At 61.4% G+C, this 111,947-nt stretch carries 116 protein-coding genes, 3 tRNA genes and 1 riboswitch (1 of these 120 running past the window's edge); of the genes, 66 read left to right on the forward strand and 53 right to left on the reverse strand.

The window, feature by feature from the left end; genetic code table 11:
- Positions 1-180 (reverse strand): hypothetical protein (locus GCM43_RS26295; protein WP_226929637.1); only part of this gene is annotated, 180 nt, incomplete at its 3' end.
- Between the two features lie 35 nt (positions 181-215).
- On the opposite strand from GCM43_RS26295, the gene GCM43_RS23220 reads away from it, so the two are divergent.
- Together GCM43_RS23220 and GCM43_RS23225 are read left to right on the forward strand one after the other, a co-directional pair.
- Positions 216-1,439 carry a YbfB/YjiJ family MFS transporter gene (locus GCM43_RS23220; protein WP_152248274.1) on the forward strand — a complete coding sequence of 408 codons (1,224 nt, stop codon included), beginning with the start codon at positions 216-218 and terminating at the stop codon, positions 1,437-1,439.
- A 43-nt stretch (positions 1,440-1,482) separates the two neighbouring features.
- Positions 1,483-2,781, forward strand: a complete 1,299-nt coding sequence (locus tag GCM43_RS23225) for a leucine-rich repeat-containing protein kinase family protein (protein WP_152248275.1) — start codon at positions 1,483-1,485, stop codon at positions 2,779-2,781.
- 56 nt (positions 2,782-2,837) lie between these two features.
- Here the strand turns inward: GCM43_RS23225 and GCM43_RS23230 are convergent, their stop codons facing one another.
- Both GCM43_RS23230 and GCM43_RS23235 read right to left on the reverse strand, forming a co-directional pair.
- The gene (locus GCM43_RS23230; RefSeq protein WP_152248276.1) at positions 2,838-4,097 is read right to left on the reverse strand and encodes a nitronate monooxygenase; all 1,260 of its coding nucleotides are present in this window, start codon (positions 4,095-4,097) and stop codon (positions 2,838-2,840) included.
- A 132-nt stretch (positions 4,098-4,229) separates the two neighbouring features.
- Positions 4,230-4,715, reverse strand: a complete 486-nt coding sequence (locus tag GCM43_RS23235; RefSeq protein WP_152248277.1) for a YajQ family cyclic di-GMP-binding protein — start codon at positions 4,713-4,715, stop codon at positions 4,230-4,232.
- Positions 4,716-4,854: 139 nt separating this feature from the next.
- On the opposite strand from GCM43_RS23235, the gene murB reads away from it, so the two are divergent.
- Complete coding sequence (gene murB / locus GCM43_RS23240) at positions 4,855-5,946, forward strand: UDP-N-acetylmuramate dehydrogenase (RefSeq protein WP_152248278.1); 1,092 nt, start codon at positions 4,855-4,857, stop codon at positions 5,944-5,946.
- A gap of 9 nt (positions 5,947-5,955) precedes the next feature.
- Here the strand turns inward: murB and ppnP are convergent, their stop codons facing one another.
- From ppnP to GCM43_RS23315, 15 genes are all read right to left on the reverse strand, one after another.
- Entirely contained in the window at positions 5,956-6,288 is a 333-nt protein-coding gene (ppnP, locus tag GCM43_RS23245; RefSeq protein ID WP_152248279.1) for a pyrimidine/purine nucleoside phosphorylase, read from the reverse strand.
- A gap of 17 nt (positions 6,289-6,305) precedes the next feature.
- The gene (locus GCM43_RS23250) at positions 6,306-7,340 is read right to left on the reverse strand and encodes a diguanylate cyclase (protein ID WP_152248280.1); all 1,035 of its coding nucleotides are present in this window, start codon (positions 7,338-7,340) and stop codon (positions 6,306-6,308) included.
- A gap of 10 nt (positions 7,341-7,350) precedes the next feature.
- Positions 7,351-8,397: a chemotaxis-specific protein-glutamate methyltransferase CheB gene (gene cheB, locus GCM43_RS23255; protein WP_152248281.1), complete on the reverse strand. Its 1,047-nt coding sequence runs from the start codon at positions 8,395-8,397 to the stop codon at positions 7,351-7,353.
- A gap of 10 nt (positions 8,398-8,407) precedes the next feature.
- On the reverse strand, positions 8,408-10,774 hold the full coding sequence (locus tag GCM43_RS23260; RefSeq protein ID WP_152248282.1) for a hybrid sensor histidine kinase/response regulator: 2,367 nt from the start codon (positions 10,772-10,774) through the stop codon (positions 8,408-8,410).
- On the reverse strand, positions 10,771-11,457 hold the full coding sequence (locus GCM43_RS23265) for a chemotaxis protein CheW (RefSeq protein WP_152248283.1): 687 nt from the start codon (positions 11,455-11,457) through the stop codon (positions 10,771-10,773). Before GCM43_RS23265 ends, GCM43_RS23260 begins: the two co-directional genes overlap by 4 nt.
- 18 nt (positions 11,458-11,475) lie before the next feature.
- Complete coding sequence (locus GCM43_RS23270) at positions 11,476-12,723, reverse strand: CheR family methyltransferase (protein ID WP_152248284.1); 1,248 nt, start codon at positions 12,721-12,723, stop codon at positions 11,476-11,478.
- Complete coding sequence (locus GCM43_RS23275; RefSeq protein WP_264372676.1) at positions 12,720-13,163, reverse strand: chemotaxis protein CheW; 444 nt, start codon at positions 13,161-13,163, stop codon at positions 12,720-12,722. Before GCM43_RS23275 ends, GCM43_RS23270 begins: the two co-directional genes overlap by 4 nt.
- 16 nt (positions 13,164-13,179) lie before the next feature.
- Positions 13,180-14,991 (reverse strand): methyl-accepting chemotaxis protein, encoded by a 1,812-nt coding sequence (locus GCM43_RS23280; RefSeq protein WP_152248286.1) that lies wholly within the window; start codon positions 14,989-14,991, stop codon positions 13,180-13,182.
- Positions 14,992-15,188: 197 nt separating this feature from the next.
- Positions 15,189-16,424 (reverse strand): argininosuccinate synthase, encoded by a 1,236-nt coding sequence (locus tag GCM43_RS23285; protein WP_102297967.1) that lies wholly within the window; start codon positions 16,422-16,424, stop codon positions 15,189-15,191.
- 53 nt (positions 16,425-16,477) lie between these two features.
- Entirely contained in the window at positions 16,478-17,398 is a 921-nt protein-coding gene (gene argF, locus GCM43_RS23290; RefSeq protein WP_152248287.1) for an ornithine carbamoyltransferase, read from the reverse strand.
- Between the two features lie 241 nt (positions 17,399-17,639).
- Positions 17,640-20,480 carry an ATP-binding protein gene (locus GCM43_RS23295; RefSeq protein ID WP_152248288.1) on the reverse strand — a complete coding sequence of 947 codons (2,841 nt, stop codon included), beginning with the start codon at positions 20,478-20,480 and terminating at the stop codon, positions 17,640-17,642.
- A 128-nt stretch (positions 20,481-20,608) separates the two neighbouring features.
- The gene (locus GCM43_RS23300) at positions 20,609-21,067 is read right to left on the reverse strand and encodes a hypothetical protein (protein WP_152248289.1); all 459 of its coding nucleotides are present in this window, start codon (positions 21,065-21,067) and stop codon (positions 20,609-20,611) included.
- Positions 21,068-21,322: 255 nt separating this feature from the next.
- Positions 21,323-22,228: a ribosome small subunit-dependent GTPase A gene (gene rsgA / locus GCM43_RS23305; protein WP_152248290.1), complete on the reverse strand. Its 906-nt coding sequence runs from the start codon at positions 22,226-22,228 to the stop codon at positions 21,323-21,325.
- Positions 22,225-22,581 carry a 4a-hydroxytetrahydrobiopterin dehydratase gene (locus GCM43_RS23310; RefSeq protein ID WP_152248291.1) on the reverse strand — a complete coding sequence of 119 codons (357 nt, stop codon included), beginning with the start codon at positions 22,579-22,581 and terminating at the stop codon, positions 22,225-22,227. Before GCM43_RS23310 ends, rsgA begins: the two co-directional genes overlap by 4 nt.
- Positions 22,578-23,852: a M48 family metallopeptidase gene (locus GCM43_RS23315; protein ID WP_152248292.1), complete on the reverse strand. Its 1,275-nt coding sequence runs from the start codon at positions 23,850-23,852 to the stop codon at positions 22,578-22,580. Before GCM43_RS23315 ends, GCM43_RS23310 begins: the two co-directional genes overlap by 4 nt.
- 60 nt (positions 23,853-23,912) lie before the next feature.
- Between GCM43_RS23315 and orn the strand changes: the two genes are divergently transcribed.
- Complete coding sequence (gene orn / locus GCM43_RS23320; protein ID WP_193315722.1) at positions 23,913-24,503, forward strand: oligoribonuclease; 591 nt, start codon at positions 23,913-23,915, stop codon at positions 24,501-24,503.
- A 157-nt stretch (positions 24,504-24,660) separates the two neighbouring features.
- On the opposite strand, the gene GCM43_RS23325 is transcribed toward orn, so the two are convergent.
- Together GCM43_RS23325 and gcvA are read right to left on the reverse strand one after the other, a co-directional pair.
- Complete coding sequence (locus tag GCM43_RS23325) at positions 24,661-24,996, reverse strand: hypothetical protein (RefSeq protein WP_152248293.1); 336 nt, start codon at positions 24,994-24,996, stop codon at positions 24,661-24,663.
- Positions 24,993-25,934, reverse strand: coding sequence for a transcriptional regulator GcvA (gcvA, locus tag GCM43_RS23330; protein WP_152248294.1), 942 nt, complete (start codon positions 25,932-25,934; stop codon positions 24,993-24,995). Before gcvA ends, GCM43_RS23325 begins: the two co-directional genes overlap by 4 nt.
- Before the next feature lie 192 nt (positions 25,935-26,126).
- Between gcvA and GCM43_RS23335 the strand changes: the two genes are divergently transcribed.
- The 3 genes from GCM43_RS23335 (at position 26,127) to GCM43_RS25915 (ending at position 28,561) form a co-directional block, all read left to right on the forward strand.
- Positions 26,127-27,029, forward strand: coding sequence for a DMT family transporter (locus tag GCM43_RS23335; protein WP_152248295.1), 903 nt, complete (start codon positions 26,127-26,129; stop codon positions 27,027-27,029).
- A gap of 294 nt (positions 27,030-27,323) precedes the next feature.
- Complete coding sequence (locus GCM43_RS23340) at positions 27,324-28,397, forward strand: hemin-degrading factor (RefSeq protein ID WP_152248388.1); 1,074 nt, start codon at positions 27,324-27,326, stop codon at positions 28,395-28,397.
- A complete protein-coding gene (locus tag GCM43_RS25915) occupies positions 28,385-28,561 on the forward strand; it encodes a hypothetical protein (RefSeq protein ID WP_193315723.1) in 177 nt (58 codons plus the stop codon). The genes GCM43_RS23340 and GCM43_RS25915 overlap by 13 nt, the downstream gene beginning before the upstream one ends.
- A gap of 5 nt (positions 28,562-28,566) precedes the next feature.
- On the opposite strand, the gene GCM43_RS23345 is transcribed toward GCM43_RS25915, so the two are convergent.
- A complete protein-coding gene (locus tag GCM43_RS23345; protein WP_152248296.1) occupies positions 28,567-29,265 on the reverse strand; it encodes a UPF0149 family protein in 699 nt (232 codons plus the stop codon).
- A 104-nt stretch (positions 29,266-29,369) separates the two neighbouring features.
- Between GCM43_RS23345 and GCM43_RS23350 the strand changes: the two genes are divergently transcribed.
- Positions 29,370-30,383, forward strand: coding sequence for a serine/threonine protein kinase (locus GCM43_RS23350; protein ID WP_152248297.1), 1,014 nt, complete (start codon positions 29,370-29,372; stop codon positions 30,381-30,383).
- 129 nt (positions 30,384-30,512) lie between these two features.
- Positions 30,513-32,924: a coiled-coil domain-containing protein gene (locus GCM43_RS23355; RefSeq protein ID WP_152248298.1), complete on the forward strand. Its 2,412-nt coding sequence runs from the start codon at positions 30,513-30,515 to the stop codon at positions 32,922-32,924.
- A 119-nt stretch (positions 32,925-33,043) separates the two neighbouring features.
- Here the strand turns inward: GCM43_RS23355 and GCM43_RS23360 are convergent, their stop codons facing one another.
- From GCM43_RS23360 to GCM43_RS23405, 10 genes are all read right to left on the reverse strand, one after another.
- Positions 33,044-33,424, reverse strand: coding sequence for a hypothetical protein (locus GCM43_RS23360; RefSeq protein WP_152248299.1), 381 nt, complete (start codon positions 33,422-33,424; stop codon positions 33,044-33,046).
- A gap of 23 nt (positions 33,425-33,447) precedes the next feature.
- Entirely contained in the window at positions 33,448-34,686 is a 1,239-nt protein-coding gene (locus tag GCM43_RS23365; RefSeq protein WP_152248300.1) for a TerD family protein, read from the reverse strand.
- Entirely contained in the window at positions 34,683-35,654 is a 972-nt protein-coding gene (locus GCM43_RS23370; protein WP_152248301.1) for an HpcH/HpaI aldolase/citrate lyase family protein, read from the reverse strand. Before GCM43_RS23370 ends, GCM43_RS23365 begins: the two co-directional genes overlap by 4 nt.
- Complete coding sequence (locus tag GCM43_RS23375) at positions 35,647-36,753, reverse strand: cysteine protease StiP family protein (protein WP_152248302.1); 1,107 nt, start codon at positions 36,751-36,753, stop codon at positions 35,647-35,649. The genes GCM43_RS23370 and GCM43_RS23375 overlap by 8 nt, the downstream gene beginning before the upstream one ends.
- Positions 36,750-37,502 (reverse strand): HAD family hydrolase, encoded by a 753-nt coding sequence (locus GCM43_RS23380; protein WP_152248303.1) that lies wholly within the window; start codon positions 37,500-37,502, stop codon positions 36,750-36,752. Before GCM43_RS23380 ends, GCM43_RS23375 begins: the two co-directional genes overlap by 4 nt.
- The gene (locus GCM43_RS23385; RefSeq protein ID WP_152248304.1) at positions 37,480-38,634 is read right to left on the reverse strand and encodes a phosphoribosyltransferase domain-containing protein; all 1,155 of its coding nucleotides are present in this window, start codon (positions 38,632-38,634) and stop codon (positions 37,480-37,482) included. Before GCM43_RS23385 ends, GCM43_RS23380 begins: the two co-directional genes overlap by 23 nt.
- Complete coding sequence (locus GCM43_RS23390; RefSeq protein WP_152248305.1) at positions 38,631-39,668, reverse strand: ATP-grasp domain-containing protein; 1,038 nt, start codon at positions 39,666-39,668, stop codon at positions 38,631-38,633. Before GCM43_RS23390 ends, GCM43_RS23385 begins: the two co-directional genes overlap by 4 nt.
- A gap of 117 nt (positions 39,669-39,785) precedes the next feature.
- Positions 39,786-40,499: a TIGR00266 family protein gene (locus tag GCM43_RS23395; protein ID WP_152248306.1), complete on the reverse strand. Its 714-nt coding sequence runs from the start codon at positions 40,497-40,499 to the stop codon at positions 39,786-39,788.
- A 62-nt stretch (positions 40,500-40,561) separates the two neighbouring features.
- Positions 40,562-41,137: a TerD family protein gene (locus GCM43_RS23400; RefSeq protein WP_152248307.1), complete on the reverse strand. Its 576-nt coding sequence runs from the start codon at positions 41,135-41,137 to the stop codon at positions 40,562-40,564.
- An 89-nt stretch (positions 41,138-41,226) separates the two neighbouring features.
- Complete coding sequence (locus GCM43_RS23405; protein ID WP_152248308.1) at positions 41,227-42,303, reverse strand: DUF475 domain-containing protein; 1,077 nt, start codon at positions 42,301-42,303, stop codon at positions 41,227-41,229.
- 206 nt (positions 42,304-42,509) lie between these two features.
- Between GCM43_RS23405 and GCM43_RS23410 the strand changes: the two genes are divergently transcribed.
- The 3 genes from GCM43_RS23410 (at position 42,510) to GCM43_RS23420 (ending at position 47,774) form a co-directional block, all read left to right on the forward strand.
- Entirely contained in the window at positions 42,510-42,938 is a 429-nt protein-coding gene (locus tag GCM43_RS23410) for a divergent PAP2 family protein (RefSeq protein ID WP_152248309.1), read from the forward strand.
- Positions 42,939-43,382: 444 nt separating this feature from the next.
- Positions 43,383-44,561, forward strand: a complete 1,179-nt coding sequence (locus GCM43_RS23415) for an efflux RND transporter periplasmic adaptor subunit (protein WP_152248310.1) — start codon at positions 43,383-43,385, stop codon at positions 44,559-44,561.
- A 3-nt stretch (positions 44,562-44,564) separates the two neighbouring features.
- Positions 44,565-47,774 carry an efflux RND transporter permease subunit gene (locus GCM43_RS23420; protein WP_152248311.1) on the forward strand — a complete coding sequence of 1,070 codons (3,210 nt, stop codon included), beginning with the start codon at positions 44,565-44,567 and terminating at the stop codon, positions 47,772-47,774.
- Between the two features lie 145 nt (positions 47,775-47,919).
- Here GCM43_RS23420 and GCM43_RS25920 read toward each other — a convergent pair whose 3' ends face one another.
- From GCM43_RS25920 to GCM43_RS23450, 6 genes are all read right to left on the reverse strand, one after another.
- Positions 47,920-48,201: a hypothetical protein gene (locus GCM43_RS25920; protein ID WP_193315724.1), complete on the reverse strand. Its 282-nt coding sequence runs from the start codon at positions 48,199-48,201 to the stop codon at positions 47,920-47,922.
- A 219-nt stretch (positions 48,202-48,420) separates the two neighbouring features.
- Positions 48,421-49,341, reverse strand: coding sequence for an SAM hydrolase/SAM-dependent halogenase family protein (locus tag GCM43_RS23430; RefSeq protein WP_152248312.1), 921 nt, complete (start codon positions 49,339-49,341; stop codon positions 48,421-48,423).
- Between the two features lie 39 nt (positions 49,342-49,380).
- Positions 49,381-51,870: a TonB-dependent receptor plug domain-containing protein gene (locus GCM43_RS23435; protein ID WP_226929638.1), complete on the reverse strand. Its 2,490-nt coding sequence runs from the start codon at positions 51,868-51,870 to the stop codon at positions 49,381-49,383.
- Between the two features lie 154 nt (positions 51,871-52,024).
- On the reverse strand, positions 52,025-52,921 hold the full coding sequence (locus tag GCM43_RS23440) for an NAD(P)H-hydrate dehydratase (RefSeq protein WP_152248313.1): 897 nt from the start codon (positions 52,919-52,921) through the stop codon (positions 52,025-52,027).
- Positions 52,922-52,943: 22 nt separating this feature from the next.
- Positions 52,944-53,708, reverse strand: a complete 765-nt coding sequence (locus GCM43_RS23445) for a histidine phosphatase family protein (protein ID WP_152248314.1) — start codon at positions 53,706-53,708, stop codon at positions 52,944-52,946.
- 64 nt (positions 53,709-53,772) lie between these two features.
- Entirely contained in the window at positions 53,773-55,173 is a 1,401-nt protein-coding gene (locus GCM43_RS23450; RefSeq protein ID WP_152248315.1) for an L-cystine transporter, read from the reverse strand.
- Between the two features lie 230 nt (positions 55,174-55,403).
- On the opposite strand from GCM43_RS23450, the gene GCM43_RS23455 reads away from it, so the two are divergent.
- Genes GCM43_RS23455 through GCM43_RS23465 form a run of 3 tightly spaced genes read left to right on the forward strand, consistent with a single transcriptional unit; the run spans position 55,404 to position 56,826 of the window.
- Positions 55,404-55,787, forward strand: a complete 384-nt coding sequence (locus tag GCM43_RS23455; protein WP_152248316.1) for a hypothetical protein — start codon at positions 55,404-55,406, stop codon at positions 55,785-55,787.
- A gap of 29 nt (positions 55,788-55,816) precedes the next feature.
- Positions 55,817-56,281, forward strand: coding sequence for a hypothetical protein (locus tag GCM43_RS23460; protein WP_152248317.1), 465 nt, complete (start codon positions 55,817-55,819; stop codon positions 56,279-56,281).
- Positions 56,282-56,295: 14 nt separating this feature from the next.
- Positions 56,296-56,826, forward strand: coding sequence for a hypothetical protein (locus GCM43_RS23465; RefSeq protein WP_152248318.1), 531 nt, complete (start codon positions 56,296-56,298; stop codon positions 56,824-56,826).
- Here the strand turns inward: GCM43_RS23465 and GCM43_RS23470 are convergent.
- Complete coding sequence (locus GCM43_RS23470) at positions 56,823-57,416, reverse strand: IMPACT family protein (RefSeq protein WP_152248319.1); 594 nt, start codon at positions 57,414-57,416, stop codon at positions 56,823-56,825. The genes GCM43_RS23465 and GCM43_RS23470 overlap by 4 nt on opposite strands.
- A 95-nt stretch (positions 57,417-57,511) precedes the next feature.
- Positions 57,512-57,587, reverse strand: a tRNA-Lys gene (locus GCM43_RS23475).
- 170 nt (positions 57,588-57,757) lie between these two features.
- Here GCM43_RS23475 and GCM43_RS23480 point away from each other — a divergent pair.
- Positions 57,758-58,213, forward strand: coding sequence for a MarR family winged helix-turn-helix transcriptional regulator (locus tag GCM43_RS23480; RefSeq protein ID WP_152248320.1), 456 nt, complete (start codon positions 57,758-57,760; stop codon positions 58,211-58,213).
- On the forward strand, positions 58,210-59,700 hold the full coding sequence (locus GCM43_RS23485; protein WP_226929639.1) for an MDR family MFS transporter: 1,491 nt from the start codon (positions 58,210-58,212) through the stop codon (positions 59,698-59,700). Before GCM43_RS23480 ends, GCM43_RS23485 begins: the two co-directional genes overlap by 4 nt.
- Here GCM43_RS23485 and GCM43_RS23490 read toward each other — a convergent pair.
- A complete protein-coding gene (locus tag GCM43_RS23490) occupies positions 59,694-60,782 on the reverse strand; it encodes an NADH:flavin oxidoreductase/NADH oxidase (RefSeq protein ID WP_152248321.1) in 1,089 nt (362 codons plus the stop codon). The genes GCM43_RS23485 and GCM43_RS23490 overlap by 7 nt on opposite strands.
- A gap of 94 nt (positions 60,783-60,876) precedes the next feature.
- Between GCM43_RS23490 and GCM43_RS23495 the strand changes: the two genes are divergently transcribed.
- From GCM43_RS23495 to GCM43_RS23505, 3 genes are all read left to right on the forward strand, one after another.
- Positions 60,877-61,191: an ArsR/SmtB family transcription factor gene (locus tag GCM43_RS23495; RefSeq protein WP_152248322.1), complete on the forward strand. Its 315-nt coding sequence runs from the start codon at positions 60,877-60,879 to the stop codon at positions 61,189-61,191.
- Between the two features lie 54 nt (positions 61,192-61,245).
- Positions 61,246-62,634 carry a hypothetical protein gene (locus tag GCM43_RS23500; protein ID WP_152248323.1) on the forward strand — a complete coding sequence of 463 codons (1,389 nt, stop codon included), beginning with the start codon at positions 61,246-61,248 and terminating at the stop codon, positions 62,632-62,634.
- A 165-nt stretch (positions 62,635-62,799) separates the two neighbouring features.
- Positions 62,800-63,870, forward strand: a complete 1,071-nt coding sequence (locus GCM43_RS23505; protein WP_226929640.1) for an acyltransferase family protein — start codon at positions 62,800-62,802, stop codon at positions 63,868-63,870.
- Between the two features lie 238 nt (positions 63,871-64,108).
- On the opposite strand, the gene GCM43_RS23510 is transcribed toward GCM43_RS23505, so the two are convergent.
- Both GCM43_RS23510 and GCM43_RS23515 read right to left on the reverse strand, forming a co-directional pair.
- On the reverse strand, positions 64,109-64,423 hold the full coding sequence (locus GCM43_RS23510) for a hypothetical protein (protein ID WP_152248325.1): 315 nt from the start codon (positions 64,421-64,423) through the stop codon (positions 64,109-64,111).
- Positions 64,424-64,721: 298 nt separating this feature from the next.
- Complete coding sequence (locus GCM43_RS23515) at positions 64,722-65,168, reverse strand: helix-turn-helix domain-containing protein (RefSeq protein ID WP_152248326.1); 447 nt, start codon at positions 65,166-65,168, stop codon at positions 64,722-64,724.
- Between the two features lie 221 nt (positions 65,169-65,389).
- Here GCM43_RS23515 and GCM43_RS23520 point away from each other — a divergent pair, with 221 nt between their 5' ends.
- Positions 65,390-65,743, forward strand: a complete 354-nt coding sequence (locus GCM43_RS23520; protein WP_152248391.1) for a helix-turn-helix domain-containing protein — start codon at positions 65,390-65,392, stop codon at positions 65,741-65,743.
- Positions 65,744-65,752: 9 nt separating this feature from the next.
- On the opposite strand, the gene GCM43_RS23525 is transcribed toward GCM43_RS23520, so the two are convergent.
- Entirely contained in the window at positions 65,753-66,049 is a 297-nt protein-coding gene (locus tag GCM43_RS23525; protein WP_152248327.1) for a hypothetical protein, read from the reverse strand.
- Positions 66,050-66,238: 189 nt separating this feature from the next.
- Here GCM43_RS23525 and GCM43_RS23530 point away from each other — a divergent pair, with 189 nt between their 5' ends.
- From GCM43_RS23530 to GCM43_RS23720, 39 genes are all read left to right on the forward strand, one after another.
- Positions 66,239-66,646 (forward strand): hypothetical protein, encoded by a 408-nt coding sequence (locus GCM43_RS23530; protein ID WP_152248328.1) that lies wholly within the window; start codon positions 66,239-66,241, stop codon positions 66,644-66,646.
- Complete coding sequence (locus GCM43_RS23535; protein ID WP_152248329.1) at positions 66,643-68,724, forward strand: Mu transposase C-terminal domain-containing protein; 2,082 nt, start codon at positions 66,643-66,645, stop codon at positions 68,722-68,724. Before GCM43_RS23530 ends, GCM43_RS23535 begins: the two co-directional genes overlap by 4 nt.
- A gap of 69 nt (positions 68,725-68,793) precedes the next feature.
- Positions 68,794-69,525, forward strand: a complete 732-nt coding sequence (locus tag GCM43_RS23540; RefSeq protein ID WP_152248330.1) for an AAA family ATPase — start codon at positions 68,794-68,796, stop codon at positions 69,523-69,525.
- Complete coding sequence (locus GCM43_RS23545; RefSeq protein ID WP_152248331.1) at positions 69,526-69,921, forward strand: hypothetical protein; 396 nt, start codon at positions 69,526-69,528, stop codon at positions 69,919-69,921.
- A complete protein-coding gene (locus GCM43_RS23550) occupies positions 69,914-70,237 on the forward strand; it encodes a hypothetical protein (RefSeq protein WP_152248332.1) in 324 nt (107 codons plus the stop codon). The genes GCM43_RS23545 and GCM43_RS23550 overlap by 8 nt, the downstream gene beginning before the upstream one ends.
- The gene (locus tag GCM43_RS23555) at positions 70,234-70,446 is read left to right on the forward strand and encodes a hypothetical protein (protein WP_152248333.1); all 213 of its coding nucleotides are present in this window, start codon (positions 70,234-70,236) and stop codon (positions 70,444-70,446) included. Before GCM43_RS23550 ends, GCM43_RS23555 begins: the two co-directional genes overlap by 4 nt.
- Positions 70,443-70,688, forward strand: a complete 246-nt coding sequence (locus GCM43_RS23560) for a hypothetical protein (RefSeq protein ID WP_152248334.1) — start codon at positions 70,443-70,445, stop codon at positions 70,686-70,688. The genes GCM43_RS23555 and GCM43_RS23560 overlap by 4 nt, the downstream gene beginning before the upstream one ends.
- Positions 70,689-70,702: 14 nt before the next feature.
- Positions 70,703-71,158: a hypothetical protein gene (locus tag GCM43_RS23565; RefSeq protein ID WP_152248335.1), complete on the forward strand. Its 456-nt coding sequence runs from the start codon at positions 70,703-70,705 to the stop codon at positions 71,156-71,158.
- Positions 71,159-71,176: 18 nt separating this feature from the next.
- Positions 71,177-71,794, forward strand: a complete 618-nt coding sequence (locus GCM43_RS23570) for a DUF3164 family protein (RefSeq protein ID WP_152248336.1) — start codon at positions 71,177-71,179, stop codon at positions 71,792-71,794.
- A gap of 1 nt (position 71,795) precedes the next feature.
- Entirely contained in the window at positions 71,796-72,245 is a 450-nt protein-coding gene (locus GCM43_RS23575) for a hypothetical protein (protein WP_152248337.1), read from the forward strand.
- 26 nt (positions 72,246-72,271) lie between these two features.
- Entirely contained in the window at positions 72,272-72,649 is a 378-nt protein-coding gene (locus GCM43_RS23580) for a hypothetical protein (RefSeq protein ID WP_152248338.1), read from the forward strand.
- Entirely contained in the window at positions 72,649-73,350 is a 702-nt protein-coding gene (locus GCM43_RS23585) for a DUF2786 domain-containing protein (protein WP_152248339.1), read from the forward strand. Before GCM43_RS23580 ends, GCM43_RS23585 begins: the two co-directional genes overlap by 1 nt.
- Positions 73,347-73,829 (forward strand): gp16 family protein, encoded by a 483-nt coding sequence (locus GCM43_RS23590; protein WP_152248340.1) that lies wholly within the window; start codon positions 73,347-73,349, stop codon positions 73,827-73,829. The genes GCM43_RS23585 and GCM43_RS23590 overlap by 4 nt, the downstream gene beginning before the upstream one ends.
- Positions 73,819-74,244: a Mor transcription activator family protein gene (locus GCM43_RS23595; RefSeq protein ID WP_152248341.1), complete on the forward strand. Its 426-nt coding sequence runs from the start codon at positions 73,819-73,821 to the stop codon at positions 74,242-74,244. Before GCM43_RS23590 ends, GCM43_RS23595 begins: the two co-directional genes overlap by 11 nt.
- Positions 74,245-74,301: 57 nt before the next feature.
- Positions 74,302-74,838, forward strand: coding sequence for a lysozyme (locus tag GCM43_RS23600; protein ID WP_226929641.1), 537 nt, complete (start codon positions 74,302-74,304; stop codon positions 74,836-74,838).
- Entirely contained in the window at positions 74,838-75,356 is a 519-nt protein-coding gene (locus GCM43_RS23605) for a hypothetical protein (protein ID WP_152248342.1), read from the forward strand. Before GCM43_RS23600 ends, GCM43_RS23605 begins: the two co-directional genes overlap by 1 nt.
- Positions 75,353-75,595, forward strand: coding sequence for a TraR/DksA C4-type zinc finger protein (locus GCM43_RS23610; RefSeq protein WP_152248343.1), 243 nt, complete (start codon positions 75,353-75,355; stop codon positions 75,593-75,595). Before GCM43_RS23605 ends, GCM43_RS23610 begins: the two co-directional genes overlap by 4 nt.
- Positions 75,592-75,966: a hypothetical protein gene (locus tag GCM43_RS23615; protein ID WP_152248344.1), complete on the forward strand. Its 375-nt coding sequence runs from the start codon at positions 75,592-75,594 to the stop codon at positions 75,964-75,966. The genes GCM43_RS23610 and GCM43_RS23615 overlap by 4 nt, the downstream gene beginning before the upstream one ends.
- Positions 75,963-76,292: a hypothetical protein gene (locus tag GCM43_RS23620; protein WP_226929642.1), complete on the forward strand. Its 330-nt coding sequence runs from the start codon at positions 75,963-75,965 to the stop codon at positions 76,290-76,292. The genes GCM43_RS23615 and GCM43_RS23620 overlap by 4 nt, the downstream gene beginning before the upstream one ends.
- 2 nt (positions 76,293-76,294) lie before the next feature.
- Positions 76,295-76,837: a DUF3486 family protein gene (locus tag GCM43_RS23625; RefSeq protein WP_152248345.1), complete on the forward strand. Its 543-nt coding sequence runs from the start codon at positions 76,295-76,297 to the stop codon at positions 76,835-76,837.
- Positions 76,834-78,366 (forward strand): hypothetical protein, encoded by a 1,533-nt coding sequence (locus GCM43_RS23630; RefSeq protein WP_152248346.1) that lies wholly within the window; start codon positions 76,834-76,836, stop codon positions 78,364-78,366. Before GCM43_RS23625 ends, GCM43_RS23630 begins: the two co-directional genes overlap by 4 nt.
- Positions 78,363-79,961 carry a DUF935 domain-containing protein gene (locus tag GCM43_RS23635; protein WP_152248347.1) on the forward strand — a complete coding sequence of 533 codons (1,599 nt, stop codon included), beginning with the start codon at positions 78,363-78,365 and terminating at the stop codon, positions 79,959-79,961. The genes GCM43_RS23630 and GCM43_RS23635 overlap by 4 nt, the downstream gene beginning before the upstream one ends.
- Entirely contained in the window at positions 79,961-81,217 is a 1,257-nt protein-coding gene (locus GCM43_RS23640) for a phage head morphogenesis protein (RefSeq protein WP_152248348.1), read from the forward strand. Before GCM43_RS23635 ends, GCM43_RS23640 begins: the two co-directional genes overlap by 1 nt.
- Positions 81,201-81,740: a phage virion morphogenesis protein gene (locus tag GCM43_RS23645; RefSeq protein WP_152248349.1), complete on the forward strand. Its 540-nt coding sequence runs from the start codon at positions 81,201-81,203 to the stop codon at positions 81,738-81,740. The genes GCM43_RS23640 and GCM43_RS23645 overlap by 17 nt, the downstream gene beginning before the upstream one ends.
- 123 nt (positions 81,741-81,863) lie before the next feature.
- Entirely contained in the window at positions 81,864-82,070 is a 207-nt protein-coding gene (locus GCM43_RS23650; protein WP_152248350.1) for a Com family DNA-binding transcriptional regulator, read from the forward strand.
- Positions 82,018-82,812, forward strand: coding sequence for a DNA adenine methylase (locus GCM43_RS23655; RefSeq protein ID WP_152248394.1), 795 nt, complete (start codon positions 82,018-82,020; stop codon positions 82,810-82,812). Before GCM43_RS23650 ends, GCM43_RS23655 begins: the two co-directional genes overlap by 53 nt.
- A 300-nt stretch (positions 82,813-83,112) precedes the next feature.
- Positions 83,113-84,084 (forward strand): phage protease, encoded by a 972-nt coding sequence (locus GCM43_RS23660; RefSeq protein WP_193315725.1) that lies wholly within the window; start codon positions 83,113-83,115, stop codon positions 84,082-84,084.
- A gap of 33 nt (positions 84,085-84,117) precedes the next feature.
- Positions 84,118-84,519, forward strand: coding sequence for a hypothetical protein (locus GCM43_RS23665; RefSeq protein WP_152248352.1), 402 nt, complete (start codon positions 84,118-84,120; stop codon positions 84,517-84,519).
- An 85-nt stretch (positions 84,520-84,604) separates the two neighbouring features.
- Positions 84,605-85,498: a Mu-like prophage major head subunit gpT family protein gene (locus tag GCM43_RS23670; protein ID WP_264372677.1), complete on the forward strand. Its 894-nt coding sequence runs from the start codon at positions 84,605-84,607 to the stop codon at positions 85,496-85,498.
- Positions 85,499-85,573: 75 nt separating this feature from the next.
- Entirely contained in the window at positions 85,574-86,029 is a 456-nt protein-coding gene (locus GCM43_RS23675) for an HI1506-related protein (protein ID WP_152248354.1), read from the forward strand.
- Positions 86,026-86,430 (forward strand): gp436 family protein, encoded by a 405-nt coding sequence (locus GCM43_RS23680; protein WP_193315726.1) that lies wholly within the window; start codon positions 86,026-86,028, stop codon positions 86,428-86,430. Before GCM43_RS23675 ends, GCM43_RS23680 begins: the two co-directional genes overlap by 4 nt.
- Complete coding sequence (locus tag GCM43_RS23685) at positions 86,427-86,846, forward strand: phage tail terminator protein (RefSeq protein ID WP_152248356.1); 420 nt, start codon at positions 86,427-86,429, stop codon at positions 86,844-86,846. Before GCM43_RS23680 ends, GCM43_RS23685 begins: the two co-directional genes overlap by 4 nt.
- A complete protein-coding gene (locus GCM43_RS23690) occupies positions 86,843-87,106 on the forward strand; it encodes a hypothetical protein (RefSeq protein ID WP_152248357.1) in 264 nt (87 codons plus the stop codon). The genes GCM43_RS23685 and GCM43_RS23690 overlap by 4 nt, the downstream gene beginning before the upstream one ends.
- Entirely contained in the window at positions 87,099-88,040 is a 942-nt protein-coding gene (locus GCM43_RS23695; RefSeq protein WP_152248358.1) for a phage tail tube protein, read from the forward strand. Before GCM43_RS23690 ends, GCM43_RS23695 begins: the two co-directional genes overlap by 8 nt.
- Before the next feature lie 63 nt (positions 88,041-88,103).
- Entirely contained in the window at positions 88,104-88,445 is a 342-nt protein-coding gene (locus GCM43_RS23700; protein ID WP_152248359.1) for a phage tail assembly chaperone, read from the forward strand.
- A 122-nt stretch (positions 88,446-88,567) separates the two neighbouring features.
- Positions 88,568-88,813 carry a DUF1799 domain-containing protein gene (locus GCM43_RS23705; protein WP_193315727.1) on the forward strand — a complete coding sequence of 82 codons (246 nt, stop codon included), beginning with the start codon at positions 88,568-88,570 and terminating at the stop codon, positions 88,811-88,813.
- On the forward strand, positions 88,806-93,935 hold the full coding sequence (locus GCM43_RS23710) for a phage tail length tape measure family protein (RefSeq protein WP_152248361.1): 5,130 nt from the start codon (positions 88,806-88,808) through the stop codon (positions 93,933-93,935). Before GCM43_RS23705 ends, GCM43_RS23710 begins: the two co-directional genes overlap by 8 nt.
- A complete protein-coding gene (locus GCM43_RS23715; RefSeq protein ID WP_152248362.1) occupies positions 93,932-94,831 on the forward strand; it encodes a hypothetical protein in 900 nt (299 codons plus the stop codon). The genes GCM43_RS23710 and GCM43_RS23715 overlap by 4 nt, the downstream gene beginning before the upstream one ends.
- The gene (locus tag GCM43_RS23720) at positions 94,828-98,130 is read left to right on the forward strand and encodes an SGNH/GDSL hydrolase family protein (protein WP_152248363.1); all 3,303 of its coding nucleotides are present in this window, start codon (positions 94,828-94,830) and stop codon (positions 98,128-98,130) included. The genes GCM43_RS23715 and GCM43_RS23720 overlap by 4 nt, the downstream gene beginning before the upstream one ends.
- Positions 98,131-98,197: 67 nt before the next feature.
- Here the strand turns inward: GCM43_RS23720 and GCM43_RS23725 are convergent, their stop codons facing one another.
- From GCM43_RS23725 to ybgC, 10 genes are all read right to left on the reverse strand, one after another.
- Positions 98,198-98,626 carry a hypothetical protein gene (locus GCM43_RS23725; RefSeq protein WP_152248364.1) on the reverse strand — a complete coding sequence of 143 codons (429 nt, stop codon included), beginning with the start codon at positions 98,624-98,626 and terminating at the stop codon, positions 98,198-98,200.
- A gap of 148 nt (positions 98,627-98,774) precedes the next feature.
- Positions 98,775-98,850: transfer RNA gene (locus GCM43_RS23730), tRNA-Lys, on the reverse strand.
- A gap of 89 nt (positions 98,851-98,939) precedes the next feature.
- Positions 98,940-99,015, reverse strand: a tRNA-Lys gene (locus GCM43_RS23735).
- 88 nt (positions 99,016-99,103) lie between these two features.
- A complete protein-coding gene (gene ybgF, locus GCM43_RS23740) occupies positions 99,104-99,862 on the reverse strand; it encodes a tol-pal system protein YbgF (protein ID WP_152248365.1) in 759 nt (252 codons plus the stop codon).
- Positions 99,863-100,007: 145 nt separating this feature from the next.
- Positions 100,008-100,532 (reverse strand): peptidoglycan-associated lipoprotein Pal, encoded by a 525-nt coding sequence (gene pal / locus GCM43_RS23745; protein WP_152248366.1) that lies wholly within the window; start codon positions 100,530-100,532, stop codon positions 100,008-100,010.
- Positions 100,533-100,575: 43 nt separating this feature from the next.
- Entirely contained in the window at positions 100,576-101,841 is a 1,266-nt protein-coding gene (tolB, locus tag GCM43_RS23750) for a Tol-Pal system beta propeller repeat protein TolB (protein ID WP_413770983.1), read from the reverse strand.
- A 13-nt stretch (positions 101,842-101,854) separates the two neighbouring features.
- Positions 101,855-102,895, reverse strand: coding sequence for a cell envelope integrity protein TolA (gene tolA, locus GCM43_RS23755; RefSeq protein WP_152248368.1), 1,041 nt, complete (start codon positions 102,893-102,895; stop codon positions 101,855-101,857).
- Positions 102,896-102,932: 37 nt separating this feature from the next.
- A complete protein-coding gene (locus GCM43_RS23760) occupies positions 102,933-103,373 on the reverse strand; it encodes an ExbD/TolR family protein (protein ID WP_152248369.1) in 441 nt (146 codons plus the stop codon).
- Between the two features lie 15 nt (positions 103,374-103,388).
- Positions 103,389-104,078, reverse strand: coding sequence for a protein TolQ (gene tolQ / locus GCM43_RS23765; protein ID WP_152248370.1), 690 nt, complete (start codon positions 104,076-104,078; stop codon positions 103,389-103,391).
- A 45-nt stretch (positions 104,079-104,123) separates the two neighbouring features.
- The gene (gene ybgC, locus GCM43_RS23770) at positions 104,124-104,525 is read right to left on the reverse strand and encodes a tol-pal system-associated acyl-CoA thioesterase (RefSeq protein ID WP_152248371.1); all 402 of its coding nucleotides are present in this window, start codon (positions 104,523-104,525) and stop codon (positions 104,124-104,126) included.
- Between the two features lie 328 nt (positions 104,526-104,853).
- Positions 104,854-104,976: riboswitch (ZMP/ZTP riboswitch) on the forward strand.
- A gap of 129 nt (positions 104,977-105,105) precedes the next feature.
- Between ybgC and glyA the strand changes: the two genes are divergently transcribed.
- The 6 genes from glyA to GCM43_RS23800 form a co-directional block, all read left to right on the forward strand.
- The gene (glyA, locus tag GCM43_RS23775; RefSeq protein WP_152248372.1) at positions 105,106-106,353 is read left to right on the forward strand and encodes a serine hydroxymethyltransferase; all 1,248 of its coding nucleotides are present in this window, start codon (positions 105,106-105,108) and stop codon (positions 106,351-106,353) included.
- A gap of 157 nt (positions 106,354-106,510) precedes the next feature.
- Positions 106,511-106,978 carry a transcriptional regulator NrdR gene (gene nrdR, locus GCM43_RS23780; protein WP_152248373.1) on the forward strand — a complete coding sequence of 156 codons (468 nt, stop codon included), beginning with the start codon at positions 106,511-106,513 and terminating at the stop codon, positions 106,976-106,978.
- Positions 106,979-107,175: 197 nt separating this feature from the next.
- Positions 107,176-107,763 (forward strand): type IV pilus modification protein PilV, encoded by a 588-nt coding sequence (gene pilV / locus GCM43_RS23785; protein WP_226929643.1) that lies wholly within the window; start codon positions 107,176-107,178, stop codon positions 107,761-107,763.
- A complete protein-coding gene (locus GCM43_RS23790; RefSeq protein WP_152248374.1) occupies positions 107,760-108,725 on the forward strand; it encodes a PilW family protein in 966 nt (321 codons plus the stop codon). The genes pilV and GCM43_RS23790 overlap by 4 nt, the downstream gene beginning before the upstream one ends.
- Positions 108,722-109,372 carry a pilus assembly PilX family protein gene (locus GCM43_RS23795; protein ID WP_152248375.1) on the forward strand — a complete coding sequence of 217 codons (651 nt, stop codon included), beginning with the start codon at positions 108,722-108,724 and terminating at the stop codon, positions 109,370-109,372. The genes GCM43_RS23790 and GCM43_RS23795 overlap by 4 nt, the downstream gene beginning before the upstream one ends.
- Positions 109,369-111,947, forward strand: partial view of a pilus assembly protein gene (locus GCM43_RS23800; RefSeq protein WP_152248376.1) — the 5' portion only. 1,303 nt of this gene lie beyond the right edge of the window; only the first 2,579 of its 3,882 coding nucleotides appear in the window; the start codon lies at positions 109,369-109,371; its stop codon lies off the right edge, out of view. Before GCM43_RS23795 ends, GCM43_RS23800 begins: the two co-directional genes overlap by 4 nt.

The raw sequence follows: 111,947 nt of genomic DNA on the forward strand, positions 1-111,947 counted from the left end.
CCGTGAAACAACTTTGCGCCGATGATAGTGCTGCAACCAGTGTGAAAGTAGGTTATTGTCAGGCTTGTTATTCGTAGTAGAGAAAAACCCGATCAGAAATGGTCGGGTTTTTTTTCGTCCGTGGGTCACGCCACCAATTTCTGCCTTGCCCTCTGGCCAGTCCGCTCGCGCCGCAAACATGTCACACTAATCCTGTTTGCACCCCAAGGATATTGATGAACACGAGCTCTTTTCCCACCAATGAAGCTGCTGCGCGCGCCAGCATCAAGGCGATTGCCGGCGGTTTGTGCGCCAGCCTGGTTGGTATCGGCCTGGCGCGCTTTGCCTATACGCCGCTGATTCCTTCGCTGATCGAAGCGCACTGGTTTTCCGTGTCTGACGTGATCTATCTGGGCGCCGCCAATCTGATGGGCTATCTTGTCGGCGCGCTGATGGGCCGTCCGCTGGCCAGGCATGTCAGTGCCAGTACGGTGCTGCGCTTGATGATGCTGCTGGCATCGGCAGCATTTTTTGCCTGTGCCTTTCCGCTGTCGGTCAGCTGGTTTTTTGTCTGGCGATTCCTGTCGGGTCTGGCTGGCGGCAGCATTATGGTACTGGTGGCGTCGACCGTTTTGCCGCATATTCCGGTCAACCGCAAGGGGATTGCCGGAGGTGCGATTTTTCTGGGCATCGGCGTAGGTGTGGCCGCGTCGGGTACGCTGGTGCCGTTACTGATGCATTCGGGCTTGCGTACCACCTGGCTGGGCCTGGGCGCCTTGTCACTGTTGCTCAGCCTGGTCAGCTGGACGTTCTGGCCTCACACGCTGCCAACTGGCAAGGCTGTTTCCGCTACCCACAAGACAGTGCTGCAAAAAGATGCTGCCGTCTCGCTCAATATCCTGTTCGTGCAGTATGCGCTGATGGCCGTAGCGCTGGTACCGATGATGGTGTTTCTGGTCGATTATGTTGCTCGCGGCCTGGGCCTTGGGGCACATCAGGCCTCATTGTTCTGGATCGTGTATGGCGTCGGTGCGATGGCGGGTCCCATGCTCTATGGCGCACTGGCCGACCGTATCGGTCCGGCACCAACCACCCACCTGGTGCTGTGGCTGCAGGCGGTGGCACTCGGCGTGATGCTGCTGTCGCAGCAACATCTGGTGCTGATTGTCGCAACCTTCGTGGTCGGCACTTTTCCGCCTGGTATCGTTCCGATTACGCTGGGCCGCTTGCACCATATGTTGGCTAGCGATGCCGCAGCACAAAATGCAGCGTGGAGCCGTGCCACCACCGTCTTTGCTTCTTTCCAGGCGCTGGCAGGGTATGGCTACTCCTATCTGTTTGCCGATAGCGGCGGCAATTATCACTTGCTGCTGATGGTTGCCATCTGCGCCCTGATGCTGGCCGTGCTGGCAGATGGCGTGAAAAAAATCCTGTCAGGCAAAGGCGGACGTTTCCTGTAGCGGGCTGCTACACTGCCGCCTTGACTGATTTTGAAAGTGTGCCGTGACCGCTACCGTGGAACAATTGCGCGCCGGACAATTGAAAGGCGTGCAGCGCTTGCAATTGTCCTGTGGCCTGACCCAATTTCCAGCCGAGATTTTCGATCTCGCCGATACGCTGGAGATCCTCGATCTGTCGAACAACAAACTGAGCACGTTGCCCGATGATTTGCCGCGCCTGCACAAGCTGCGCATTATCTTTTGCTCCAATAATCCTTTTACCGAACTGCCGGCGGTACTTGGCTCCTGCGCCGAGCTGCGCATGATCGGCTTCAAGGCCTGCCAGATACGCACTGTACCGGCCGCAGCGTTGCCGCCCAAACTGCGCTGGCTGACCCTGACGGACAACGCGATCGAGCACCTACCGGAAGAAATAGGCCATTGCGCGCATCTGCAAAAGCTGATGCTTGCCGGAAATCGCTTGAGTGCGCTGCCGGAGACGCTGGTGCATTGCCAGCAACTCGAACTGCTGCGTATCGCCGCCAATCGCCTGCCATCGCTGCCAGCGTGGCTGGAGCAGCTACCGCATCTGAGCTGGCTTGCCTGCGCCGGCAATCCGTTTAGCCAGGAACGTGAAGCCGCTGCGCTCGATGCCGCCAGTTTGCCGCAGATTGCCTGGGATCGGATGCAGCTGGGTCAACAGCTGGGAGAGGGCGCCTCTGGCGTGATTTCGCAGGCAACGCTCGATGGCCAATCGGTGGCGGTCAAGGTCTTCAAGGGCGAGATGACCAGCGATGGCCTGCCTGGCAGCGAGATGGCGGCCTGCGTCAGCGCCGGTAGCCACCCCAATATGATGGCGGTACTCGGTACGGTAAGTGCTCACCCACAGGGGGCGCCTGGACTGGTGATGCCGCTGATCGATGCGGCCTATGGTAACCTGGCAGGGCCGCCCAGCCTGGCGTCGTGTACGCGCGATATCTATCGCGCCGATGCCAGCTTCAGCGGCCAGCAGGTGCTGGCTATTTCGCATGGCATCGCTTCAGCCGTGCATCAGCTGCATGCGCATGGCATCGTGCATGGTGACCTGTATGCGCACAATATCCTGTATCGGCCGGACGGCGCCTGCCTGCTCAGCGATTTCGGTGCCGCTTCGTTGCATGCTCTCGATGCTGCTGCCACACCAGTGATACAGGGCTTCGAGACGCGCGCTTTCGGCATCTTGCTGGAAGAATTGCTGCAGCGCTGTGCAGCATCGTTGCCGGAGGTTAAGACCTTAAGCGCGGCCTGCCTGGCGGGGCCGCCGTTGCAGCGGCCACGCTTCGAGCAGATCGAGCGCACTCTGGCGGCGTTGCTGCCAGCATAAAAAAATGGCGCAGCCCATGCAGGCTGCGCCATTTTTTATATCCGGGCTATGCTGACTCAGGCCACGGTTTCTTTTTCCGGCAAGGCGATCTGGTTGTCGACGCTGAACTGGTAGTCCTTGAACACGTGCTCGGCTGACAGGATCTGGTATTCGCCATTGTCGAGCTTGTGCGTGGTGTCCTTCAGGCGATACGTGTAGTGGCCGCAGGTCCAGCAGTTGAAGTTGCGCATATGCGTGCACAGACAGGTCTTGTCCATCACCGACACCGTCTTCAGTTCCGGATGGGCCGCCACTTCGCGGTTATACGAATTGATGTAGGCGCAGTTGCCAGTGGCGTCGAGCAGATAGCCGTACGACTCGCAGCCCGGACGGATACCGGCGCCGATGGCTGGCGTGTTTTTCAGCATGCGCATCGGGTAGCCGGTCGGCGAGACGCCATTGACGATAATGTCTTCTTCTGACGCGCGGTAGTATTCTTGCTTGACCTTGTGCGGCAGGCCGCATTCGTTCGTGACGGTAAAGCGCGTGGCGACCTGTACGCCGGCAGCGCCCGCTTCCAGGAAGGACACGGCGTCGCTGCCGGTAAAGATGCCGCCGGCGGCGATCAGCGGAATATCGAGCTGCTCGGCCTTCAGGTACGCCAGGATTTCAGCGGTAATCACGTGCAGGTCGTAATTGGCCCAGTCCATGCCAAAGCCCAGGTGGCCGCCGGCCAGCGGGCCTTCGACGATCACGAAGTCGGGCAGGCGGTCGAGCTTGGCGTTCTTGCGCAGGAAAATCTGCAGTGCGCGCACAGACGAGACGATAATGCCCAGCTTGGCGTCACGGAAACGTGGATGGTCGGCCATCAACGCAAACGAGCCGAAGTGCAGGCCAGCCGACAGGGTGATGCCGTCGATACCGGCGTCGAGCGCCGCGTTCAGGCGCACGCGCAGCGTTTCGCGCGGACCGTTCATGGTCAGCTTTTCCATGCAGTTGACGAAAATCAGGCCATCGCCTTTTTTCGCTTCCATGGTGGCGCCGATATGGCGGCGCTGGGCTTCGGCCAGGCGGCCCAGGTCGAACTGCACCACAGCCTTGTCGCTGTTGTTGATGTTGAATTTGTACAGTTTGGTTTTGTCTTTGACAAAGGTGGTGTCGAAACGGCGATCCGACACGTCTTCCACCATGGCATCGGAAATATGGCCGATACCGTTCAGCCGCGCCGCTTCGAGCGCCAGCTCCGACGTGGAAATATCCACACCCATTCCGCCTATCATGATGGGCACATACTCTTTTTTGCCAAAGCGCAGGCGGAAATCATCAACACATTTCATTGCTATCCTTAGACTACCGTGGTTATCACTGGGCCAGACGCGCGCATCTGGCTGCGCATTGCCCCGATTCTACCCCAAGCAGGCGGGCAAAACGGGGTGCACATGATTGTTCAAATGTAAACTTGGTTGTGCTTAATCGCGGAAATTATTAAATTCCAGCGGCATGTCGGGCACATCCTTGCGCAGCATGGCCATGGCGGCCTGCAGGTCGTCGCGCTTGGCGCCGGTCACGCGCACCGATTCGCCCTGGATGCTGGCCTGCACCTTCATCTTGCTGTCCTTGATCACGCGCACGATCTTCTTCGCGTCGTCGGTCTCGATACCATTCTTGATCTTGATGACCTGCTTGACCTTGTCGCCGCCGATCTTCTTGATATCGCCTTCGTCGAGGAAGCGTACGTCGACCTTGCGCTTGGTCAGCTTATTGGTCAGCACGTCGCGTACCTGGCTGAGCTGGAATTCGGAATCGGCAAAGGCGGTCAGTTCGTTTTCCTTGTGCTCGACGCGGGCGTCGCTGCCCTTGAAGTCAAAGCGGGTCGAAATTTCCTTGTTGGACTGTTCCACCGCATTTTTCACTTCGATCATATCGGCTTCGGAGACTACGTCAAATGACGGCATGGTCTGTTCCTTTCATTTCTTGTTAAAGCGAGCACACGCTCGGCGCCATCGGCATGAAAGCCTGATGTGGCGCTGGGTGCGGGCGTAATTATAGATGCGACATTTTAACGGACAACGGGCTGGCCACCCTTGTCGGAAGATGGTTTTTTGTCGCTTTCGCTCTATAATCGAGCAAAATATTTCCGATTTCCTGTCTGACGAGCTCACCATCGAACACAATTACAGCCTCCGGCACCTCAATACCTTCGGCATCGACGCCAGGGCCGCCGCTTATCTGCGTATCAGTTCCACCGCGCAACTCCTGTCAGCATTGCAAGACCCCGACCTTGCCGCCATGCCGCGCCTGGTGCTGGGCGGCGGCAGCAATATCGTGCTGACCGGCGATTTTTCCGGCGTGGTGCTGCATATGGCCACGCGCGGCATGCGCCTGGCGCAGGCCAGCCTCGACACCGTGCTGGTAACCGCCGCCGCCGGCGAGAACTGGCATGATTTCGTGCAATGGACGCTGGCCCAAGGCGTGGGCGGCCTGGAAAACCTGTCGCTGATTCCCGGCACCGTTGGGGCGGCGCCGATCCAGAATATCGGCGCCTATGGCGTGGAAATCAAGGATTATCTGCATAGCGTGAGCGTCATGCATGCCGGCAGCGGCATGACCTTCGAGATGAATGTGGACGACTGCCGTTTTGGCTACCGCGACAGCATTTTCAAGCAAGCCCAGGGACGCGAACTGATCGTGCTGGAAGTGACGTTTGCGTTGCCGGCAGAATGGCGCCCGAACCTGCGCTATGCCGAGCTGGCGCAGGCCGTGGCCGAGCAGCAACTGGAAGCTGACCAGAAACAGCCAACCATGCAGCAGGTGGCCGACACCGTGATGGCGATTCGCCGGCGCAAGCTGCCCGACCCTGCCGTGATCGGCAATGCTGGCAGCTTCTTTAAAAATCCGGTCGTATCGCAGGCGCAATGCGAGGCCTTGCTGCAGCAGTTTCCAGCGCTGGTGCACCATGCGCAGGCGGACGGCACGCACAAGCTGGCGGCGGGCTGGCTGATCGATCAGTGTGGCTGGAAGGGGAGAAACCTGGGGCCTGCGGGCGTGTACCCCAAACAGGCGCTGGTTCTGGTAAATAACGGCGGCGCTCGTGGCGCCGATATTACTCGTCTGGCCGAGGCGATTACGGCCGATGTCGAAGCAAAATACGGGGTGAAGCTGTCACCGGAGCCGGTGTTTGTCTAGCAGGCTGGCTCAGCCGAAGTGGCAGACGTAGTTGACCGTTTCCACGGTTTCAATATCGAAATAGCTGTTGCCTGGCACCGAAAATTGCTGGCCGGCGCCGATGCTCTGCCATTCGCTGGCATCGGCCAGGCGCACCTTGCACAGGCCGCTGACGATTTCCATGATTTCCGGCGCGCCCGTATTGAAGCGCAGGTTCGAGGCAAAGATCACGCCCACGCTTTTTTTCGTGCCATCAGGAAAAATCACATTGTGCGAAATGCACTTGCCGTCAAAATAGATATTGGCTTTCTTGACAACGCTGACATTGTCCAGCTGTGCGCTGGCGTTGATGCTGGTACTCATGCTTGCCTTTCTTGCGGTTAAAAAACTTGGTCCTGCAGTTCGTCTGCATTGAGCACGCGATTGCGTCCGTTGCGCTTGACCGTGTACAGGGCCTGGTCGGCGCGGTTGATCAATTGTTCCATGGTCGATGCCGGCGAAGGCACGACGGTGGCCACGCCGATCGAGATGGTGACGATGCCCTTCGCGGACTCAGGATGGTCGATCTGCAAGTTTTCCAGATGGCAACGGCAGGCTTCGGCAATCTGCATGGCACCGGTCGTATCTGTTTCCGGCAGGATCAGGGCAAATTCTTCGCCGCCATAGCGCGCCGCCAGGTCGGCCGGGCGCTTCAGGTGCTCGGTCAGCACGGCCGCCACTTTTTTCAGGCACAGGTCGCCGGCCAGGTGGCCAAAGTGGTCATTGTATTTTTTAAAGTTGTCAATATCGCAGAACAGCAGGCTCAGCGGTTCCTTGTCGCGCTGGCCGCGCTGCCATTCGCCCTGCAGCGTATCGTCGAAGCGGCGGCGGTTGGCAATCCCGGTCAGGCCGTCGAGCGCAGCCAGCTTCTGCAGTTCGATATTGGCTTCGGCCAGGTTTTTCTGGCTTTCGCGCAGGAAACGGAACGCCTGGTCGCGCTGCAGCCGGCTGATATGGGCGTTCGAGTGATAGCGTATGCGCGCCAGCAATTCCAGCTTGTCCGGCAATTTCACCACATAGTCGTTGGCGCCCACGGCAAAGCTGTACGCTTTCAGTTTCGGATCGTCGCGCGCCGACAACACAATCACCGGCACATGGGCCAGCGCTTCGTGTTCGCGGTACTGCTTGATCAGCGCAAAACCATCGGTCTCGGGCAATACCAGATCCTGCAGGATCACGGTGGGCTGCATGCGCACGGCCGTATCGAGCGCCAGCCTGGGGTCGGTCACGTAGTGAAACTCGATATCCTGCTGGTCACCCATCATGCGGCGGATAGCCTCGGCGATGATCAGCTGGTCGTCCACCAGCAATACGCTGACCTTAAATTCAGTTAATGCAGCTTCGTGGGCTGGAAAACGGGAAGAAAATTCGGGCATTGCATTCTTTTCAAAGATTGGTGGCGGGTTCCCACCCACTGTTGAGTTTTGCGCCAAGGCGGTTGCGCAAACTCGCGCCTATTTTGTCGAGCGGCAGGATTTGTTGTGCGGCATCGAGCTCTGCTGCTGCGCGTGGCATGCCGTAGACGGCGCTGCTGGCCTGGTCCTGCGCGATGGTGGTCTTGCCGGCGCGGCGCATGGCCAGCAGGCCTTCGCCACCGTCGCGGCCCATACCTGTCAGCAAGATGCCGACCGCATCGGCACGCCAATGCTGGGCCACGCAATGGAAAAACACATCGACCGAAGGACGGTATACATAGTCGCGCGGTGCTGCATCGTACCGCAAACGATAGTTTTGATCTAGCAACAAATGATCGTTGGTCCGGGCGATCAACACCGTGCCCGGCACCAGCTCGTCGCCGTCGGCAATCACGCGCACCGGCATGCTGAGCTGGTCGTCGAGCCATTTGGCGAAGTGCGAGGCGAAGGTTTCATCGATATGCTGCACCACCACGATCGCGCAGCCGGGCGGCGGCGTCCAGCCTGACAGCACCCTGGCCACCGCCGATGGTCCGCCGGTGGACGCGCCGATGGCCACCAGCGTGCTGACCTGCGCCTCGCTGCGTTCGGCCGGTGCGGCGCTGCGCAGCGGCGTTGCCTCGGCGCTATGGCGTATCAGCTTGCCGATGGTCTTGATCTTGGCCAGCAGTTCGCTGTCGCCACCGGGCTTGCCCTGCAGCACAGGCGTGGCGGTCACATCGAGCGCGCCGGCGCCCAGCGCGCGAAACACCTGGTTGACATTGTCCTGTGGCTGGCCGGTCACCACCAGGATGGCGCACGGGCAGTGCTCCATGATCTGGCGCGTCGCTTCCACGCCGTCCATTTCCGGCATGTTCAGGTCCATCAGGATCAGGTCGGGCCGGTTGTCCAGGCTCATGCGTACTGCCTCGACGCCGGTACGGGCGATCCACAGCACCTGGTGCTCCTGGGTGCTGGCCACCACGCGGCGCAGCGCTTCGGCCGCCATGGCAACATCATTCACAATTGCAATCTTCATCCAGTGAGCCTCATAAGCGGGCGTCTCCAATCAGGTCGGCCACCGCGTCGAGCAAGGTCTCGTCGTGGAAGCTGCCTTTGGTCAGGTAGTAATCGGCGCCGGCGGACAGGCCGCGCGCGCGGTCTTCCTGGCGATCCTTGTAGGACACGATCATCACCGGCAGCTTGTGCAGGTGCAGATCCTTCTTGATCAGCGTGACCAGTTCGATGCCGTCCATGCGCGGCATGTCGACGTCGGTAATGACGAGGTCATACTCGCCGCTGCGCACCACGTTCCAGCCGTCGATGCCGTCGATGGCCACATCGACTTCAAAGCCGCGGCCCAGCAGCAGCTTGCGCTCCATTTCGCGCACCGTCAGCGAGTCGTCGACCACCAGGATGCGCTTGACGCGGCGCCGCTCGGCCAGCTGGCTCTGCGCCAGCTGCTGCAGGCTGCCTTCGTGCAGCAGCTTGTCGATCGACAGCAGCAAATCGGGCACATCGAGTATCAGTACCGGTTCGCCGTCGTCGAGCAGGGCGGCGGCCGAGATATCGCGCATCTTGCCGAAAATCGGATCGATGGCCTGCACCGCCAGGCTTTGCTCGCCGCGGATAGCGTCGACCACCAGCGCATAGCTTTGCTTGCCGCGTCCGATCACCACCACCGGCAGGTCGTCGCCGCTGGCCTCGGTGCTGCCCAGTTCGAGCACCTGCGCGGCCGAGACCAGCCCCAGATGCTCGCCCTTGAGTTCGAAAAACTGCTTGTTTTCCAGCGTGTGAATGGCCGCCTGCGGCACCCGCAGCACGCTTTCCACCTTGACGATGGGAATCGCATAGGCCTCGCCCTGGATGGTGATGACCAGGGCGCGCACGATCGACTGCGTCAGCGGCAGCGTGATCAGCGCGCGAAAGCCGCGCCCCGGTTCGGACTCCAGGCGCACCGTGCCGTTCTGCTGGCGGATGGTCTCGTGCACGATATCGAGCCCGACCCCGCGCCCGGACAGCTCGTTGGCTTTTTCCTTCAGGCTGAAGGCGGGCAGGAACAGGAATTCAAGCAGTTCGCCGCCCGACAGCGCCGCGGCCATGGCCGGGCTGGCCATCTTGCGCTGGACGACCGACTGGCGGATTTTTTCCAGGTCGACGCCGCGCCCGTCGTCGCTGATTTCAATGCTGAGCATGCCGGCGCGGTGGCGCGCCTCCATGCGGATGGTGCCCATGGCCGGCTTGCCCGCATCGAGCCGCTCGTACGGGCCTTCCATGCCATGGTCGAGCGCATTGCGCAGCATATGGTTGAGCGGGCTTTCGATTTTCGCCAGGATATCGCGGTCGACCAGCGTCTCTTCGCCTTCGATCACCAGTTGCGCCTCCTTGCCCAGGCTGCGCGCCAGGTCGCGCACCATGCGTGGAAACGCATGGATGCCGTCGCGAAACGGCCGCATGCGTAGCGCCAGCACCTCGTCGACCATGCCCTGCGAGACGGCCAGCAGGCGCCGCTCATAGGCCTCCATGTCGGCCATGTGCTCGAGCACGAATTGTTTCAGTGGCTGGGTTTTCTGTAGCGCCAGCAAGGACTTTTCCATCAGTCCCGGATCGCCAGAGCGCGAGATGGCCTCGTGCAGCTGTTCGACGGCGGCAAACAGATTGCTCTGGTTGCGCTTGAAACGCTGCAGCGCGCCGATAAACGGATGCATCTGGTGCGCATTGATGCGCGACTCGCTGGCCAGCGACAGCAGGCGGTCGAAGTTCTGTGCAGCCTTGGCTGGCGCGGCGGCACTGGCGCGTGGCGTGGCCGGCGCCGCTTCGCTTGTTTCAGGCGCGACGTTGGCAGCTTCGCCAGCCAGTTCGGCCTGCATTTCGCCAGCCAGCGCGGCCAGGATATCGGGCGGCAGGCTGCTGCCTGTTCCGCTGGCCGGTGCGGCGGCAGGCCCGGTCGCTGCCGTCGCTGGCGAGGACGGCAAGGGCGGCAGCGCAGGCAATTCGGGCAGCTCGGCTATGCCTTCGATGGCGGACAGCGTCTGCTTGATCTGCCCACCATTGGCGGCCAGCCAGCCTTCGGCACTGGCGTCATCGAGGCGCGACACCTGCACGATCAGGTCCACCCCCGACAGCAGCACATCGACCCGCTCCGGCGTGAGCTTGAGGCGGCCATGCTGGGCGGCGACAAAGGCGTCTTCCATGCCGTGCGCCAGTTGCACCACCACCTGCAGGCCGACGATGGCGGCCGCACCCTTGATCGAGTGCGCCGCGCGCATCATCGCCTCGATGGCGCCCGCATCGCCGGCGCGGCGTTCGAGCGCCAGCAGGCCGTCGGTCAGGATATGGGTCTGGCTGTCCGCTTCCATGCGGAACAGCTCGAGCATCGAAAATCCGCTCAGGTCGCCGAGCTGGTCCTGGCTCATCGTAATAGCCTCGCAAGTTGAAAGCCGATCAGCGCCGTGTCGAGGCAGCCGATGCGCAGCTCGCCCTCGGTAATCACGCCCGACAGATAGCGCGACAGGCCCTTGTTGATGGTCGCTGCCGGCACCTGCATGGTGCTTGACGCATAGCGCACGATGCCGTGCAGGTCGGCCACCGGCAGCGCATAGGCCTGGTCTTCCCAGCACAGGAGCAGCAGGCGCGCAAACGTGTGGCGTCCCTTGGCGGGCGGCGCGCCCTGTTCGTCGATGCCCAGCAGCTGGGCCAGCGACATGCAGGGATAGAGCTTGCCGGCGATATTGACGATGCCCAGCAGGCCACGTCCGCTGCGATGCGGCAGCACGTGCGGGCGCACCTGCGGCGCGACAGACACAAAGACCCTGGTGGGCAGCGCCAGCCATTCGCGGCCGATGCGAAACACCAGCGCCGAGCTGTCGTGCTGCCCGCCGTTGTCGGCCACTGCACGGAAGTGGCTGGCCCACGCCTGCTGGTAATCGGCGTCGAGCGGGCGCTGCAGGTTGCGCTGGGCGGCATCGGCATACACCTCGCAATTGCGGCAATGGATATGCTCGCGCAGTCGCGCGCAGCTCTGGTCGCCGGCTACGCCGATCACGTTCCAGCAGTCGTCGATGCTGTCGCGCTCGGGATTGAGGGGAAGGCTGTTCATAGGCTATCGCTCCGCATGTCAGACCTCGGCCTGGCGGCGCTGGTAGACGCGCGCGGCGCGCGCCTTCAGGGTCGCGGCAGCCGTGTGATTGCCGTTGCGTTCGGCCAGCAGCGACAAATGGCACAGCGCTTCATAGTGGTCGGGCCGCAGGTAGATGCAGCGGCGCCAGTAGTCTTCGGCCAGGTCCATCTTGCCGGCCAGTTCGTTGATCATGCCCAGCATGAAATACGCTTCGGCGTCGTCGGGATGGCGCGCCAGGTGCGCGTGGCACAGGTCGCCCGCTTCGCGCAGCTGGCCACGGTCGGCCAGCAGGCGCGCCTGGGCCAGCAGGTCGGCCGGCTGGGCGCTTGCCGGCTTGGGCGCTGAAGGCGGCACGGCCGGCGCGCGCGCGCGCGGTGGCGCTGGCGTGCTGTTCGTCAACGGGCGCGGCACGCTGCGCAGCGCGGGCGCCAGGGGGCGCGGTGAAGCCACTGGCTCCACGATGGGCAAGGGTGCATTGGCCGCGCCGCCTTTTTTCAGTGCAAACGCCTGGCGGTACTGCAGCGGCGCAAAGCCGTGCTGGCAGAACGAGGGCACCTCGGCGTAGCCGGCCAGCAGCATGCCGTCGTCGGCCAGCAGCGAAGAGAGTTTTTCAATCGCCGCGCGGGTGGTCGGCTTGTCGAAATAAATCAGCAGGTTGCGGCAGAACAGCACATCGTAGGGCTGAGGCAGGGCGCCGGCGTCCAGTTGCAGCAAATTGCCCTGCCTGAAGGTGATCTGCGTGCGCAGCGCGTCGTCGATCCGATACGCGCCGTTGGGCAGGGGCGTGAAATAGCGTTCGCGAAACGCCATGTCCTGCGCGCGAAAGGCGTTGCGGCCATAGATGCCTGCCTGCGCGCGCTCGATGCAGGCCGGGCTCAGGTCATAGGCGTCGATACTGAACGCCTGCGACGGCACGCCGCCATCGCGCAGCGCCATCGCCATCGAATACGGCTCTTCGCCGCCAGCGCAGGGGATCGAGGCAATGCGCGTAAGCCTGCCGCGCGCCCAGCGCTCGCGCACCAGTTCGACCGTGGCGTAAAACGCCTGCGGGTCGCGAAACAGCCACGATTCGGGCACCACCACCAGTTCGACCAGCTGCGTCATTTCAGCCGGTGTCATGGTGTCCAGGTAGGCCACGCTGTCGGCCACGCCGGTCAGTTCCATGCGCTGGCGCACGGCGCGCTCGGCCATCGACTTCGACACCGTCAGTCCGGTCACGCGCCGCAGCAGCGCCTGCGCCATCATGGCGCGCTCCCGGCCGGAAACAGCAGTGCGCGCACCTCGGGCGACAGCAACTGCTGCAGCTGCAACAGCTGCAGCGTGCCTTCGCTGCCGCTGGCGACCTGGCCCAGGAAGGGTGCGCTCAGCACGCCGCTGTCAGTCAGCCTGGCTGGGTCGATCTGTTCGATGCCGCGCACGCGCGAGGCCATCAGGCCCAGCGCGTGGCTGGCGCCGCCGGCGGGCCGGTAGTTGACCACCACGATGCGCGTGTCGAACTGGGTCGCGGCCGGCGCCAGGCCGGCCAGGCGCGACAGGTCGATCACCGGCACGTGCGCGCCGTGCAGGTCCATCAGGCCGGCCACGTAGTCCGGCGTCAGCGGCAGCTGCTTCAGTTGCAGCAGCGGCAGCACGCGCACGATATCGGCCAGCGGCAGGCCGTAGCGGTCGTTCCCGATATGAAACACCAGCACTTTCATGGCGTCAGATGGTCACGGCAAAGTTCGATACGCTCGATTGCAGGTCGCCGGCCGCATATTGCAGCTGGTGCACCGCTTCGCTGGTGGCCTTGAGCGATTCGACCGTCTGCTGGGTGGCGTCGTTCAATTGCATCATGGTGTCGGAAATCTGCGAGGCGCCGATCGCCTGCGACTGCATGCCCTGCAGCACGGCGTCGAACTGCGGCGTCAGTTTCTGCACCTGGTCCATCACCGACGACAGCTGCTCGGCCACCTGGCGCACTTCGCCCACGCTGCGGCGGATCTCTTCGGAAAATTTGTCCATGCCCATCACGCTGGCCGACACGGCCGACTGCATTTCCTTGAGCATCTGTTCGATATCCCAGGTCGATACCGACGTCTGGTCGGCCAGGCGGCGAATTTCAGTGGCCACTACCGAAAAGCCACGGCCCGCTTCACCGGCCTTTTCGGCCTCGATGGCGGCGTTGAGCGACAGGATATTGGTCTGGTCGGCCACCTTGGTAATGGTGATCAGCACGCTGTTGATATTGCTGGCTTTTTCCGACAGCGCGGCCAGCTTGGCGTTGATCGAATCGGTGGCCGACACCATGTGCTGCATGGTTGAATCCATGCGTTTGAGATTGCCCTGGGCTTCGGCGGTGGCGTTGGTGGTGTAGTCGGCCACGGCGGTGGCGTCTTCCATGGTCTTGAGCAGCTGGCTGGTATTGGCCGAGATTTCCTTGGTGGTGCTGAGAATTTCCACGCTCGTTTGCGCCTGCTCGATGCCGGTCGCCTCCTGCTGGCGCGCCGAGGCGGCAATTTCGGTGGCCGAGGTGGTCACCTGGATGCCGGCTTTCTGCACATTGTTGAGCAGGCTGCGCAGGTTCTCGAACATCTTGGCCAGGCCGTTGCCCAGCTGGCCGATGGCATCGCTGCCGTTGATGGTCACCTTGCCGGTCAGGTCGCCCGAGGCGGCCTTCGAGACCACTTCCAGCAGCGAGTCGACCTTGGCGCGCAGCATATTGGTGGCGGCCAGTTCATTGGCCTGGTTGTCCTGGATGGTTTGCGCCATGCGGTTGAATTCTTCGGTGACCTTGCCCAGTTCATCGCGCGAGACGATGGCGGCGCGGGCGCCTTGCTCGCCGCCGGCAATGCGGCCCACGGCCTCGGTCAGGTTATTGAGCGGGCCGAGAATGGCTTTGCCGAGGATAAACGAAATGCCCAGTGCCAGCACGATGCACAACACGCCGCCCAAAGCCAGCGTCAGCAGCATGGTTTCCTGCAGCCTGGCCGAGGTGGCCGTGCGCTCGGCCAGCAAGCGGCTTTCTTCGGCCGCCGCTTCGTCCAGCAGTTTGTTGGCCTGCACGATAGCCGGATAACCATTGGCTGGCATGGTGCGCGCCACCGTTTCGGTGGCGCCCGGCGTATTGCCCAGGGCACGGCGCTTTTCAATTTGCGGGTTGATCCAGTCGCGCACCCAGGTGGTGGTCAGCTGGTCGATCTTGCGGAAACGCTCGGCCTGCACCTTGTTGTCGACCGTCATGGCAATCGCTTTTTGCGTATGCTGCGTCAGCACGGCCATTTCATCGGTCTCGGGATTGAGCGAGGCCTCGTTGCCGGTCAGAATGTAGCCGCGCGCCTCGACCTGGATCTGCAGGATGGAATTGTGTATCTTGCTCACCTCACTGAGCACTTCCATCGTGTGCCGGTCCCAGTTGTTGGCCTCCGACAGGCGCGCAAAGCTGTTGTAGGCGACGCCCAGCAGGATCAGGATAATCGCCACGATCGAGCCGAAGCCCATATACAGTTTATTCTTGATGCTGAGGTTGTTGAACATGGGGTCTCCGAAAGCGGGAAGGTTCTGCTGAGTTGCACGGGGGTATTTTGCCATGCGGCCAGTAAAAAGGGGGTATTGACCGTCACGCCACGGCCATGCAGGCAAGTTTTTGCTACAGTTCCCACGCATAAATGCAAAAAAGCCGCCCACAGGCGGCTTGTTCGCTGCCGGGCAACGCGTGCCCGGACTGGCTGGCTTTACTTCTGGCCGCGCTTTTCGCGGGCAATCGCGGCAATGCGCATGCGCAGTGCGTTGAGCTTGATGAAGCCGCCGGCGTCGGCCTGGTTGTAGGCGCCGCCGTCTTCGTCGAAGGTGGCGATGTTCATGTCGAACAGCGAATCGGTCTTCGAATCGCGCGACACCACGATCACATTGCCCTTGTACAGCTTGATGCGTACCCAGCCGTTGACGGTCTGCTGCGTATGGTCGATCAGCGTTTGCAGCGCCACGCGCTCCGGCGCCCACCAGTAGCCGTTGTAGATCATCGAGGCATAGCGCGGCATCAGGTCGTCTTTCAGATGCGCCACTTCGCGGTCCAGCGTGATCGATTCGATCGCGCGGTGGGCTTTCAACATGATGGTGCCGCCCGGGGTTTCATAGCAGCCGCGCGATTTCATGCCGACGTAGCGGTTTTCCACCAGGTCCAGGCGGCCCACGCCATGCTTGCCGCCAACCTTGTTCAGCTCGGCCAGCACGGTGGCCGGCGACATGCGCACGCCATTGATGGCAACGATATCGCCTTTTTCGTATTCGATATCGAGGTATTCCGCTTCGTCCGGCGCCTTTTCAGGGCTGACGGTCCAGCGCCACATGCTTTCTTCGGCTTCGGCGCTCGGGTTTTCCAGATGGCGGCCTTCAAAGCTGATATGCAGCAAGTTGGCGTCCATCGAGTACGGCGCGCCGCCGTTCTTGTGCTTCATGTCGATTTCGATGCCGGCGTCTTCTGCGTACTTCAGCAGTTTTTCACGCGACAGCAGGTCCCACTCGCGCCATGGCGCAATGATCTTCACGCCCGGTTTCAGCGCATAGGCGCCCAGTTCGAAGCGTACCTGGTCGTTGCCCTTGCCGGTGGCGCCGTGCGAGATGGCGTCGGCGCCGGTGGCGTTGGCGATCTCGATCAGGCGCTTGGCGATCAAAGGACGGGCAATCGAGGTGCCCAGCAGGTATTCGCCTTCGTAGACGGTATTGGCGCGGAACATCGGGAAGACGAAATCGCGCACGAATTCTTCACGCACGTCTTCGATATGGATGTTTTCCGGCTTGATGCCGAACTTGATGGCCTTGGCGCGTGCCGGTTCCAGTTCTTCGCCCTGGCCCAGGTCAGCGGTGAAAGTGACGATTTCGCACTGGTAATTATCTTGCAGCCATTTCAGGATGACCGAGGTGTCCAGGCCGCCCGAGTAGGCGAGGACTACTTTTTTGATGTCGCTCATATTGCTTCCAGTTGTCTAGTGTGGTGATTGATGCTGATTGATACTGATAGGGCTTAATTGATCTTACCAAGCAGCAGGTATTCGATCAGGGCTTTTTGTACGTGCAGGCGGTTTTCCGCTTCGTCCCACACCACCGATTGCGGTCCGTCGATCACTTCGGCGGCCACTTCCTCGCCGCGGTGGGCAGGCAGGCAGTGCATGAACAGGGCTTCGGGCGCGGCGCGCGCCATCTTGGCGCTATCGACGATCCAGCCGTCGAACGCCTTGATGCGCGCGGCGTTTTCCGCTTCGTAGCCCATGCTGGTCCACACGTCGGTATTGACCAGGTGCGCGCCTTCGCAGGCGTCCGACGGATTGTCGAAGAAGGTATAGCGCTGTGTTTTCACTTGCGCCAGGTCGATGTCGTAGCCTTTTGGGGTCGACACATTGACGTGGAAGCCAAACACCTCGGCTGCCTGCAGCCAGGAGTACAGCATATTGTTGGCGTCGCCGATCCAGGCGACGACCTTGCCGGCAATCGAGCCGCGGTGTTCGATATAGGTAAAGATATCGGCAAACACCTGGCACGGATGGTGTTCGTTGGTCAGGCCGTTGATGACCGGCACGCGCGAATTGGCGGCAAAGCGCTCGATAATGTCCTGGCCGAAGGTGCGCACCATGATGATGTCGCACATGCGCGACATGACCTGGCCGGCGTCTTCCACCGGTTCGCCGCGGCCCAGCTGCGAATCGCGCGTATTGAGATAGATGGCGGCGCCGCCCAGCTGGTGCATGCCGGCTTCGAACGACAAACGGGTACGGGTCGAGTTCTTCTCGAACACCATCACCAGCGTGCGGTCGATCAGCGGATGGTAGATCTCATAGTTCTTGAACTTGCGCTTGATCAGATGAGCGCGTTCGATCACATATTCGTACTCTTCCAGGGTGAAGTCGGAAAATTGCAGGTAATGCTTGATCGGTTTTTTTGTCAACATAATGAGAACCAGAAGATGCGCAGGCCGCCGGCGGCGTGCCTTTCCCGCCGGCTTGCTGATGCGTCTTGCCCGGCGCGCTGCTGTGTTGATCGTTCCTGCAATGTAAAAAAATCGCGCGGTTGGAATCAGTTTGCCATATTGAAAAAAATGCAATGGCAAAAACGACAGCCGTTCAATTATAAGGGTTTTGCTTTTGGATTGGAAAGGCTGGCAGGACGGCGCCTGCACAGCCATTGCCGCGTCAGTAGATGGCGCTGGCCGGGGCGCCGTTTTGTTGTGGCGCCACCAGCGGCAATACCAGCGTAAAACAGGTGCCGGCGCGGCTGCTGTTGACGTTGATGACGCCGCCCAGCAGGGCGGTGACGATGTTGTAGCTGATCGACAGGCCCAGGCCGCTGCCGCCGCGGCCCAGCTTGGTGGTAAAGAAAGGATCGAAGATGCGCGACAGATGCTGTTCTTCGATGCCGCCGCCGTTGTCTTCAAAAATGATGCGCACCTGCGTCTCGCTGGCGCTGGCCGACAGGCGCATCAGGCCAGATGGCGTGGCCTTGTCAAAAGCATGCAGCAGGGCGTTGTTGACCAGGTTGGTGATCACCTGGCCCAGCGGACCGGGATAGCTGTCCATGCCGATGCCGAACGCAATGTCGGTTTCGATCCGGTGGCCCGAACTGCGGATGCGGTTCATGACGGTGGCGATGATTTCATGGCTGAGTTGCTGCAGGTCGAATGCGCGCCGCTGTTCGGTGGTGCGATCGACCGCCACCTGCTTGAAACTGTTGACCAGGTCGGCCGCGCTATGCAGGCCGCGCATCACCAGCGCCGCTGCCTTGCCGGCGTCGTCGATATACGCAGCCAGGTCGGAGCGGCGCAGGCCGGCGCCATTCATCAGCCGTTCCACATCCTGCGTTTTTTGCTGCATGGTGCTGGCGATCAGCAGGCTGTTGCCGATCGGCGTATTGAGTTCGTGCGCCACGCCGGCCATCAGCGCACCGAGTGCCGCAAGTTTTTGCTGCGACACCAGCTGCGTCTGCGCATCCTGCAACTGGCGATAGGCGCTGGCGTTGTCGAGCGCGATGGCGCTGTAGGCGCACAGGGTACGAAAGATCAGCCGTTCGCGTTCGCCATAGGCGTTGCTGTGGCAGGACTGCACCGTCATCACGCCCAGCAGCCGCTCGCCCACCATCAGCGGCATATACAGCACGCTCTCGTTATGCAGCGTGCCCGGCACAGTGTAGGCATGGCGCCGCGGCGGCACCTGGGCGATATACACCTCGCAGCGTCCCAGCAGGCAGCGCACCGAATAGGCATGCGCGTTGTCGAGTGCAATAGCGTTGTCGGGCAGCAGGCGGCCCGCTTCCACGCCATAGGCGCGGTGCAGGGCGGTGCCGGCCGCGTCGAGCATATAGACGGCAAAGGTATTGACCGACAGCAGCGCATGGACATGGCGGTCGAGCACCTGGAACACGGCGCTGGCGTCGAGGTGGGTGGTAATTTCCTGGCCGATGGCCGACAGCCGTTCCAGCGTGTCGCTGGTCTGCTGCAGCACTTCGGCGCGGCGCGCTTCCGAGGCGGCCAGTTCGCGGTGGTGATAGCCTTCCGAGCGCGCATGTTCGGTCTGGTGGTGCACCTGCATGGCGATGGCGCGGTTGGTGGCCTGCTGGGTGTGGCTTTTTTCCCGCGCCACGCCGGCCTCGAGCGCGATGTCATAGGCGCGCGCATAGTCGCCGACATCGGCGTATTCGCGCGCCAGTGCATCGAACAGGTCGGCTGGCGGCGTGTAGTCGTCGATCGACAGCGCCACCTGCAGCGCGCAGTGCAGGTAGTGCAACGCCGGCGTGGGTTCGCGCATGCCGGTCGGCGCCGCCAGTTCATGGCGCGCATGCAGCATGGCCAGCACGCGCAGCGCCGCCACCTGGTTGACGGCGTCGCCCTGCACGGTGGCCAGTTGCAGCGCGCGCCGCGCCGCCAGATGCGCCTCTTCCGGCAGGTCGAGATAAGACAGCGCATGGGCGCTGCCGCGCTGGGCCAGGCAGCGAAAGTCGGCCTGGCCCAGCGCCTCGGCGCGCTGCGCCAGGCGCGAGAAGGCGTCGAGCGCCATGTCGTAGTCGCCTTTGTCCAGACTCAGTTCGCCAAGGTAGAACAAGGCATTGGCGTAGCTGCGCGCGCCGGCCATCGGCGCGAGCGTGTGCAAGGCCTGCTGCAGCAGCGTTTCGGCGTCCTGCAGGCGGCCCAGGCGGCGCATGGTTTCGGCCGTGTGGGTCTGGCAGGCGCCGATGCTGCGCGGCCAGCCGGTCGGGCAGGCCAGGTCGAGCGCGCACTGCATCCATTCGAGCGCCGACTCATGGTCGTTCAGGCTGCCGAAGCAGTCGCCGATATTGATGGCGGCGGTAATGGCGGTGCGCAACTGGCCGCTGTCGAGCGCCGCTTCATAGGCCTGCATGTAGTGGCCGGCGGCGCGCCCCAGATCGTGCGAGCGGTAGGCCAGCATGCCGTGGAAATCATGGACCCACGTGGCCAGCGGGGGCGGCGGCTGCAGGCCGGAGGAGTCGAGGCTGAAGCGTTTCCCCCAGCGCGCCTGCGCCGCAGGCGCATCGTGCAGCACGGCCCAGCGCGCGCTGGCCGCATCGGCCAGGCTGGCGCGCATGGCGTCGCCGGCGCTGCGCGCCTGTTCTGCTGCCAGTTGCAGCTGCTCGTCGCGGCGCAGATGGTCGCCACGGTCGATCGCAATCGAGGCCAGCAGCCAGTGCACATCGGCGCAGGCGGCATTGTCGCCAAGCTGGCATACGATATCGCGCACGGCCAGCGCCATGGCTTCGGCCTTGTCGAGCGCGCCGTGCAGCCAGGCCAGTTCGGCCTGTATCAACTGCAGGCGCGCCTGAGCCAGCGCCTGTGCCTGCGGCGTCAGCGCCGCCGACGCCAGCAGGCCGTGCGCCTCCTGGCCATAGCGGCTGGCGCGCGCGCTGTCGCGCTGGCGCAGATGCCAGGCCAGCGACAGCAGCAGCGGCAGGCGCTGCGCACCCTGCAGCGGCGCCATGGCATTTTCCCACTGTGTTATTTCATGCTCGAGCACGAACATTTCCATACTTGCCTCTCCCGCGACAGTGGCGCCGGCTTGCCTTCCAGACAAGCCCGGTGCCTGTCATTGTAAGCTGCCTGCGGGAGAAATGTTCATGTCTGAACAGGCATTTTATGCCTGCTGCGCAGCGCCTTTCAGCGTGAAACCAGGCGGATCGGCGCCTGTGCGCCAGTATCAGCCAGTGCCTGGCCTGCCGGTGCGCGCAAGCCAGGCAGGCGCTGGGCGTCGTCGATGACCACCCGTTCGCCGCCCTGTTCAAAGGCAAGGCTGGCGCCGCGCTCGGTGACAAAGCGCCCCGGCGCCGTGGCGTGCAGCCGTACTTCCTGCGTGGCGCGCAGTTCGCGCCGCTGCGCCAGGCGGCCGAAGAACTGCTGATCCTGCTGGCGCACCACCAGCAGTTGGCCGTTCGACAGCGCATACGGCTGCTCCATCGACATCGCTTCCTGCGCGGTCACCTGGTAGGGCGCCTGGATGCTGATGCGCACCTTGCCGTGATCGGCGCCGGATTGCGCCAGCGCAGGGGTAGACGCAGCGGACAAGGCCAGCAGGGCGGCGGCGGGGAGCAGGCGTGCAACGTGGATAAGCTTGGACATGAGAATCACCTTTGATCTGGAGGTAGGAGGGGGAACCGTCTTGTCGCTGGCAGGGCTGCTGCAGCAACGCAGATCAAGATAGCAAATGCACCATGTTGTCTCCAGCGGCTGGCGACGAATGGCAGCTTTCGGGGGCTGGAATGCCGGAAAACGGGAATGAGTGGTTGTCGGTAAAAATGCGGAAAGCAGTGCTGGTGGCGAAATTTAATTTCGCACACCAGTGCTTTTTTATGGATAAGTTTGCTTTCTCCGGTGTCAGTACAGCGTCTGCGCCGACTCGTGCAGCAACTGGCCGTACAGCGTGTGGCGCATTTTAGCGATCTTGCCGTCGGCCAGCGCCTGCAGCACCGCGCATTGCGGCTCGATCAGATGGCGGCAGTTATAGAACTTGCAGCCGCCCAGATAGGGCTGGAATTCGCGGAAGGCGCGCTCGAGCATGCCTTCGCTCAAATGGTACAGACCGAATTCCTGGAAGCCCGGTGAATCGATGATCGAGCTGTGCTCGCCCAGTTCAGGCAGGCTATACAGTCGCGTAAAGGTGGTGGTGTGCTTGCCCGTGTCGAGCGCGGCGGAAATCTCGCGCACGGCGATGTCGGCGTCCGGCACCAGCAGGTTGATCAGCGACGATTTGCCCATGCCCGACTGGCCGATCAGGATCGACGACTGGCCAGCCAGCAGCGGCGTCAGCGTGGCCACCGCATGCTCGGGTGCGGCGCGCGCCGACACTTCATGCACCGGGTAGCCGAGCGAGGAGTACGGCAGCAGGCGTTCGCGGGTCTTGTCCAGCGAGGCCGTCACATCGGTCTTGTTGAGGATAATGTGCGCCTCGATGCCGGCCGCATCGGCCGCCACCAGCGAGCGCGAAATCAGGTCGTCGGCAAAGCCCGGCTCGGTGGCCACCACGATAAACAGCTGGGTCAGGTTGGCCGCCAGCAGCTTGGACTTGTACTGGTCCGAGCGGTACAGCAGCGTCTGGCGCTCGTCGATGCTGTCAATCACGGCCTGGTCGTTCGAGGTGCGCGTCAGCTGCACCCGGTCGCCCACGGCCACATTGGTTTTCTTGCCGCGCGTTACGCACTGCAGCTTGACGCCATCCACTTCGGCCAGGTAGTGGCGGCCATGGGCGGCAATAATGACGCCATTGAGTTTATCGGCACTCATGGCGCCACCTGGCTGCTCTGGTAAAGCGCATCGGCCCGCGCGGCGCAGATAAAGTCGTTGTCGGACAGGCCGCCGGCGCCCTGGTTGATTGAATGGGTGGTGTAGCGGGCGGTACAGCTTTTATAGGTAATGATGAGCTCCGGATGGTGGTCCTGAATATGGGTCATATAAGCGAGTGCGTTGACAAAAGCCAGCGTCTGGTAATAGTTCTTGAATTGAAAAGTGCGCGTCAGTATGCCGTCGTGCAGCCGCCAGTCGGGCAGCAGGGCCAGCAGGCTGGCCACGTCGGTATCGGGCAGCGCCTGCTGGCGCGGCGCGCACTGCTGCTGCGCCAGGGCTTGCAAGGTCGTCATGCGGTAGCTCCCTTCAGGTGGCCGATGCGCACGCTGGCCGGCGGGTGCGAGTCGTAAAAGGCCGAGTGCAGCGGATCGGGCGTCAGCGTCGAGGCGTTGTCTTCGTACATTTTCACCAGCGCCGACACCAGGTCATTGGCGTCAGTATGTTGAGCGGCAAAGGCATCGGCTTCGAATTCATGCTTGCGCGAGCCGAGCGAGGCCAACGGCCCCAGCAGGAACGTGAACACCGGCAGCGCCAGCATGAACAGCAGCAGCGCCAGCGCATCGGTGCCCTGGCCGGCCAGCGCCAGCGTGACCGGGTCGACGCCGAGGCCTGCATAGAACCACGGCTGCGTCTTCAGGTAACCGAGCAGCGCCAGGAAGCCCAGCGATATGGCAAACATCATGGCGATGCGCTTGACGATATGCCTGAGCTTGAAGTGGCCCAGCTCATGCGCCAGCACCGCTTCGATTTCATGCGGCGCCAGGCGCGACAGCAGGGTGTCGAAAAACACGATGCGCTTGTTGGCGCCAAAGCCGGAAAAATACGCATTGCCATGGGCGCTGCGCTTGGAGCCGTCCATCACGAACAGGCCTTTGGAGGCAAAGCCGACGCGCTGCATCAGGCCTTCGATGCGTTGTTTTAGCGATTCATCGGCCAGCGGCGTAAATTTGTTGAACAGCGGTGCAATCACGGTTGGGTAAAGCACCATCATCAGCAGCTGGAAACCGCTCCACACCAGCCACGCGTACAGCCACCACAGGTCGCCCGCGCTGGCCATCAGCGTCAGCACCACCCACAGCAGCGGCAGGCCGATGGCTGCGCCCAGCAGCACACCCTTGAGCATGTCGGCAAAGAACAGGCCGCGGCGCATGGCATTGAAGCCGAAGCGTTGTTCAAGCACGAACTGGCGGTAATAATCAAACGGCAGGTCGACCAGCCCGGAGATGGCGGCAAAGGCCACGATCAGGCTGATTTGATACCACATGCCGGAACCCGTTACTTCCTGCAGATGCACGGCCAGCCACTGCAGGCCGCCAAGCAACGTAAAACCAATCAGCACCGCGTAGTTGACCAGCAGTGTGAGCAGGCCGAACTTGGTTTTCGCGACCGTATAGTCGGCCGCCTTCTGGTGCGCGGCCAGCGGGATTTTTTCAGCAAATTCAGGCGGCACCTGGGCGCGGTTGGCCAGCACATGGCGGATCTGGCGCGAGGCCAGCCAGAAGCGCACGGCCAGCGTCAGCACCAGAAGGGAAACAAACAAAATCGAGAACGCGAGTGAATACATGCTGTGCCTGTGAGAAAATGGCTGATTATTTAGTTAGTTTAATCAGGCCAAGAGAGAATTATGTCACAAGCGACCGACTTAACCCCATCCATCCCTGCCGCTCCTGCGCGTCCCAATGAAATGAACCTGATCTGGGTCGATATGGAAATGACCGGCCTGGAACCCGATACCGACCGCATTATCGAAGTGGCGGTGGTGGTCACCGACATGCACCTGAACCTGTTGGCCGAAGGCCCGGTATTTGCGATTCACCAGTCCGATGAAACACTGAACAAGATGGATGCCTGGAACAAGGGCACGCATGGCCGCTCGGGCCTGATCGAACGGGTCAAGGCCTCGACCGTGACGGAAGCGCAGGCCGAAGCCGAGCTGATCGCGTTCCTGAAAAAGTATGTACCAGCTGGCAAATCGCCGATGTGCGGCAACACCATCGGCCAGGACCGCCGCTTCATGGTGCGCGGCATGCCCAAACTCGAAGCGTTCTTCCACTACCGCAACCTGGACGTATCGACGCTCAAAGAGCTGTGCAAGCGCTGGAAACCGGAAATCGCCACCGGCTTCAAGAAGCACCAGAAGCATACGGCGATGGCCGATATTATCGAATCGATCGAAGAGCTCAAGTACTATCGCGAGCATTTTATCAAGCTGTAGGTTTTATGTCGCGAGTGGTTGTCGGCTTACGCGCTGCGCGCTAAGCCGACCTACGCACCAAGCCGACCTGCGTGCAACCCGACCTGCGCGTATTGCGTAGGTCGGGTTAGCCGCGCAAGCGCGGCGTAACCCGACATAGCCAGCGCACCAAGGGCAATCAGGGCGCCTGCAAATCAATCCTGTGCCAGCACCCATCCTCGCCGCGCGCCTCCAGCACCCAAGCCGCCTCCTGGCGCAGCTCGGTAATCCACAGCGCATTGCCCGGCTCCCGGAAATACGCGGTGCAGCGCCCCTGCGGCGCCAGCTCGCACACGATCAGCCCTTCGCCCGCCACCGCGCACCAGCGCGCATTGGCATCGATCAGCGCCACTTGCGGGTCGCCATAAAATTCGCCTACGTGCAGTTGCCAGCCCGCGCTTGAATGCACGCTGGCGCTTTCATAGTCATGCGTGACGGTGATGCTGGCGCTGCGTGCCAGTTCGCGCGCGCTCATGGCGCCACCGCCGGCCACAGCGCTTCCTGGTCGGCGCGCGCTTCGGCGATCAGCCACTCGCAAAAGGCATGCACCATTGGCCGCGTCTCGGCCAGGGGCGAGCGCAGCAGGTAGTAGCAGTGCGGGCCGCGCAGGCGGTGTTCGAACAGGCGCACCAGGCGTCCGGCGCGCAGGTCGTCGCCGATCAGCGGGCTGGCGGCAATCGCCACGCCCTGGCCGCTGGCTGCTGCATCAAGGCACAGATAGGTGTGAGAAAAGCGCGCGCCGCTGTTGCCGCTGCTGCCGCTGTAATGCACGCCGCAGCTGTGCAGCCAGCGCGCCCAGTCGATCACGCCGGGCAGATGCACTTCCGGCTCGTCGTGCAGCAGCGGGTAGCGCAGCAGGTCCGAGGGCTGTCTGAGCATGGCGGCATTGTCGCGAAAGCCGGGGCTGCAGACGGCTGAAAACCATTCCTCCATCAGCAAGTCGACTTTCATGCCCGGATAGCGGCCGGGACCCAGGCGGATGGCCACGTCCACGCCGTCGCGCGCCAGGTCGACCGGGTGCATCGAGGCCAGCACCCGCAGTTCAAGCTGCGGATGGCGGTCGCGCAGCCGGCCCAGGCGCGGCATCAGCCAGCGCGACACCAGCGAACTGGTGGCCGTCACCGTCACCACCTTGTCGTCGCCCTGGCGGCGCGCCTGCTCCGATACGTCGGCCAGCTGATTCAGGATCGGGCCCAACGTGGCGGCATAGCGCTGGCCGGCACCCGTCAGCACCACCCCGCGCGGCAGGCGCTGGAACAGCGCCACGCCCAGCCATGACTCAAGCTGTTTGACGTGGTGGCCGATGGCGCCGGCCGACACGTGCAGTTCTTCGCCGGCGCGCTGGAAGCCTTCATGGCGCGCTGCCGCCTCAAAGGCGTGCAGGGCGGCAAGCGGGGGCAGATGTCGGGACATGAAAATCGAGCCTCAGTAATTTTTGGTCTATCCGTAAACAATATTGGTTTGTTTCATTTTGCGCAAGCGAATATCATGGCAAGCATGTGTTATTTGCACCCGCAAAATAATTGACGCATATCCAGCTTGTTCGAGCCGGCACGAATCAACCCGTTTGCCCGGCTTCCCCCGATTTATTTGAAGAGGTTAGTCATGTCTGATCGCCGCGCCGTTGCGCTGGTGTTGTTGTCGGCTGCCGGGTTTGGCAGCTCCGCCGTGTTTGCCAAGGCCGCCTATGCGTCCGGGCTCAATCCCTCGACCATGCTGGCGCTGCGCTTCCTGATTGCCGCCGCGCTGCTGTTGCCACTGGTGTGGCTGGGTGGCTGGCGCCTGCCGCGCGGGCGCCTGTTGGCCGGCTATATGCTGATGGGCTTGATGTACACGGCGCAGTCGCAGGGCTATTTCACGGCCCTGCTGTATGCCAGCAGCGGCTTGTGCGCCATGCTGCTGTACGCCTATCCGGTGCTGGTGACGGTGCTGGCCTTGCTGTTGGGCTGGGAAAGACTGGACCGACGCATGCTGGCGCTGATGGTGCTGGCGGTGGCCGGCATGGCCGTCACGCTGGGCGGCAAGCTGCAGGGCCAGCCGATCGGCATTGCGCTGGCGCTGATGGCCGCCGGCGTCTACGCCGTGTATATCCTGTTTGGCAACAGCTTGTCGAAAAGCGCAGAAAACATCCACCCGCTCGCCGCCTGTGTCGTGATACTTAGTACGGCCGGCGTGGCCAATACCGGCATGGCGCTCTGGCAGGGTATCGCCTTGCCCGCCACGGCGACCGGCTGGCTGGCCGTTTGCGCCATTGCGCTGTTTTCCACGGCGGTGGCGATTGCCGCGTTTTTTGCCGGCGTGGCGCAGATCGGCGCGTCCAAGGCATCGATCATTTCCACGTTCGAGCCGGTCGTGACGATGGCCTTTGGCGTGGGCATGCTCGGTGAAAAAGTCAGCAGCACCCAGCTGCTGGGCGGTGTGATGGTGCTGGCGGCGGTGATTTTGCTGGCGCAGCGCCCGGCGCCGAAGACGGCCGCGCTGCCTGCCGTGCAGGCCAGTGCAAGCTAGAGTAGCAGCAGAATCAGTAGAGGGATGCATCGAATTGATGAAAAATCGTCGTGTGTATCTCCGCAAGTGCGACAGAGGTATATACAATTGAACCTGCTTGATCAGTGTGATGGTCAGGTCTCCTTGGGCGCCGCAGCAGTTTGCGGCGCATTTTTTTTGTGCTGAGCTAACGCAAATGCAGCATAAAAAAATCTTTTTGTGCGAATGATTCTCATTTATACTAAGTTTCATTCTTCCCCGCCAGCCAGCGTTTGCCAGCCAGTGCATGCCTTCCAAGGAGACACCGTGCTGACCATGTCCACTGCATTCGATCCTGCCGTCCTGCCAGTTCCCGGCCACACCTTCCTGACCAGCCAGCGTCATACGTCCGACGAGCCAGGCTTGTCCGAAGGCGCGCTGCTTGCCGCCCATGCCGGTTTGCTGCTGCGCGACGGCGCCGACCTGGCCGCGGTGCGCCTGCGCGACCAGTGGCCGGCCCTGATGGCCGGCGTTGCGGCCTTGGGCGAGGTGGTGGCGCAAACCTGCAACGCCGCCTGCGTGCATGAAAAGACCGGTGTCTATCATGGTGCAAGCCACAGCGGCCAGGTTGGCTTGGTGCTCGGTGGCGAAATCGACCTGCGCGTGTTCTACCGCCACTGGGCGCATGGCTATGCGGTATGTGAGATGGGGGCGTCAAGCGTGCAGCGCAGCCTGCAGTTTTTCGACGCCGCCGGCCACGCTGTGCACAAGATCATGCTGACGCCGCGCAGCGATCTTGCCGCCTACGATGCGCTGGTGGCGCAGCATGCCGCCAGCGACCAGCAGCCTGGCATGTGCGTGCAGGCGCCGCCGTCGCCGCAGCTAGAGCAGCCTGATGCGCAGGTCGATGTGGCCGGCTTGCGCGCGGGCTGGGCCAGCCTGCACGACACCCATGATTTCTTTCTGCTGCTGAAAAAATATGCAGTCTCGCGCCTGCAGGCGCTGCGCCTGGCCGAGCCGCGTTTTGTACAGCAGCTCGATGTTGCGTGCGTACTTGATCTGCTGCGCGACGCCGCGCAGGAGCAGGTGGCCATCACGGCGCTGGTGGGCAATGCCGGCATGCTCCAGCTGCATACGGGGCAGATACACAAGGTGCTGGCAACGGGGCCGTGGATCACGATCGCCGATGCGCGTTTCAGGCTGCAGCTGTGCGAAGACGATATCGCCAGCGCCTGGGTGGTGCGCAAGCCCACCGTCGATGGCCTGGTCACCTCAGTGGAAGTGTACGATCACAAGGGAGACGCCATCGTGATGCTGTCGGGAGCACGCAAGCCCGGCGCGCAGGAGCTGTGCGCGTGGCGCCATATCGTCGACAAGGCTGCCTGGGAGGATCAGTTATGCGCCGCATGATTGCCGCCAGCGTGGCGCGGCGCATTGCGCTGAAAAAGAATGCAGCTGGCAGCCTGGTGGCGCCGCTGCAGGGGCATGAATCTGGCCCAGGCAAGCCGGCAGCGCTTACCAGTGCCGTTGCCGGCGCAGCGGTAGCGCTGGCCGGCGTGCGAGGGCCAAAGTAAGACGATCAGGCTGGGGTGCCTTCGGCGCCGCAGCATTTCTTGAACTTCTTGCCGCTGCCGCAAGGGCAGTCGTCGTTGCGGCCCACTTTCGGCTCTTCGCGCTTGAGCGTTTGTACCGGGGCCTTGCGGCGCGGTACCCAGAAACGGTGGATGGCCGGCAGGTTCGCTTCCAGTTCCTGCGCCAGCTTGTGCGCCTTGACCGGGTCTTCCACCAGTTGCAGTTCTTCTTCCTCGATCTCGTCGGCGCCCAGCAGGTAGATCGGGCGCATCAGGTCGGCCACTTCCGAGTCCCAGATCTCGTTCCACGAGCCTTCGCGCAGCTCCATGCCGTCCCAGAAGCCCCAGCACCACGATTCGGCGTCGATCAGGGTCTGGCCGGCGTGTTCATGCTCGACAAACAGCGGCTCGAACTCCTTGGGCGCGACCTCGAACGTCACCAGCACCTCGTTCATGAAACGCATGATCAGGTTGATGATGCGCTCTTCTTCCTTGCCATTCTTGAATTTCGGCGCATCCTTGGCTTCTTCGCCCCATACGCGCGGCAGCCATTCGGCCGGCATGATCGGCTCGGGACCGATGGCCACGGCCGTCAGATAGCCGTGCAGCATATCCATGGTCATGGCGTCTTCGGAGCACCGGTCCGATAACAGGAACTGGTCTAGTTCGTCGAATTCTTTTTCTGATAATGGCTGTTCGAGTTGCATGGCTTGCTCTTTGTGGAGAAATATAAGGCAACAGTATACGCCTTGCGCTGGCGCGGTGCGCAAGTGTTTATGCAGCCTGTTGCGCCGCCCCGTACAATATCGCCATGCACAATGAAAACCCGCCGCACCAGGACGACCGGCCCGTCCATCCCTATGCCGAACTCGGCCCCGACTGCGTGCTTGACGCGCTGGCCAGCGTCGGCTTGCATGGCGATGGCCGCCTGCTGGCGCTCAACAGCTATGAAAACCGCGTCTATCAGGTCGGCATCGAAGACAGTGCGCCGCTGGTGGCCAAGTTCTATCGTCCCGGGCGCTGGAGCGATGCTGCCATCCTGGAAGAGCATGCGTTCGTGTCCGAACTGGTTGAGCGTGAAATCCAGGTGGTGCCGGCGCTGGCGATTGGCGGCAGCACGCTGCATGAGTTCAACGGTTTTCGTTTTGCCGTGTTTGCGCGCCATGGCGGCCGTGCGCCCGAGCTTGACGATCCGGCCACGCTGGAATGGATAGGGCGCTTTATCGGCCGCATCCACGCCGTCGGCGCACTGGGCGCCTACCGTGAGCGCCCGGCGCTCGATCATCACACGTTTGGCGTCGAACCGAGCGAATTCATCCTGGCCGGCGACTTCGTGCCGGCCGAGCTGCGCGCCGCCTACGCCAGCGTGGTGGCGCAGGCGCTTGACGGCGTGCGGCGCTGCTACGAGCGCGCCGGCGATGTGAGCATCCTGCGCACGCACGGTGACTGCCACGGCGGCAATGTGCTGTGGACCGACGCCGGCCCGCATTTTGTCGACTTTGACGACAGCCGCATGGGGCCGGCCATCCAGGATCTGTGGATGATGCTGTCGGGCGAGCGGCACGAAATGGTGCGCCAGATGAGCGATATCCTGGCCGGCTACGAAGACTTCTGCGATTTTGAGCCGCGCCAGCTGTACCTGGTCGAAGCATTGCGCACGCTGCGCCTGATCCATTACTCGGCCTGGCTGGCGCGCCGCTGGGACGACCCGGCCTTTCCCGTCGCTTTCCCCTGGTTTAACACCCAGCGCTACTGGCAGGACCGGGTGCTGGAGCTGCGCGAACAGATCGCGCTGATGGATGAAGCGCCTTTGTGGCCGGTCTGAAGCGCTTGAAAACGAGAAAAGGGCGGTAAACCGCCTTCTTCTTGAACCGCTGAAAAGCCCATGGCGGCCCGATAATGGTGGTATATAACGCTGGAACGTTCCGGCGTTGACACCATCACGCGAGTCATCATGCAAGCACAAAACCAGCGCCAGGCCGCCTCCCTCTCCGCATACGCCGACGAGGATGAATTCGGGCAGGACAGCATCGTCTCGCTGCATGATTTCAATGAACTCGACGTTGCCGCCCCCGCAGCGGTACCAGACATGGCGCCAGTGCCGCCGCCGGTTGCCCAGCTTGATGCCGAGCCGGCTGAAGCGGCGGCCGAATCCACCTCCAACTCCGAACCCGTGGCTGATCGCCAGAAAATGGAATTGAAAGCCATCCACGAAGCCATCGCGCGCGTGGAAGCCGAGGCCAAGGCCACCTGCGCGGCCGAAAGCCGCGCGCTGGCCGAAGCGCGCGTGCGCTCGCTGGCCGAAGACCGCGCCGCCATCGATGCCGCTGCCGCAGCAGCAGCGCAGCAAAGCGCGCAGGCGGCAGAAGAGGCGATCGCTGCCAACCGCGACCGCCTGGAAACCATGCGCGCCGCTGCGCAGGCCAGCGTGGCCCGCCTGGAAGCGGTCAAGCTGGAAACGGCCGAATTGCGCGCCCGCGTCGAAGCCGACAATGAAATCCGCCTCGCTGCCGAACAGCGCGTCCGCGCCGAACAGGAAAGCCGCCTGCGCGCCAGCGAACAGGTGGCCGTGCAGTCGGAACTGGCCGAACAGGTCGCGCGCGCTGCCGAAGAGCTGCAGGTGCAGACCGAACAGGCGCGTCTGCAGGCGGTCGAACGCGTCGCTGCCGTACAGGCAGCCAAGGAAGAAATGGTCGGCATCGCTTCGGCCGATGCGCGCATGGCGGTGCTGGCGCGCGAGCGCGAGCGCCAGGCTCACGGTGCACGCCAGACCGCGCAGATGCTGGCCGAAGCCGAAAGCGAGGCGCTGGAACTGACGGTGCAGCGCGAGCGCGCCGACCAGATCGCGCTGGAATCGGCCTTCAACCGCGCCGCCGCCGAAGTGCGCGCGCTGGAAGAAGCGCGCGCGCTGGCGCACCTGGAACAGGAGCGCGAAGCCATTGCGCTGGCGCAGGCCGAGTCCGAGCGCCATGCGGCGCAGTCGCTGCATCTGCGCCTGCAGACCGAAAAAGAACTGCGCGACGCCGCCGTGCACCGCGAGCGCCTGGAAATGGTCGCTGCCGCCAGCGCCCAGGCGCGCCGCGACGCCGACGTGCGCATCCTGGCCGCCACCGAAGCGCGCATCGAGGTCGATCGCCAGCTGCGCGCGGTGGCGCTGGCGCGTATCGCCGCCGAACAGGATGCTGAAATCGCCGGCCACGCCCGCCTGGAAGCGGAAGCGGCCACGCTGAAAGAAACCCGGGCGCGCGAAGCGGCCGAACAGAACGCGGCGGCCGCCGCCGCTCAGGCGCTGGAAGAGGAACAGCGCGCCGCCAGCCTGGCCGAGCAGCGCGCCGGGCAGGCCCGCGCCGCAGCCGAATTGTCGGCGCGCCAGAATACCGCGGAACAGGCGCTGCTTGAAGCCGGCGCCGCGCAACTGGCTGTGCAGGAGCAGGTCGCCTTGCTGGCCGAAGAAAAAGCCACAGAAGCGGCGCGTTTGCAGCAACAGGAAAAAGCGCGCATCAATGCTGAACAGCACGCCATCGCTGCCCTGAAGGACAAGCTGGCTGCCGAAGCGCTGGCCCTCGCCGCGACCGAACAGCGCATCGTGGCCGAGCAGGTACAAACCGAAGCGCTGCGCGAGCAGCAGGCAGCCCAGCTGGCGCTGAAGGACGCGGCAGAAAAAGAAGCGCACGCGGTTGCCATCCTGACCGAGCAGGCGCTGGTCGAAGGCCAGCAAAAAGCCGCCGCCGCGCAGGCCGTGCAGGCGCAGGCGCGCCTGGCAGTCGAACTGGGTCTGGTGCACAGCGAGCGCGCCCGCGTGGAAGCTGAAAAAGCCCAGGCCGCCGAACAACTGCTGGCCACCGAGCGCGCCTTTGTCGACACAGAACGCGAGTCGCTGGCCCTGATTGCTGAAAAACTGGTGCAGCAGCGCCAGACCACGGCTGTTGAAGAACGCGCTTCCAAAGCGATTGCCGGGCGTCTGCAAGCCGAACGCCAGGCCACTGAAGCGGCCGAAGCGCGCGCCAGCATGGAGCAGCAAGCGCAGGACGCCATGCGTGAACGCGCAGAGACCGAACTGGCGGCGCAGCAGGCAGCGAGCGACAAATTGGCCGCCCAGCAAGCGCTGCTGGCCAGCGCCCAGGCGCACGCCGCCGTCCAGCGCAAAGCTGCCGAAGCCACGCGCGCCATGGCAGTAGCCAAGCAGCAGCTGCTGGAACTGGATATGCGCCGCGCCGCCCAGCAGGAACGTGAACTGACCGCGCTGCGCGCCAGCCTGAAGGAAAAGCAGGGGGAATTGTCCGATTCGCTGGCAGCAGTACGCGCCAAGGCAGAAGCGGCCAGCTCAGCGCATCTGACGCGCGAAGTGATCGAGCGGTTTATGTAAAGAATGGCCGGGCGCGGGTGGAATTAACGGGGCGTAGGTCGGATTAGCGGGGCTACGCCCCGCGTAATCCGACAACATGGTTGGCGCCTGAGGTATTGTCGGATTACGGCCCGAAGGGCCTAATCCGACCTACTCAACACAATCTTGTCCGCGTAATACTCGGTCTCGCCAAAGCAATCGGTCGGCACGCCCTTGTGCTGGCTGTAGGTGACGACGATATGCTTGCCGGCAGCGGCCTGCAGCTGGCGGGCGACGGCTTCGTCGCGTACGCTGAACTGGAATTTTTCAGGGATGGTGCCGGGCAGGGCGGTCAGCAGCAGCTCACCCTCCCAGGTTTTGCAGACCCAGCCGCGCTTGGAAAATTTCTGCAGGTGGCCGGCGCGTTCGCCTTCCGAGTAGGAAAAGCTGAGCGCCATCCAGGTATAGGCGGCCACGAACAGACCCCCTGCCAGCAGGAAGATAATCAAGGCGATGCTGACTTTTTTGGTGGTAGGGGTCATGGTCTGCGTAGTTTTCAGTGGGATCAGTCCTTGCGGCCTGCCTTCCAGTTCAGGCCGAAATTGTAGCGTTCGTCCATTGCCTGGTGCGCCGTGATTTTACCTTGGCCGCCGAAGTATTCCACCAATTTTGTCACCTGCAGATTGCCGCCCTGGTTTTCCAGCATGGCGATCGCACACATGGCGTGCTGGCTGTCGCTGTCGAGGCGCACTTCAACCGTCGGCTGGCCGGGAATTTCGATGGTCACCACGCCGTCGGTGGCGGCCCAGTTGGGCACACCCTCGTAGATAAACGCGTACACCAGCACGCGCTTGATCTGGTCAAAGTGGGCGCCGTTGATAAAGATGTTTTCGCCGCTGCTGACGCTGCCGGTGCGGTCGTCGCCTTCGAGGTGGATATACGGCGGGCGGTCAAACGCGCCCCAGCTGTTGCCCAGTGCCTGCACCGCGCTCTTGGCGCCATTGCTCATCTCGAACAGGCAGCCGATATCGAGGTCGATGCCGCCTTGCCGGCCGGCCGGCTTGGCAAACAGCTTGCCGAGAAAGCCGGTATCGAGTTTCGACGCCGGCGCCTGGCCTTGCGAGGCGTTCTGGTTCCAGTTCAGGTTGACGCGGATACGACCGTAGCCGCCGCTGTCGCGCTTGTCGAGCGAGACCTTGTCGCCGCGTTTTTCCAGCCGGATCTTGGACAGTGAAATCTTGTTCGCTGGCGGTGTAGCCGATGGTGCCGGAGGTGCAGAGGGAGCAGGCGCGGACTGCGACGCTTCGCTGCCGCCGAAGTGCTTGAGCAGCGCGCCCAGGCCGCCGGCAAAGCCCTGGCCGACGGCGCCAAAGCGCCAGCTGCCGTCGCGGCGGTACAGTTCACCGATAATCACCGCTTTTTCATCTTGGAAGTCGTTGCCGGCAAAGGCAAACGTGGCCGCGTGGCCCAGTTGCAGGCTTGAGGCACCGAGCGCGCGCATGCTGCCCTGTTCGGTGGCGGCGGTAAATACCAGCTTGTCGATGGAGGCCGGCAGGCGTGCCAGATCGACCTGGAACACCGAGCGCTGGCCATTGAGTTCGACCGTGATGGCGTTGTCGGGCGCACTTTTCTGGTTGTAGAACACCATGTAGCGGTCGTCCGACAGCTTGCCGTTGGCGTCGACGCCGAAACAGCTGACGTCCACTTCCATCGAGCCTGAAACGATATCGAGCGTGACGGCAAACGGCCCGTTCAGTCCCAGGTCGGCCAGTTTGCCTTTTTGTCCGCGTGTGAAATTGCTCATGGTCGTGCTGTCCCTTCGTCGCTGGTGAGTTGATGCTGATGGATGGCGGCCGTACCGTCATCAAGCTGGCCGATGCCGAACAGGCGCGCCTGCTCGATCATGCGCTGGGCCCAGCTGGCGTGCGTGGCCACCTCGCACATCGATTCCTGCATGCGGAACACGGCCGGGCTGTCGGGGTCGATAATACGCAGCGCCAGTTCGATGTCGGACTGCGCCACCTGATAGTGGCGCTCGATCTGCGGCACCTGATCCGGGTGGATGGCGGTCTTGGCGGTCAAGCCGTGCGCCATGTCCTGCGCCACTTCGGCGTCGAGCCAGGCGCGCTGCGACAGGTGCTCGAACACCGGCGCCGACAACTCGAAGCCATGCGGCTTGAAAATCGTCACCAGCCGGCCGATCACCTGGCCCAGCGGGGTCTGGTAGATGGTGCCGGTGGTGGGGCGGCGCAGGCCCAGCAGCGCCAGCAGGTCGTTGCCGCCGATGCGCAGCGCCAGAATGCGTGGGCGCACTTCGGGCGCGCACAGCTGCAGGCGGAACTGCTTCATTTCATCGTCGTCGAACACTTCGGCCGTTTCCAGCGTGGGCATCAGCAGGTGCGCGGTATGGCGTACCTGTTCGAAGTAATCGGCAAAGTTATGGCGGGTCGACTTGGGCAGCACGAAGCCCGACAATTTCTCGACGCCGGGCATGGCCAGCACGCGTTCGAGCACTTCGGTATTGCGCACGCGCACAAAGCGCAGCGTATCGGACGCATCGCGCATGTTTTGCAGCGCCAGCGACAGGTTGAACAGCGCGTAGCTCAGATCGCGCTCGGCAATCGCATCTTCGGTGCAGAAGATCACCGAGCGCAGATGCGCAAGCTTGTCGCCATTGGCAATGGCCAGCAGATCCTTGTGCGTGGTCGGCACATACATCGATGCGCCCAGCGCGGCCTTGTGTTCACTTTGTGGGTGTATGCAGTTATCCATCGAGTGCGCTCCTGATCAGGGCCACTGCCTGGTAAGGCAGGGCCGGTTCCATGGTGACGGGTATGGCTTTTTCATGTGCCAGAAGCAGCAAATGTGCCACGTCCGGCGCATTCGTGTCGCGCACGATCAGGCGTTCCGGCACACGGCGCAGCAGCACGCGCGTGGCCTCGCCGATGCCCGGCTTGATCAGGTTGATGTCGCTGATGCCGTACTGCTTTTGCGCGCTGTCCATATACGCCTGCGAGCGCGCCGCCATGGCCGGCGCATCGGTGGCGACCGCCGCCGGCAGTCCCTCGTTGGCGGCCAGCGCGATGGCGTCGGCCACCAGCGCGTCGGCAAAGGCGCGCGACTGGTCGTGCGCTTCGAACTGCGCGTAGTACACGCAGCCATGGAACTGATCGGGGCCGATCGATTCGTTGAGCACCGAGCGGCTGACCAGGCCCGAGACGGTGGCGTTGAGGATGCTCGACGCAATCAGGTAGTCGTCGCACGAGGCGGCGCAGGCGGCGGTACCGGCCAGGTCGGACAGCACGAACAGGCCGCTGTCGATGGTTACCTTGTGTTCGCGGTTGAACTGTTCGACCGTGTGGCGCAGTTCACGCGAAATCACGCCCTTGCCGGTCCAGCCGTCGACAAACACGATCGACTCTGCGCTTGCGCCTTGCGCCAGGATATGGCGCAGCGCCACCTGGTCGATGCCGCGGTCGCGGATGATCGAGACCGAATAATGGCGGCATTCGCGCTGAAAGACCTCGCGCAGCAGATGCACCAGGATCACGCCGACCGGCGTGCCGGCGCGCGCCAGCGACACCAGCGTAACGGGTCCGTTGCGGCGCGCCGCAATCAGCGCGGCCAGGCGCAGGCAGTCGCGCGCCATCTGCGTGCGGTTCGCTTCAAAGGCGCTCTGGAACAGCGCCAGATAGGCCGGCGAAGGCAAGGATTCCGGCGACAGCATCTCGCTGTAATGGCGCTGGCCGGACTGGATCAGGCGCTCCTTTTCGGCCAGGTCGCGGATCGGCTCCAAGGCCATCGGTGTCAGCAAAAACTCGACATCGCCCTGCGCATAGCTGCCGCTGAAGTGCGGTGCAGCGGCGTTCATAAGGCCGCCACCGTCAGCGCGGCCAGCTGGGTGCCATTGGGTACGATGGCGTAGTCGCAGGCGGCCATAAAGCGCGCATCGGACTTGCTGTCGCCCATGCCGAAGGTCAGGATCGGGCCATGCTCAGCTTCCAGTTCGGCGCGCAGATAGGCCACCGCGCGCGCCTTGTTGAGCGTCTTCGGCAGCACCGCCAGGTTGTTGCCGTTGCGGTGGATGAAGTAGTCCGAGCCTTCGCCGGCGATCCAGTCGGCCAGCACCTGCTGCTCGATATCGGCCAGGCGCTCGCCCTTCGCTTCATGGTCTTTCACCACCACGTAGAACGGCGTGTTGTAGTCTTCGATCAGGCGTGCGCGCGACGGCAGGCCGGCTTTCTGCTGGAAGTCGTCGATCACGCGCATCGCTTCGCCCAGGCCCGGCAGGGCCAGATGCATATCGTCCTGCATCAACGCCAGCCAGCCGGCGTCGAGCGCGCCGCCCGGCTGCAGCACGATGCCGCCGTAATCGAGCACGCTGTAGCTGGTAAAGGGCAGGTCGACGCGGCGAAACGCATCGCCATTTCTGGCCGTGGCCGGGATCAGGGTCATGCCGCTTTGCGCGAATTCAAAGAAGGCGCGCTGGCGGGCGGTGGTGAAGGAACAGGCCTCGCCATTTTTCAGGTAGGCCGCTGGTTGCAGATCGGTCTCGCCGACGCATTTTTTGGGCGTCTGGAACAGGGTATCGTCCAGGTCAACAAACAGGAATTTCTTCAATTTTGGTCTCGGACTGGAAGTGGAACAGGCGGCCGTGCAACTGGCCGGCAAGCTGCAGGAGCGCCGGGCTGGCCGGCGTCTCGTGGCAGATAAAAACGTGGTCGTACTGACCGGGCGCAACGTTGTACAGGTAATTGGCGATGCCTTCGCCGTAGTTGTCGTCGCAGGCGACGATATGGCTGACAGAACCCCATGACAGTATCGGCGAGCGCGTGGTCGACTGCACTACCACGTTCTTGCCCAGCGCTTCGAGTTCGCGCCCCAGCAAAAACGACGGGTGCATGAATTCGCCGGTGCCCAGCACCAGCACCGTGTCGCCTTCAACGATGTCACGCGCCAGCTGCTGCGCCAGCGCCTGCGGCGGCGCCAGTGCGCGGTTCACGCCGATGCGGCCAAACGCATCGCTGGCGCCGCGTTCGGCGTTCGCTTCGAAGCGCTGCGCACTGGGCGCCGGCGTCGTCGGGGCGCTGCCCGCTGCAAAGCCATACTGGCCGGACAAGGCTGCGCCGATGGTGGTAGGCAGGCCGAAGCGCTCGCTCAAGCCGGCATTGGCGGCCTGGCCCATGAAATTGGTGATCACGCCCAGATGCAGTTGTTCGAGCTGCGGATAGCGCGCGCGGCAGACCGCGATCAGGTTGGCAAAGGTGTTGCCGGTCGACGCTTCATCGTCGATCAGCACCAGGCTGCGCGCGCTGGAAAAAATCGCGCTCGCTTCCTGCGACAGATGCAGGAACTGGCGCGGCGCATGGCTGTGCGACTCTTCAAATTCAAAGAACGGCAGCTCGCCCACGCGGTAGCGCGAGCTGTGCAGGAACAGCCCTTGCGCCTGTGGATGGGTGCGCAGCCAGGCTTCGAAAACGCCCTGGCCCAGGCCGATGGCCGTTTCGGCCATGGCGATAAAAACCACCGGGCCGGGCAGGGACGGAATCTGTGCGGCCAGGTCGGCGTGGATCGCTTCCATCGCGCGCGGCGTGGCCGGCCAGTGCTTGCCCAGCACCTTGGACAAAAACAGGAAACCGCGCTTGGCGTTGGCGCGCGCGGCGTAGCCGATCAGCGCGTCGAGTGCAAAGCGTGCCTCGTCGATCTGCAGCGTCAGTTCGCCCGTGGGCATCTGCTGCCTGACGATGCTCATGGCAGCTCCACGGCCAGCGCCGTTTCGGCCACGCGCATGCCTTCGCGGATGAGCGGCACCACCAGCTTGTCGTAGCCCTGGTCGAAGCCGGCCAGCGCCAGGTAGGGCAGGTTGGGACCGGCCGCGCAGGCCATGCCGATGCCGCCCGACATGCGCGGATTGATCTCCAGCAGCGCCAGGCCCTTGGCGCCTTCGCGGAACTGGATATTGAACACGCCATTGAGTGCGTAGTCGCGTGCCAGTTTTTCGCAGGCGGCCAGCAACTCGGCACGCAGCTCGATCAGCTGGCCGCTGCCGGCCGTGTGCAGCTTCTTGCGCGGCACGGCGCATACCAGCCGGCCATGGTCGGCCACGCAGTCGGCGCTGTACTCGTGGCCGTCCAGGTATTCCATCAGCAGCAGCGTGCGAAACGTCTGGAGCTTTGCCAGTCCATCTCGCAGTTCCTGCGCATTGATCTGGTAGGCCGCGCCGGCCAGCAGCAAATCGGTGCTCGAGCGCTCTTCATCGAGCACGGCAAAGCCCAGGCCATACACCGATTCGGACGGCTTGATGCACAGCTTGCGGTGCAGCGGGCGCAGTTCGGCAAAGGCGGCGTCGTATTGTTCAATGGTGGTGACGGCGCGGTAGTCGGCCGGCGGCGCCATCGGCAGATCGAGGCCGGCGCAAAAGCGCGCCTTGTCATGCATCAGCGCCAGCACGTCCGGGCTGGCCACGCTGAGCACGCGCGTGCCGATGGCGGCAAAGCGCGCGCATTCGCTGCCGATCAGGCCCGCTTCCTTGCCTGGCCAGAAAATCGTCACGCCGTGTTCCTGGCAAAACGCCAGGCACCACTCGATATAGTCTTCGCCCGTCAGTCCTGCCGGTTCGACTGCCGATTCATGCGCCGACAGGAACGCTGCCGCATGGGCATTGGTATTGGTACAGATGATGTGATAGCGCGGCTTGCCACCGGTGGCCGCTTCATCGGCTTCGCGGATCAGGCGCATTGCCGTGCCGACCGAGGAAAATGTTTTGTTGAACCAGACTCTATGCATGAACGGGTAACCGGTAGGAGGGGTGAATCAGGTCGCGCGCACTGATGGTTGATCGGTTGATCGCGTGTGCGCGCGCAGTCTAGCCGGTCAGCCTTAAGCTGGCCTTACGTCGTGCGGTCAGCCGGCCTTGCCGGAGGTCCATTTCAGGAAGGCGTCGCGGTTGCGCGAGCAGATAAAGACCTTGCCCGAACCGGAAAAGCGCAGCACGATGCCTTCGCCGCTGGTCACGCTGTTGACCATATTGCCGAGGAAGCCGCCGATGCCGCCGCCGCCAGCACCGCCGCCGGTGGTGACCGAGATTTCATATTTCAGGCTGTTGTCCCAGCAGACCACGTGCGAATTGTCGATCACCACATCCTTGCCCGGTTCGACATCGAGCTGGAACATGGAGCCGAAGCCGGATACCACCACCTGGCCCGAGCCCGACGTTTCCATCACGAAGAAGCCGCCCGACTGGGCAAACAGCGCGTTGCCGATGCTTTGCGTGCGCACCTTCATTTCGGTGCCCGAGGTGGCAGCGACAAACGCGCCGTCATTGAGCAGGTACTGGCGCGCACCGACATCGACCACTTCGATCGCGCCGGGCAGGGTCGGCGAGAGCAGGCAGTCGCCGCTTCCGCGCACCGCTTCGATATGCTGCTGGAAGAACGATTCGCCGTTGGCAAAGCGGCGCATGATGGCGCTGCCCAGGCCGCCCGTCATCTTGCCCTTCAAATCGAGCGCCGTCTCCATCATCACCATTGCATCGGACTCGCAATAGATGGTTTCACCCTGTTTCATGCTCACATGCAGAAAAGGATCGACGTCGCCGGTTACACTGAATACTGGCATGATAAATCTCCAAAAAAAAGCCGCCTGACGAAGCCAGGCGGCTGTGTTCAGCTCACGTTAGATTATGCGTTCACGCCGAACGAGCGTGCCAGTGGCCCCAGGCCGCCGTTGAAACCTTGGCCGATGGCCTTGAATTTCCATTCGCCGTTGTAGCGGTAAACTTCACCAAAGATCATCGCCGTTTCGGTCGAGCTGTCTTCGGACAGGTCGTAGCGGGCGATTTCGCGTTCGCCTTCGGCGTTCAGGCAGCGGATAAACGCTTTCGAGACCATGCCGAAGTTCTGGCGGCGCGCGTCGGCATCATGGATGGTGACGGTAATGCTGATGCGCTCGATATCGGTCGGCACGCGCGACAGGTCGATCTCGATGCGTTCATCGTCGCCTTCGCCTTCGCCGGTCTGGTTGTCGCCCGTGTGGACGATCGAACCATCGGTCGATTTCAGGTTGTTGTAGAAGATGAAGTCGGAGTCGCCACGCACTTTGCCGTCTGCTTTCAACAGGAAGGCGCTGCCGTCCAGGTCGAAGGTGGCGCCATCGGTCGAGCGTGGGTCCCAGCCCAGGCCGATAATGATCTTCTTCAGGTTCGGTGCTTCCTTGCTCAGGTTGACGTTACCGCCCTTTTGCAGACTGATTGCCATGTGTCGCTCCTTATAGATAAATGTATGCCGGAAGGATCAAGCGCCAGGGCTTGACCCTTGAACTGCATATGGTGACGAAATCGCCAGTTTCAAGCCTCGGCTGCGTGCCGCTTGCGATAACGCAGCGACGACCACAGCGAGACCAGAATGAAGGCCACGCCGGACAGGCCGGTGAACCACTCGGGAATATGGTACTTGACGGAGGCAAGCATGATCAAGGCCAGGATGCCGATGGCATAGTGGGCGCCGTGTTCCAGGTAGACGAATTCGTCCAGCGTGCCCTTGTGCACCAGGAACACCGTCATCGAGCGCACGAACATGGCGCCGATGGCCAGGCCGAGCATGATGATGACGACGTCATTGGTAATGGCAAAGGCGCCGATCACGCCGTCAAAGCTGAACGAAGCGTCCAGCACTTCGAGGTACAAAAAGCCGCCGATGCTGCCGCGCGCCACGTTCTTGACCAGTTCGCCGTTGCCGTTTTTGACGGCTGGCGCATCGCTGTCTTCGTCCGCGTCCGGTTCGCCTTCTTCAAGCAGGCCGCTGAGCCAGTTCACGCCCAGGTAGACGGCAATGCCGACGATACCCGAGGCCAACACGCTGTACTTTTCATCGACCGGACCCATCGCCACGCAACCGGCCACGGCGCCCATGGTGATCAGCACAGCCAGGCTTTCCGTGCCCAGCGCATTGACCTTTTCTTCGGCCCAGCCCAGCCAGTGCAGTTCCTTTTCGTCGTCAAACAGGAAATTGAGGAACACCAGCAGCAGGAAGGCGCCACCAAAGGCTGCGACCTGCGCATGGTTGTCGGTCAAGTGCTTGGCATACACCTCTGGCGTGGTGGTGGCCATGGTCCACACATCGACCAGACCCAAGCCTGTGGCGACCGAGACGATAACCAGCGGGAACAGCAGGCGCATGCCGAATACGGCCACCAGGATACCGACGGTGAGGAACAGCTTTTGCCAGAACTCGTTCCAGTGGCGCAGCACCGAAGCGTTGACCACCGCGTTGTCGAACGACAGCGATACTTCCATAATGCCCAGCACGCCGGTAATCCACAGCGCTTGCAGCAGGCCGCTCATGCCGCCGTGGGTGTAGCCCCACCAACCGGAAACGGCCATCAGGACAAACGTCACTAAAAAAGAAATTCTGAAATGCCGCATGGCTACCCCGTTATATTATTAGGTGTTATAGATTAATTAATTGATGATTTTCATCAATTGTTGTATTCACCATGGATTCTAGCGTATCGCCGGTCGGGGTGGCGTTTTATACGCAGCCACGTGCGCATGCTGCGGCAGTGTCGCCGCCAGCGGCGATCTGCGATAATGCGCGCCTGTTTGCAATCACTTATAACAAAGGAAAATCCGTGGATATCGCCTACCTCGTCACGCCCCTGATCACCTGGATCCTGGTCGGGCCGATCAAATTTTTGATCAACAGCGCGCGCACGCGCCAGTGGGCGTTCGGCCTGGTCGGCAACGGCGGCTTTCCCAGCAACCATAGCGCGGTTGTCTCCAGCATGGCCACCCTGATCGCGCTGCGTGAAGGCATCGGCCACCCGGCCTTTGGCGTGGCCGTCACGCTGGCTTTTATCGTTATTATCGACGCTAACAGCCTGCGCCAGCATGTCGGCAAGCAGGCCGCTGCGATCAACCGCGTGGCAAAAGAGACCGCCAGCCCGGCCCATACCTGGCTGCGCGAGCGCATGGGGCATACTTTGGTTGAGATTGCCGGTGGCCTGTGTACGGGCGTGGCGATCGGATTTTTGATTAATGCCGTGTTTGGTCGGGGTTGATCCTGCTGCCGCCAAATTCCTCATGCTCCAACAATGTTGTCGGATTACGCCGCTGCGCGGCTAATCCGACCTACCAGACTGCGCCTTGCCCTCGACATTTTTCAGCCCCGCTTGGCCCGGTGTTCCCTTGCTGGCGACTGGAGGCGTATCAACCTTACTGGTGTGCTTGTGAAGTCGGGGCGCTAACTTAGACGCATTAGCGGCTGATGCCATATTTCTTCTGAAACGCAAAACCCCGCTTCGGCGGGGTTTTGCGTTTCAGGGCGTAAAAACTACGTTTCACCCCTTGATTCATGCATTACAGCGGCCGCTGATTGACATCGCCAGAGACGCTCAGAGATACTCTGCCGATTGTGGTTTTAATAAAAATAATGCCCGTGTGCCGACGCCAGCTTACCAAGTTGTCGCCCCGACATGCAGTTCAAATCATTCCGGAGAGTACCCATGTTGCGCAAAACCCTGTTAGTTGTGGCGATCGCTGCCGCCTTGACCGCTTGTGGCAAGGAGTCCAAGGACCCCGGCAAGGGCAAGGCAGCCGCCACCACGGCCAACCTGCTGATTTCTCCTGAAGATGTGCTGACCATTGCCAGCGATGCGCTCGCCTCCGGCCCCGTCATTACCGGTTCGATCCAACCCGAGCGCAATGCCGACCTGCGCGCTGAAGTATCGGCCGTGGTGCTTCAGGTGTTGAAAGAAAACGGTGAAGCCGTCAAGCGCGGCGACGTGCTGGTGCGTCTCGATGAGACGGCGATCCGCGACAGCCTCAATTCGGCCGAAGAGGCCAGCCGCGCCGCCAGCCAGGTACTGGAGCAGTCCGAGCGTATGTACCAGCGCATGAAAACCCTGCGCGCCTCGGGCATGACCTCGACCCAGGCACTGGAAGACACGGAAATTCGTCGCAACAACGCGCAAAGCGATCTGTCGGCCGCCAAGAGCCGCGCCGCGCAGGCGCGCCAGCAACTGCAGCGCACGCTGGTGCGCGCGCCGTTCGACGGCATCGTCAGCGAACGCAAGGTATCGAATGGCGATACGGCCCAGATCGGCAAGGAGCTGATCCGCGTGATCGATCCGGCCAGCATGCGTTTCGAAGGCCTGGTGTCGGCCGACAAGATCGGCATCGTCAAAGTGGGCCAGCCGGTGCGTTTCCGCATCAATGGCTATCCGGGCCAGGACTTTATGGGCAAGGTGCGCCGCGTTGATCCGGCCGCCAACACCGTCACGCGCCAGGTGGCCGTGCTGGTCGATTTTGCTGACCAGCACCAGCCGCGCGTGGCTGGCCTGTATGCGGAAGGGCGCATCGAGGCTGACAGCGTCAATGTGGTGATGGTGCCCGATTCGGCGCTGGTGAAAGCCGGCGACCTCACCTATACCTGGAAGCTCAAGGACAATACCTTGCAGAAAACCACCGTCAAGATCGGCACGCGCGATACCCGTACCGGCCAGTGGGAAGTACGTAGCGGCCTGGCCAGCGGCGACAAGGTGCTGCGTACGCCAGGTGCCACTTTCAAGGATGGCCAGAAAGTCGAGCTGGCCAAGGCCGCCGCTCCGGCTGCCGTCCCTGCCGCTGCCGTGGCTGCAGCAGCGCCTGCCGCCGCCGGTAATGGCAACGGTAAAGGAAACTAAGCCATGTTCCTTTCCGATTTCAGTATCAAGCGGCCCACCGCCACCATCGTGCTGATCCTGGCGATGATGTGCGTGGGCCTGCTGGCGCTCAAAAAACTGCGCGTCAACCAGAACCCGGACGTCGAAGTGCCGTTTATCGTCGTCAGCATTCCTTACCCTGGCGCCTCGCCCGATACGGTCGAGCGCGAAGTGGTCAACCGTCTGGAAAAGTCGCTCGAGAGCATTACGGGCGTCACCGAAATCAACAGCACCTCCAGCGAAGGTTCGGCCAGCATCTTTCTGCAGTTTTCGTTCAAGACCAATCTGATCGAAGCGTCCGACAATATCCGCAACGCCATCGCTGCCGTGCGCTACAAGCTGCCGACGGAAATGCGCGAGCCGATCCTGCAGCGCATCGATCCGGCGGCCGAGCCGATCATGCAGCTGGCGCTGTCGTCCAGCACGCAGACCCATGCTGAAATCTCGCGCCTGGCCGAAGACGTGCTGGCCGACCGCTTCCGCGCCGTCGACGGCGTGGCGCTGGTCAATGTGGGCGGTTCGCTCAAGCGCGAACTGTCGGTATTGCTGCGGGCGGAAAAGCTGCGTGAATACAATGTGTCCGTCAGCGATGTCGTGACCGCCTTGCGCAACCAGAACACCAATGCGCCGGTGGGCAAGGTGCGTGGCGAAATGGACGAGAAGAGCATCCGCCTGGTCGGCCGCATCGAGTCGCCAGCCGACTTTGAAGCCGTAGTGGTCAAGCGCCGCGGCGAGGAAATCGTGCGCCTGGCCCAGGTGGCCACCATCGAGGATGGTTTTGCCGAAGTCAATTCCCTGAGCGTGCGCAGTGGCAAGCCCAACGTCGGCATGTCGATTACCCGCGTGCGTGACGCCAGCACCGTCAGCGTGGCCAACAAGATACGCGACATGGTGGCCGAGATCAGCAAGACGCTGCCCAAGGGCACCACCTTGCAGGTGACGCGCGATGGCGGCGAAAACGCCCAGCACAGCCTGAACAATGTGATCGAGTCGCTGGTGCTTGGTGCGGTGCTGACCATTTTCGTCGTCTACGCCTTCCTCAACTCCTGGCGCTCGACCCTGATTACCGCACTGAGCCTGCCCACTTCGGTGATTGCCGCCTTTATCGCGGTCTGGCTGTGCGGCTTCACGCTCAACTTCATGACCCTGCTGGGCCTGTCGCTGGCCATCGGCGTGCTGATCGATGACGCCATCGTGGTGCGTGAAAATATCGTGCGTCACATGCAGATGGGCAAGGACCGCCGCACGGCCGCGCTGGAAGGCACGGCCGAGATCGGCCTGGCCGTGGCCGCCACCACCTTCTCGATTATTGCCGTGTTTATTCCGGTGGCCTTTATGCCCGGCATTTCGGGCGAATGGTTCCGTCCGTTCGCGCTGACCGTGACCTGCTCGGTGCTGGTCAGTCTCGGTATTTCGTTTACGCTCGATCCGCTGCTGTCGGCGTACTGGGGCGACCCGGCCGACCATCATACGGCGCAGAAAAAAGGCCTGGGCGCCTTGCTTGACCGCTTCAATCACTGGTTCGACCATCAGGCCGACCGCTACGGCAATGTGATTGCCTGGGCTTTGCATCACCGCCGTTCGATGGCCATTCTCGCGGTGGCCAGCCTGGTCGGTGCGATTGCGCTGCATGTCAAGCACGGCGGCACCAGTTTCCTGCCGGCTTCGGACTCGGGCAACCTGATGATTACCGTACGCACGCCGTCGTCGAGCAGCCTCGAGTATTCGCGATTGAAACTGGAAGCGGCGGCCGTGCTGGCGCGCACCTTGCCTGAAACCAAGGACACCAACAGCTCGGTCAATACCGGTGGCGGCCGCATCTACGTCGATATCGGCAAACGCAATACCCGCAAGCGTTCGGCCAAGGAAGTGGCAACCGAACTGCGCAACAAGGTATCGCGCCTGGTGGGCGCAGAATATGTGGTGATGGACGATCTCAGCAACGGCGCGCAAAAGCCGATCCAGGTGGAATTTACCGGTCCCGATTCGCGTAAACTGATGGAGATCACCAACGCCTATATGGACAAGCTGCGCCAGGTGCCCGGTGCGGTCGATGTCGGTTTGTCCGAGCAGGACCCGAAAAACGAGCTGCAGATCGAACTCAATCGCGGCCTGGCCAATTCGATGGGCATTTCCGTCAACGATGCGGCGCAGTCGCTGCGCGTGGCTTTTGCCGGCGTGGAAGTAGGCGACTGGGTCGACCCGACCGGCGAGACGCGCGACGTGGCTGTGCGCCTGCACCCCGAAGACCGGGTGGCGTCCGACAATATCGAGCGCCTGCCGATCAGCGTGACCGGTACCTCGCAGATGGTACCGCTGGACCAGATCGCCAGTATTACCATGGGCAAGGGACCATCGAGCATCGAGCACAAGAACGGCAAGCGCACCATTACCGTGTCGGCCAATGCGCAGGGCCGTTCCAACGGCGAAGTGACGTCCGACGCCATGGCGCTGGCCAAGTCGATCGACTTCCCGCCCGGCTACGGCCTGGCGCTTGGCGGCGCCGGCCAGGACCAGCAGGAGCTGTTTACCGAGATGGTGATTGCGCTGGTGATGGGTATCGGTCTGATGTATCTGATCCTGGTGATGCAGTTCAACTCCTTTACGGCGCCGCTGGCGGTCATGATGTCGTTGCCGCTGAGCCTGATCGGCGTGGTGGTGGCGCTGGTGATTACCTACAATACCCTCAACCTGATGAGCTTTATCGGCATCATCATGCTGATGGGCCTGGTCGCCAAGAACGCCATCCTGCTGCTCGATGCTGCCCGCAAGCGTGAAGAAGAGGGCTATGGCCGCGAGGAGTCGCTGATGTATGCAGGCCGCATGCGTCTGCGCCCGATTCTGATGACCACCTTCGCGCTGATTGCCGGCATGTTCCCGGTCGCGCTGGGACTGGGCGAAGGCGGCGAGTTCTACCGTCCGCTGGCGATCGCCATTATCGGCGGCACCATTACCTCGACCATCCTGACGCTGCTGGTGGTGCCGACCTTCTACGACAGCATCGAGATCGCCCGCGACGGCGCCGTGGCCAAATTCAAATGGCGCGCTGGCCGCATGCATGTGGCGTTTGCCCTGCTGCTGACCGGTATCGAGTGCCTGCTGACGCTGCTGCTGATCCGTTTTATCTACCGCATGCTGAAACTGGCCGTGCTGTTTTTGATGGGACGGCACAAGCCGGTCAGCCTGCACAAGTAAGTCGGATTAGGCCCCCGAAGGGGGCCGTAATCCGACAACATTGTTGGCCGCGACCGCGCCCAGAACCATGATCGTGGCCATGACCGTAATCCAACAACATTGTTGACGTAAAAGGTGTTGTCGGATTACGCCTGGCTTTGCCAGGCTAATCCGACCTACGTGGTGTGCCGGTTCCTGGCGGGGGAGTGGTCGTACCGTCTGGACTGGTGGTGTCGGGCGGCGTGGCTGGCGTGGTGCCATCGGTACCGGTGCCTGGCGCCGTGCCAGGTGCAGGCGTCATGCCCGGCGTGGTCGCCGGTGTGGTGGAGGTCGCCGGCGTATCTGGCGTGCCGGCATTGTCGGTGCGCTTGTTGCAGGCGCCCAGCAGCGCGCATAGCGCGGTGGCGCCAAGCAGCAGCTTGGTAGTGGTCAGGAGTGGGGCTGGCATGGTGCTTCCTCTCTGGTCTATGAGCAAATCGAACTGTCAAGCAGGCACAGCCAACAAGGCTGGCATCGCGTGTAGAGGTTAGAACGCGTGCATGCAGGGAAGTTCAATGCGTGAGGAAATAAGCGGGAAAAGCGTGGCTGGCTTTGCGATTGCGCAAGCAGTTGTGCTGAAGAGGGGAACCAAAAGCCAGGGCGGGGGTCGCCCTGGCCAATCACCACCTTACTTCGACTTGACCTTACTCACTTCCACCTGCCAGTCCACACCCGACTCGATATGGTGCTTGGCAGCAAAGTCGCCCTGGCTGATGGCCACGGCCACGTCGAGCAGGCTGTTCAGGTAGACCAGCGGCTTGCCTTTAGCCACGCCGCCAAACGTGTGCTCGAACGGCGCCGTCACCTTGGCCACTTGCTTGCCCTTGTGCAGGAAGCGCACTTCCAGCAGGTCGTGTGGCTGCACGTTCAGTTCCGTCAGCAGGGCTTTTGGAATATTGGTCCAGACGTTGCCGTACTTGACGTCGAGTACCGGGATAATCCCGCGCAAGGTATTGCCGTCGCGTACCGCGTGCTGGTAGGCGATCCTGACCACCGAGTCGCTGGCCAGCACCGGTCCCACTTGTTCATAGGTAATCGCACCGGAAGCCAGACGCGCGCCCACATACGCATACACATCGCGGCCATGGAAGGTGTAGGACTCGTTCGAGCCGGCCAGGCGGTTGACGTTCTCGTCGATTTCACGCAGTTCGGCCACGCCATCGCGCTCGGCAATCAGCGTAAACAAGCCATTGTCCGGGCCGACAAAATAGCGGCCATTTTTGGTTTTCAGCACCACCGACTTGCGCGTGGTGCCCACGCCCGGATCGATGACCGACACAAATACCGTGCCTTGCGGCCAGTAGTTTGCGGTCTGGTACAGACGGTAGGCGCCCAGCCAGATATCGTAATCGGGAATCTGGTGCGTCAGGTCCGAGATGGTCAGTTTCGGATCGACGCCGTAGGCCACGCCATGCATGGCCGAGACAGCGCCGTCGGCGGTGCCGAAGTCGGTCATCAGCACCAGCGGCGTGGCAGCGGTGGCGGGTGCGAGCACGGCAGCGGCCAGGCAGGCGCCGGCGACGAATTGGGAGAGGCGTTTGACGATCATGGTAATCCTTGTATTTAATCTTTATATTGAAAACGGCAGTTAAAACGTGTAGTTGGCTCTGGCGTAAAAGTACGCGCCATTGACGCCGATCGGGTTGATGAAGTTGTAGGGCAGGGCGCCGCCATAGGTGGCGTTATTGGTTTCCCTCACGCGCTGCGGATAGCGGTCGAGGATATTGTTGCCGCCCACGCTCAAGGTCAGCTGCTTGCTCAGCTTGAGCTGGCCTTCCAGGTCGAGCGACCAGACGGCGCCGAAGCGCTGCGCGGGAATGCCGTCGATCAGCGGCGCCTCGCTGTCATACGAAAAGTCTTCCAGCTTGCCAAAGCGGGTAGCGCGCGCCTGCAGGCCCCATCCGGCCGCCTGCCAGTCGGCGCCCAGGATCAGCTTGCTGTCCGGTGACGCATGGCGGATGCGAAACAGGCTCGTTTCCGTCAGCAGCGTCAGATCCGGGTCGATGGCGGCCAGTGCGGCCGAACTCTGGCGTACCTTGTCCAGGCTGGTCTTGTTCAGGTTTAGCGCTGCATTCAGGTTCAGCTTGCCGCCAGACAGCGCCAGGTCGTGGTTCAGTACCACATCGAGGCCTTTGGTGCGCGTATCGAGCAGATTGGCCAGATACGCCACCGACTGGATATCGCTGCGGCCCTGCGCGGCCAGGTAGGCGGTGATGGCGTCGCTCTGCAGGTCGCTGGAACGGGTAATGCGGTCGCGGATGCGGATCACGTAGGCGTCCACCGTCAGGCTGGTGGCGTGCGCCGGTTTCCAGGCCAGGCCCAGCGACAGGTTGGTCGATTTTTCAGGCTTCAAGGCCTGGGCGCCAAAGCTGCGTGCCAGTGCATCGCTGGCCGGCAGCAGGGCGGCCGTTTGCAACGCCGTGCCGTCGGCATTGAAGTTCAGCGTGGCAAAGCGGAAACCCGTCTGTACCAGCGCCGGCGCGCGGAAACTGTTCGACAGCGAGCCGCGCAGCAAAAAGTCTTCAGTCAATTTGTAGCGCGTCGAGAGCTTGCCGGTGCTGGCGCTGGCAAAGTCGCTGTAGTCGGAATAGCGGGCGGCGGCGCCGAGCAGCCAGCGCGGCGTCAGGTCGCTTTCGGCGTCGAGATAGACCGAGCGGATCTGGCGGCTGCCGTCATAACGGTCGGACGGACGCAAGCCCGGGCCGGCCTGTGCGCCCGGTGGCGCGTCGGTAATGCTGCCGGCCGCGTACGATGCCGCGTCGCCCGGCGAGCTGGTATAGGTTTCACGCATCCATTCGGCACCGACGGCCAGGTTCAGCGGCGCCGGCAGGCCGATTTCCACGCTGCGCGTGGCGTCCAGGTTCAGCGCGTTCTGGCGGAAATCAAAGCTGGCCAGGTGAAAACTGGTCGGGCTGGCCGCGCCCAGCGAGGCGTTAACGGAGTCGCTGACGCCATAGTCGAAGCGGTCGCCGCCATGGCGCGCGCTGGCGTCCCAGTGCCAGGCACCGGCGTCGCCGCGCACGCCAGCCACCACGCTGACATCGCGCTTGTCGCCATGGGTGACGGGACGGTAGCCGTTCGGATACAGCGCCAGCACATTCGACGGGTCGCCCGGGTAGCGGAAGTAGGCGCTGCCGTCGGACTGGCGGTCATTGACGGTGGCAAACGAATACAGGTCCAGGCCGTTGCCAAGTGGCAGCAGCGCATTATAGAAAGCCGAGTTGTTGCGCTGGCGCGAGTCGCCCGACTTGAACAGCACCTTGCCGTCCAGTGCCTGGTCGGCCGGCGTAAAGTTGTAAGAAGTCCAGCCGGCGTCGCTGGGGCCGGCGCGCTCGGTCGGTGAGCGGCGCCGCGTTTCGGCGCCAAAGCGCAAGTAGCCGGCGTCGCCGAGCGGCACGCCGTAGTCGGCGCTGACGGTGCTGCTCTGGCCGTCCGTCAGCGTCTGGCCGGTCGGGTCGAAATGGGTATGGTTGGCGCCGTAGCTGGCCTGGGCCGAGCCGCCGGTACGCGCTTTTTTCAGCACGATATTGATCACGCCAGCCACCGCATCGCTGCCGTACTGGGCGCCGGCGCCGTCACGCAAAATCTCGATATGGTCGATGGCGTTCGGTGGAATGGCATTGATATCGACCGGCACCGTGCCAGCAAAGCTGCTTTCGGTATCGAGTACGGCGCTGGTGTGGCGGCGCTTGCCGTTGATCAGTATCAGTACCTGGTCCGGCGCCAAGCCGCGCAGCTGGATGCCGCGCACGGAGTCGGACGCACCGCTCGACTCGATGCGCGGGAAGTTGATCGACGGCGACAGGTTTTGCAGGGCCGCACCAACGTCGCCGCTCGACAGCGCATTTTGTACTTCGCGCGCGCCGAAACGGTCGATCGGCACGCTGCTGTCAAACACCGTGCGGTTGCGTGCGCGCGAACCGGTCACGGTAACCTGGTCGATGGCGGCAGCCGTTTCGCCGTCGGGGGCCTCGCTCTGTGACCACGCCGGGGCAGCGGCAGTCATGGCGCAGGCCAGCACGATGGCGCGCAGTGGCGTGGCGGGAAGATGGGATAAATAAAGTGGGCGCGCTTGCACGGTGGTGTCCTGTCAGCTTGGTATGTCAATGTGGAAACAATTGACAGGAGCTTAAGGGACAGTACGGCCGCGGCTAACGATTCTTTTCAGATATGCTTATGGCTGTTGTTTTCAGTGCTTTCGCCAGCTGGGATGACGGCATTATCTGGTCGCACTACATGGCTAAATTACGCAGCAACGCCGGTATCTCGGCCGGCAATTCGCGCGCCAGATAACCGAGGATGCCGAAGCGCAGCGCCAGCTGTTCGCCGGCCAGTGCATGGAGCGCGATGCCCCAGGCGCAGGCTTGTTCCAACGGTGCCCCGCGCGCCGCCAGCCCGGTGATAATGCCGGCCAGCGTGTCGCCGGAACCGGAAATGGCCAGCCCGACATTGCCGCCTTCATGCGACCAGGCTTGGTCGTCGGGGGTGGCGATCACCGTCAGCGCACCTTTCAGCGCCACCACGGCATTCCAGCGCTGCGCCGCTTCGATGGCCGCGCCGTGCGGATCGGCCACAATGGCTTCCTTGGATTGGCCAGTCAGGTGCGCCATTTCGCCCGCATGCGGGGTGATCAGCGGTGGCTGGGCAAAACGGAAACCGGGAGCGCTGGCCACCACGTTCATGGCGCAGGCGTCGATAATGATCTGGCTGCTTGAAAAGACCGGCAGCAGCGCCTGCATCAGTTCGCAACTGGCGTCGTCGTCGCGCATGCCCGGCCCCACCAGTACCGCATTGACCTTGCCGGCCAGCGGCGCCAGCCTGTCTTTTGCCTCAAGCCGGAAACCGCCCTGCGCGGTTTCTTCCAGGCCGATCACGCGCGCTTCGGGCATGGCTACGGCCACTTCCGGCGCCACGCTGGCGGCAGTGGCCAGCGTCAGCTTGCCGGCACCGGCGCGCAGGGCGGCGTTGGCGGCCAGCAAAATCGCACCCGGCATTTCACGCGAGCCGCCGACGATCAGCAGGTGGCCGCGCACTTCCTTGTCGCCTTCGGCGGTCGGCATCGGCAGCGGCCAGTCGCGCAGCATGGTGGCGGTGATGGGAATGGCGGCGTGGGCGGCGTGGGTGTTCATGGGGCACCTCCGGTGGACAGTCTCAGGATTTGGGTGCGGCCGGCATATCGGGCTGGTCGGTCACCGGCGTGCCCGATTCCTCCAGCGGTGCAACAAAGTTGCACAGGTCGAGCTGCAGCTTGCCGTGCTTGCCCAGCGCCTGGTTGAAGGCATACGAAGTGACGCCGCAGTTGGGCACATCGGCCGCGCGGTCGATGGCCAGGATGGCGTCTTCGTCGCAGCGTTCAAGCAGATAGCGGAAGCAGTTGACGATCACCTGATGGCCGACGATCAGCACCCGTTCGCCGCGGTATTCGCGGGTGACGGTGTCCAATACGCTGCGCAGGCGCAGGATGACATCGCACCAGCTTTCGCCACCCGGTGGACGGAAATAGAACTTGCCCACATGGCGGCGCTGCTCGTGCAGTTCCGGGTATTTGCTGGCGATGCCGTGCACGGTCAGGCGGTCGAGGATGCCAAATTCTTTTTCGCGCAGGCGCTCGTCGGCCACCACCGACACCAGCGTGTCGCGGTCAAGCTTCGCCAGGATGGCCTGCGCCGTTTCGCGCGCGCGCACGTAGGGCGAATACAGCACCACGGTGGGGCGTTGTTCAGGGGGGAGTTCGGCGAACCAGCCGGCCAGCGCCTGCGCCTGGCGTTCGCCCAGGGAGGACAGCGGCACGTCGACATCGCGCTCGGCAATGTCGATCAGCAACTGTTTTTCTGCTTCGGCGGTATCGCGCGCCACATTGCCGGCGCTCTGGCCATGACGCACGATCCAGATTTGCTGCGGCCACTTCTGTTCCATTGCCTGCCTCTTCCGTCGATATTAGCTTCGTGCCAATATAGACGAAAGAGACAAGGCGTGTCGCTCAGATGGCGTGCTCGACCTCGTCGAGGTCGGCTTCGGTTTCGCTGTTGTACACGGCCAGGTCGGTTTGCCCCATCACGCGACTGGTGACGGTGCCGGCCGTGATCGAGCCGCTGACGTTCAAGGCCGTGCGGCCCATGTCGATCAATGGCTCGACCGAGATCAACAGGCCCGCCAGCGCGACCGGCAGGTCCATCGCCGACAGCACGATCAGCGCGGCAAAGGTGGCGCCGCCGCCCACGCCGGCCACGCCGATCGAGCCGATGGTGATAATGGCCAGCAGCGGCAGCAGGAAGCTCGCGGTAAATGGATCAACGCCGACGGTCGGCGCAATCATCACCGCCAGCATGGCCGGATAGATGCCGGCGCAGCCGTTCTGGCCGATGGTCGAGCCGAACGAGGCGGCAAAGTTGGCGATGCCCTCGGGCGTGCCCAGGCGCTTCGTCTGGGTCTGTACGCTCATCGGAATCGAGCCGGCGCTGGTGCGCGATGTAAAGGCAAAGGCCAGCACCGGAAAGACCTTTTTCACGAAGCGCACCGGATTTAAGCCGCTGCCCGAAATGATCATCAGGTGCACCACAAACATCAGGAACAGCGCCGAGTACGACGCCACCACGAAGTTGGCCAGTTTCAGGATATCGGCCGCGCTCGAGGTCGACACCACCTCGAACATCAGCGCAAACACGCCATACGGCGTCAGGCGCAGCACCAGCGTGACCATGCGCATGACGATGGCGTGCGCGACCTTCATGAAGTGCTCGAACGAGGCGAAGATTTCAGGCTTCTTGGCAGCAATGCCGGTGGCTGAAATACCGATAAAGATCGAGAACACCACCACCGCAATGGTCGAGGTCTTGCGCGCGCCGGTCATGTCGAGGAAGGGGTTGGACGGCACAAAGCTGATCAGCAGCTTCGGCAGCGACAGCGCCTTGGCCGTTTCCAGCGAGCCTTGCAGCTGCACGCCGCGCGCCACTTCGGCTGCGGACGAGGTCAGCCCGACGGCGGTCAGCCCGAACAGCTTGGCCATCAGGATGCCGATGGCAGCGGCCACGGTGGTGGTAATGAGCAGGATGCCGATGGTCAGCGCACTGATCTTGCCCAGCGAACTGGCGTCCTTGAGCTTGAGGATGGCTGAAATGATCGACACCATAATGAGCGGCATAATGATCATCTGCAGCAGTTTTACATAGCCGCTGCCGACGATGGCCAGGTATTCATTGGTGCCGGTGACGGCGGCCGAATCGCCGCCGTAGATGGCCTGCGCGGCCGCGCCGAGCAGCACGCCCAGGCCCAGGCCGGTAAACACGCGCACGGTAAAGCTCGCGTGGCGGCTTTGCTGGCGGAACATGAAGCCGAACACAAGCAGTGCGACGATCAGGTTGAGGATGATGGTAATGGCCATGGTAGCGTTATCCTGGTTTTCTTGATGTTATTGGTGTTGTCGGTGACATGGCATTCTAGCGAACAATGCCAGAGCTGGCCCGGAAGCTGGCATGGAAAGGGCCGCTACTCTACCGTAATATGGGGCGTGCTGTTCCGATTGGCAGCGAATATTACGCTATATAAATATGTCGGGTTGTTATAAGAGCGCTTGCCGATTGTAGAATGCGTGTTTCTCAATAGAAGGTGCGCATGGATCATCGTTCAAAGGGACAACTGTTTGAAGCCGTGATTGCCGCCGGCCCGGCCACGCTGGTCGTGCTTGGCGGCTACCCGGTGCTGCTGTATAACCTGGTGCGCACCTGGAATGAGGCACCTGGCGCCAATGCGCTGGCGGCGCTGTTGCTGACCGGCGCCCTGTGGACGCTGCTGGAATTCTGGCGCATTGCGCTCGCTACCGTGGCGCGTAAAGGTTACGCTTTAAACTGGCGCTTCTGGTTGGCCGTGGTAGCGTATTTTGCCGCCGGCGTGCGGTTTTTGCCTGATATGATGGCCGGCATGGCGCTGTTGCTGATGGTGTTGCCGGGCATGGCCTGGCTGCACTTCATTATGCTGCAGGTCAAAAGGCCAAAGTAGGCGGCCCCGATTAATTTCTGAGGAATGTAATGAAAGCTTTATTTGTACTGCTGTTCGTATCGGGCGCTGCACTGGCTGACGACGCCGCCATGCTGCAATGCCGTGGCATTGCCGACGTACCGGCCCGTGTCAAATGCTATGACGCCATTCCACTGGGCGCCAGCGCCGCTGTTGCTCCGGTTGCTGCCGCAGCGCCAACGCCGCAGCAGCGCGAGCAGGCGTTCGGCATGGCCACCATTGCCGCGCCCAAGGCGGTCGAGGCGGAAAAGTCCAATTCGATCAGCAGCACCATCGTCGGCAAGTTCGACGGCTGGAGTGGCAATGAACTGGTGAAACTGGCCAATGGCCAGACCTGGCGCATTGTCGACGGCAGTTCGGCCGTGCTGTCGCCGATGAACAATCCGAAAGTGACCATCGAGCGCAACTTTATCGGTACCTACTTTCTGAAGATCGAAGGCACCAACAATTCGCCGAAAGTGCGGCGGGTGCAGTAAGGCTGGCAATGGCCATGCAGACGCAGATCGCCAGGACGCTGGCCTCGCTTGCCGAGCTGGTCCATGCACTGGACCGGCTCGAACCCAATTATCTGACCAAGCGTTTCGACCAGGCCGCCACCGCCCGCGACATGCATGAAGTGATCCTGGAGTTCAGCTACGCCGCCAATTCCAAGACGCTGCGCGATACCGGGGACGAGCGCGTGCGCGCGCTGCTGAACGATATCTTGCCGTTGACAGCGACGCTCAGGGCTTTTTTTACCATCAATTTGTGGCCGGCCTCGACCGCGCAAATGCAGAGCTGGAAGCACGCCTTGTCAAAGGCGCCCAGTGGCAAATATGCGTTCCGCGATGACGGCTCGATCAGGATCAGCCTGCTGGACGCCGAGTTGCACGGTTCGAGCCTGTCGGTACGGCGCATCTGGAGTCATGTCAGCGATTTTTCAGGTTCTCAGACCGCGGTCGACCTCAAGCTGGACCCGGAGCAGATTGCCGAATTCAAGGCCAGGCTGGCCAGTTTGCGCGATTTTCCCTTGCCGCTCTAGTCCTGCTCGTCGAGCCAGGCGATGCGTCCGTTGCCAGCCTCATGCAGGTGCGCCAGCAGGGCGCTGGCTGCGCCTTCGGCCAGGCTGAAATCGAACAGCACGGCGTCGCTGTGCGCCACTGCCAGCAAAGTGGCGCCAGCCGCGTCGAGTTCGCGCCGCAGCATGCCCTCCATCGCATACGGCACGGTACAGCGAAGCTGCCGCTGGCGCACGATGGCGGTTTTTTCGGCCTGCAGCAGCGCCTGCGCCACGCTGTCGGTATAAGCGCGCACCAGGCCGCCCGCGCCCAGTTTCACGCCGCCAAAATAACGCACCACCGTGGCCAGCACGCCTTCCAGATCCTGGTGGCGCAGCACATCGAGCATGGGCCGCCCGGCCGTGCCGCTCGGCTCGCCGTCGTCGACCGCCGCCGACTGCCCGCCGGCCAGCAGCGCCCAGCACACATGGCAGGCGCCCGGATGCTGTTGCTTCAGGCCGTAGACGATCTGCTGCGCCGCAGCGCGGTCCGTCATCGGCTGCACGCAACCGATAAAGCGGCTTTTCTTGATGATCAGTTCACTGTGGACGGGGGCGGCGATGGTGTACGGCATGGCAGGCAGCAGCAGGGGAAAGCCGCATGATAGAGGAAAGCTGCGGCACAAAGCAAAAACGCCAACCGGTGAAGGTTGGCGTTTCTGATGAATCTTGGTAGGCCGTGCGGGATTCGAACCTGCGACCAACGGATTAAAAGTCCGCTGCTCTACCAGCTGAGCTAACGACCCAAGGGCAGCAATTATAAGGAGCAAGGCAGAGTTTGGCAAGCGCTTTCATTGCCGCTTGTTATCACAACAGCACAGGCAGGCGTGATGGCCGGATCCGTATCAAAGAAAGCACGAATTTGCCGATTGCGCTAATATGAATAGGTAGCCTACCTATTTATTTGCGAGTCACCATGTCTTCATCCCAACCCGTCCCCATACCCGAACGCGCGCTGGCGCTGTCTGACGATTTGCGCCTGGCCTTCAAACGCCTGATACGCTCGATGCAGCGCGATGGCGGCGAGATGGAAGCGCATGTGTCGCTGATGCAGTATATGTTGCTGGCGCTGATCCAGGAGCAGCCCGGCATCGGCGTGGCCGCGCTGGCACGCTTGCAAAATGTGCGCGGCCCGACTGTCAGCGCGCAGGTCAAGTCGCTCGAAGAGGCCGGCCTGGTCGAGCGCGTGCCTGATGCGCAGGACCGGCGCCGCTCAGGCCTGCAGCTGTCCGGCGCCGGTGCGCAGGCACTCGACACCTTGCGCGCACGCCGGCGCGACGTGATGGCGCGCCGCATTGCGCGCCTGACACCCGAACAGATGGACGCGCTGGCCGCGGCCATGCAACCTCTGATGGAGCTGGGACAGCCATGAACGCAGCAAACACACCGCAACCGGCGGCAGCGCCGATCAGCGAGCGCGAAGTCAATGCCATCTACCTGGGCCTGATGGCCGTGCTGGGCCTGGGCGCACTTGACCAGAGCATCGTCGCCACCGCCTTGCCGCGCATCGTGGCCGACCTGGGCGGCATGGCGCATCTGTCGTGGGTGGTGACCGCCTATGTGCTGGCGTCGACCGCCACCATGCCGCTGTACGGCAAGCTGGCCGACCAGTATGGCCGGCGTCCGATGATCTTTACCGCGCTGCTCACTTTCCTGCTGGGATCGGTGCTGTGCGGGCTGGCGCAGAACATGACCGAGCTGATCATCTTTCGCGCCATCCAGGGACTGGGGGCGGGCGGCTTTATGCCGCTGGCGCAGATCATTATCGGCGACATCGTGCCGCCGGCCGAACGCGGCAAGCGCCAGGGCATGGTGCCGATCGTGTTTGCCGTGACCAGCGTGCTGGGGCCGGTGCTGGGCGGGGTGATTACCGATGCGCTGTCGTGGCACTGGATTTTCTATGTCAATTTGCCGGTGGGGGCGGTGGCGTTTTTCATTATTGCCCGCGCCATGCGCAAGCCGGTGCGCATGCAGGCGCACAAGATCGACTATCTGGGTTCGGTTCTGCTGACAGGCTGCATTACCGCTGCGCTGCTGGTGCTGGCGCTGGGCGGCACCGAATGGCCATGGGACGGCATGGCCATCAAGGTCAGCGGCGCGCTGGCCGTGCTGCTGTTGATTGCCTTGCTGTGGCATGTGCGCCGCGTCGATGAACCGGTCATGCCGCCGGACCTGTTCCTGAACCGCACCTTCAATATCGCCAGCCTGGTGATGGCGATGACCTTTATGGGCCTGATGGGCGCCAGCGTATTTTTCCCGCTGTTTTTCCAGCTGGTGATGGGCGCGACGCCGGCCGAGTCGGGCATCATGACGGTGGCCATGATGGTCGGGCTGGTGGCATCGTCGATGTATAACGGGCGCGTGCTGTCGCGCTCGGGAAAATACAAGATGGTGCAGGTGGCGGGGCTGGCCGTGGCCGTGCTGGCGTTTGCCGTGCTGGCCTGGGCCATGGAGACGGCCAAAGGCTACTCGGTGATCGAGCCGGCCATCTTCTTCCTGGGAATGGGGCTGGGCCTGGTGATGCCGAACATGACGATCGCCGTACAGAACGCCTTGCCGCTGTCGCGCCGTGGCGTGGGCACGGCCATGCTGGCGTTTTTCCGCTCGCTCGGTGGCCTGCTGGGTGTGACCGCTTCAGGGGCGATCCTGGCGCACCAGCTGCACGGGCAGGGTGTGGCGGCGGCAGCGATGGCCCATGAGCTGGCCTCGCCGCAGGTGGTGGCGCTGTACCGCCACGCGATTGCCAGCGTGTTTGGCGCTGGCGCCGTGCTGCTGCTGTTCGGCCTGATTGCCTTGCTGTTCCTGCCGGAACTGCCGCTGGAAGGGCATCCGGCGAACAGCAACAAGCCTGATCAGTAGCGTTCGAGCCAGTGTGCGTAAGGTGCTGGCAGGGTCCACGAAGCGCGGTCCACCTTCAGTTCCCTGGCTGCAAAGTAGGCCCAGTGCGGATTGGCCAGGTGCGCCTTGCCGACCATCACCACGTCCAGTTGCTCATCCTTGACGACGCGCTCGGCGATCTCCGGCGTGCCGAAGCCCCAGGCCGACGAGACCGGCACATGTGCTTCCTTGCGCACGCGCTCGGCAATCGGGCCCATGAAGGCCGGACCCCATGGAATCGATACGTCAGGAATGGTAAAACCCATGCTGACGCTGATCATGTCCATGCCGGCGTCCTTGAACTGGCGCACCAGGCCGATCGATTCGAGCAGCGTTTCTTCGTCGCGGCCATCAAACTCGATCACGCCAAAACGCAGCGTCAGCGGCAGGTGTTCCGGCCATACTTCACGCACCGCTTTCAGTGTTTCGAGCAGGAAGCGGGCGCGGTTTTCCAGGCTGCCGCCATAAATATCGTCGCGCTGGTTGCTGTGCGCCGAGAAGAAGCTCTGCGCCAGGTAGCCGTGGGCAAAATGCAGTTCCAGCCATTCAAAGCCCACTTCACGGGCGCGCACGGCGGCGTCGACAAAGTCCTGGCGCACGCGGGCGATATCGTCGAGCGTCATGGCGCGCGGCACCTTGGAGAGGCCGCCGCCGAAGGCGATTGCCGACGGTGCAATGGTTTGCCAGCCGCGTGCATCACCCTCGGCAATATGGTCGTCGCCTTCCCATGGACGGTTGGCGCTGGCCTTGCGACCGGCATGCGCGATCTGGATGCCAGGCACCGAGCCGGCATCCTTGATGGCTTTGACCACCGGCACGAAAGCCTGCGCCAGGTCGTCATTCCAGATGCCGGTGCAGCCCGGCGTAATGCGCCCTTCCGGCGAGACGGCCGTCGCTTCGACAATCACCAGGCCGGCACCGCCGCGCGCCATGCCGGCGTAATGCGACAAATGCCAGTCGTTGGCGCGGCCTTCGACGGCCATGTACTGACACATCGGCGGCACGGCGATACGGTTGCGCAGAGTGATTTCTTTAAGCTTGAAGGGCTGGAATAATGCGGACATGGTGGCCTTTGAAAAATAGGGTGGTGGAAGGTTCTTAATTTCGTAAATTATCGAACTACGGAATGAGTATAGCCGATCGTGTATGATTCTGCTGATGCGTCCCTACAAACATCCCCCTGCCAGCGAATTCGTGCTCGAACGCGTGCTCCATGCGCTGAGCGACACGATACGCCTCGATATCGTGCGCCACCTGGCTGGCGTGCCGGCCGCCAGCTGCGGCGAGCTCGACGGCGGCCGGCCCAAGTCCACCGTGTCGCACCACTTCAAGGTGCTGCGCGAGTCGGGCCTGGTCTGCACCGAAAACAATGGCACCACGCATATGAACACGCTGCGCCGCAGCGATATCGACAGCCGCTTTCCAGGCCTGCTCGAAGCCATCCTGCGCCAGCCGGGCGCTGGCAATGGCTGAGTTGCCATAGAATCTGCGCGATTGCTGCCACTGCAGCGCAACGCCCCTTCCGTCATGCCCGTATCTGCCTGCATCCGCCTGGTTATTGCGTCGCTGCTGGCGGCCTGCTCACCCTATACCGAGCCGCCCGAAGGCCCTTACGCCGGCGTACTCAAGCGCGGCGAAAGTGTGACGCTGGCCGAGCCGGACGGCCCATTTACGGCGCTGTCGATTCTGTACCGCCAGGGCGGCGGCTACCTGACATCAACCGAGATCAGCTCGAAGCGCCTGCTGTACCGCGACCGTGTCCTGCTGGACAAGGCTGAAACCATGGCGCGCTGGCCCGATATCGCGCAGCCCGTGTATTTTGCGTCGGTGGTGGACAACACCGATACCGTCGTCAAGCTCGTCTATGAAAAAAACGGTGCGCCCGTGCTGGGCAAGCTCAATACCGGTGCGGACTATCGCGCCACCCGGCGCTATCCGTTCGGCTTTCCGATGGCGCCCGGCCTGCTGTATTTTCCCGGCCAGTTGTGGCCGGGCTTCCTGCTGCGCGCGCAGCCGCAGGCGGTGGTGCAAAGCATGCTGCCCGATCCGCTGGCCGGACCGTACAGCCTGCATGCAAACACGCTGGCCAGCATCTCGCCCGATGGCGCTGCCTATGCACTGGTCAACAGCGAGTACGCGCCGTCGGGGGTGATGGTGGTGGACGCGCAGGGCAGCCATCGCGATGCCATCGGGCTGCCGGTCACCTATCTGGCTGATCTGGAAGACTCCCGCGATGAGACGGCCAACCCGTACCAGCGCCTGTGGGACTGGGCAGGCAAGGCGCTGTCCTGGCGCCGCAATGCAGTGGGGCGGTGGGAAGTCCAGCCGGTGTTTGCCGATGCGGCGCCGGAGTTAAACAATCCGGTGGAGGAACTGTTCCTCGATGAGCAGCGGGGCTACCGCCTCTGCTTTGCCCCCGACAACGCCGCTTGTTTGCCGGGCTGGCGCAAGGCGGCCAGCAGCGAAGTGCAGCAGGCTTTTTCAGCAGACTACGCGCCGCCGTTTGCCTATGCGCCAGTGGCACCCGCGCAGGCTTTTGGCGCACCGGTATCGCTGCTGCTGTTTGCCCGTATGGGCTTGGGCGGCACCGGCTATACGCTGCAGCTGGATGGCGAGCCCGGCGCCGTGGCGGTGCAGTTGACAGCGCGTCTTGCGCAGCGCGGGATAGCCTATGTGCGTACCGATCAATGTCCGCGCCGCACCGATACTATCGACAAGTGCAAGGCGCTGCTGGTGCAGCAATTCAGCCGGCCCGAATCACAGGCGCGCGAGCTCGAACAACTGATCAGCAGCATGGAAGGCCAGCCGGGCGTGCTGTTTATCCTGTCGCACACGGCGTTTGTCGTGCGACCGGGAGAGCAGGGTGGCAGCCTGCTGCAGACCTTGTTGCGGGCCGATTTTTCACGTCAGGATTGATTGCTTTCAGGCTATAGGACGCCAGCCATGGCCCAGCTCGGCTATGATGTCGGCCTGTTGAAAAACGTGGTCGCGCGCAAGTGATGTGAGCGCTACGGCAAGGAAAGGTTGGCGGCAGTGGCAGTAAAGAATCATGCGGACCCAAACCATCGTCCGCAGTTTGGCTTGATCAATTTGTTGAAGGCAGGCGCGGCGCAACTGATCGTGCTGCATCATCTGGCGTTTTACGGCCCGATGTCCGACTATGTGCAGCCGATGTGGCCGGCGCTGCTCGGCTGGCTGGGCGACAGCGCGCGCATTGCCGTGCAGGTGTTTCTGGTGATCGGCGGTTTTCTGGCGGCCAAGTCGTTGTCGCCGGACGGCGCACGGCCTTTGGGTGTCATGCCGGGCCTGGCCATTGGCCGCCGCTACGCCAAGCTGGCGCCACCGTTTATTGCCGCCACGCTGCTGGCCGTGCTGGCCAATCTGCTGGCCGGCCTGGCAATGGAGCACGACTCGATTTCCGCCCCGGCCGGTATCGGCCAGCTGCTCGCGCACGGTCTCTTGCTGCACGGCGTGCTCGGCTACGAATCGCTGTCGGCCGGCGCCTGGTATGTGGCCATCGACTTCCAGCTGTATGCCGCCAGCGTGCTGATCGTCTGGTCGGCAGGGCGTCTGGCCGGCGCGCGCCAGCAGGCCATGCTGCTGCCGCTGCTGGCCGCCGCCGGTATGACGCTGTCGCTGTTTTATTTCAACCTCGACAGCAGTTGGGATAACTGGGCGCCGTATTTCTTCGGCAGCTACGGCCTGGGCATGCTGGCCTGGTGGGCCAGCGACCCGCGCCGCCAAAGCAGCGCCGTCAGCGCGCTGGTGCTGCTGATGCTGGTGCCGGCCACGCTGGCGCTGTCGATGGAGTTCCGCAGCCGCATCGCCCTGGCGCTGGCCACCGCCTGTGTGCTGTGCCTGTGCGGCCGCAGCGCAATCGGCCAGCACGGCCGCACCTGGTCCGCCGTGCATGCGCTGGGACGCATCTCGTATGGCGTCTTCCTGATTCACTTTCCGGTCTGCCTGCTGGTCAATGCGGTCTTTGTGCGCTATGCGCCGCTCGAACCCGAGTGGCAGGCGCTGGGCATGCTGTGCGCCTGGACGGCCAGCCTGGCAGCCGGCGCCGCCTTCCACCGCTGGGTCGAAGTGCCGCTGGGCCGGGCAGTGCGCTTTACCATGGCGCATCTGGTGATGCGTCCGGTGTTGCAATAACGCTGCGCGCAAGCTCCTTTTGCTAGGTCGGATTGGCGGCAAGGCCGCGTAATCCGACAACATGATTGGCGTCAGCGGTATTGTCCCACCCCCGGATTTGCTTTTGGGTGGGGGGCGACTTGACGTTATTCAAGCACCAGCGTACGCCCCTGCGCGCTCTTGCGCACCACGCGAAAAACGGCGTCCTGTGGAGGGACAATAGATATGGCACAGGTGGGCAGTCCTGGGTTTAGCCGGGTTATTCCGCGTCGGCCCTGCAAGAATGCGGGTTTGCGGCGAGTGTCAGGATAAAAACCGATATGGCACAGTTTCGCCGGAAAATCGTGAAAATGCCGTGAAATTTGGCACAGAAAGAAATCAAGGCCAGGACAAGCATTGCTGACGGTTCATCCTGGGCCGCGCCGTCATTCGCTGGCGTCCAGTCGTTTGGCGCAAGGCGCCCGGAAACGCCGTCAATGTAGTCCATCAGGGGCTTGAGCAGGTCGTTTGGGTCTGCTGGGGCTGACCAGGCCGCCGCCATAGCGATGACCCACTGATATTGTTCGAAAGACATACCATATTCTATATGGTAATGTTTCCTCCCGTTATTACCCCACCAGCCTACTACCAATAATGCCGCACTTTCCTTGTCAAAGTGCGACGTGCAAGTGCGACGTCCGAAAACTTTCACAATTACTGTAAGTCATTGATATCACTCTTAAAACCTTGAAAATGAATTCTGAGGGGGATTGTGTAAGTGCGACAGCATACCCATCACCAGCAGTGCGGATCTTGCGGACCGGTTTGATGCGTTACAGGCCATGCCGGTAACGTGCCACAACGGAGCCGTGCTTCCTACTGACGCCTGACACTCAGGCCGCGTTCCCCATTTTGCCTTTGCCTATGCCATCCGTCGTGATCATCTCCTGATCGAGAAGGTAGTTGTAGAACTGAATAGCCTTGGTTGCGGTCTGCTTCGGCGTCTCTCCTGGCGCAGCGACCTGCATCATGCCAACAAATGCCGCTATCAGAGCATCCTCATTGATTTTTGCTCTCGGCAAAGGTTGAGATGGTTCATGCGCTGCTGTAGGCGTCGTTAGCAACATTTCTCCAACGCCGGTCAGAAGCCAGTTGACGTTAATTCCCATTCGGGAAAGTGCCGCTAATGCATCTGAGCCAGGCTCCCGATGTCCCCCCTCGTATTTCTGAATTGTCGACTTAGGAATACCCGTCTGTTTGGCGAACAGTTCTTGGTTAAACCCCATATGTTTTCGTACCGAGGAAAACCTACCGGCAAGAGTGTTCAAGTCATCAAGCATGGGTTCGCACTTCCAAGGCTGAAGTGCGAAATTTAAGTGCGAATTGAAAGCCTTGTTCGCACTTAGCGTAAGTGATTGAAATCATTAGATAAACCTAAATAAAAGTCGAAGTTGCAGCCTCTGCGAAGTGCGAACAAGAAAATACTTCCCTATCGGGAGTTGACATGCTTCCCAATCGGGAATATCCTGATGTTTTACACCGCAACAGAGAGAGGCAAAACATGACTATTCACGCTCCAAAAAAAACCAGTCAAGAGGACTGGCACCCCGAAGACATCAAGGCGGCACTACATAAGCGCGGCACCACGCTATCACGCATTGCACTTGATGCGGGCTTGACCAGTTCGTCCAGCCTGTCGGCGTGCCTGGTACGCCCGATGCCTGCCAACGAAAAGCGCATTGCCGCTGCCTTGGGCCTGCAACCAGCCGCGATCTGGCCAACCCGCTACAACGCTGACGGTACACCAAAGCTGCGCGGCATCCGCGCGATCTGCTGCTCGGCAGATGAAATGCGCAAACGTTCTGCCGCAGGGAAGCCGGTCCTGCACAACGCGCGCCAGGCAATGGCCGCTTGAACATGACGACTACACCGTGCCTGGCCGCGCAACAGTTGCGGGCCGAACGCGAGTTAGCTCGTCGCGGTCGATGCACTGTGCAATCAGATCAATGTGTTCTGCCGAATCTCGTATCCCTCGCCGATCACAGTCATCAGCCTGCGCTTGCAGATGATGAGTCAGTCGACTGGTTTGAAGGACGCCAGATTCAATCAAGGCCTTTGCCAAGCCAATGAACGCCGATTCTAACGCATAGAGCCTTGTTTCCTCGTCAAAGCCCAAGTCGTCATCGGAATGATCAGGCGGCGGCAAATGAGAGTTCGGCATGTATTGCTCCTTGTTTATTGAGGGGTGTTTTAGAGCCTTCATTGTTGAATATCCGCGCCGGAACCACCAGCGGCGCGATTGGATGATGTGTTTTTAGGGATATCCAAAATGACTACACGAATTGGACGACGCACTTTGCGCCGCGCCAGCAGTATCGGCGAGGCTACCCAGCTCTGCCTGGAGTTCGCCATGAAGAAGCACAACCGGGGCGCGAAGCGTATTGCAGACCTGATGGGTGCGAAGCTGGACACCTTATATAAGTGGCTCGGCGAAGCCCGGATGCCGATCAATATGGTTGCTCCTTTTGAGGCCGCTTGCGGGGTGACGTATGTCACTGAATACCTTTGCGCTCAGGCTCATCTGCTGGCAGTTGAGATGCCATCCGGTCGCAAATTGACGCAGACCGACGTAATGCAGCTCCAAAAGCATTTCTCGGAGACAACTAGCATGTTGATCGACTTCAACGCCCACGGTACGGACGGTGAAGAAACCACGGCAGCACTTACGGTGTTGATGGGCGAAATTGGCTGGCACCGGGCCAATGTGGAGCGCTGCACCCAGCCCGACCTGCCGCTTTTCGGAGGTGAGGCCGAATGAACCACGTGTCCACAAGCGCACTCGCTGAAATAGCTACCGCGTTGGGTATTGGCAAACGTGGTGTCGAATTACGGGCGGCTCGTGAATCCTGGATTTTTGACGAGGTAACAGTAAAAGGGGGCAAGAAACGCTTCTACCCGCTGTGTAGCTTGCCGACGGATGTAGCGAATGCCGTGCATATCCATGCGATGGGCAGCGTCAAACTGGCGCCGCCAGCCGAAAAATCGTCGGTACCTGCGCCGCGCGCGTCAGCCGTCGCCATCGACCCGCATAGCTTGACCACGCACCAGCTGGAGGTTGAGCGCGCCCGTGATCGCATTTTCCAGTTTGTCGACGGCTATCAGGGATCGACTAAGGCGGCACTTGCATGGCTGAACGACGCCAAGGCAGCCGGTACCTTGACCGGGCCTATGCTGTGGGCTTATGAGCGCGCCTGGGACAAGCCACGCGCCGCCAACAAGTTGAGTGCCAAGACCTATTACAACTGGGTAGCTGAGAAGAAGGAGCGTGGCCGCGCTACGCCACTGAAAATTCAAAAGGACATGAGTGTCAAGCCGTGGCACGCCTTGGCCGTGGCTCTCAAGCAGCGACCGCAGGGATCGATGCTGGTCTGGATTGCCGAGGAGATCGCACGCCAGTGGAATCCTGCCTGGGGAACTGACGTACCGACCAAGCGCGCAGTGGGCTACTTCCTGAATGAGAAATTCAGCGCCTTGGAGCTGCTCAAGGGACGCCACAACGGGTCCGCTTTGCGCGCCCATATGCACTACACGAACCGCACCAGCGCCGGCATGCGGCCGTGGGATGAAATCCACGCTGACGGCTGGAATACCCACTTTACGGCGCCACACAAGGTAACCGGGGAATTCGTCACCTATGAGGTGTGGCATGCGCATGACGTAGCTACTCGCTTTGTACCGCCGTTCGGCCTGGGCTACACGGAGAATTTTGACGTGATCGCCGCCTGCATCGAAAACACGGTGCGGTGCTACGGCGTGCCAGTGATTCTGCAGACGGACAGCACGGCCATCGTGAAGAAAAGCGAACGGCTTAAGACGAACCCGGCCACCTCCCTGGCCGACCGCGCCGGCTTCACGATTGTCCACCCGCAGGAAGTCGGCAACAGCCAGGCCAACGGCATCGCCGAGAACTTCAATAAGTACCTGGACCGCTGCAGCCGGGAACTGGCGACCTACCAGGCCAAGGACATGGACAGCCTCGCGTTAAAGCGTGTCAAAAAACTGACGGGAAAAATGGTGGCAGCAGCCGGACGCGGCGAGACGGCGGAATACGCCAAGTTGAAGCTGGAGACGGAGCGCATGGGCAAGGGCCGCGTGTTTGGCAGCTATGCCGAGGCGGTCGAATGGCTGGATGAAAAGCGCATGGCATTCAACAACCGGCCGCACACCAGCCTGCCGAAGATGCGCGACCCTGGCACGGGAAAAATGCGCCACCAAAGCCCGGCCGAGGCGCTGGCCGCTCATCGTGCCGAGGGCTGGAAGCCGGTGATGGTCGACGAGGCGCACTTAGTCGACATGTTCTGGCAGCACGTACAAAAGAAAGTGGTGCGCCAGCGCGTCAGCCCCTACGGAAAGATGGTTTTCCACGACAAGGTGCTGGCCGACTGGGAAGGCAAGCAGGTCGTGGTCGCATTCAGCGACAGGGACGATACGCGGGTATGGGTCAAGACCCTGGATGGCGAAATCATCTGCGAAGCCCAGCGCACCTACGAAAGCGCTTATCGCTCACAAACCGCCTTTGAAGCCGGCGAAGAGAAGCGCGCGCTGCAGGTTATCAAGCGCCTGGAGAAGAAAGCCGAAGCGGTTCGCACTCGCATTGGCGGCTTGGTCATCGAGAACGAAGGCGCCCTGGTCGACGAACCACGCATGAAGTCGATAGCCGATTTTGTCGACGTCGAGGCGCGCCCGGTAGCACCGGCCATGTTGACTGCGGCCGACTTCATGCCGGCAGCTGCAGCAACGCAAGAGCGCGTGTGGAGCCGTGAGGAGACAAACAGGTGGTTACACGGGGAGACAGAGGAAGAAGGCAAGGCGGGGAAAGAAAGTGCTGCCGCGTAGTTACAGCTACGCGGCAGCGGCAAAGCAACAACATAGAACTACGACTCATTACAACCAGAAGGATGATACATGAAACGCCATTACGTTAAAACCGCCAACCATCAACGCTTTGCAGCCGGTATTTCTGCCGTCGAAAACCGGGGCAGCCCGGAGGCGTGCATCCTGCTGCTGACCGGCGCGCCAGGCACTGGCAAAAGTACCACGGTGGACAACTGGGCTGCCGCCCGTGATGCCATCTACCTGGAAGGCATGCCCGGCATGAGCATCACATTCGTGCGCGACTACTTGGCCGACCAGACCGGCGTGCCGGCCGGTGCCAAGTTCGCCGAATACAAGGCCATGGTTGCCCACTTCAAACGCACTGGCCAGCCGATCATCCTAGATGAAGCCCAGCACGGGCTGGCGAACAAGGCCGAGTGCATTGAGTATCTGCGCCGCATCGCTGAGCAAGCCGGCGTGATCCTGGTGCTGGTGTGCCACACCAGTGAGCGGTTCCGTTTTGCCGAAGACCGTCTGGCACACATCGCCACGCGCATATCGGATGCACCCGTGCTGCTGCCGGCCAGCATGGACGACTGCGCTGCTTACCTGACTGAGCTGTGCGAGGTGACGGTGGACGAGGCTGTCGTCAAACAGGTCTTTGAACAGTCGCGTGGCCGCTACCGCTTGATGGCCAACGCCGGTCGCACGCTGGAACTGATCGGGGCGAAGCTGAGTAAGACCAGCCTGGCCGGTACCGATGTGAAGGGTATCAGCCTGTGCGAAGACGCCATGAAAGCCCTGAAAAAGGGAGTCCAATAAATGACGATGATCAATCCGCCAGATGTCGCATCAGTGCCGCTCAACAGGCGCAAACGCACGGCCTCATGTGGATTGCGTCAGCGCGCTTGGTGGGTGATCCGTCGCCGCGAAGTGTTCACCCTGGCCGATCTGCTGGACGTGGTGGCGAACGGCAGCGAAAGGGATGCCAAGAGCAACTTGCGCAAGTGGTTAAAAGCGCTGGCAGGCTGCGGCATCCTCAACGTTGACAAGAAGCTGGTGCCCGGCGTCGCTCTTACCAGCCCAGGATTCCTGCGTTACAGGCTCGTTATCAATAACGGGCGCCTGGCGCCAGTGTGGCGCGCAGCGACCAACGAGGTCTATGACCCGAACAAGAGGACGTGCTACCCGATTGTGAAGGAAATCAGCGATGCGTAACCCTCGCATCCTCGCGCTTGCGCAAGCGGCGGCCGACGCCACCACCATCGCGGCGGCGGCCGCCGCGATGGGAATCTCTCGCCCTTACTTGTCGCGTTATCTGAACGACGACCTGGAGGGCGTCGACCAGATCGAGGCAAAAATCACTCTGTATTACGACCGACGCCTTTGCCCTCACACGGGGCAGGAGATCACCCCGGACGTATGTCAGCGCAAAGCGCTGGCGCCGGAGCCATTTGGCGGCGGCGCGCGACTGGCGCAATGGACCACCTGTCAAACCTGCAGTCATAAACCAATGAAGGAGATCGCAAGATGAAATTCCTGTTGCATAAAATCCGCGTGGCCGTCGTCAAGATGCGCCTGGCCATGATCGACAGCCGTCAGCGCCGCACGGTTGCTGAGATGACGTTTGCCGTCGACTGCCGTATGCATGCACAGCGCCAGTTCGCAGCACGCAGCCAATACAACGCCCGCTGCAAGCGCGCATTGTTGGAAAAGCTCGATGCACTGCAGGGTGGCCAATGATGAATGCCGAGCGCAAAGCGGCCGCGCAAGCAGTCAACATCAGGCAGTCGGACAAGCCCCCTGTCATGCCGGCTTGCAAGAACTGCCAGCACCACGCCTATGAGGCAGGTGATCGCATGGGCGCCAAGGGCGAGTACATCGAAAAGACCGGCCGGCGCTGCGTCCAGCTGCTGATCCGCGTCACCACCCGTCTTGTATGCGATCTGCATGCCTTCAAGCATGCCGACCGCCGTGACGTCTAACCAGGAGAGCATTAGTGAAGACTACTTACCTCTACATCGGCGTGGCGGCGTCCATTATCGGAATCGTCACTGGCAGCCTGTGGCACTCGACCGGCGAGGCTAGCTCTGCAGGAGTATTTGCCATCCTGACTCTGATTATTCTGGTGCTGGGCTGGGCCGCTGGCGCCAGCGCGCAGCAACAGGCAAATAGATCGCCTGTTGCGTTTGCGCTGTCCATCGGTTCGATCACCAATGCGATCACAACGGTTTTTAGCCGTGCCGAGGCAGAGATCGAATTGGCTGCACTGAACCCACCCGGTCAATACCCATTCTGGCGGATCGTCCCGCTGTATTGCGACGATCCGCAGTTCACAGAGACTGAACGCACTCACCGTAGATCGCAGTGCTGTGGCTCTATCGAATTTTGCTCACACGGCAAGTGCCTGCTGACCGCTGCCAGCGACACAGCCATCAACCAACCATTAGTTTAACTATCACTGAAAGCCAATATGACCCAAACAACTATCCCTGACGGCTACAAAATGGACGCCCGTGGCCACCTGGTGCCTGTGGCCATGATCCGCCCCATCGACCTGGCGCGCGATAGCTTGGTGCTGGAAATTACCGCCAAGGCCAAGGCGCTGTCTGAGCAGATCGCCAAGATGAAAGCTGATTTTTTTGCCGATATCGCGGCATTCGTTACGCTCAGCGCCGAGCAGTATGAGGTAAAGCTCGGTGGCGACAAAGGCAATGTCCAGCTGCTGTCGTTCGACGGCCGCTACAAGGTACTGCGTGCCATCAACGAAACGCTGGTATTTGACGAGCGCCTGCAGGCGGCCAAGTCGTTGATCGACGCCTGCCTGCAGCGTTGGAGCGAAGGCGCCCAGCCCGAGATCAAGGTACTGATCAATGACGCCTTTCAGGTGGACAAAAGCGGCAACATCAACACCGGCCGCGTGCTGGGCCTGCGGCGCCTGGCTATCGAGGACGAGGAGTGGCAGCGCGCCATGACGGCCATCGGTGAGGCGTTGCAGGTCTCGGGAAGCCGCAGCTATATCCGCGTGTATGAGCGGGTCGGCACGTCTGGCAAGTACCAGCCGATCACACTCGACCTCGCCGGTGCGTAGAGTGGACGCTACCGATAAGGCCTCCATCACCAAGGAACAATGGGCGGCCATCGAATTTGAACTCAGCCATCCCCATGGAATCGTAAGGCTCGACTGTGACGGCTACCAGGTCTCCCTGCAGGTGGAAATGGCCAAAAAGCTCAAGTATGAAATTTCCGTGTATGTGAACGGCGTTGCTCGCGGCGCTTGGCTTGTGGGCGACTCCGAAGAAGGCCGGCGCTTCTTGCCTACGACTGAACGGTTTGTGCATTCGGCAGGGCATCGCACAGAGATGATCAAAATTTATGGCGGCAAGCGCTGCAAGAAAGCGGACCTTGAACGCATCAACAAGAAATTCTCGATGCGCCGGTTCTCTTGGACATCCTTCACGCCATTGCGCAGGCATTACGTGAAACACAACAAGAGTATCTCGCTCGTTGGCATCGGCTTCGGCGCCATCGATATCGAATAAGTAATTCACCATGTAGGGAGAGCAAAATGGAACTCAAGAAATTCAAGGGGCCAAAATCGATTGAATTGATCCGCGCTCAGTGTTTGCTGCAGCAGCTGGTGTGCGACAGCACGCTGTTCGACCAGGAAAAAAGCGATTACATCATCGTGTTTTCACCTAAAGCGCCCGAAGCAAAGGTTTTCTACACCGATGTGAATGGCCGTTTTTTCGGCCGTAATGATAGGGGCTACGAGTTCACATCCGAGTTTCCGCTAGACGGCACGGACTGGTTCGATGCACTGCTGGCCTTTTTCAATGAACCGCTGCCGGCAGGCTATGTGACAGTCGCCACTGAAAGCCAGGCTGGATTGCCGGCCGTTGTCGTCAATGCGACGCCGGTCGGCGCCGAGCTGGTGGAGGCGTGATGGACAAGGCCACCGCAATCGACAAAATCCGCAAGTGTCTGGCGCTGTCGGCTTCGGCCGAGCCGCATGAAGCCGCCGCCGCACTGCGCCAGGCGCAAAAGTTGATGGAGCAGCATCAGGTCGACCACACCGAGCTACTGGCGGCCGGCGTGACCGAGCATTGGGCACGCAGCTGCGCCACTAAGGTGCCGCCACGCTGGGAGGTGGCGCTGGCCAGCCTGGTGGCCGGAGCATTCAGCTGCGAAATCATTTTTACGCGCCGCTTGAACAGCCCATGTACTGCTTTCTTGGGAGGGTATGCGATCATCGGCACGGCGCCGGCACCGGAGGTGGCGGCATACACGTTCAAGGTGTTGGCGCGACAGCTCAAGGCTGCTCGGATACGGTATATGCAGGTCGCCCTCAAGCGCCACCGCAAAAACCGCGTTGCTGCAGCCGACCAGTTCTGCGTCGGCTGGGTAGTTGCCGTGCGTGGCCAGGTTGCGGCGATGGCGCCGACTGCCGCCCAGGTGCTGGCCATTGACGCTTACACGCGGGTCAACTACGCCAAGACGAGCTCGCTGGCGCCGAGCAATCGGCAGTTGACCGGCCCGCGCACAACAGAGCATGGTGCCATCGGCTACATCGTCGGCCAGCAGGCCCAGCTGCATCGGGGCGTCGCCGGCACCGCGTCCGGGCAACCGCTGCTGGAGGCGCCATGAAGCCGGTAGGCGCCGAGGCGCTGCGCAAGCGCGAGTTGGCGGCGATCCATGTCGCCAAGAAGCAGTTGGCCCTGCCTGACGACGAATACCGCAGCCTGCTGCTGTCCGTCACCGGCAAGAGCAGCTCGGCCGACCTGGACTGGAAGGGGCGCAAGTTGTTCCTGGATCATTGCAAGAAGCTCGGCTTCAAAGCCAAGGCATCCAAAACCGCGCGTGCGCTGCCGAACGTGGCACAGGGCCGGATGGCCAGGATGAAGAAGATCGGCGCGCTGCTGGCCGATTCTGGCCTGTCTTGGGCCTATGCGGACGGCATCGCAAAACGACTGTTCGCCAACACGACCCACATCGAGCGCATTGAGTTCTGCGACGGCGAGCATCTGGCGAAGGTCATTTCAGCCCTGGCCATCGACGCCAAGCGGCGCGCGCGGAAAGCGGCCGCGCCAATCACCTCCCCATCGGACGATTGCCATGCAACCTGACGTTTCCCACTTGCCCGAGAGCGCGCAGCGCCTGGTGGCACTCATTGGCCTGCAGGCCGCCGTGTTGCTCATCGAGCGCCACGGCGGCAAAGAACTAGCGTTATACGTGCGCGGCGACAGTGTGGCGCGCCTGGCCGCCAGTATTGGTGACGAACCAACCGATGCGTTACTGCGCCACTTCGGCAGTGACCCGTTTAACGTGCCGCGTTGCACGGCCGCGCTCAAGTCGGTGCGTAACAGCAGGATGCTGGCGGACTATGACAGGCTTACATCGACCGAGCGCACGCACTCCGGGCGCGAGGCAATCCACTACCTGGTCGAGAATTACGGGCTGACCGAACGCCAGGTGTGGCGTATCCTAAAAACGGTGCCCAAAACGCCTGTCGTAGACAACAGTCAAGCCAGTCTCTTCTAATCACTGCTGTCAGTTGTCACCCTGAGACGCCGCCCCGCGCGTGCGTACAGTGTGACAATGAAATTTTCCCCCGCCGCCTCCGCCATCATCCGCTCGTTCGAGGGCATCCTCGACGGCGACCCTTCCACTGTCAATTTTGACCCCTACATGGACCCGTCCAAAATCTGGACGATTGGCTGGGGCCACGCTATCTGGTATCGCGGTCGCTTCCTTACAGGCGAAGTCGACCGCGCGCTGGCGCGGTCCCTGTATCCAAACGGCTTGACCCTGGCCGAGTGCGTCGCGTTGCTCGATGCGGACATGGCCAAGGTCGAAGTTTTTCTGAACACGGCTTTTCCGCGTCTGATCCAACCTCAATTCGATGCTCTCGGATCGTTCGCATTCAACTGCGGCATTGACGCCCTTGATGGCTCTACCCTGGCACGCAAGCTGCGCGCAGGTGACGTCGCTGGCGCCGCTGCCGAGTTCCCACGCTGGAATAAATCCAAAGGCGTGGTGCTGGCCGGCCTGACCCGGCGCCGCGCGGCCGAACGCGCTCTGTTCCTCACCCCACCTGCCACTGCCGGCAAAACCACCCCCACTACGGAGAAATGATGGACCCGATTACCCTGGCCGTCAGCCTGGCGCAGTTCGCGCCCGGACTGATGCGCTTCTTTGGCGCGGGCGATGCGCCCGCTGCCGTCGCCCAAAGGGCGGTCGATATCGCCATGGCCGTCACCAAATCCACCGATGGCCAGGCGGCGCTGACCGCGCTGGCTGCTGACCCTGCACTGGCGCAGACCTACAACTTGGCTGTGCTGGCAGCTGACACCGAGCTGGTAAAACTGTACCTGGCCGATGTGCAGGATGCCCGCGCCCGTGATCTGGCGCTGCACAAAACCGGCTACACCAACCGCCGCGCTGACTACATGGTGGCCGGCGACGTGGTAGGCCTGATCGCCTGCATAGCCATCCTGGTGCTGTTCCGCGACAAAATCCCTGGTGAGGTCGTCGGCCTGTTGTCGTCGATTGCCGGCATCTTTGGCTGCTGCCTGCGTGACGCCCACCAGTTTGAATTCGGCAGCTCCCGCAGCAGCCGTGAAAAAGACATCATCCTGGGGAAGGCCCAATGACCGATATCAGCGACCGCGCCACCGAAGTGGAGGAGATCGCACGACTGGATGCAATCCGTGACCAGTCACGCCGCGCCGGTCTTGCCGGCAAGTCGGTAGCCGACTCGGCCACCGACTGCTCGGTGTGTGACGAACCAATTGCCGAAAAGCGCCGCCAGGCAGTCCCAGGCGTTCAAACGTGCATTGAATGCCAGGAAGAGCTGGAACGCGCCTCCCATGCGAACGGGGGCCGTCCATGAATGTAGAACTGGAATTTTGGCAATTGGTGACGCTGTTGCTGGCGTTTTTCGGCGCCGTGGCCGCTGGCGGAAAGATACTGTTCAGCCAATTTGAACACCGCCTGGGCGACCGGTTCGCATCACAGGAGTCGGCGCTGGCCAACTCCAATAGATCGATCAACGAATTGCTGACCCGGCATGTGGAAGAGCAAGGAAAGGTGATCGACAAGATGAACGAATTGGAGCGCGACATGCTCAAGTGGCGCGCTGAGCTGCCACTGCTGTATGTCAGGCGCGAGGACTTTATCCGCAATCAAACCGTTATCGAAGCCAAGCTGGACGCGATTAGCCAGCGGGTTCAAAACATTCAACTGACAGGTACCCGCCCATGAGCATGCCACTGATCCCTATCGACCCTGCAAAAATCCGCCGCGAATCGTTGCGCTGGTATCTGCTGGTCACGCTCTATAACGCCCGCCCGGTGGGCTGCTATGAAGACCTCCTGCTGGTCACCCTGAGCGCGATCTACGCCGACACCACAGCGCATGAAATCCGCACGGAAATCGATTATCTGGAAAAGCGCCGCCTGGTGGCAAGCAAACGCGAGCCGAGTGGCCGCCTGTTCGCCGAGCTGTACCACTACGGCACCGATATCGTCGAATACACAATCGACTGCCTGCCAGGTATCGCGCGGCCAGTCAAAAATTGGGGCGGTTGATAGTGCCGCCCCGTTCAAAAGTCGAGCAGCTTCCGGCCGAATTGAAACTGTGGCTCGATACCACCTTGATTGAAACCGGGTTCGCCGGTTATGAGCTGCTGGAGCAGGAAGTGAACCAACGTCTGGAGCAGGCTGGCGCCGAGTTCCGTATCGGTCGGTCCAGCATTCAGCGCTACGGCAGCGTGTTTGAAGAGCGCATGAAGTCCTTGCGCATGGTCAGCCAGCAGGCCAAGGCGATGGTCGACGCCAGCCCGGATGATGAGGATGCCGTCAGCCAGGCGTTAATCCGCATGGTGCAGGAAAAACTGTTTACCGTGGTGATGGACATGGGCGAAGTCGACAAGAGCAAGCTGAACATGGCTGCCATCACTCGCGCCATCGCTGACCTGGCGCGCGCCTCTATCAGCAACAAAAAATACGCAGTCGAGGTCAAAGCACGTGCCACTGCTGCACTGGCATCTGTCACGGCCGTGGTTAAAAAAGCCGGCTTGACGCCGGAGGCGGTAGACCAGATCCGCCGCGAGATCCTGGGCATTGCAGGATGACTCTGAGCGCACCAACCGTCCTGCTGCCATACCAGCAAAAATGGGTCGGCGATCAATCCCAGGTAAAAGTCTGCGAAAAATCTCGCCGCGTTGGTATCAGCTGGGCCGAGGCTGCCGATGCTGCGCTGACTGGCGCGGCCAGTCGCACGGCCGGTGGCGACGATACCTGGTACATCGGCTACAACCAGGACATGGCGAAGGAATTCATCCTGGACGTCGCGTTCTGGGCCAAACACTACCAGCTGGCGGCCGGTGAGATGGAAGAGCAAGTTTTCATCGACCAGGACGAGGGCAAGCAGGATAAGCACATCCTCACCTTCGGCATTACCTTTGCAAGTGGCTTTCGCGTCACGGCGCTCTCCAGCCGCCCGTCGAACCTGCGAGGCAAGCAGGGGCGCGTAGTGATCGACGAAGCCGCATTTCATGGCGATCTGGCAGGCCTGATCAAGGCGGCTATTGCTCTGCTGATGTGGGGCGGCCGCGTGCGTATCATTTCAACCCATGATGGAGATACCAATGCATTTAACGAGCTGGTGCAAGACTGCCGCGCCAAGAAACTGCCGTACTCGGTGCATCGCATCGACTTCACGACAGCGGTGGAACAGGGGCTGTTCAAGCGCATCTGCCTGTCGACATCGAAGGAATGGACGGAAGAAGCCGAAGCGGCATGGGTCGCGGGGATGCGGGCGTTCTATGCGAGCAACGCGGCCGAAGAGCTTGACGTCATCCCCGGAACCGGATCAGGGAGCTACCTGCAGCGCGCGGTAATCGAAACCTGTATGCGGGATGGCATCCCTGTCGTGCGCTTGTCACTGCCGAATGAATTCACCGTTTTGCCAAAGCATATCCGTGAGGCAGAAACTGCCGACTGGTGCCGGGAGCACCTGCAGCCGCTACTCGCGCTGCTCGATCCGAACCTTGATCACCACTTTGGGCAGGACTTTGCGCGTAACGGCGACTTGTCAGCAATCTGGCCGCTGGTGCAAACGCGTGACTTGCGTCTGGTAACGCCGTTCATCCTGGAGATGCGCAATGTGCCGTTCGACCAGCAACGCCAGGTGTTGTTCTACCTGATCGACCGTTTGCCGCGCTTCCGAAGTGGCGCTATGGACGCACGCGGCAATGGCCAGTACCTGGCCGAGGTCGCCATGCAGCACTATGGCGCCCTGCGCATCGCCCAGGTGATGTTGTCGGTGGAATGGTACCGCGACAACATGCCGCGCCTAAAGGCTGCATTTGAAGACCAGACACTGGCAGTACCAAAAGACGCGGACGTTCTTAACGACCTGCGCGCCATCAAGTTGGACAAGGGGGTGGCCAAGGTTCCGGATAACGCGCATACCCAAGGCTCGGACGGCCACATGCGCCACGGGGACACCGCCGTGGCCCTTGCATTGGCAATCTACGCCGTCTATCAAATGACCGCTGACGGCGTGTGTGATGGATTCCAGTCGGTGAGCCGGCGCGGCCATGGGACCGATTCCCATAACGACGATTACAGCGACTCTCGCTCACGGAGCATGGTATGAGCACGATAGTAGACCAGCACGGCCGGCCAATTGACCGGACCGTATTCATTGCCCCGCAGACTGCCAATGTCACAGCGTTGGAAAACCGCTACCTGACGCCCATGCTGGGCGGCCTGACACCTGCCAGGCTGGACCGGGTATTGCGCGAAGCCGACGCCGGCAACCTGTTTGAGCAGCACCGGCTGTTTGCCGACCTGGAAGAGCGCGATGCACACTTGCGCTCGGAGATGGACAAGCGCCGCAATGCCGTGGCCAGTCTGCGCTGGAGCGTGGTCCCGCCGCGTAATGCCAATGCAGCAGAAAAGAAGGCGTCGGACTGGGTGACGGAAATGCTGACTGATGCAGTCGATCCGCTGGAGGACATGCTGTTGTCGTTGATGGAGGGCGTGGGGCATGGATTCGCTCCAGTGGAGCTGGAGTGGCGCCCGGAGGGGCAGTATCGTTTGCCGACGTACCACCCACGTCCCCAGGAGTGGTTCACCCTCGACAAAAGCCGCAGCACCATCAATCTGATCGACGGTTCATCCTATGGCGCCCCCCTGCGGCCGTTCGGCTGGGTCATGCATACCCATGGCAAGCCGAAATCGGGCTACATGGGCCGCGCAGGCCTGCACCGCACGCTGGTGTGGCTGTTCCTGTACAAAGCCTATGCCCTGGGCGACTTCGCCGAGTTCCTGGAGACCTACGGGCTGCCGATCATCGTCGGCAAATATTTTGCGGGCGCGTCGGCCGATGAGAAATCGTCCCTGATGCGCGCCGTGACCGCGCTGGGCCACGATGCGCGCGCGATCATGCCCGAAGGTATGTCGATTGAGATCAACGAGGTCAGTGGCGCTGGCGGCACCGCCCATATGGAGATGATGCGCTGGGTCGAAAAGTCGCAAAGCAAAAGCATCCTGGGCCAAACACTGACCACGGACGCCGGCGACGGCGGCGGTGGCAGTTTCGCCCTGGGCAAAGTGCATAACGGCGTTCGGATGGACATTGCGCGCGGTGACGCCCGTCAGGTCAGCGGCACCATCACGCGGGATCTGATCTATCCAATGGTGGCCGTCAACATGCCGGGCATCGACGGGCTGGCGCGCTGCCCACGGTTCGTGCTGGAAACCGACCAGCCCGAGGACATGGCAGCATACGCTGCCGCGCTTCCGAAATTAGTTGGGGTCGGCTTCAAAATCCGGCGCAGCTGGGCGCAGGAGCGGCTGCACATTCCCGAACCAAAGGACGGCGAAGAGTTTCTGGTGCTGGAGCAGCCGCGCGCCGCTGCTCCAGCACCTGCAGCACCTGCAGCACCTGCAACACCTGCTGCTGCAGCGGCGCTGTCGGCGACCATTCCAGCGCCGGCAGTGGCCGCAAAGCCCGGTCCGGTCGACGGCATCGTCGGCCAGCTGGCCGGCGCGGCGGCTCCGGTCTGGGCCAGCCAGGTCGGCCAGGTCGGCACGATGGTGGCGAACGCCACCAGTCTGGCCAGTCTGCAGGAGGACATGCTGGCTGCATTCGGCGGCGCGCCGCAGGAAACCATGGTGCAGCTGATGGCGGCCGCATTCGCCCTGGCTGAATTGAAGGGGCTGAGCGACGCCCAGGGCGGCGCATAATGCCGGTCCCTGCCAATTTCCCTGGGAAAGACGCGGCCGGCAATTACGTCGCCAACCCATTCGCCGAGCAGCTGAATTTCTTTGAGCAGAAACTAAACCTGCCTACGGCGCGCTGGGACGACATCATGCGCAGCGCGCACGACCGCGCGTTCATCGTCGCCGGCGCCGCCAATGCCGATCTGTTGAACGACCTGCATGCGGCGGTCAGGAAAGCCATTGAAGGCGGCGCCGGCATCGACGCATTCAAGAAGGATTTTGACGCCCTGGTGAAGAAAAACGGCTGGACTGGCTGGACTGGCGAGGGGTCGAAGGCGGGCCGCGCCTGGCGCGCGGACGTCATTTACAAGACGAACATGTCCACCAGTTACGCGGCCGGCCGCTGGAGGCAGCTCACCGATCCGGGCCTGCTGTCGCTGCGGCCGTACTGGAAATATGTGCATTCCGATAGCGTGCTGCACCCGCGCCCGCTGCACCTGTCCTGGGATGGCATCGTGCTGCGGCACGATCACCCATTCTGGCTAACGCATTTCTGCCCGAATGGTTGGGGCTGTGAATGCCGCATCATCTCGGTCGACGCGGCCGAACATGCCAGGGCCAAGAAGGCCGGCTTGGACGAGCCGCCCGAGGGATGGGACGAGATTGACCCGAAAACCATGGCGCCAGTGGGCATCGACCGGGGATTCGACTACGCGCCTGGCGCAAACGTCGCTAAGCCTTTGGCCGAGCTGGTCGACGCGAAGCTCATCAAACTGGACGCGGCCGTGGGCGCCGTTATGAACCAGGCGCTGCGCCCAGCATTACAGCGGGAGCGCGACGCTGCCTACAGGACGTTTGTCAGTGAAGCGAAGGCAGCGCCGGCGCCGGCCGGCCGTGTGGCCGTGATCGGCGCGCTGTCGCCTGAGACCATCGCCTGGATGACGAAAAATCAGGTGCCGGTACCGAATGCGGCCGCCGTTAGCATGCGCGATAGCGTGATCGCCAGCAGCCAGACCGCGCGTAGCCAGGCTGCAGGAGCTTTGAGCGCCGACGATGTCGCGCGCCTCCCAGGGCTGCTGGCCCAGCCGGATCAACTGCTGTTCGATACCCGCACCGGGCGCCTGGTATATGTCAGCTATGCCGGTGAGCCGCGCCAGGCCGTGATTGCTGCAGAGGCGCAGCTCACCGAACGGGGCATGTACGAGGTGGTCTCTGCCTACAAGCCTGCAGGCGACCTGCAGTCGGACATTGCACAGGGACGTTATGCCATCATCCATTAACGCCTCGGGCGACGCTGTTGCCAATGCGCTGGGCCAGCTGCTGTACAAAATAGGCCATCTGTCGCCTGTTCTGGCAGTGCTCGGCGAAGATATGGTCGAGCGCGTCAAACGGCGCTTTGCTGCCGCCACGTCGCCGACTGGCGTCCCGTGGCGGCCAAATACGGCGGTCACGCTGGCCAACTACATTCGTTCGCGCGGTGGCATTTCCAAGAAAACCGGCAAGATGCTGGCCAAGGGCAAGGCGCTGGCCGCTGCCAAGCGCCCCCTGCAGGGCCGCTCTGGCGCGTTGGCGCGGCAGATCTTCTCGGCAGTCACACAAACCGACACCGGCGATGCGCTGACCATGGGATCGACGATGCGCTATGCCCGCATGCAGCACGCCGGTGGCACCAAGGCTATGTGGAAACACTTGTGGGGAGATATTCCGGCGCGGCCGTTCATGCCGCTGACGCCGACTGGGGAACTTGAACGAACGGAGGAGGATTTGATCGTCGAGGGGATTCGACAGTACATCACGAGCTAAAAAACAGAGCGACCGGCCCGAGTGCGTCAACACCTGGGCCGGCCACTTCACACGCAATACCCTGCATGATCCGCCAAGGCTCTGCAACCCGATCGGGGGCCGCATATTATCACGGAGTAAACATTGCAGGATATCCGCTGTGGCAACTGTCACAAAAAATTAGGCATGGGTGAATACACCAGGCTGAGCATCAAATGCCCGCGCTGCGGGACACTCAACGATATGAGGGCCGCGAGTCCCGCACCAGAGCGCCCAGGAGCGCCTAGTGAAAGTATCAATGCAGAGCACTCCAATTGTCTCCTGGATGGGCGGCAAGCGCCGCCTCGCTGACCGTCTCCTACCGCTGTTCCCACCCCATGAATGCTATGTCGAAGCATTTTGCGGTGGCGCCGCGCTGTATTTCCTGCGGCAGGTGCCGGCACCAGTCGAGGTCATCAACGACACCAACGGCGACCTGGTCAACCTGTACCGTGTCGTGCAGCACCACATGGAGGAATTCGTCCGCCAGTTCAAATGGGCGATATCTAGCCGCCAAATCTTCAAATGGCACCAGATGGCCAACCCGGAGACATTGACCGATATCCAGCGTGCGGCGAGGTTCTACTACCTGCAGCAGCACGCGTTCGGTGGCAAGGTAGCCGGCCAGAATTTTGGCACGGCCACCACCGGACCCGCCATCAACCTGTGCCGCATCGAGGAAAACCTGAGCGCGGCGCATTTGCGCCTGGCCGGCACATACGTGGAAAATCTCTCTTGGGAGGAGTGCTTGGCCAAATGGGACCGGCCACACACATTTTTCTACCTGGACCCGCCGTACTGGCAGATGGCTGGCTACGGGGTCGAGTTCGGCCTGGAGCAGTTTGAACTGATGGCCCAGCTGATGCGGACATGCAAGGGCAAGGTGATGGTATCGATCAACGATCATCCAGATATCCGGCGTGTATTCGACGGATTGCATATACTGGAGATCGATATCAAGTACGCGACTGGCAACGTACACGGTGCAGCCAAGGGGTCTACCGAGCTGGTCATTACGAATTGGGATTGCAACCTGTTGACCGGCCTGTTTTGACGGTTTAAGTGCCGAAAACGGCAAAACGCATTTAAACGCCGCCAGACGCGTTTAAATGCACCTGGCTGGCACATTGCCGCATCTCATCGAGAAAAACGGCTATTAACGCCCCTGTAACGGCCTTGCTGGCGATTCCGTCACGCAACGTCCCCCTTCAAAATACCATTTCCGGCTGTAAATAGTGCTGTCAGCTGACAGTCTTACTTCCTCGCGCGCGCCTGACATGATGGCCGCATGTCCAAAGCCCCTCATAAAAAACAACCCGTACACGCTCCCCAGGTGGCGGTAGCTGCCTGCTCGATGGCGCTGCCTGAGAGCGGGTTGCGTGAAATCCAGCTAACGCCTGCAGGCGAGTTTCGCTCGTTCGATGGCCGGCCGGTTGAGGCGAAAGCCTGGCGCATGACCGAGAGCCTGGCGCAGCAGTTAATCGCCGCTGCAGCTGCGCGTCCGACGCCGTACGTCATCGACTATGACCACCAGACCCTGCACATCGAGAAAAACGGCCAGCCAGCGCCTGCAGCCGGCTGGTTCCGCAAACTGGAGTGGCGCGAGGGCGTCGGGCTGTTCGGCGTCGACGTGGAATGGACCGCAAAGGCGTCGGGAATGATCGACGCAAAGGAATACCGCTTTATCTCGCCCGTGATCGGTTTTGCCGCCAATGGCGATGTCACTGGCCTGTTTATGGCAGCCCTCACCAATAACCCTGCAATTCTCGGCATGGATGAAGTTCTGACCGCTGCCGCCTCAATGCAATTCGCATCCCTTAACGCTTCAACTACCCAGGAGTCACCAATGACCTTGCTCGAAAAACTGATCGCCATGCTGAAACTGCCGGCAGAAAGCACCGACGATGATGTCGCCGCCGCCGTCAAGAAGCTGATCGATGCCAAAGACCCCGACGCCACCAAGCCTGATCCGGCCAAGTTCGTTCCGGTCGCCGCCCTGACAGCGTTGCACGGCCATGTTGCCAGCCTGAATGCGCAGTTGAACACGCAATCGCTGGACAGCGTCATCAAGGCCGGCCTGGACAGCGGCCGTCTGCTGCCATCGATGACGGACTGGGCGCGCGAGTTCGGTGCCAAGGACACGGCTGCGCTGTCCGCATACATCAACGCCTTGCCTGTCGTGGCTGCGCTGAATGGTACTCAGACCCAAGGCCAGCCCCCGGCCAAGGTCGGCGAACTCACCGAGTCACAAGTGGCGCTGTGCGCGGCCATGGGCGTTTCGCAAACGGATTACCTGGCAACGCTGACGGCCGAAAAACGCGCCTGACGTTCTATATACCCATTTCACCAAGGAGCCACTGTGCCACTTACCGCTGATCGCAACACACCATATAAGCACGCCAACGCCGTCCCCGTCGCTGTGGCGGCGAACGTCAAAATCTACGCTGGCGCGCTGGTATGCGCCAATGCAGGCGGCTTTGCCACCCCTGGCGCCATCGCAACCACCCTGACGTATCTGGGCCGGTCCGAGGAATTCGTCGACAACACGGGCGGCGCCAATGGCGCACGTACCGTCCTGGTGCGCCGCAGCGAGGCATTCAAATGGTCGAACTCGTCGGCAGACCCGGTTACCCAGGCTGAATTCGGCAAAACAGTCTATGTCGTCGACGACGAAACGGTGGCCAAGACCAGCGCCACGAACACGCGTTCGCCAGCTGGCCGCGTGGTGGGCATTGATGCCGATGGCGTTTGGATCGAATAGCAGCACCCGCTGCAGGTCTGAACAGAAACCGTAAAACTACCCTATTGGAAAACTCATGTTAGTAAACAAAAGCAACCTGTCGAACTTGTTCGTCTCCCTGAAGACGATGTTCAACAACGCATTTGCCGCGGCGCCCACTTCCTGGGCAAAGATTGCCATGCTGGTGCCGTCGACCTCCGGACAGAACGACTACGCCTGGCTCAGTGCATTTCCCCAGATGCGCCGCTGGATCGGCGCCAAGGCGGTCAAAAATCTGAAGGGTTACAAGTATTCGATCATCAACGAAGACTTTGAAGCGACCATTGAAGTCGAGCGCAACGATATCGAAGATGACAACCTGGGTATCTATTCCACCCAAGCCCAGGGCGCTGGCATGTCCGCAAAGCAGCTGCCGGACGAGATCGTGTATGACGTCGTCGACGGCGGATTTACCAATCGCTGCTTCGACGGTCAGTATTTCTTCGATACTGACCACCCTGTTGTCCTGCCAGATGGCAGCCTGGGCAGTGTGAGCAACATGTTCGACAAGAAGCTGTCGGCCGATTCCGTTGAAGAAGCCCAAGCCAGCCTGGGCGCGGCCGGCGTGGCCATGATGGAATTCAAGGATGACGAAGGGCGTTCGTTGAACGTGAAACCGAACGTCTTGCTGGTCCCACCCGCGCTGATGTTCGTCGCAAACCTGCTGATGACGACTGATCGTCTGGAAGACGGCAAAGCGAACCCATTCAAGGGCGCATATGAAGTAGTCGTTGAGCCGCGCCTGCGTTCGCGCAGTGCCTGGTTCTTGCTGGACACCACTAAGCCGGTGAAGCCATTTATCTACCAGGAGCGCAAAAAACCGGTCCTGGTCGAGCAGACCGATCCGCAGTCCGATGCTGTTTTCAGCACCAAGAAATTCAAATTCGGCGCCGAAGCCCGCGCGGCCGGTGGCTACGGTTTCTGGCAAACCGCGTTCGGTTCGACCGGTACCGCCGCGTAACTGTTGCCGGTCAGATGTGTTGCCTTGGAAGACCTCCAGGGCAACGCTACAGCGTAATTTCTTCAGGAGTAACCCATGGCAAAAAAAGATACGCCCGCCGCAAAGTCAGCGACAGCCAGCGGTACGGGCGCTCAGGCCGTGCAAAGTTCGGACGGCGTGAGCGTCGCCCAGGGCGACACAAGCACCTCTGGCCACGAAGCAGAATTGAAAGCGAATACGACAGATACGGATGGCTCGATGTTGACTGACGTCGGCACCGGCGTAGGGGACGATTTGCGGGCAGCTATCGCGTCGAGCGTGGCCGGCGTCAATGGTGATCCGTCTGACTTGGCCAATGGCGTGAGCGTGCCGGGCCTGCTGATCACCGCGCGCTATGACGGCTTTCGCCGCGCTGGCCGCGCCTGGAGTTCTCAGCCGACCGTGGTGCGCCGGGATGAGTTCACACCCGAGCAGCTCTGGCAGTTGGAAGACGAGCCATGCCTGCGCGTTCAGTACATGGAAATCAAAACAAACATGGACGACGACAAATGACCACGGCTTACGCTACGCGCGACCAGCTGGTGGACCGCTACGGCCAGGCCGAGGTGGTGCAGCGAGAATCGATGCTACCGGCCGACGCTGTCGACAAAGCGCTGTTCTCCGCCTCCGCATTTGTCGACGGGTATATCAGCGGCCGTTACAGCGTGCCGCTGAACCCAGCACCGGAAATCGTCGTGCAGTGTGTGTGCACCATTGCCCGTTACAACCTGCTGGGTGAATCTGCAACTGAACGCGCACGCGACGACTACACCGATTCAGTCAAGTGGCTGAAAGACGTCCAGGCCGGCAAGGTGTTGGTCGACGGCGCTGCAGGCGTGCCTGGTAATACGGCGTCGGCCACTGTGTTGTTCACCACCAGCCCTGCAGTATTTCGACGTGCGGGTCGGCCATGATCGACGAGATCATGGCGCGCCTGCGCACCCTGGATGCGTTAAAACTAGTCGCCGGTGCGGCCGGGTTCCAGACCGCTGTCGAGAGCAATCCGACAGTCACGCCGGCCGCGTTTGTGATTCCGCAGACGGAAAACCCCGGCCCTAGTCTCGCTGTGGACGTTGTGATGCAGCTGGTCCAAGCGACCGTTGGCATCGTGTTCGTGGTGCGCAACGTGGCCGACCCGCACGGTGTGGCGGCGCAGCAGGACCTGGCGCCGCTGCGCCAGGCCGTCAAGGAGCTGCTGATGGGCTGGGTGCCAGTCCAAGACTATGCGCCGCTGGAGCGCGGCGCCAGCAACCTGCTGGTATTCCAGGATGGCCACATGTGGTGGCAGGACATTTATATGACATCGTTTTATGACAGGAGCACGTTATGAGCACGACCAGCATCGCCAACCAGCCTGCGCACTGGGGCCAAGGCGGCCAGTTTCGTATTGACCCGGTCACTGGCGCGCGTGAGCGCATTGGCCCCGTACCGGCCGCGCCTGGTGCCTACGCCGATCCTACAACGCCGATTGCAGGATCGTTTCCTATCGCGGCTCCAGTCGTTGACGCGGTGAGCAACCAGGTCAGCGCAGCAGCAGATGGCGCTGGCAGTATTTCCCCTCAACAGAAGAAGGCAAAAAATAATGGCTAATCTCCTCGCAACGCCACGCCAGTGGCGTACCAAGGCCCTGTTCTTCAAACTGGAGACTGCGTACAACGTCGACTCCAATCCGACCGGCCTGCTCAATTTCATCGAGGCACGCAACATCAGCTTTACGCCGATGGAAAGCGACCGCGCTGACCGCACTATCGATTTGCCATACATGGGCAGTTCGGGCAGCGTGCTGATCAGCACCTGGGCAAAGTTGGGCTTTGATATCGCCGTCGCGCCATCCGGGGTGGCCGGTACCGCCCCGAAGTGGGGACCGCTGCTGCAGGCATGCGGCATGGCCGAGACAGTGACCGTAGGCGACGAAGTCGTCTACAACCTCGTCAGCAATGTGTTCTCGTCTGCTACGGCCTATATGTATATCGACGATGTCCTGCATAAGCTCAGCGGCATGCGTGGCGAAGTAAAGGCCAAGATGTCGAAGGGTATCCCGATGTTGTCGTTTGCGTTCGATGCTTGCTATGTCACGCCAGTCGCTGGTGCGATGCCTAGCGTCGACCGCACCGGCTGGACCAAGGAAGAAGCGGTCAACAGCGTTAATACGACGCCTGTAACGCTCGGCGGCGTGCCGCTGTCGTTCACCGAGTTCGACTGGGCGCTGGGTCAGAAGATCGTGCGCTCGGATAATCCTGGGCAAAAAGAAATCCAGATTACCGACCGCAAACCGACCAGCTCGATCACCGTCCTGGCACCGACCCTGGCCGTGTTTAACCCGTTCCTGTTGAACGAGACAAACGCCAATGTGGTGTTGACCACTACTCATGGCACTGCAGCTGGCAAGAAGATTAAAACTGACTTGCTGGTGCAGATCGCAGGCGTCGAGTACGCCCAGATCGAAGGCGTTACTGGCTACAAATTGACGCTGGAACCGACGCCGATCATCGGCAACGATGAAATTACCCTGACCTGCCTGTAATACCGCTCCAGGGTGCCGCTCTGGAATATTTTCACCTCACTCAACCAGAAAGAAATAGAAATCATGATCAAAATCGCTACCTTGCCATCCTATTTTCACCCTGTAAAAGTCGAATTTCCGACCGACGATGGCAAGAAAAAAATCGTGGAATTTCAGGCGCAATTCAAGCGCCTGACCCAGGACGAAATCCAGGAGCAACAGGATGCGTTGGCCGACGGCACGCTCAGTGATCGTGGCGTAATCAACCAGGTAATGATCGGCTGGAGAGGTGTCGCCGACGAAGCCGGCACGCCGGTGGACTTCACCGAATCTAATCTGGCCAGCCTCCTGTCGATGTTTCCAACCCAGCCGTCCATCGTGCGCGCCTATTTTGATTCGTTGAAACACGCGCCAAAAAAGATCTAAAGGACGCGGCAGCGTTCTGGGCGAGTGGTGGTGTCGCCCAGGGCGCCGATGAACTGGCATCCGATCTGGCGCGGGCCGGCCTGGAGGAAGAGGCTGAAGCCTACGCCAGACGACCCGCGCCCTTGTATGAATATTTTCCAGAAAACCAAACCATCATTGAGGCGTTCCTCAATTGCGATACGCAGTGGGTGCGGGTCGCAGTCGGGATGGCATCGATCATCACCGAGGGACTGAACTACTGCGCTCTCAAGTCGACGCTGGAAATGATGGGAGTCAAACGGCGCAGTTGGCCAGATGTACTCGACGGCATTCGGGTAATGGAAAACGCAGCGCTAAAAGTGATTAGAGAGAGAGAAAACCGTGGCTAACCAGGTTGTCGAATTCGGGATTCGCATTGCAGTCGACGGCCAGCAATCCGTGCCGGTCATTGAAAGCATCGATGGCGCCGCCAAGAAAATGGCTGCGTCTGTCGAGCAGGCTGGCCGTGCGATGGCGGACGGATTCACTGCAGGAACAGACGCGGTCGCCAAACAGGGCGAGGCGATAGCAAAAAAAGCGGAAACTGAAGAAGCTGCGACCGCGCGCATTAAAGCGATGGTTGCCGCGTCCCGCGAGCAGACGGCGGCGGCCGAGGCCGAGGCTCGCGCGGCCGAGCTGTCGGCTGTCAGTACCCGCCGCCAGGCCGATGAGAACGTGAACCTTGCTGGCTCGCTGGCACGCGCTACGGCACAAATGAGTGCGCAGATGGCTGCGCGCACTGGTGGAGCCAGTGCCGGCGGCAGCAGTGTTGCGTCAGAAGAGTCGCAAAAATTCGTCGCCAGCCTGCAGCGTCAGCACGATATGCTGGGTAAGAATGCTGCAGAGCTGGCACAGTACGAGGCGAAAATGCTGGGCGGTACTGCTGCAACCCAAAAACAGGCAGCGGCCATCGCCAGCAATACCGAGGCACTACGCAACATGATCGCGGCTGAGGAGCGCCAAGGCGCTGCAGCAGACAATTTCATCGCCAGGCTGAAAGACCAGGTTGCTACGGTTGGCATGTCGCGCACGGCGTTGCTCACCCACCAGGCGGCCCAACTGGGCGTGAGCCAAGAGGCTGCGCCGCTGATCACCCGATTTACCGAGGCGACCGAGGCTGCAAAAAAACATGCCGACGAAGTATCCAAAGCCACCAAGGGCCATCACGAATTTTCGTTCTCGACAGCTCAATCGAAAAAAGAGCTGATCGTTCTGGCGCATGAATTGAGCCAGAGCCGTTTCAGCAATTTTGGCGGCTCGCTGATGGTGCTGGCAGAACAAACTGGCGCCGCGTCGTTCCTGTTCAGCGGGCTGGGCCTGGCCATCCTGGCGGCTGTCGCTGCAATGGCTGGGCTGGCCTACGCGTGGATCAAAGGCGCGATGGAACAGCGCGAGATGAACAACGCACTGATCCTCACTGGCAACTACGCCGGCGAAACGGCCGATTCGCTCAATGCGTTGGCCCATTCTGCCGTTGAGGTGCACGGTAGCATCGGTGCTGCAAAACATGCAGTCACCGAGTTGGCCGCGTCAGGAAAATTCACTGGAGATCAGATCGGCTACATTACGCAGGCTGTGGTCGCCCTGGAGCATGGCGCCGGCATTTCCATCGAAAAAACCATTAAGCAGTTTGAGTCCTTGGCAGTACAGTCGACCGGTAGTAGCGCCCGTGCTACTGAGGTTATCTCGCGCGCCACTGTGAAACTCGATGACACCTACCACTTTCTGACCGAGGCAGTTTACGAACAGATACGCGCATTGGAAAAAGAGGGCGATGCTAAAGGCGCCAGCGCGGTGGCCACTGAGGAGTTTGCTCGCGTGATTCACGAGCGCGCAGAAGAAATGACCGCAAACCTGGGTAACGTCGCTAAAGCATGGCATGGCATCCGGGAAGCTATTGGCGGTGCCGTGGATGAAATCGGCAACTGGGGAAAGAAGGCGACGCCGGGTAGTGAAGTGGTGAGGCTGAAAGGCGAAATATCAAAGATCGATAGCGGTTTCTACTCAGGGCCGGCCACCCGAGGTCGCGCTACGTACAGCGACGAAGCGTTGGTCAGGATGCGTGCTGCAGCGGTCACTGATTTGGCTGAAGCCGAGAAGCAGCTGGCAGTTGTTGATGCGCAGGCGAAAAAGGATGGTGCTGAAAAATTGGCACAGTCCCAGGCCGTGCATGCCGCCTCACGCATCACGGCTGATAACGTGCGTCTGGAAAAGCGAGGACTGAACGAATTGCAGGTGGCGTTGCGCGGATATTACGAAGACATCGAAAAGATCAAGAAGGTCAACCCGGCCAGCGTGCTGGTCACACCCGAGGCAATCGCCGAGCATGTCAAGGCATTGACGGCAGCCCATAGCAACAAGCCGAAAGCAGCACGTGCCGACGCTGCTGACAACATCGACCTGAGTGACCAGCTGGCCCGTATCCAGGATGCCGTTACAGCGGAAAGAATGATGGTCGCGCAGCTGGGGAAAATTGACGACATGTTCCATGCCGCAGGCAAGCTGGGCGACGAACAGTATTACAAAAATAAACGTGACTACGCTGAAACCGCCGCCAGGGAAGAAATCAACGGCTACACGGCCCAGATCGCAGCCCTGCGCGCCCATCACGACCTCACGAAAGAGGAAGCTGCACGGCACGCCAAGCAGATCGCTGACATCGAGGCGAAGCGTCGGGTCGCCCAGCAAAAGGCTGACGACGAAACCAACCTGCTGGGTATGGCTCAGTTTCTGCGTCAGGAGGCCATAGAGTCGGCGTCTGACGATGCCATGAATAAATACATCAGTGGCCTGAACGCGGAAGCTGAAAAGATTGAGGCTGCTAATATCGGCCATGAACAGTCGCGCGGCGCCATCGAGCGTGAAACAGTCGCACGCCTGGACTTGGCCATTGCAGGTCAAAAACAGTTCATTGTGGAGCAAGGCATCACCGGCGCCACGCTGGCCGAGCTGGAGCAAGCGCCTAAAATCCTGAAATACCTCGAAGACCAGCGCGCTGCACGGTCGCGTATAGCTGACGGTCTGGACCAGCAGGATGTCGACAAAGGCATGAAGAAAGCGGCCGAGCGCGCTATTCAGGAATGGAAGTACGTCGGCACGTCAATCGCTGAAAGCCTGAGCAGCGCATTCGGTGCTGGCGGCAAGGCTGTTGGCAGCATGTTCAAATCCTACGCCGACAATGCCGCGCGCCAGATACAGATCGGCAAAGACCTAGCCGAGGCAACCAAGGGCCGTAGCGACGCCGACCCCGAGAAGTTGCGCCTGACCGCAGCCGCGCAGCGCGAGTCGGCACGCGCCCAGGTGAAAAGCTATGGTGACATCACCAGCGCGGCCAAGGGCTACTTCAAGGAAGGTACTGCCGGCTACAAAGTGCTGCAGACGACTGAGCGTGCGTTCCGCACGGTGGAAATGGCAATGGCCGTGCAGTCGATGGTGCAGTCGCTGGCGGCTACCTCGACCAAGACCACGGCAGTGGTGGCTGGCAAAGCGTTTGAGTCGACAGCAATGCTCGGTGCAGCTGGCGTCGACACGGCCACCACCGGCGTTTCGATAGCCAACAGCGCGGCCAAAACGACAGCGTCGACTATCGCTGGCGTGGCCAAAGCGTTTGAGCAGCTGGGCGTATGGGGGTTTGTGGGGGCTGCAGCAATCATCGCGTTCATGGTCGGCATGGGGTCCAGCATGAGCGGTGGCGGCGGCCCGGCTGCGACCACGTTTCAAGAGCGCCAGAAGACCCAAGGCACTGGCACCGTGTTGGGCGATTCCACGGCGAAATCTGCCTCTATGGCCCGTTCACTGGAAATCATGGAGAAGAACTCGTCGCTGGAGCTGGGCTACCAGAACAGCATGCTGACCGCGCTGCGTAACATCGAGTCCGCCCTGGGCGGTGCTGCTAAGGGGTTGTTTCAGACGGCCGGTCTGACTGGTGGAAGTGCGTTTGGCACAGTGAACAGTGCAACTAAGAGCTTTTTCGGTAGCGACAAAAGCACCACGATTACGGATACCGGCGTGAAGTTTGCCGGCTCCTTGGGAGCGCTGCGCAGTGGAATGGCAAGCGGCGTTCAATACGAGGATGTGACAAAGAAATCGGACGGCGGCTGGTTCCATGGAAATAGCACAAAAAACTACACGAACACCCTCGCATTGAGTGCTGCGGCGATGAAGCCGTTCACACTTATTTTCGACAACATGGGTTCGCTATTGGTCGATGCCGGCGTCAAGCTGGGTGCCGATGGCAAAGTGTTGAATGACGCGATCAACCAGGTGGTGATCGATTTTGCAGTCAGCACCCGTGACCTCAAAGGACAAGACCTGGTCGACGCGTTGTCGGCCGGCGTGTCCGTGGCGTTTGATACGATCACTACAGCCGTCTATCCACAGATCGCCGAATTCCAGAAAGTGGGCGAAGGCCTGGGCGAAACCCTGGTCAGGGTGGCGTCGAATTACACCAGCCTCGACGCTATCATGCGCTCTATCGGCGCGGCGTTTGGTGCTGTCGGCATGAGTAGCCTGGCCGCACGCGAATACCTCATCGACCTGGTGGGCGGCCTGGACAAACTGCAGAATCAAACTGAAGCATTCGCCCAAGACTTCCTGAGCGAAGCTGAACGCCTGGCGCCGGTCACCAAGATGGTCACCCAGCAGATGGCAGCGCTGGGCCTGGCCGGTGTAACGACGCGTGACCAGTACAAAAATGTGGTGCTCGACCTGGCCAACTCGGGCAAGCTGGCCACCGAGGCCGGCGCCAAGCAGTACGCTGCACTGCTGGCCCTGGCGCCAGAGTTTGCCAAGGTCTATCCAGCGGCCGAGGATGCCGTCGAAGCGGCCAAGAAGATCACTGACGCATGGCAGTCGGTTACCGACAGCATCGTCGATGAGATTCGGCGTATTCGCGGCTTGCTCGGTACCGACAGCACGCAGTCGTATGCAGCGGCCCAAGCGTCGTTTGCGATAGCAACGGCAAAGGCGCGTGCCGGCGACCAGGACGCTGCAGCGTCGCTGCCTGACCTGTCCCAAGCACTGTTGTCGCTGGCTGAGTCCCAAGCACGCACGGCCCTGGAGCTGGCTGTGATACGCGGCCAGACAGCCGCCAGTCTGGAAACCACTGCTGCCACAGCAGTGAAGTACGGCGTTAAAGTTCCCGGCTTTGCCAACGGTGGTGACTTCGGCGGTGGCCTGCGCCTAGTCGGTGAGAATGGGCCTGAGTTGGAGGTTACCGGGCCGTCTCGCATCTATAACGCGGCGCAAACATCAGACATGCTTTCCGGTAGTGATAACGCGGCGTTAGTGGCTGAGATGCGTGCGATGCGTGAAGCACTGGCACGTTTTTCCGAGCAGTCTCAAGATGGTGATATTGCTATTGCCCAGAATACCGGCGCGTTGTTTCGTATCGTAAAGCGTTTGGCGGATGAAGGTTTTCTTGTGCGTGCTGATGTTGATCAGCCGTTACCTGTGACGGCGGTGCCGGCATGAAAATTATCCGCCCCTTAACCATTACCGATGGCATGCTGACATATAGCAATATTGCCGAGGATGACTACCCTATCTACAGCGCTACGGCAAGCTACTCCATCGGTGCAAGAGTCATGCTTGTCGATCCAGATACCCACAAGACCTACGCTTCGCTGCAGGATGAGAATGTAAACCACAATCCTGCGACCAGCCCCACTTACTGGGTCGAGGAAGGGCGGACGAATCGCTGGAAAATGTTTGATGCCAGTATTACGTCGCAAGCGTCGAACATGGATTCCATCGTCGTCTCCGTCGCGGCTAAAGGTATTGCCAACGGGATCGCCTTGCTCAATATCGATTGTGCAAGCATCCGAGTAACAGCCTCCGATCCGGTCGAAGGCATCGTTTTTGACAGAACCGTCAATCCTGCGGCCACATCTGGCATTAACGACTGGTATAGCTATTTTTTAGAGCCGATAGTCAGGGTAAATGACATCGCCTTTACCGACTTGCCAGTGTATTCAGACTTGATGATTACCGTCACGCTGACCAATGTTGGCCGCCTTGTTTTCTGTGGCGGGTTGGTCATTGGTCACGCTAAGGCTATGGGGATAACACAGCGTGGAGCAAAGATCAGCTTGGCTGATTACAGCGTTAAGGGGCGTGATTCGTTCGGTAATTTTAACGTTGTCGAACGCGCATTCAGCCGTCGCGTCACACTGCCGTTGTGGCTGGACGCCAGCGCTGTAGATCAAACATTCAACTTGTTGGCGCGTTACCGCGCTACGCCAATTGTGTACATCGGGATAGCCCGTTTCGGTTCCACCGTCGCGTATGGGTTCTATAAAGACCTGTCCATCGATATCCCCTACAAAAACTACGCTGTTTGTTCATTAGAAATAGAAGGATTGACATGATTACTGCACTGCCACCAGCGCCGTCTCGCGGCGATGATTCAGATGTGTTTGTCGCCAAGGCTAACGCTTTCCTCGCCGCGCTGCCAACGTTTGGCGTGCAGGCGAACGAAGCCGCCGCGCTGTTCCACCTCACAAGTCATTGGTTCGGCATTCAGGCGGTCGATCCTGTAACCAGTCCTCTCGGCGGCGCGCTGACTGCGGGTGACGCCTACTACAACCCGACCCTCGGCCAGGGCGGTCAGTTACGCATCTACTCAAGCGCTGCGGTTTGGCGAGGCTTCGATATCGACTCCGCTCAACTGGCGGCCGCCGACGGTGCGAGGCTGATTGGCCATGGCACAGGCACTGTAGAGGACGCGCTCAATAACATCGACGGCAACCTCAATTTCACAACTCTCGATACGGCCGCGCCAGCCGCTGATGCTGATTTGATGATCTTGCGGCAGGGATCGCAAAACAAAAAAGTATCTGTTGGAACTGTACGAAGTGAATTCGCCATCGATGCCGTACTGGCCAAAATCGCTGCGGAAGCGGCGCGCGATGCGGCATTGATTCAGGCTGGTGTATACACGACGGAAGCAGCCGGCAGGGCCGCCGTGACCGATGGCCAGGCATTCAAGGTGCAAGGCAATGGCGACGTGGCCGCGTTCGAATACCGTCGCATGAGTAGCGACACCTCGGTCTTGATTGCCTCGTATCCGTCGTCCGCCGCCCTGATCGGACCATCGCGTACCATCTTCCTGATCCCAGGAAAGAACCTGTTCGACAAGACGGCCGCAACGCTTGGGAAATACCTCACCGAGACTGGCGTACTCGCCGACAATCCTGTGTACAACGTTTCCGACTATATCGCTGTCAAGCCAGGCGAGACCTACTACGCAAACGCTTCGGGCATGCGCTATACCTGCTATTTTGACAAGGAAAAGATTGTGCGTGTCGGCGGTTCTGATGTCGGCACCTCGCCATTTACTGTTCCCCAAGGTATTTCGTATGTGCGTGTCACGATGTTCGCATCGGATATGGATGTCTTCCAGCTCGAAAATGGCCCGACTACGGCATACGAGCCATTTCAGTACCGCCTTGCGCTCCCTAATGGCGTGCTGATTGTTCCGCAAGCATCCTCACTTCCTGCTGGTTGGCTGCCAGGTGAGAAAATCGAGGATCGTGCGATTGGTGGCAATCATTTGCTCGACCAAGCAGTGACACCAATTCAGACCAACTTTCTGCTTGCCGGAAAGAACAAATTTAACCCGCGCACGGTAACGAAAAGTAAGTACATCACGGCCTACGGCGTGTTGATGAACAACGCCTCCTACGACACATCGGATTACATCCGGGTACGGCCAGGTCGTTACAAATGCAACACGGCCGGTATTCGATTCTCCTGCAACTACGATGCGGGTATGCGAGTGGTTGCAGGAGGTTACAACGGTGACGTCTCCGTGGACAGCCTGAACATCCCAGCCGGCGTTGCGTTCATCCGTATAGCTGTGGGGGCTGGGAGTGAATTTCTCCAACTGGAACAAGGTGTCGTTTCTACTGGATTTGAGTCGTACAGGCAATACCTGGGAGTCGACGGCGGCGCGCCTATCCTGGTGCCACCGCTTGCGACCAATTTCTTACCGCTCGGAAAGAACAAGTTCAACAAGAACACGGTAACAGTCGGCAAGTATCTTACCCCTAGCGCGGTCGAGGCTGACAACGAGAATTATGACTATTCCGACTTCATCCCAGTGCGCCCTGGGCCATACACGTTCAATTTGGCGACTATGCGGATGTCTTGTCTTTTTAATGAGAAAAAGGAGGTGATCCCTGGTGGCTACGATAGCGGTGCATTGCTTAATCACATTACGATCCCTGACGGCGTGGCCTATGTCCGGATCACAGTAGCGCACTACGGTGTTGAGGCAATCCAGATGGAAGAAGGGAATGTATCAACGCCTTTCGTGGAATACCGTTACGAACTGCGTGCCGCTGATGGCATTCCAATCGCGGTCGACAGCTCTGGCACTGGTTCGCCTGGGACGCCGGCCGTGGAGGCTCCGGTGCTGGCGACGACGCACTACGTGCCGGCAGGCAAGGAACTCGCGCTGTACTACGAAAACATCGTCAGGGATTTCCAGGCGCATGCTGGGCATATTGGTATCTCCAGTTCTCTGCCAGATGAGATAAATTCTCCCACCCGTGAAACCGGTGAGGCGCGCAAATTGCTGCCGGTGCTTGGCCAAGTCAATACCGCCGTCAATGGCAGCGCCACGGTTGTGGGCAGCGGCTTCGACGTCGTGGTGGGAGCGGCCGGAAAATGGTATCAAGTCAAAATTTCGGACCCAGCCAAAACCACGCCAGTCAATGTTCAGAACATCGGCGACAGTTTCACCGGACGCATGACATGGGCGAACGTCATCAACGCGACGCCAGCCGCAGCAGGCATCACCTATAGCGGCAACCGCAGGGCCAACTCCACCAATCAAACGGTGAAATGCGAGGGCCAAGGCGGCTGGACTATTGAAAGCTATTTCACTTTGGATAACCGTGGATATCTGTCGCCGTTCATGCAGCCTGTCAACGCCTACAAGCACTTCGGACCGACGTCATTTTGGGTTGACGCGAACTCGCAAATGCCGAGTTACAACGCCACTTTTTTCAACGACATTCGGGAGCAGTTCGACGCGGTAACGGGCCGGAAGAAAATGCCAGCCGTGAACGATGTGATGAGCGAGGGTGGCGGCTTCATCGTTTGGAATGGTGCGGCCTGGGTAGGGATTTCTCTCGCAACGTTGGGGGGCTTTGCTTTTAACTATGGCAAGTACCGGGCTACATGGGCAATCCAGCAGCCGAACATCCTGCATGTTCTGTTGGGCACCAACGACTTTTACAGCGCAGACGCGAACACGTTCCCGGCAATCTATGCTGCTTACAAGGCGCGGTATGAGCAGCTCATTGCCAGTGTAAAAGCCGACAGCCCGGCGTGCAAGATCATCGTCGGTGTTCCCGTATCGTCAGGGCGTCAGGGCGAGTACGGCACGCTCACTACCGAGCGCGTGAAGCGGACAATGTGGCTGCTGGCCAAGAACCTGAACTCCGACTTCGGTGAACGCGAGGCTGAGAGTATTTACTTACTGGACTACCACTCGATTGTCCATCGCGTCTACGGGTTCGATTTCACGCCAGAGAAACCGATGGCGGATTACAGTGGCCCTGATACATATAATTACATTACCGACATTACTCATTGTGGCGCACTCGGCTTCGCTCAGATGGGGAATGCTTACATGGGAATCATTCAGTATCTACGCTAAGGTATCCTCACCAAGAACCCGCTCCGGCGGGTTTTTACTTTAGGAATGAAGTGCTAAATCTAATGTCTTACTGTGCCAAATTGCGCGGCGCTTTACAGTCCTTTGCCGCAATCGGCTGCCGGTCCAGTGCCGATACCGGCGTAAAGTCGCCCTGGCTGCGCAGGTGCCGCACGTAGTGCACCAGCCGGCCGCGCGACATGAAGGCCAGCGACATTTCGCCGTCGTCCTGTAAGCCAGAGCCAAGCTGCCGCGTGCAATCGCTGGCTGGTATTTTCACCATTGCACAGATGTCGGTGCGATTTTTATACGGATCGAACAGGTAGACCTGATCCCATTCGAACTTTGTCGCTTCAGCCAGCCGCACGACCTGCGCATCGGACTTATTGGCCTGCGTGCCGATGGCCAGGCTGACGGGGTGGTGTTTGGTGCAGCCGGCCAGCATCAAGGCGGCAGAGAGCAGCAGGACGGTTCGGAGTTTTTTGTGCTTGGTCTGCATCGGCAGCGCCTTGAACGGGTTATGGCAGGAGCTGCCAGGACTGGATCAATGCAGATTGGCATGAAATGCGGGGGAGGGCAAGTGTGCAGAAACGGCAAATCAGAAAACAAAAAAGCCAACCGCGAACGGTTGGCTTCTGTGTAGTATTTGGTAGGCCGTGCGGGATTCGAACCTGCGACCAACGGATTAAAAGTCCGCTGCTCTACCAGCTGAGCTAACGACCCAAAAAACTCTTTACAACAACTTCGGTAACACTGAGCGGTAAAAAAATGCTTGCCGTGACTTCTGCAAGCAGTGCTTTACTGCGTATTCGTGGTAGGCCGTGCGGGATTCGAACCTGCGACCAACGGATTAAAAGTCCGCTGCTCTACCAGCTGAGCTAACGACCCGAAGAAGAAAGATTATAGGGGGTGAGCGCGATTCTGTCAAACGTCACGGCAAGATTTTCCGGCTCCCCGCCCATGCTTGCGCCTATGCTTATTTCTTGCCCGAGCGTTCCTTGGCCGTTTGCGCGGCCGAAGAGTCGGGGTAGCGCGAGATCAGCGCGTTGAGCGTCTTGGTGGCGTTGGCCTTGTCTTTCAGCTCGGTGTAGCAGCTGGCGATATTGAGCATGGCGTCCGACGCTTTCGGGCTGTCCGGGTAGTTCTTGACCACGGTTTGCTGGGCCGCAATGGCGCTCTTGCAGTCGCGCTGGGCGTAGAAGGCGTTGCCCAGCCAGTATTGCGCATTGGCCGCGTAGGCCGATTCCGGGTAGCGTTTGACGAAGGCGTCGAGCGAGGTGGCGGCCGACTTGTAGTCGCCCGACTTGAACAGCGCCAGGGCGGCTTCGTACGAGCTTTGTTCGGACACGCCCACAGCTGCTTCCTGGCCGTCGATGGTGACCTGGCGTGGCTCCAGCTTGCGCAGGCGGGCGTCGAGGTCGGTGTAGAAATCTTTCTGGCGTTTTTGCGTATTGGCCAGTTCATTGCCCAGCACTTCGATCTGGCCGCGCAGACGGGCGATTTCCTGCATGGTCTGGTCGTGCTGGCTGAGCATCGACAGGGTGCTGGTCTTGTCGGCCTTGGTGTCGAGGCGCGAGTTGATGTCCTGTGCCAGGGCATCGACCTTGCTGCGCAACTCCAGGATGGCCTTGCGGGCTTCGTCGTCGTCAAACAGGGCTGCGTTGGCGTGCAGGGGCAGGTAGGCGAATGCCGCCATCACGGCGGCGGCGAGGCCGGCTTTCGAAAATGTCATCATGGGTCGGGCTTTCAAAGGTTACGCAATCATGCAAACGGGGCGCGGTGCGGTAATTGACCGCGCAGCGCCCCATTATTATGCCTATGACTGGCCAATCAGGTAAGCACGAAAATAATCGCGGCTATCCCCGATGGCAGCATCGATATCAATAAACGATATCAGCGCGGCGGTTTTCTGCCCATGCTGCTTCGTTGCTGCCTTGTGCTTTAGGCTTTTCTTTGCCCAGCGATACGGCTTCCATCTGGCCTTCCGACACACCCAGAGCGGCCATCGATTTACGGACGGCTTCAGCACGTTTCTGGCCCAGGGCCAGGTTGTACTCAGCGCCGCCGCGTTCGTCGGTGTTACCTTGGATCAGGATTTTGCGCGAGGTGTTTTTGGTCAGGTAAGCGGCGTGGTTCTGTACCACGGCGGTGTCGGCTTCACGTACGACGTATTTGTCGAAGTCGAAGTAGACGCTACGGTTGGCCAGCACGCCTTTTGGATCGTCCAGCGGATCGACCGATGCGGTCGTCACTGGCTGAACTTGACGGTTGTCCACTGGTGGTGGGGCTGCTTTTTCAGGAGCGCGCTCGACCACTGGGGTTTCTGCCAGTTTCACAGGGGTGCTGCAAGCGGACAGCAGGGCTGCAGTGGCGGCGATGAAAGCCAGGCTTTTGAAATTACTCATTTTTATTCTCCGGGTCATGGTTAAAGGTGAAACTGTACTGCATTTACTTCATGAAAGGACCCCAGGTGGGCTCCTTGATATTGCCAGCTTGCGTAGTCAAACGCTGTTTGACGCGGCCATCCACCGATACCACTGCCAGCGACTTGCGTCGTCCGGATTCGGTCGCGTACATGATATATTTCCCGTTGGGCGAAAAGCTCGGTGATTCGTCGTTGGCGGTGTCCGACAGACGCAGTTCCTGGCCACTAGCCAGGTCGAGCGCGTAGAGCTGGAAATTGCCGTCGCGACGGGAAATATAAGCGAGTGTCTTCCCGTCGGAGGCGATCCGCGGGCTGATGTTGTAGGAGCCGCCAAACGTCACGCGCTTGGCATCGCCGCCGCTGACCGACATGCGGTAGATTTGTGGTCCGCCGCTGCGATCGCTGGTGAAGTAAATGCTTTGACCATCGGCCGAAAATTGTGGTTCTGTATCGATGCCGCTGCTGTTGCTGACGCGGCGCAGGCCGCTGCCGTCGGCATTGACGGTATAGACCTGGGTGTGGCCGTCGCGCGACAGGGCTACGGCCAGGCGGGTGCCGTCCGGGCTCCAGCTCGGCGCCGAGTTGCTGCCTTTTTCATTCGAGACGATGGTGCGCTGGCGCGTGACCAGGTTTTGCACGTAGACAATCGGCTTTTTCTTTTCAAACGACACATAGGCCACCTTGGTGCCGTCTGGCGACCACGATGGTGAAATGATCGGCTCGTTCGAGCGCAGCGCCACTTGGATGCCTTCGCCGTCAGCGTCAGCCACTTCCAGGCGGTATTCGCGGCCCGATTGCGTCACGTAAGCGATGCGGGTCGAGAAGGCGCCCTTGGTGCCGGTCAGTTTTTCATAAATGTCATCGGCGATCTTGTGCGCCAGCAGGCGGTTGAACTGCGGCGCGGCCGCATTGTTCATGCTCGACAGCTGGGTGCTCTTGATGGTGTCGAACAGCTTGTAGCGCACGTCCAGGCGGCCATCGGCCATCGCCTGCACGCTGCCGGCCGCCAGCGCATCGGCGCCGCGTGATTTCCACTGATCGTAGCTGACCGGCGCCGTTTCCGACATTTCCGCGCCATCGATAATCTTGAACACGCCACTGCGCGCCAGATCGGCCTTGACGATATCCGATATCGATTGCGGCGCTGCCGATTCGTTGGCGAAATTGGCAATCGCGACAGGAATCTGATTGCTGCCAATACCGGTAATTTCCACGCGCAACTGGGCCTGTGCGCCGGTGGCGCCGAGCATCAGCCCGGCACACAGCACCACGTAGCTCATTTTTTTCATGATCATCATTAGACTATTCCTTCATCTCGAATATAAGTTCAATCTGGCGTTCCACCGTGCCGTCTTTTTTCTTCGGCAGTGGCGACGATTTGTTAATGGCGTTTTCCACCGCGCTGTCATACGCCGGCAGGCCGCTACTTTTTATCTTCCGGACCGAAATAATATCCCCAGTTGGCAATTGCTCGATCTTGAACACGGCGCGCGGGTTGCCCGGCACGTCGGTACTACCGCTATACGCGATATTGCCCTTGATCTTGCTCGTCAGGGCAGCGACATAGCCGCTGTCCTTGCGTGGCGCGGTCGCTTTCTCGGCCGTGCCAGTCGTGCCGTTACCAGCCTGAGCCATCATGCGGTTCAGGTTGTCGGCACGTGCCTTGTCGGCCGCTGCCTTTTCTGCAGCTGCCTTTTTCGCCTTCTCGGCTTTTTCCGCCGCGGCTTTTTTGTCTGCCTTTTCTTTTTCAGCCTTGTCCTGCGCCGCTTTTTCCGCTTTCTCGGCTTTCTCTTTCTCGGCCTTTTCTTTCTTCTCTTTTTCCAGCTTGTTGGCTTTTTCCTTCTCCAGCTTTTCAGCTTTTTCTTTTTCTTTCTGTTTCTGCCTGTCCTTCTCCTGCTCGCGCTTTTCTTCTTCGCGTTCTTTCTGTTCCTGCTTGCGACGCTCTTCGGCGGCCGCCTTTTCCTTCTCTTCCTTCTGCTTGGCTTTCTTGCGCTCAAGCGCAATTTCCGCCTCGCGCGGATCGACTTTCGGCTCGGGCGCGACCACTGGCGGCGGTGGCGGTGGCGGCTCTTCCACCACCGGTTCCGGTTCAGGCTGCGGTGCCGGCTGTGGCTCGGGGTCAGTGGTCACTTCCGGTGGCGGTGCGGCCGTCTGCACCTTGACGTCCCACACCTCCGCTTCGACCGCCACCGGTTCCGTATTTTGCCAGTGTACGCCTACCCACAGGAAAAACAGCAGGCCAAGATGCATGGCCAGCGCCATGCCCAGCGCGGGCCAGCGGCTTTTCTCGCGCGGCACGCTGTAGGGCTTGCCTAATACATGGTCGGTTTGTTTGTTCTGCAAAGTCGGGTCACTCTAAAAACGGTCAGGATACGGCTATTTATTTGGTGGCCAGGCCAACCCGGTTGATGCCGATTTTCTTGGCTTCGGAAATCAACTGGATCACGTCGTCATACTTGCTTTCCTTGTCGCCCGCAATCAATACCGGATAGTCCGGACTGCTGGCATGCAGGGTGCGCAGATTGCGCAGCAAGGCATCGCGGTTCGGTTCGGTTTCCGGTGCCTGCTGTTCCTTGCCGATCACGCCGATCGACAGGGAACCATTGGGTTTCAACACGATCTGAATATAGTCATCGGGCGGTTTCGCGGTTTTTTCCGCGTTCGGCAGGTCGACTACGCTCGGATTGTTCGACGACGGCATCACCATGAAAATAATCAGGAGCACCAGCATCACGTCGATATACGGCACGACGTTGATCTCGGACTTGAACTTGCGGCCACGTCCACCGCGCATGCCGCCACTGTTGAAGGAGGAACCCATGGGCTGATCTCCGTCTTAGCGCGACTGGCGTTGCAGGATGTTCGAGAATTCTTCCACGAAGCTCTCGAAGCGGATGGCCAGGCGGTCGATATCGTGCGAAAAGCGGTTGTAGGCAACCACCGCAGGAATCGCGGCAAACAGGCCGATGGCGGTAGCGATCAGCGCTTCGGCAATGCCGGGCGCAACCGCTGCCAGTGTGGCTTGCTGTACATTGGCCAGACCGCGGAAGGCGTTCATGATGCCCCACACGGTGCCCAGCAGACCAATATAAGGCGAGACCGAACCGACCGACGCCAGGAAGGCCAGGTGCGATTCCAGCACGTCCATTTCACGCTGGAAGGCAGCGCGCATGGCGCGGCGCGCGCCGTCAAGCACGGCGCCGACGTCGAGCGCTTCACGCGAACCGTAGGAAGCCTTGCCCTTGATGAATTCGCCCATGCCAGCATCAAAAATGCGGGCCAGTGCGCCGCTCTGGTCGCGGTTGCCGCTGGCGCTCTGGTGCAGCGCATGCAGGTTGCCGCCGGCCCAGAAGCTGCGTTCGAATTCGACGGTCTGGCGGCGCGCGGCGCGCACCGCAAACATCTTGCGGAAAATATAGGTCCAGCTGGTCAGGGAAATGAGCAGCAGCAGGGCCATGATCAACTGCACGATCAGGTGGGCATTGGTGATGAGCGCGAGGAAAGAAAGATCTTGTGTAACGTTCATTGGCTGGCAGTCTGTTGGGTGAATTTATCCGAAGGGTGAAGCGCCTCAGGCGGCGCGCATGCGGGCGGCAACTGCGTCTGGAACGGCGCGCGGACGCATGGCTGAGTCTACACAGCCGATCTTGACGCGGGCCGTGCTGAGCAGGGTTTCGCCGCACCAGGCTTGTTGCAGGAAAACGATGGAGGCACGCCCCATCTTTTCTATGCTCAGCGTCAATCTTAACGCGTCATCGAGCCGGGCTGGCGCATGATAGTCGGTGCTGACGCTTTTGACGACAAACAGGGCGTCATGTTCTTCCAGCAGCGCCTGTTGGCCAACGTCGATGGCGCGCAGCCATTCGGTACGCGCACGCTCAAAAAACTTCAGGTAGTTGGCGTAGTAGACAATGCCACCGGCGTCGGTGTCTTCATAGTAGACACGAACGTTCCAGGTAAAGACTGAAGGCATGTTTTTTTTGCCAGAAGTGAGATTGAGCAACATTTTACGCGATTTTTACTATCATGACGAATGACGCTTGCTGAAATGCCTAGGCAAAGCGGCATCGTAGTTGCAAGCGGGCATCATGCTTGAAACCTGGAAACTATAACAAGTCCCGTAACATACGCTTACATGCCCGGGCCATGGTTAAGACCAGCTTAAGAATGAATCAGGCTTGCACCAACTTCATGCGGCTTGGTCAGCTGCGCAAACCGGGCTGCGCAATGCGCGGCGATTATAGCTGCGCGCCTGCATTCCTTGCTCAATTCGGGCACTTAACTTACAATTTGGCTTCCATTTCGTCTCACGTGACTGGCGAAAAGTCGCAATCATCCCCATTTTGGTGCGATGATTGCCGGCGAAAGGTGGGCATCCACCGGGAAACGTGAGATTTCATTAGCCGTTCGCCTGGGCAGCCACCGATGGAATTGCGCGAAGAGGCTGCCTATCCGTTGTTGTTATTAATTTAACGCCGGCTCCCCTCATTCGATCCAACCTGCCAGTATAAGCACCTTAGGTAACTGAAGCACCCACATCTTGGAGTTTTTACATGTTTGCAAAAGATCACAACCTCGCCAACGTCGATCCTGAACTGTTCGCCGTTATTCAAAAAGAAAACACGCGCCAGCACGACCATATCGAACTGATCGCCTCGGAAAACTACACCTCGCCAGCCGTCATGGAAGCGCAAGGCTCGCAGCTGACCAACAAGTACGCCGAAGGCTACCCAGGCAAGCGCTACTACGGCGGCTGCGAATACGTCGACGTGGCAGAGCAACTGGCGATTGACCGCGTCAAGCAACTGTTTGGCGCCGAAGCGGCCAACGTGCAGCCGAACTCGGGTTCGCAAGCGAACCAAGGCGTGTTCTTTGCCATGTTGAAACCAGGCGACCTGATCATGGGTATGTCGCTGGCCGAAGGCGGTCACCTGACCCACGGCATGCCGCTCAATATGTCGGGCAAGTGGTTCGATGTGGTCTCGTACGGCTTGACTGCCGAAGAAGATATCGACTACGAAGCCATGGAGCGCCTGGCCCGTGAACGCAAGCCAAAACTGATTATCGCCGGTGCATCGGCTTTCTCGAAAAAAATCGATTTCGAGCGCTTTGCCAAGATCGCCAAGGAAGTTGGCGCCTACTTCATGGTTGACATGGCCCACTACGCCGGCCTGATCGCCGCCGGCCTGTACCCGAACCCGGTGCCGCACGCCGACTTCGTCACCTCGACCACGCACAAATCGTTGCGCGGCCCACGTGGCGGCATCATCCTGATGAAGGCCGAACACGAAAAAGCCATCAATTCGGCCATTTTCCCCGGCATCCAGGGTGGCCCGCTGATGCACGTGATCGCCGGTAAAGCCGTTGCCTTCAAGGAAGCGCTGAGCCCGGAATTCGTCGAGTACCAGAAGCAGGTTGTGAAAAACGCCGACGCGCTGGCCAAGACCCTGATTTCGCGCGGCCTGCGCATCGTATCGGGCGGCACCGAGTCGCACGTGATGCTGGTCGATCTGCGCGCCAAGAACCTGACGGGCAAGGAAGCCGAAGCCATCCTCGGTTCGGCGCATATCACCTGCAACAAGAACGGTATCCCGAACGACCCGCAAAAGCCATTCGTGACCTCGGGCATCCGCCTGGGCAGCCCGGCCATGACGACGCGCGGTTTCAAGGAAGCCGAAGCGGTGCAAGTGGGCAACCTGATCGCTGACGTATTGGACAATCCGCATGACGCCGCCACCATCGAGCGCGTCAAGGCGGCCGTCAAGGTGCTCGCTGACGCCAACCCGGTCTACGCTGCATAATTATTTGTCCAGTATGTGTCATACAGAGTAAGATTGTGTATGACACATTCCGGTCTCGCGCGGGCGTCCTGATTGGTTCGGACGCCCGCGCTGTTTTTGCACTGTTTTTTACGCTCTTGTTGCGTTTTTGTTGTTGAGATAGAAAGTCTGCTGTTACATGAAATGTCCATTTTGCCAACATGACGAAACCCAGGTCCTCGATACGCGTGTATCGGAGGAGGGCGACGCCATCCGGCGCCGGCGCCGCTGCGGCAAATGCGACAAGCGCTTTACCACTTACGAACGGATTGAACTTGCGATGCCGGCGGTGGTCAAAAAGAATGGCAGCCGGACCGAATTCGCTGCGGCCAAGTTGCGCGGCAGCCTGATGCTGGCCTTGCGCAAGCGCCCCGTCGCGGCCGCCGCACTCGATATGGCCATCGCCACCATCGAAGAAAAGCTGCTGACCAGCGGCAAGCGCGAAGTCGATTCCGGCTATATCGGCGAACTCGTCATGCAGGAGCTGCGCCGGCTCGACAAGATTGCGTATATTCGCTACGCCTCGGTGTACAAGAATTTTGAAGACCCGGCCGAGTTCCAGGACGCCATTGCCGAGGTCGGTCCCGGCGCCGCCAGGGAATCCTGAGGCGCTCTGCGCGCCATACCGTTTCAAATCACCATTTCCCGGCTTGCCATGGCAATCGTCCACAGGCAAGCGTTCTGATCAGTTCCACGCCGTTTTTTCCGTCGTTTTACCGCTTTTTATGCAGCCGTTTGCGCCAGATCATGCGCCGTCACGGCCGTCGGCCTATCGTATGGAGGTTCGCATAAGGAGGTGAGGCCATGGACGGCATGCGTTGCAGCATCAGCTTGAGTACCGGCAGCAGCCTGGTCGAGGTGCTGGTGGCGCTGGTGCTGCTGACGCTGGGCCTGCTTGGCGCCAGCACCTTGCATGTCGCGACACTGCGCGCGCAGCATGAATCCACTCTGGCCTCGCGTGCCGCGCAACTGGCGGCGGGCATGGCCGAGCGCCTGCGCGCCAACCGCGCCGTAATGACTGCCTCCGACGTTGATAATCCCTATCTTGGCCTCGACCATGACGCTGGCGATAATGCGCCGCTAACCGGCGGCGGCAGCACCGGTTCTGCCTGTTTTGGCAGCGCCAGTTGCAGCGCGGCGCAACTGGCGCAGTTCGATATCGACGAATGGCGCGAGCAACTGCACACGGCCTTGCCGGGCGGGCGCCTGCGCATCTGCCGCGACCTGCCTGCCGGCGATACGGCAGACGACGAGGCCGGCTGGGCATGCAGCGGCGCGGCCCATGCGCCGGTGGTCATCAAGCTGGGCTGGCGCGAGCGCTATCGCGCCGACTTGGCAGGCGGCATGGGTGGCCCGAAACTGGTCTGGCAGGTGGCCGGCGGTGCACCATGAACAGGCTTTGTGGCGGTATGACGCTGGTTGAGCTGTTGCTGGCGCTGGCCTTGGGGGCGGTGCTGATGCTGGGCGCGAGCAGCATGCTGCTGGCGGTCAGCGTCAGCCATGCCGCGCAGGCGTCGCAGGCCAGGATGGATGACAGTGGCCGCTATGCGATTGACGCCATGGCGCGCGCCCTGCGCCAGAGCGCCTATATCAATCTGGACGCGGACGTCGGTTCCTGGCTGCCGGCAGCCGACGACAGCGCCAACCTGTCCGGCCTCGATGCGCGCAGCCTGGGCAAGAATGCCGAAGGCATCAGCAATCCCTTGCCTGACGCCATGCATGGCAGCGATGTGCTGGCCGTGCGTTTTCAAGGGGCGGGAGCGGCGCAGGGCGGTGACGGCACGGTACTCAATTGCGCCGGCTTCGGCGTGGGTGCCAGCGCCAGCGAAAGCGAGCGCGGCTGGAGTATTTTCTATGTTGCCGTTGGCGGCGACGGCGAGGCCGAGTTGCGCTGCAAATACCGTGGCGCCGATGGTTGGGGTGCCGATGCGATCATTCGCGGCGTCGACAGCTTCCAGGTGCTGTACGGGCTCGATACCGATACACCGCCTGATGGGCTGGCCAACCAGTATGTCAGCGCGACCGGACTCGATGCGCGCGACGCCGCGCTGGTGCTGCCGGGCGAGAGCGCGGTGGAGCGCCAGCGCCAGTTACAGCGCCGCACGCACTGGAAGCGCGTGGCCAGCGTACGCTTGGCCCTGTTGCTGCATGGCGAAGACGACCAGGGTGGAGCGGCCGCGCAGACCGGGCCGCCGCAGTTCGACCTGTTCGGCGCTGCCTATGCCGACGCGCATGGCGCCAGCGACGCCGGCGTGCGTATTGATGTAGCGAGCTTGCCGGCCAGGCAGCAGGGGCGCTTGCGAAAGCTGGTGCAGGCCACGGTCATGTTGCGCAACGCCGTACCGCCATCATGAGGCGTTGTTGCCAGCAGCAGGGCGCAACGCTGGTGTTTGCCTTGTGCATGCTGGTGGTGATGCTGTTGCTGGGTGTCTCGGCGGCGCAACTGGCGCTGCAGGGTGAGCGCGCCGCGCGCGCCGAGCGCGACCGTCATATTGCTTTTCAGGCTGCCGAGGAGGCGCTGATGGATGCGCAAATCGATATCGAAGGGCGACCCGGCGCACCGGGCCGCAGCGCCGCGTTCGATAGCGCGGCCAGCTTTGCTGACGACTGCGCCGCCGTGGCCAGCGCTGGTGCAGGTGGCGCGCAAACCGGCCTGTGCCTGCCTGCCGCCGGCGGCGAACTCGCGCTGTGGCGACAACTGGCGCTGGACGCCGACGATGCTGGCGCACTGGTCGACTACGGGCGCTTTACGGGCGCCGCCATGGCCAGCGGCGCGGGCATGCTGCCGTCGCGCCGGCCGCGCTATCTGGTTGAACTGCTGCCGGCGCACCTGCCGGGCGAGGAGGTGGCCGGCGAGGCAGGTGGCGCCGGCGATCTTGCCGGCTACCTGTATCGCGTCACCGCCATCGGCTTTGGCGCGCAAGCCGATACCCAGGTGGTGCTGCAGACCTTTTATCGCAAGCGCGCCGGCGGCATGGCGGCGCCGGGAGTGGCGCCATGATCCTGCACAAGATTGACCGGCGCCGGCAGTTCTTGTCTCTGCTGCTGGCGGTGGTGGCGGTGGTTATGTCCGGCGGGGGCGGCCAGCAGGCGCTGGCGCAGGCACAGCTGGTGGACCTGTCGCGCGCCGATATCGGCCAGCACGGCGCACGCGTGCCGCCCAACCTGCTGCTCGATCTGGCGTTGACGCATGCATCGGCAGGCGCCGCTTATACCGGCGAATATCTGCCGCAACAAGACTATAGCGGCTACTTCGATGCACGCCTGTGCTACCGCTACCCGCTGCGCAGCCAGGACGGCGTTGCGGTGCCCGACCTGCGCGCTGGCACCGGCTACTTTTCGGTCGTCAAACGCGCGGGGGCGGGTCACGATTGCGGTGGCGACAGTTTCAGCGGCAATTTCCTGAACTGGGCCAGTACCAGCCTGCTGGACCTGGTGCGCTACGCCCTGAGCGGCGGCGACCGCTTTATCGATGTAGCGGCCAGCACGGTGCTGCAACGCGCTTATCTGCCGGCCGGCGACGGCGGTCCCGACTTTTATGCCCACTCTGACTATTTTCCGCGCAAGCTGCTGCGCGCCGGCGTGACGGCGGCAACGCCGTTTAGCGTGACGCCGCTGGCGATTGTGTCGTGCCGAAACCGCCTGCTGTTTGGTGACGGTGCGCTGGCGCCGCAAGGCAGTTGCGATGCGCCGGGCAGGGCGGGTGCGCTGGGCGTATATCTGGCGCGCGTGCAGGTTTGCGACGCGCAAGAAGGGCCGCTGCGGCCGGATTTATGCATGGCCTACGGCAAACATTACAAGCCGGTGGGCGCGCTGCAACGCCAGGCCGGGCGCGTGCGCATCGGTGTATTGAGTCCCTGGCTGGCGCCTGCGAGCGCATCAAGCGCATCTGGCGAGTCTGCCGAGCCTGCATACGGCGGCCCGCTGCGCGCGCCGCTGGCGCACCTGGGCCTGCAACGCTGGCCGGCACCAGGCTTTCAGCCGCAGGACAATCCCGAGTCCGCCTGGCAGCAATCGACGGGCGTCTATGTCAAGGCAGGCAGCGGGCCGGCCGGTGGCGCCGCGCTTGCCTATCTGAACAACCTGGGACGCAGCGTGCCGGATCAGCCCGGGCATTACGCCAGCACCGCGCCGCTGGCCGAAATACTGTACGAGTCGCTGCGCTATCTGCAGGGGCGCCAGCCCAGCGCCATCGACATTCGCCCGCGCGATGCCCTGCCGTTCGAGCGCGCGTGGCTGGACCCGCAGCAGGTGGCCTGCCAGCGCCACACCGTGCTGGCGCTGGCAGACGCCGGCATGGCAGCTGATCGTTATGTGCCCGGCAATCGCGCCGTCACGGCCGGGCAGGGCGCTGACAGCCGCGCCCGTAGCGTCGACGCCTACAGCACGCCGCCGCTTGACGTCATGGCGTGGACCGGGCTGATGGGGTTACTGGAGAGCGGCGGTGAAGGCAATCCCGGCCCTTTGCCGGCGCTGGCGGCGCTTGAGCAGCAGTCGCATGGCGCCCACGGCGCCAGCTTTTATGCAGCCGGGCTGGCGTACTGGTCGCATGTGCGCGCCATGCGGCCGGGAGGAAGCGCGGCCGGCCTGGTGCCGGTGCAATACCATACTGCGGATCTGCGGCCGACGGATAATGGCAACTCATCAGCGATGCCCGCCGTTACGCCACTGCTGCTGGCTGCCAAGTACGGCGGCTTTCTGGACGACAATGGCGACGGCCAGCCGTTTGCCGTTGCTGGCGCGAATGACCTGCATGGTTTGAATGAATGGAGCGGCGACGGCCGTTGGCCTCGCCATTATTTGCCCGGCAACGATCCGCAAGCCTTGATTGCCGGCTTGCGCGCGCTGCTTCTGGCAACCGACCGCGCCACGCTGGCACCGACCCTGGCAGGGCCGTCGCTGCTGGCGCTGGCCAGCGGCGCCGACGACGCGTACTGGTTCGGCAGCCAGCTGCAACTGGGAGACGGCACCATGCAACTGGCGCGCGCTGCAATGACAATCGGCGCCGATGGCGTTGTCGCGCCAGGCAAGGCGCTGTGGCGTGCGGGCGGCAACGCACCAAGCGCCATGCGGCCCGTCCATACGCCCGACGGCCAGGGCCGTCTGCTGGTGCTGGACTGGCCGCGCCTGACTGCGCAGCAGCGCAGCCTGTTCCAGCCAGAAGAGGCTGGACAGTCGGGCGCCATGGCGTTTGGCGAGGCGCTGGTGCGCTATCTGCAGGGTGAGCGCACGCACGAGGCGGGCCAGCCTGGCGGTTTTCTGCGCCGCCGCGCCGGCAGCCTGGGCGCCGCGCCATACGGCAATCTGGTGTATGTCGGCGCACCGGGATTGAACCGGGCAGGTGCCGACTACCTCGAGCATCGCCAGCGCCTGCTGGGGCGTTTGAAAATGCTGTATCTGGGTGCAAACGACGGCCTGCTGCACGCCTTTGATGCGGTCAGCGGGAAGGAACTGTTTGCTTATCTGCCGCAGGCGCTGGTGCCGGGCGTGCTGGCTGCGGCCGTGACCCATGACGATGGCCGGCCCTTGCTGGACGGCGCCGCATCCAGTGCCGAAGTGTTGCTGAACGGACGCTG

This window comes from Janthinobacterium aquaticum (assembly GCF_009208565.1).
Taxonomy (GTDB): domain Bacteria; phylum Pseudomonadota; class Gammaproteobacteria; order Burkholderiales; family Burkholderiaceae_D; genus Janthinobacterium.

Excerpts from the sequence above, each read along its gene's own strand:
- GCM43_RS23220 (WP_152248274.1), top strand. The coding sequence starts at position 216 with ATGAACACGAGCTCTTTTCCCACCAATGAAGCTGCTGCGCGCGCCAGC.
- GCM43_RS23230 (WP_152248276.1), bottom strand. The coding sequence starts at position 4,097 with ATGAAATGTGTTGATGATTTCCGCCTGCGCTTTGGCAAAAAAGAGTAT.
- GCM43_RS23235 (WP_152248277.1), bottom strand. The coding sequence starts at position 4,715 with ATGCCGTCATTTGACGTAGTCTCCGAAGCCGATATGATCGAAGTGAAA.
- murB (WP_152248278.1), top strand. The coding sequence starts at position 4,855 with ATGGTTTTTTGTCGCTTTCGCTCTATAATCGAGCAAAATATTTCCGAT.
- ppnP (WP_152248279.1), bottom strand. The coding sequence starts at position 6,288 with ATGAGTACCAGCATCAACGCCAGCGCACAGCTGGACAATGTCAGCGTT.
- GCM43_RS23250 (WP_152248280.1), bottom strand. The coding sequence starts at position 7,340 with ATGCCCGAATTTTCTTCCCGTTTTCCAGCCCACGAAGCTGCATTAACT.
- cheB (WP_152248281.1), bottom strand. The coding sequence starts at position 8,397 with ATGAAGATTGCAATTGTGAATGATGTTGCCATGGCGGCCGAAGCGCTG.
- GCM43_RS23260 (WP_152248282.1), bottom strand. The coding sequence starts at position 10,774 with ATGAGCCAGGACCAGCTCGGCGACCTGAGCGGATTTTCGATGCTCGAG.
- GCM43_RS23265 (WP_152248283.1), bottom strand. The coding sequence starts at position 11,457 with ATGAACAGCCTTCCCCTCAATCCCGAGCGCGACAGCATCGACGACTGC.
- GCM43_RS23270 (WP_152248284.1), bottom strand. The coding sequence starts at position 12,723 with ATGATGGCGCAGGCGCTGCTGCGGCGCGTGACCGGACTGACGGTGTCG.
- GCM43_RS23280 (WP_152248286.1), bottom strand. The coding sequence starts at position 14,991 with ATGTTCAACAACCTCAGCATCAAGAATAAACTGTATATGGGCTTCGGC.
- GCM43_RS23285 (WP_102297967.1), bottom strand. The coding sequence starts at position 16,424 with ATGAGCGACATCAAAAAAGTAGTCCTCGCCTACTCGGGCGGCCTGGAC.
- argF (WP_152248287.1), bottom strand. The coding sequence starts at position 17,398 with ATGTTGACAAAAAAACCGATCAAGCATTACCTGCAATTTTCCGACTTC.
- GCM43_RS23295 (WP_152248288.1), bottom strand. The coding sequence starts at position 20,480 with ATGGAAATGTTCGTGCTCGAGCATGAAATAACACAGTGGGAAAATGCC.
- GCM43_RS23300 (WP_152248289.1), bottom strand. The coding sequence starts at position 21,067 with ATGTCCAAGCTTATCCACGTTGCACGCCTGCTCCCCGCCGCCGCCCTG.
- rsgA (WP_152248290.1), bottom strand. The coding sequence starts at position 22,228 with ATGAGTGCCGATAAACTCAATGGCGTCATTATTGCCGCCCATGGCCGC.
- GCM43_RS23310 (WP_152248291.1), bottom strand. The coding sequence starts at position 22,581 with ATGACGACCTTGCAAGCCCTGGCGCAGCAGCAGTGCGCGCCGCGCCAG.
- GCM43_RS23315 (WP_152248292.1), bottom strand. The coding sequence starts at position 23,852 with ATGTATTCACTCGCGTTCTCGATTTTGTTTGTTTCCCTTCTGGTGCTG.
- orn (WP_193315722.1), top strand. The coding sequence starts at position 23,913 with ATGTCACAAGCGACCGACTTAACCCCATCCATCCCTGCCGCTCCTGCG.
- GCM43_RS23325 (WP_152248293.1), bottom strand. The coding sequence starts at position 24,996 with ATGAGCGCGCGCGAACTGGCACGCAGCGCCAGCATCACCGTCACGCAT.
- gcvA (WP_152248294.1), bottom strand. The coding sequence starts at position 25,934 with ATGTCCCGACATCTGCCCCCGCTTGCCGCCCTGCACGCCTTTGAGGCG.
- GCM43_RS23335 (WP_152248295.1), top strand. The coding sequence starts at position 26,127 with ATGTCTGATCGCCGCGCCGTTGCGCTGGTGTTGTTGTCGGCTGCCGGG.
- GCM43_RS23340 (WP_152248388.1), top strand. The coding sequence starts at position 27,324 with ATGTCCACTGCATTCGATCCTGCCGTCCTGCCAGTTCCCGGCCACACC.
- GCM43_RS25915 (WP_193315723.1), top strand. The coding sequence starts at position 28,385 with ATGCGCCGCATGATTGCCGCCAGCGTGGCGCGGCGCATTGCGCTGAAA.
- GCM43_RS23345 (WP_152248296.1), bottom strand. The coding sequence starts at position 29,265 with ATGCAACTCGAACAGCCATTATCAGAAAAAGAATTCGACGAACTAGAC.
- GCM43_RS23350 (WP_152248297.1), top strand. The coding sequence starts at position 29,370 with ATGCACAATGAAAACCCGCCGCACCAGGACGACCGGCCCGTCCATCCC.
- GCM43_RS23355 (WP_152248298.1), top strand. The coding sequence starts at position 30,513 with ATGCAAGCACAAAACCAGCGCCAGGCCGCCTCCCTCTCCGCATACGCC.
- GCM43_RS23360 (WP_152248299.1), bottom strand. The coding sequence starts at position 33,424 with ATGACCCCTACCACCAAAAAAGTCAGCATCGCCTTGATTATCTTCCTG.
- GCM43_RS23365 (WP_152248300.1), bottom strand. The coding sequence starts at position 34,686 with ATGAGCAATTTCACACGCGGACAAAAAGGCAAACTGGCCGACCTGGGA.
- GCM43_RS23370 (WP_152248301.1), bottom strand. The coding sequence starts at position 35,654 with ATGGATAACTGCATACACCCACAAAGTGAACACAAGGCCGCGCTGGGC.
- GCM43_RS23375 (WP_152248302.1), bottom strand. The coding sequence starts at position 36,753 with ATGAACGCCGCTGCACCGCACTTCAGCGGCAGCTATGCGCAGGGCGAT.
- GCM43_RS23385 (WP_152248304.1), bottom strand. The coding sequence starts at position 38,634 with ATGAGCATCGTCAGGCAGCAGATGCCCACGGGCGAACTGACGCTGCAG.
- GCM43_RS23390 (WP_152248305.1), bottom strand. The coding sequence starts at position 39,668 with ATGCATAGAGTCTGGTTCAACAAAACATTTTCCTCGGTCGGCACGGCA.
- GCM43_RS23395 (WP_152248306.1), bottom strand. The coding sequence starts at position 40,499 with ATGCCAGTATTCAGTGTAACCGGCGACGTCGATCCTTTTCTGCATGTG.
- GCM43_RS23400 (WP_152248307.1), bottom strand. The coding sequence starts at position 41,137 with ATGGCAATCAGTCTGCAAAAGGGCGGTAACGTCAACCTGAGCAAGGAA.
- GCM43_RS23405 (WP_152248308.1), bottom strand. The coding sequence starts at position 42,303 with ATGCGGCATTTCAGAATTTCTTTTTTAGTGACGTTTGTCCTGATGGCC.
- GCM43_RS23415 (WP_152248310.1), top strand. The coding sequence starts at position 43,383 with ATGTTGCGCAAAACCCTGTTAGTTGTGGCGATCGCTGCCGCCTTGACC.
- GCM43_RS23420 (WP_152248311.1), top strand. The coding sequence starts at position 44,565 with ATGTTCCTTTCCGATTTCAGTATCAAGCGGCCCACCGCCACCATCGTG.
- GCM43_RS25920 (WP_193315724.1), bottom strand. The coding sequence starts at position 48,201 with ATGCCAGCCCCACTCCTGACCACTACCAAGCTGCTGCTTGGCGCCACC.
- GCM43_RS23430 (WP_152248312.1), bottom strand. The coding sequence starts at position 49,341 with ATGATCGTCAAACGCCTCTCCCAATTCGTCGCCGGCGCCTGCCTGGCC.
- GCM43_RS23440 (WP_152248313.1), bottom strand. The coding sequence starts at position 52,921 with ATGAACACCCACGCCGCCCACGCCGCCATTCCCATCACCGCCACCATG.
- GCM43_RS23445 (WP_152248314.1), bottom strand. The coding sequence starts at position 53,708 with ATGGAACAGAAGTGGCCGCAGCAAATCTGGATCGTGCGTCATGGCCAG.
- GCM43_RS23450 (WP_152248315.1), bottom strand. The coding sequence starts at position 55,173 with ATGGCCATTACCATCATCCTCAACCTGATCGTCGCACTGCTTGTGTTC.
- GCM43_RS23455 (WP_152248316.1), top strand. The coding sequence starts at position 55,404 with ATGGATCATCGTTCAAAGGGACAACTGTTTGAAGCCGTGATTGCCGCC.
- GCM43_RS23460 (WP_152248317.1), top strand. The coding sequence starts at position 55,817 with ATGAAAGCTTTATTTGTACTGCTGTTCGTATCGGGCGCTGCACTGGCT.
- GCM43_RS23465 (WP_152248318.1), top strand. The coding sequence starts at position 56,296 with ATGCAGACGCAGATCGCCAGGACGCTGGCCTCGCTTGCCGAGCTGGTC.
- GCM43_RS23470 (WP_152248319.1), bottom strand. The coding sequence starts at position 57,416 with ATGCCGTACACCATCGCCGCCCCCGTCCACAGTGAACTGATCATCAAG.
- GCM43_RS23480 (WP_152248320.1), top strand. The coding sequence starts at position 57,758 with ATGTCTTCATCCCAACCCGTCCCCATACCCGAACGCGCGCTGGCGCTG.
- GCM43_RS23485 (WP_226929639.1), top strand. The coding sequence starts at position 58,210 with ATGAACGCAGCAAACACACCGCAACCGGCGGCAGCGCCGATCAGCGAG.
- GCM43_RS23490 (WP_152248321.1), bottom strand. The coding sequence starts at position 60,782 with ATGTCCGCATTATTCCAGCCCTTCAAGCTTAAAGAAATCACTCTGCGC.
- GCM43_RS23495 (WP_152248322.1), top strand. The coding sequence starts at position 60,877 with ATGCGTCCCTACAAACATCCCCCTGCCAGCGAATTCGTGCTCGAACGC.
- GCM43_RS23500 (WP_152248323.1), top strand. The coding sequence starts at position 61,246 with ATGCCCGTATCTGCCTGCATCCGCCTGGTTATTGCGTCGCTGCTGGCG.
- GCM43_RS23510 (WP_152248325.1), bottom strand. The coding sequence starts at position 64,423 with ATGTCTTTCGAACAATATCAGTGGGTCATCGCTATGGCGGCGGCCTGG.
- GCM43_RS23515 (WP_152248326.1), bottom strand. The coding sequence starts at position 65,168 with ATGCTTGATGACTTGAACACTCTTGCCGGTAGGTTTTCCTCGGTACGA.
- GCM43_RS23520 (WP_152248391.1), top strand. The coding sequence starts at position 65,390 with ATGACTATTCACGCTCCAAAAAAAACCAGTCAAGAGGACTGGCACCCC.
- GCM43_RS23525 (WP_152248327.1), bottom strand. The coding sequence starts at position 66,049 with ATGCCGAACTCTCATTTGCCGCCGCCTGATCATTCCGATGACGACTTG.
- GCM43_RS23530 (WP_152248328.1), top strand. The coding sequence starts at position 66,239 with ATGAAGAAGCACAACCGGGGCGCGAAGCGTATTGCAGACCTGATGGGT.
- GCM43_RS23535 (WP_152248329.1), top strand. The coding sequence starts at position 66,643 with ATGAACCACGTGTCCACAAGCGCACTCGCTGAAATAGCTACCGCGTTG.
- GCM43_RS23540 (WP_152248330.1), top strand. The coding sequence starts at position 68,794 with ATGAAACGCCATTACGTTAAAACCGCCAACCATCAACGCTTTGCAGCC.
- GCM43_RS23545 (WP_152248331.1), top strand. The coding sequence starts at position 69,526 with ATGACGATGATCAATCCGCCAGATGTCGCATCAGTGCCGCTCAACAGG.
- GCM43_RS23550 (WP_152248332.1), top strand. The coding sequence starts at position 69,914 with ATGCGTAACCCTCGCATCCTCGCGCTTGCGCAAGCGGCGGCCGACGCC.
- GCM43_RS23555 (WP_152248333.1), top strand. The coding sequence starts at position 70,234 with ATGAAATTCCTGTTGCATAAAATCCGCGTGGCCGTCGTCAAGATGCGC.
- GCM43_RS23560 (WP_152248334.1), top strand. The coding sequence starts at position 70,443 with ATGATGAATGCCGAGCGCAAAGCGGCCGCGCAAGCAGTCAACATCAGG.
- GCM43_RS23570 (WP_152248336.1), top strand. The coding sequence starts at position 71,177 with ATGACCCAAACAACTATCCCTGACGGCTACAAAATGGACGCCCGTGGC.
- GCM43_RS23580 (WP_152248338.1), top strand. The coding sequence starts at position 72,272 with ATGGAACTCAAGAAATTCAAGGGGCCAAAATCGATTGAATTGATCCGC.
- GCM43_RS23585 (WP_152248339.1), top strand. The coding sequence starts at position 72,649 with ATGGACAAGGCCACCGCAATCGACAAAATCCGCAAGTGTCTGGCGCTG.
- GCM43_RS23590 (WP_152248340.1), top strand. The coding sequence starts at position 73,347 with ATGAAGCCGGTAGGCGCCGAGGCGCTGCGCAAGCGCGAGTTGGCGGCG.
- GCM43_RS23595 (WP_152248341.1), top strand. The coding sequence starts at position 73,819 with ATGCAACCTGACGTTTCCCACTTGCCCGAGAGCGCGCAGCGCCTGGTG.
- GCM43_RS23600 (WP_226929641.1), top strand. The coding sequence starts at position 74,302 with ATGAAATTTTCCCCCGCCGCCTCCGCCATCATCCGCTCGTTCGAGGGC.
- GCM43_RS23605 (WP_152248342.1), top strand. The coding sequence starts at position 74,838 with ATGGACCCGATTACCCTGGCCGTCAGCCTGGCGCAGTTCGCGCCCGGA.
- GCM43_RS23610 (WP_152248343.1), top strand. The coding sequence starts at position 75,353 with ATGACCGATATCAGCGACCGCGCCACCGAAGTGGAGGAGATCGCACGA.
- GCM43_RS23615 (WP_152248344.1), top strand. The coding sequence starts at position 75,592 with ATGAATGTAGAACTGGAATTTTGGCAATTGGTGACGCTGTTGCTGGCG.
- GCM43_RS23620 (WP_226929642.1), top strand. The coding sequence starts at position 75,963 with ATGAGCATGCCACTGATCCCTATCGACCCTGCAAAAATCCGCCGCGAA.
- GCM43_RS23630 (WP_152248346.1), top strand. The coding sequence starts at position 76,834 with ATGACTCTGAGCGCACCAACCGTCCTGCTGCCATACCAGCAAAAATGG.
- GCM43_RS23635 (WP_152248347.1), top strand. The coding sequence starts at position 78,363 with ATGAGCACGATAGTAGACCAGCACGGCCGGCCAATTGACCGGACCGTA.
- GCM43_RS23640 (WP_152248348.1), top strand. The coding sequence starts at position 79,961 with ATGCCGGTCCCTGCCAATTTCCCTGGGAAAGACGCGGCCGGCAATTAC.
- GCM43_RS23645 (WP_152248349.1), top strand. The coding sequence starts at position 81,201 with ATGCCATCATCCATTAACGCCTCGGGCGACGCTGTTGCCAATGCGCTG.
- GCM43_RS23655 (WP_152248394.1), top strand. The coding sequence starts at position 82,018 with ATGCAGAGCACTCCAATTGTCTCCTGGATGGGCGGCAAGCGCCGCCTC.
- GCM43_RS23660 (WP_193315725.1), top strand. The coding sequence starts at position 83,113 with ATGGCGCTGCCTGAGAGCGGGTTGCGTGAAATCCAGCTAACGCCTGCA.
- GCM43_RS23675 (WP_152248354.1), top strand. The coding sequence starts at position 85,574 with ATGGCAAAAAAAGATACGCCCGCCGCAAAGTCAGCGACAGCCAGCGGT.
- GCM43_RS23680 (WP_193315726.1), top strand. The coding sequence starts at position 86,026 with ATGACCACGGCTTACGCTACGCGCGACCAGCTGGTGGACCGCTACGGC.
- GCM43_RS23685 (WP_152248356.1), top strand. The coding sequence starts at position 86,427 with ATGATCGACGAGATCATGGCGCGCCTGCGCACCCTGGATGCGTTAAAA.
- GCM43_RS23690 (WP_152248357.1), top strand. The coding sequence starts at position 86,843 with ATGAGCACGACCAGCATCGCCAACCAGCCTGCGCACTGGGGCCAAGGC.
- GCM43_RS23695 (WP_152248358.1), top strand. The coding sequence starts at position 87,099 with ATGGCTAATCTCCTCGCAACGCCACGCCAGTGGCGTACCAAGGCCCTG.
- GCM43_RS23700 (WP_152248359.1), top strand. The coding sequence starts at position 88,104 with ATGATCAAAATCGCTACCTTGCCATCCTATTTTCACCCTGTAAAAGTC.
- GCM43_RS23715 (WP_152248362.1), top strand. The coding sequence starts at position 93,932 with ATGAAAATTATCCGCCCCTTAACCATTACCGATGGCATGCTGACATAT.
- GCM43_RS23720 (WP_152248363.1), top strand. The coding sequence starts at position 94,828 with ATGATTACTGCACTGCCACCAGCGCCGTCTCGCGGCGATGATTCAGAT.
- GCM43_RS23725 (WP_152248364.1), bottom strand. The coding sequence starts at position 98,626 with ATGCAGACCAAGCACAAAAAACTCCGAACCGTCCTGCTGCTCTCTGCC.
- ybgF (WP_152248365.1), bottom strand. The coding sequence starts at position 99,862 with ATGATGACATTTTCGAAAGCCGGCCTCGCCGCCGCCGTGATGGCGGCA.
- pal (WP_152248366.1), bottom strand. The coding sequence starts at position 100,532 with ATGAGTAATTTCAAAAGCCTGGCTTTCATCGCCGCCACTGCAGCCCTG.
- tolB (WP_413770983.1), bottom strand. The coding sequence starts at position 101,841 with ATGAAAAAAATGAGCTACGTGGTGCTGTGTGCCGGGCTGATGCTCGGC.
- GCM43_RS23760 (WP_152248369.1), bottom strand. The coding sequence starts at position 103,373 with ATGGGTTCCTCCTTCAACAGTGGCGGCATGCGCGGTGGACGTGGCCGC.
- tolQ (WP_152248370.1), bottom strand. The coding sequence starts at position 104,078 with ATGAACGTTACACAAGATCTTTCTTTCCTCGCGCTCATCACCAATGCC.
- ybgC (WP_152248371.1), bottom strand. The coding sequence starts at position 104,525 with ATGCCTTCAGTCTTTACCTGGAACGTTCGTGTCTACTATGAAGACACC.
- glyA (WP_152248372.1), top strand. The coding sequence starts at position 105,106 with ATGTTTGCAAAAGATCACAACCTCGCCAACGTCGATCCTGAACTGTTC.
- nrdR (WP_152248373.1), top strand. The coding sequence starts at position 106,511 with ATGAAATGTCCATTTTGCCAACATGACGAAACCCAGGTCCTCGATACG.
- pilV (WP_226929643.1), top strand. The coding sequence starts at position 107,176 with ATGGACGGCATGCGTTGCAGCATCAGCTTGAGTACCGGCAGCAGCCTG.
- GCM43_RS23790 (WP_152248374.1), top strand. The coding sequence starts at position 107,760 with ATGAACAGGCTTTGTGGCGGTATGACGCTGGTTGAGCTGTTGCTGGCG.
- GCM43_RS23795 (WP_152248375.1), top strand. The coding sequence starts at position 108,722 with ATGAGGCGTTGTTGCCAGCAGCAGGGCGCAACGCTGGTGTTTGCCTTG.